Origin of the sequence: Actinomadura kijaniata (assembly GCF_014138665.1) — a bacterium.
Taxonomy (GTDB): Bacteria; Actinomycetota; Actinomycetes; order Streptosporangiales; family Streptosporangiaceae; genus Spirillospora; species Spirillospora kijaniata.
In genome coordinates, this window is the sequence record NZ_JACJIA010000004.1 from 285,016 (window position 1) to 396,075 (window position 111,060).

Below are 111,060 nucleotides of genomic sequence, written 5' to 3' on the forward strand. Positions count from 1 at the left end.
GACGCGGACGCCGCCCTGGTGGGACGCGCCGAGGCGGCGCTGCGCACCGGCGGCCCGGCCGGGCTCGGGCCGCTGCTGACCGAGGCCCACACGCCGGGCACGGCGCCGCTGGACGCGGCCCTGGACGCGGCCCGCGCGGCGGGCGCGCTCGGCGGCCGGGCGGTGGGGCGGTGCGTGGTGGCGCTGGTGCCGCTGGAGGCGGTGCCGCACGTCCGCACACGCGTGACGGCGGCCCTGGCGGGTCGGGCACGGCGCCCACCCCGCTTCCTGACCGCGACCCCGGCGGGCGTCTAGGGCGCTTCTGATGGATCATCCCGCAGGTCCCGCAGCAGTGTCGCGGATCGCCTCCAGCGGATCCGCTGTCACGCCGGTCACGGCAGTGCCGTCCGCCGGGACTTCTCAAGATCCATCAGAAACGCCCTGGGCCCGGTCCCGCCGCGACCCCGGCCGCGCGCGAGCTTGCGGGGCGGGTGGCCGGGGGCTGGTCGGGTGGGCGTCGTGGGCCGGGGTTTTCGGGGCGCCGTCTAGCCGAGCTTGCGGCGGGAGTGCGGGGCGGCGCGGACGTGCATCCGTTCGCCCTGGCGGCCGAACAGGCTCAGGATCTCCACCGGGCCGTCGCCCGTCGACCCGAACCAGTGCGGCAGCCGGGTGTCGAACTCCGCCGTCTCGCCCGGCTCCAGCACCAGGTCGTGGTCGCCCACGATCAGCCGGAGCCGCCCCGCCAGCACGTACAGCCACTCGTAGCCCTCGTGGGTGACCACCCGGGGCTCGTGGAGCGCCGCCGGGAAGAGCGTCTTCCACGCCTGGATGGAGCCGGGCTGCTGGGTGAGCGGGATGACGGTGGAGCCGTCCCCGCGGCGGCGGGGCCGCAGCCGGACGCGGGGGTCGCCGGTCTCGGGCGCGCCGACCAGCTCGTCCAGTGGGACCCGGTGGGCCCGGGCGATCGGGAGCAGCAGTTCCAGGCTGGGGCGGCGCTGGCCGCTCTCCAGCCGCGACAGCGTGCTCTTGGAGATGCCGGTGGCCTCGGCGAGCGCGGTGAGCGTCATGCCGCGCCGGGTGCGGATCCGCTTCAGGCGGGGGCCGACCTCGGTCAGGACCTCGTCGATCGCGGTGTCGTCGCTTTCCATGATCGTTATTTCACCGGGTCGTCCCGGAAACGGCAACAAACGTTGTCGGTTCCGGGACGGCGGCGGCATCGTGGCCGGCGGAGGTGATCGCTGATGGAGCAGGCGGCGTACGACGTGGTGATCGTTGGGGGCGGGGCGGCCGGGCTGAGCGCGGCGCTGGTGCTGGGCCGGGCCCGCCGCCGGGTGGCGGTGGTGGACTCCGGGGAGCCGCGCAACGCCCCCGCCGCGCACATGCAGGGGTTCCTGTCGCGGGACGGGATGTCCCCGGCGGCGCTGCTGGAGGTGGGCCGGGCCGAGGTCGCCGGGTACGGCGTCCACCTGGTCGAGGGACGGGTGGAGCAGGTGGAGCGGGACGGGAGCGGGTTCGCCGTCCGGCTGGTCGGCGGCCCGGCGCTGGAGGCCCGGCGCGTGCTGGTCGCCACCGGCCTGCGCGACGAGCTGCCCGACCTTCCCGGCCTGCGGGAACGCTGGGGCAAGGACCTGCTGCACTGCCCGTACTGCCACGGGCACGAGGTCGCCGACCGGCCGCTGGGCGTGCTGGGCACCGGGCCGGGGTCGGTGCACCACGCGCTGCTGCTGCGGCAGTGGAGCGACGACGTGGTGTTCTTCCCGCACACGCTGGAGGTGTCGGAGTCCGATCGCGCGCGCATCCTCGCGCGCGGCGTGCGGATCGTGGACGGCCCGGTCAAGCGGCTGGTGGTGGAGGACGACCGGCTGCGCGGCGTGGAGCTGGCCGACGGGCGGGTGGTGGAACGCGAGGCGGTGTTCGCGTTCCCCCGGATGGTGCCGCGCGACGGGATGCTGGAGGGTCTCGGCTGCGCCCGCAACGAGGACGGCTGGCCGGTCACCGACGCGACCGGGCGCACCAGCGTTCCGGGCCTGTGGGCGGTGGGCAACGCCGCCGACCCCCGCGCCCAGGTGATCACGGCGGCGGGCCAGGGCTCGGCCGCCGCCATCGCCCTCAACCACGACCTGCTGGAGGAGGAGGTGGAGCGGGCGGTCAGCGCCGTGGGGTGACCGGCCGGTCCGGTCGCGTGCCGCCGGGCTGGTCCTGGCCGCGCAGCGCGGTCTCGACCAGCTCGATGGCCTGCCGGAGGGCGACCAGCCGCGCGCCCTCCGTCCGGTAGGTCTCCAGCACCGCGTCGATCCCGTGCGGCGGCACGAGCCCGCCCAGCTCGACGCGGGCCGACCGGAAGCCCTCGCGGGCGGCGTCCACGGCGGCGTCCACGTGGTGCCCGGCCATCCGCGCGAGCGCGACCGGGTAGCGGCGCAGCACGCCGTACCGGCGGTACTCGGGCGGGACCAGCTCCAGCAGCCAGGCCAGCGCCGTCTCCTCGAAGCGCGCGCTGCCCGGCGGATGCACCTGCGCGGGCCAGCCGGGCGGGACGTAGCTGCTCACCGGACCTCCCGCGCACCTTCGCGGCGCCCCGGGGCGCCGCGCCGTTCGAGCGTGCTCACGCCTCCACGATAACTCGAAAATCGAACACGTGTTCGACCGGATCGGGCCGTCAGGAGGACTCGGCGGCGCCCGGGTCGCGGCGAATGCGGATCTTGCCGGAGGCCAGGTCGTCGCGGACCGCGCCCCGGTCCCCGGCCACCTCGTGGTCGTCGTGGCGCATGAGCCGCTGCCGCTCCTGCTCCTCCACCTTGACCTTCTTGGACCCCTCGAACGCCGACGCCAGATCCTCGAACATCCCGCCGCCGAACCCGGCGCCGGTCTCGCCGTCGCCGCGGATCGCCCCCATCAGGGACGACCGGCCGGTCCCCTCCTGGGGCCACTCCACGACGGCGTCCTTCTCGGCCCGCTCCTCCTTGGGGCGGACCGCGCTCTTGGTCTTCAGGCGCTTGCTGCGGCGAAACGGTGACTTCACGTGATCTCTTTCCAGGGAGCCCGGGACGGCGGCCCCGGAGGATGACGGTTCCCTTGCCCGTCCCACGGCGGGCTTAGGCACTTCTTACACGCTCATTCAACGCGGAGGGTACCCCCGTTGCTCCCGGCCCGAGGAAAGACCAGGTCAGGATCCCTCCGCCGGGGTCATACCCGCGTCCGGGCCGCGCCCCACCCCGCGTTCGGGCCCCTCGGCGGGGGCCCGCCCGTCCGGCAACTCGGCGGGAACGCTCCGGGGCGGTAGCCTGCGGGGCGTGCGTCTCTCCCAAGTCATCGCGGCCCTCGAAGAGCTCTACCCGTCCTCGTGGGCCGAGTCCTGGGACGCCGTCGGCCTGGTCTGCGGCGATCCCGACCAAGAGGTCCAGCGCGTGCTGTTCTCCGTGGACCCGGTCGCCGCCGTGATCGACGAGGCCCTGGAGTGGGGGGCCGACCTGCTGGTCACCCACCACCCGCTGCTGCTGCGCCCGGTCAACGGCGTGCCCGCCACCACCCCGAAGGGCCGCACGGTCCACCGGCTGATCCGGGGCGGGACCGCGCTCTACACCGCGCACACCAACGCCGACGTCGCCAGCCCCGGCGTCTCCGACGCGCTGGCCCGCGCCGTCGGGCTGACCGGCGCGCTGCGCCCGCTGTCGCCCTCGCCCGACGACCCCGGACGGGGCCTGGGCCGGGTCGGGACGCTGCCCGCGCCGCTCACGCTGCGGGAGTTCACCGCCAGGGCCGCCGCCGGGCTGCCCGCGACCGCCTGGGGCGTGCGGTCCGCCGGGGACCCCGACCGGACCGTGCGCGCCGTCGCGGTGTGCGGCGGGTCGGGCGACTCGCTGCTGGCGGCCGCCCGCGCGTCGGGAGCCGACGTCTACCTCACCGCCGACCTGCGGCACCACCCGGCCTCCGAGTTCCTGGAACAGGACGGACCGGCGCTGCTGGACGCCGCCCACTGGGCCACCGAGTGGCCCTGGCTGGCCGACGCCGAGCGCGCGCTGCGCGCCGCCGTCCCGGCCGACACGTTGCAGACCCGGGTGTCCACGCTCGTCACCGACGCGTGGCGCCTGCACCACGAAGGAGTGAAGTGAAAGCCGCACCCCAAGCCCAGCAGCGCCTGATCGACCTGCAGGAGCTCGACAGCTCGCTGGACCGGCTGGCGCACCGCCGCCGCACCCTGCCCGAACTGGCGGAGGTCGCCCGCCTGGAGGAGCGGCTCACCGAACTGCGCGACGCGATCGTGGCGGCCGAGACCGCCGTGGGCGACCTGGAGCGCGAGCAGAAGAAGGCCGAGCAGGACGTCGACCAGGTCCGCACCCGCGCCGAACGCGACCAGCGGCGCCTGGACTCGGGCATGGTCACCGCCGCCCGGGACCTGACCAACCTGCAGAGCGAGATCGCCTCGTTGCAGCGCCGCCAGTCCGACCTGGAGGAGGTCGTGCTGGAGATCATGGAACGCCGCGAGGAGGCCGACGCGCAGGTCGCCCGGCTGCGTTCCGAGCAGGCCACCGCCCAGCAGGAGCTGGAGGCGCTGGCCGCCCGGCGCGACACCGGGTTCCAGAAGATCGACGAGGAGGCCGGCACCACCTCGGCCGCCCGCACCGCCGTCGCCAAGGACGTCCCCGCGGACCTGCTGGCGCTGTACGAGAAGCTGCGCGGCCAGCACGGCGGCGTCGGCGCGGCCGTACTGCACCGGGGCTCCTGCCAGGGCTGCCGCCTGACGCTCAACACCGCCGACCTGAACCGCATCCGCGCCGCGGCCGACGACGAGGTCGTGCGCTGCGAGGAGTGCCGCCGCATCCTGGTCCGCACGGCGGAATCGGGCCTGTGACCCCGCACCTGGTCGTCGAGGCCGACGGCGGGTCGCGGGGCAACCCCGGGCCCGCCGGGTACGGCGCGCTGGTGCGCGACCCGGAGACCGGCGAGGCGCTGGCCGAGGTCGCCGAGGCGATCGGCCACGCCACCAACAACGTCGCCGAGTACCGGGGCCTGATCGCGGGGCTGCGCGCCGCGGCGGCGCTCGCCCCGGGCGCGCGGCTCACGGTGCGGATGGACTCCAAGCTCGTGGTCGAGCAGATGTCGGGCCGCTGGAAGATCAAGCACCCGGACATGGTGCCGCTGGCGGCGGCGGCCCGCGAGGCGGCCGCCGACTTCCCGGCGGTGACCTACGAGTGGATCCCGCGCGCCCGCAACGCCGACGCCGACCGCCTGGCCAACGAGGCGATGGACGCGGCGGCGCGGGGCGAGGAGTGGAGCCGTTCGGACACCGGGGTCCCGACGCGGGAGGTCCCGGCGGGCGACACCGCGGCGTGGTCGACGGCCACGACGGCGCCGCTGACGACGGTCCTGCTCCGGCACGGCGAGACGCCGCTGTCGGTCGAGAAACGCTTCGCGGGCGTGGGCGACCATCCGCTGACCGACAACGGCGTGGCGCAGGCCAGGGCCGCCGCGCTGGCGCTGAAGGACGCCGGCGTCGAGGTGATCGTCTCGTCCCCGCTGACCCGCTGCCGGGCCACGGCCGCCGAGGTCGCCGCGGTGACGGGCCTGGGCGTGGAGACCGACGAGGGCCTCCGCGAGACGGACTTCGGGGCGTGGGAGGGGCTGACGTTCGCCGAGGTCGGCGAGCGCTGGCCGGACGAGCTGAAGCGGTGGCTGGCGGACCCGAAGGTCGCGCCGCCCGGCGGGGAGAGCTTCACGACGGTGGCGCGCCGGGTGCGTTCGTCCCTGGACCGCCTCCGCGAGCGCCACGGCGGCCGCACCGTCCTGGTGGTCTCCCACGTGACCCCGATCAAGCTGCTGGTCCGGGAGGCCCTCGGCGCGCCGCTGGCGTCGCTGTACCGCATGCACCTGGACACCGCGGCGCTGTCGTCGATCGCCTGGTACGCCGACGGGCCGGCGTCGCTGCGCTCGTTCAACGACACCCACCACCTGGGCTGACCGGTACCGGCCGCCCCCGGCCCCTCCTCCTCGGATTACGGTGCGTGAAGAATCCGACACCGAGGAGGAGGGCCCGTGGAGACCACGACCTCGACGCCCACGCACTGGTACAACATCGTCCCCGACCTCCCCGCCCCGCCCCCGCCGCCCCTGCGTCCCGGCACCCGCGAGCCCGTGGGCCCCGACGACCTGGCCCCGCTCTTCCCCGCCGAGCTGATCGCCCAGGAGGTCAGCGCCGAGAGCTTCCTCCCGATCCCCGAGGAGGTCCGCGAGGTCTACCGCCTGTGGCGGCCCACGCCCCTGATCCGCGCCCGCCGCCTGGAGAGGGCGCTGGACACCCCGGCCCGGATCTACGTGAAGTACGAGGGCGTCTCCCCGGTCGGCTCGCACAAGCCGAACACGGCCGTCCCCCAGGCGTTCTACAACGCCCGCCAGGGGATCCGCCGCCTCACCACCGAGACCGGGGCGGGCCAGTGGGGGAGCGCCCTGGCCTTCGCCTGCTCCCAGTTCGGCCTGGACTGCGAGATCTGGATGGTCCGGGCGTCCTACGACCAGAAGCCGTACCGCCGCTCGATGATGGAGCTGTACGGTGCCCGGGTCCACGCGAGCCCGTCCCCGCGCACCACGTTCGGCGCGAAGGCCCTGGCCGAGACCCCCGGCTCCCCGGGCTCCCTGGGGATGGCGATCAGCGAGGCCGTGGAGGCGGCCGCCCCCGAGGACACGCACTACGCGCTCGGCAGCGTCCTGAACCACGTCCTCCTCCACCAGACGATCATCGGCGAGGAGGCCCTGGAACAGCTGACCGCGCTGGGCGAGACCCCCGACCTGGTCGTCGGCTGCACGGGCGGCGGCTCGAACTTCGCGGGGCTGACGTTCCCGTTCCTCCGCGAGAGGCTCCAGGACCGGATGCGCCCGCGCATCCTCGCCGTCGAGCCCGCGGCCTGCCCCTCCTTCACCCGGGGCCGCTACGCCTACGACTTCGGCGACACGGCGGGCCTCACCCCGCTCCTCAAGATGCACACGCTGGGCCACGACTTCGTCCCGGACCCGATCCACGCGGGCGGCCTGCGCTACCACGGGATGGCCCCGCTGCTCTCGCACCTGTACGAGCAGGGCCTCTTCCAGGCGATCGCCAAGCCCCAGCGCGAGTGCTTCGAGGCGGGCGTCCTGTTCGCCCGCACCGAGGGCATCGTCCCGGCCCCCGAACCGACCCACGCCCTGGCCGCCACCATCGAGGAGGCCCGCCGCGCCACCGAGCCCAAGGTCATCCTCACGGCCCTGTGCGGCCACGGCCACCTGGACATGGCGGCGTACGACCGTTACCTGTCGGGCGAGATGACGGACCACGCCCTCCCCGAGGACCGCCTGGCGGCGGCGCTCTCCCACCTCCCGTGACCCGATAGGCTTGGGACACGGCGGACGAGCCGGCCGGACGGCCGCGTCGGGGAGCGATCCCCGCCGAGGAAAGTCCGGGCTCCACAGGGCAGGGTGGTCGGCAACACCGACCCGGGGCGACCCGCGGGACAGTGCCACAGAGAACAGACCGCCACCTTCACCGGTGGTAAGGGTGAAACGGTGAGGTAAGAGCTCACCAGCGCCCACGGTGACGTGGGCGGCTCGGTAAACCCCACCCGGAGCAAGGTCAAGAAGGGAAGCGACGCTTCCCGCGCAGGCGCCTGAGGGCGGCCCGCCCGAGCCTGCGGGTAGACCGCTGGAGACCGACGGCAACGCCGGTCCGAGATGGATGGCCGTCACCTGCCGAGCGCAGGCACAGAACCCGGCTTACAGGCCGACTCGTCCGCCCCACACCCCGCTGACCAGCAGTGCGACCCCACCCAAGATCGCTCAGGGCACATTCAGGGCACATTGTTCCCAGATCCGAACGCCGCATCGAGCGCGTCCCGTGCCCGCCCGCTGGCTTCGGGCACCAGGTGCCCGTACAGGTCCACCGTGGTAGTGATCGACTTGTGGCCCAGCCAGCGGGACACCTCGGAGATGGGTACGCCGTTGGCCAGCGCGACGCTGGCGAAGGTGTGCCGCAGGTCGTGGAAGGTGGTGTCCGGTGGCAGGTCGACCGCGATGATCGCGGGTTTCCAGATCTTTTTGTTGAAGTAGTCGCGGCGCAGCAGGGTGCCGCGCGGGGTTCGGCACAGCACCGCGTCGGGGGCGAGTCGAAGCCGTTCGGTCTGCTCGTGGATGGCGTCCCGCACGAAGCCAGGCATGGGCACGTCCCGGATCGACGCCGGGGTTTTGGGCGTGGCGAGCACCGGCTTACGTTCCACGACGACCACCTGTTGATCCACGGTGATCATCTGGGCGTTCGAGTCGATTCGATCCAACGCCAGCCCGAACGCCTCCCCCTGCCGCAGTCCCGCGCCACCACCCAGCAGCGCCAACAGCCCGTACCGGTCGCACATGGCCTTGGCCAGCGCGAGGATCTGGGCCGGTTCCATCAGCCGCACCAGGGTGGGCATGATGTCGGGCAATCGAATATCAGCACATGGAGACTTGCGCAGATAGTCGTCGCGGACCGCGCCGCGCATGATGCTGGCGAAGATCCCGAAGATGGTGGCGATGGTGCGTGGGGCCAGGCCCTTGACCGCCTGGAGGTCGGTGACCCACTGCTGTACCAGGGTGTGGCGGATCGCGGCCAGGCCGAGTCCGCCGAAGACCGGGTAGATGTGGTTGCGCAGATGCTGTTCGTAGGTCTCGACGGTGCCCGGCTTGTGCATGCGCGACTTCATCCAGACCGGCGCGTAGTCCCGGAACGGGGTCCGGCCCAGACGCGGGTCGATCCACTCGCCGCGATCGGTGTCGGCCTTGCGCTGGGCGTCGAACGCCTCGGCGGAGGTCTCGGGATCGGTGCCCGCCTTCTTGGGGAAGTTGCGTTTTTGCTGCTGTCCGGTCCCGTCGCGCCAACGGACCTGCCAGCGGTCACCCTTGAGGTGGTCGGCGGTGGGGTACAGCTTGGTCTTGCCCCGACTGTGCTCGTGGCAGGGGCGATCACCTTTCTTGGGGTGGGACTTGTGCCAGCGGTCGTAGATGCTCATGCCGCCTTCTGCTGCTCCCGGAACCAGGCGAGCACGTCCTCAGGCAGGTAGCGCAGGTGGCGGCCGACACGGGCGGCCTTGGGGCCGGTCCCGAGATAGCGCCACTGGTACAGGGTGGCCTTGGGAACACGCAGGAAGCGCGCCACCTCGTCAGGGGTCCAGGTGCAGTCGGGGGTGAGGTCCATCCGGGTCTCCTTTCGATCAGGCGGCTTGCAAGTCGGACGGTGTGGCGGCTTGGTGAGCGAGATCTTCCAGACCGGCTTGGCGTCGTTGACGGGCCTGGTCGGCGGCGGTGTTGGCCAGCAGCGCATCACCGAGGGTGTGCCAGCCGGTTCCGGCGTAGGACAGACGGCCCAGAACGACCACGGCCATGTCGTCAAGGTCGCTTTGACGGCCAAGGCGGTCGGCGGCGTATTCGGGACCAGGCGTCTGGGCGCGGCGGTAGTGGACGCGTGCGGCGCGCAGAGCAGCGAAGGTCAGCGAGTAGCGCCGGGCCTTGGTCAGGAAGTGGCCGCCGAAGCCGAGCATGTGCGCCCAGCGCCGCAGGGACTCAAAAGCCGGGTGCGATCCCAGCCGCCAGGCGGCGGCGATCAACCGTTGCGCGTGAGTGCCGGTGGGGTCGGCATGGTGGGCGACGGTGGCGGCGGTGAGACGGCGGGACAGATGTCCGGTGACTTCGGTGCTCTTGGTGGCGTATTTGGCCAGGTAGGCGGCCACCATGACGTCACTGGCGGACGCGCCGCTCATCGTGATGGTACGCACATCCACCTGAGCGCCCCAGGCGATGCGCCACCCGGACGGCTGGGCCGGATGCGGAGCCGTGTGGAAGGCGGTGACGGCGGCGGCGTACTCGACCGCGTCGGCCAGATCGGTGACGGTCAGGCCCGGCGGGGGCGGCCGCAACGCCTCCGGGTCGGCCCGCAGATGACCGTCCAGACGCAGCAGCGCGTGAAAGTGGACCGCGCCGCGCGCTTGGAACTCGGCGACCTTGCCGTGAGCGACGCGGACCGGCGGCAGGCCGCGTTGCCGGGCGAGTTGGTTCAAGCGGCGTTCGATGGCTTGTTTGGTGCGTCGCCACAGCTCCCCGGCGTGGTTGTTCCACACCACGTGCGCGGCGTGGTCATAGCAGTCGGCGCACAACGGCTGTCCCAGCCGGGCGTCACCGCGTTCATGGCGGGCGAAGCAGACTACGGCGCGGCCATGCGGGCACACGGCCCTGTCGCGGCGGGCGTGGCAGGGGGCCGGGCGGCAGGCGCAGCGGCGACGGTCGGCGCAGGTGTGGCGGGGCACGTGCCGGGTGTGCACCAGGCCGAAGCCGGGTGCGGTGAAGGTAGCGAAGACCGCCGGATGACTGGTGACCGCCGCCGGGACACCCTTGCCGCCGACCAGCCCGGCACGGATCAGGTGGAAGGCATCACGGCGATAGGTCTGCGAACACGACGGACAAGCAGCAGCACGGCGGTTACCGCAGGCTTTGTAGATCACGCCGTCGGGCATGGCGGCGGTGGGGATGCCGCCGATGATCTCGCCGGTGCGGCGGTCCACGGTGACCACCTCGCCGATCAGACGGATCGGGCGCACGCATCCGGCGGCGGACCACACGTGATCGAGCCAGGCGTCATAGTCGCCCGCCCCGGCACGGGCCAGCGCGGTATCGGTGGCCAGCACCGGGCGGCGGGTGATCTTTGAGGGTGGGAGTCGGCGGGGTTCGGTGTTCGCCCCCACGTCCGACCACAGGGTGACTTGGCCGGGCGTGAGAGCCAGCGTCGAACCCGACGCGGGAAGGTGAGTCATGGGCGGCCTCCGTCGATGAGGCCACCAGGACGGTTCTGCGCTGCTTCAGCACAGGTCTTGTGGCAGGGACGTCCACGCTTGTCGCGCAGGAAGGCCGGTTTGCCGCAGCAGATGCACGGCAGGCGTCGGCCGCCGCCCCAGTGCTGGCGGTGATGCCAGTTCAGGACACTTGGAGCGGTCATGTCCCGTCACCGCCCCAGCGTTGTTGGGCGGCTTGGCGGGTGATGCCCAGCGGGCGGGCGATCTCGGCCCAGGAGTAGCCGTAGGCGCGCAGGCCCTTCACGGCGTGGGCGATGGCGGTGTGCAGGTTGGTGTCGAGCTGGACCAACAAGGCGAGACACTCGACGTCGCCGGAGGCGATGCGACGGCTGTAGGCGCGCAGGACGCGGCGAACGAACGCGGCGTACTCGTCGTTCTCGACCACGCGCCGGGGGCGATTGGGCGTCAAGCCGGTGTTGACGGTGTTCTTGCTCATGACCAGCCCCCGGAGGCTTCGGCGCAGTCGAGGCACTCGCCCAGCGAGCGGGGGATGTAGTAGCCCTTTTCGATGCCGCAGGTGGAGCAGGTGCGGCGGGCTTTCAGCGCCTTGGCGATGGCGGCGAGCTGGGCCGGGGTGGCGGTGCGCTTGGGCTTGGCTAGCGCCACCTGGTACAGGTAGGCCACGCGCTTGCCGCGCCGCCAAAGGATCTGGGCGGCGACCGGTTGGCCACCGGGGCGCAGGCCGTGCGCGCGGAGCTGACGGCGGGTCAGCAGCCCCTTGGGAGCCCAGCGGTAGGGGTAGGTCGGCAGGCCGTAGCGACTGCCGGTGGGGTCGTAGAACTCCAGGTAGGTGCCACGCGCGGCGTAGGCGTCCAGGGCCGGGACCCGTGGTCCGCTGGTGGAGACACAGGCGTAGTGGGTAGCGTGCATGACGTCCACGTCCTTCGGTTGGGGGATGTGGGTTGCAGGCACGGGGCCGGACTGTCTTGGCGGGCGGACCGGCCCTGTGCGCGTGCGAAAGACGGGATTTGACGCTTAAGCGTCAAAGCGGCTCACTTGGGTTCGAAATCTCCTCCGCAGGCACCGCAGGTGACCGGGGCCTGGTCCAGAGAGGAGGCGGCAATGCGGATGGTGCGTTCGCACGGGCAGATCGCGGCGATGAGGTTGCTGCTTTTACGGCTGGTCGCCGCGTTGGTGATCTCATCGCGTCGCCACAGCACCATGGCCTTCTCCAGGGCCTTCAACGGCCGGGCGTAGACGGTCGCGGTGGCGTCGGGCACGGTGGTGGTCGACCAGCCGAACTTGTCGGTCTTGGTGGTCTGGATGCCCATCTCGGTGCCCAGGTCGCGGAACCTGGTGTTGTGGTAGCGGCCTTGGCGGCTGGTGTCTTGGACGCCGCGCGCGGCGGCAAGGGCGTGGGTGGCCTCGTGCAACAACGTGCCGAGCACCTCACGAGGAGGACGGCGAAGTCCTTCACCGCTGATCATGATTTCGGTGCGGTCGGTGTCGTGGACACGCCAGCGGGCGGGGGCGTGGTGGCCCCAACGGGCGTGCTTGCCGTCGGTGCCCGAGGCCAGGATCAGTACCACTTCGGGGATCTCGGGGTGACGGTCGCGGATGGTGTGCCAGAGGTCTTCCAGGGCGCGAAGTACGGTGCTGGCCGCATCGGGCGGACGTCTGGCGGTCATCTCAGGACCTCGGCGGAGACGAGGCCATCAGGTCAAGGGCGTTGATCAGGTCGTCGGGGAGTCGGGCCGCGCGGTTGGCGAACAGGTCGGCGATCAGCTCGACGTCGCGAGCGGTGTACGCGCCGCGCACCCCGGAGATCGACATGCCGGTGGCGGTGGCCAGGTCGGCCAGCCGGTAGGGCCGGGGGCGGGTGAAGTGCCGGGCGTAGGCCAGCAGAGCGCGGATCTCGCGATCGGCTTGGGCACGACGACGAGCGGCGTCGCGGAGCCGGTCCAGGACCGGGTCGGCGTTGGTGGGTTCGGTCATGGAGTGTCCTTCCGTCCGGTCGGTGGGTCGGTGATCAGGACGATCGCGCCGCAGCGGGCGCAGTCGACGAAGTTGGGGTGCCGCTCGTCGAGCGGGTCGGTGTCGTTGGAGATCCAGATGCGCAGGCGGGTGTAGTCGCATTCGGGGCAGCGCAGGACGCTGGCGATCAGGTGGTCGGCCCAGCAGCCCAGGCAGTCGGGGCAGTAGACGGCCATGCCTTGGCGTTTGGTGACCAGCCAGGCGTCGGCGTTGGGGCCGAACATCAGGGCTTGGCGGTGGCAGCAGTCGCATTCCATGCGCCAGTGCGACCAGTCGGGTTTGCCGTGGTGGTAGCGCTTGAAGATGCTCATGGGGCCCACACCCCGCTGCAGGCGTCGCATTGCAGGGCCATGTCACTGGTGCGCTCATCGACGGTGACGCGCACCTCGGTGATGTCGGTGGACCCGCAGTACAGGCAGCGGGCGATGCGGTCGCCGATCAGCGTGCGGGCGGCGGCCACGCGGTCGGGGTGGCAGTGGTGTTCGCGCGCCCAGTCGGTGAGCTTGGTCCAGGCGTCCAGGGGCGCGGTCTCGGTCTCAAAGCACACCAGGCAGACGCCGGTGTAGCCGTTGACCTCGGGGTTGATGGTGGTGATCAGGAAGCGGCTCACATCGGGCATGGCGCGCTCCTTTCAGGCCGCGACGACGGTCGGGCCGGTGTGGGGGTGGGTGCGGTCGCCGGCGCGGGCCCAGGCGGCGAACTCGGCCAGGGTGGCGATGTCGGCGTCGGTGAGGTAGGCGACCTTGATCAGGCGGGGGACGCCGCCTTCGGCGATCAGGTAGCACACGCCCGGCAGGGTGGGGCGGATGGTGGTGGCGCAGAATCCGGCGTGCGACCAGCCGTCGCCCAGGATGATGTCGCTGGAGCCGGAGGAGGTGCAGCGGAAGGCGGCGCGGTAGCCGAACAGGTCCCGCAGGGACTTGGGGATGATGTCGATGCTGGGGCGTTGGGTGGCGGCGATCACCGGCATGGCGGCGGCGCGGCCCCGGGCGACCAGGTCGCGAAACAGCGTGATGAACTCGGTCTGCTGCTCGCGGGTGCCCAGCACGGTGGCGTACAGCGCGATCTCGTCGAAGATCGAGCAGATGGCCTTGACGCGGTCGGCGCGGGTGAACTTGCGGCGGCCGTGGGCCAGCAACCAGGCGTAGCGGTTGTTCATCACCGTTTGCAGACGGCGCAGGGTGACCAAGGCGTGGTCCATGTCCGCGCCGACGAACTCATCGGCGCTGTCCTCCCAGGGGCCCAGTTCGACGAGTTTGCCGTCGAACAGCACGGTGCGGGCGTCGGCGGCCAGGGAGGCGTGCGCGGCGGCCAGGTTGACCAGGCTGGACTTGCCCGCGTCCGGTTCGCCCGCGATCAGCAGGCGGCGGTAGGCCAGCGGGATGTAGACGGGGGTGCCGTACTCGTCGATCCCGGCGAAGGCCGGGTCGAACATCGACAGGTTGGGGCCGACCGGCACCGGGGCCGGTTGGGGCGTGGTCGGTAGGGCCATGGGGGATTCCTTCGTTGACGGGGTGTGCAGGACCCCGAGGGAAGGCGGAGTCCTGCACGACCGGTCGGGGGTCAGGGCATGACGGCGTCGTAGTAGCTGTCACGCGCGTCGTGGTCGGCTTGGGCGTCGGGATGGATGGCGAACGCCTCGTAGCTGGCCGGGCCGAAATGCTTGACCGCGCGGTAGTGGCCGGTGCGCTCACCGGTGGGCTCCACGCCCAGGGTGTGGGCGATGCGGTCGATGGCGGCGGCGTTGCCGTCGGCGGTGCCGGTGCGGGGGATGAAGTGCAGCCGGGCGCGGCTGAACTCGCCGACCGGGATGTCGGGGTGGGAGTCCAGGAAGTCGGCCAGCGCCCGCAGGGCGCTGATCATTCGGGTGCGGGTCTCGGAGGTGGCCTCTAGGTCGTACGCGTGGGGGGTGTCAAGCATGGGTTGACTCCGTTTCTCCTCGCGGGAGCGGGGTTAGATCCAGTCACTGACGTCGTCGCCGCCGCTGCTGGCGGCCGTCTGAGGGGCTTGGCCGCCTGCGTTGGCCTTGCCGGTCTTGGTCTTGGCCGAAGCGGTGCCGTTGGGCGTGGGGGCCACCTTCGGTGCGGCCTTGCCGGTTGCCGTGGTGTCGGGATTGGGGACGTCGGGCAGGTCCAACGCGGTGGGAGCCTGCCGAGGGGAAGCGTCCGTGCCGGGAGCGACGTCGGTAGGAGCAGCGCCGCCGGGTAGGGCGGCCAGTGGGGGTCGGACGGTGCCGGTCAGCACGGTGCGGCGTTTGATGTCGATACGCACCAGGGCGGCGTTGGAGTCCGAGGCCGCCTCGACGGTGACGGTGTCGGCCCAGCAGGCGACCGCGATGTGGTCGACGCGGGTTTGCAGGTCGTGCAGCGACAGGCCGGGGCGCAGCCAAGCCCAGACGCGTTCGCCGGTGGGGGTGGGCTTGGCCCACAGGATCAACGGCAGGGTGCCCGAGCGGTTGGTGATGATGAACTCGTGGAAGCACACCCGCAGCCGGTGCCGCACGATCAGGCACCAGGCGCATGCGATCAGGAAGCGGCGCGAGGCGGGAATGGCCGCCGGGACACCGACCAGCAGGGCCAGGGCAACCAGACGCACCAACAGGTTGGTGTGGCCGGTCAGCAGCGACCAGCCGAAGATACCGAGGAGGGTGAGGCAGATTTCCGGGGCCCACCACCACAGGACCCGCAGCACGGGCCAGCAGGTGATGACGGCGGCCACGATGACACCGACGATCCAGCCCAGCACGCCGCCGATCAGCAGGGCGGCCAGCGCGGGCACATACGAGGCGGCGATGGCGGCGGCCAACAGGCCCACCACCACGGCGGTGACGTAGAAGGCGACCCTGGCGGTGCGCGCGTGGGACCGGCTGACGCGGTCCTCGATGATGGTGACCGGGCCACCTCGGTGACCCAACCCTGACCGGTAGGCCGAGCGGCCGAACCGGCGAGCCGAACTAACCTTGGACATGTTCAGTCCTTCCAGGGGATGGATGGGGTGAACAGGCGGGGCCGGAGGAGTGCAGTCCTTACGGCCCCGCGCTGCGTTCAGCGGAGATCAGGCCACGGCGTGGGTGACGCCGGGCAGCTCGTTGGGTTCGAGCGCGAAGAAGACGGTGTTGAGTCGGGTTTCCGGCGGGAGGTTGTGCCGCGACCGCAGCAGGATCAGCAGGTTGCTGTAGGCGGTCTGTCGGGTTGCGCCGGGCGTGAGAGTGGTGGTGCCCTCGATGGTGATGTAGGACGTGCCCTCGGGAACGGGGAGCAGTACGGTGAGGATGAAGTGGAACCGCATGATGGCCTCCAGACAGTCGGGTGATCGCTTTCGGGGATCACCAAAGAGCCGCACACCGGGAAATGGCGTGGGCGGGAACAGGGAAAGAGCGAGGTTCCCTCGGACGAATGTCGACGAGGGGAAGCTGAGCGAGGGGTGACCGTGCGGCCCGACGGGCGGGCCACACGCGTGCGTCACGGGGAGCGCGGAACGCTGCTCCCACAGGAGATGGGAAAAGAGGTCGCCGTCCGGCGGAGTCTCACGCCGGACCAGACACCATCAGGCCGCGAGGGGCAGGGGAGTTCCGGTCACTTGGAGGTCGGGGCCGGAGCCGGGATCGTCTTGATCGCTGCCGCGCGGAACGCCACGCCGTTACGCCCGTTGGTCGCCCAGGGCAGGGCCTCCAGCTCGGACACGGAGACGAACGCACCAACCCTCACGTTGGGCCTCTCACCGGCCGTGGTGATGGTGATGACCTCGCCGCCGTCGTCGTCCTGGACGAACACCTGCGTCGACCACATCGGCCGACCGGTGTCCCGCTCGGTACGCTGCCGCCCGTTCTGGTCCTTCTTCTCGACCGGGTCCTTCGACACCTGGACCTGCTTCGTGCTGGTGTCCACGATGAGCCGCATCAGGCTCTCCTTTCGATCACCGGGCCGCACCGCCTCTCGGTGCGCCTCCCGTTGCGTGACACCAGGTTGGAACAGCGGTATCCATAATGGAGGGGGATACATTAGGAGAAGCGATCCTGTGGCGGGCTTAGGTGATCATTGCGATGGCTGATCAAGGACTCCCGTTCTGGGCGATCAGGTTGCGAGACGAGCGGACTAAGCGCCTGTGGAGCCAGAAGAAGATGGCTCGGAACCTCATCAATGCCGCTGACGCCAAGACCCGTGCCGGATTGCCGTCCATCGAGAGTGTGCAGCGCTACGTCCGTGGTTATGAAGCTGGCAACCATATGCCCGGAGATCTCTACGCAGAGTTGTACTGCCGTGCCTTTGGCCTCTCTCACGATGCTCTCTTCGGTGCTCCTGTTAGGGACCGAGAGACAGCCTCTCCTCGCGTCCCCACATTGAGCGATGCAACAGCACTCACATCATGGCTAGCCGCCAGCAACACAACTCAGGAGGCGATCGACCACCTAGCACTTACAGCAGCCCGCCTCGCTGAGAACCACACGCGCCTACCTGCCGCCCAAGTTCTCGGCGAAGTCGTCCAGATGCACGACCAGATCCAATCGCTATTGAGGTCCGGGAAGCAGCGGCTAGCCCAAACCCGAGAACTCTTCAAAATCGATTCAGAAATACTTGCGCACGCTGGCTTTCTGCTGGGCGACCTCAACCGAGACCAGACCGCTATGGTCTATGGACAAGCGGCGCTGACCTGTGCTCAAGAGGCAGAGTCCAACGAGGCCATAGCTTGGGCTGTCCAGTCGAAGACTGCGCGTTGGCAGGGGAACTATGAAGACTCGGCAACCTTTGCCCGCAAAGGCTTCGAAGTCAGCGCGCCAACGCCGCTACGCGCCATGCTTGCGAGCTATGAAGCCCGCGCCGCTGGTTTGATCGGAGACGCTCGCCGAGCGAGGGAAGCTCTCCGCAGGGCCGACACAGCGGCCGAGCACCTGGACTCCTCCGACCCAGGTACGTCAGTGTGGTCTTTTCCTCCGCCGCGTCAAGCTCTGCTGGCCCTCTCCGTCTCGACCCGTACGGGCGATCCCGATGCGGCTCTACGAGCAGTCGCCGTTGCCGACGCGGCTTGGACCAGTGGAACGCCCCGCACTCCGAGCACATGGGCACAAATCAGGGTTGGTTCAGGCATCGCCCACCTGATGAAGGGCGATCTAGACGCTGCCCTCACCGAGGTCTCACCCATGCTGGCCTTGGAACCAGAGTTCAGAGTCGCTACTGTCACCAGATACCTGGACGACTTCGCCAAACGCTTGAAGCAAAAGAAGTACTACAAGAGCCCAACAGTGGCCGCCATGCTCGAAAGCATCTACGATTTCAATCGCGGCGCACTGCTAGCAAAGGAAAAGGAAAAACTCGGTGAGTCAACTGCCTAATCGAATGGCAGATCGCTGGAAAGAGCGCTACAACCCCGGCCCTGATGAGGGCACCGTATACTGGCACGTTCTTTTTCAAAATCAGCCGCAGGTTGCAGAGCTGGCCAGGGTTGCGCATGAGAAACTTGCGCCCTTTCATGGACTGCATATGACGCCCGCGAAGTGGTTGCACATGACCACTTTCCGCGTCGGCTCAACCTACGAGATCACCTCTGAGAACATTGAGCAGCTAATAGACGAAGGTTCTCGCCGTCTAGCTGGGGTTTCGCCAGCGAAAGTAGTGATCGGCAAGGTTCTCTATCACCCCGAAGCGATAATGCTTCACGTTCAGCCAAAATCCGCACTGCTTCCCATCCACCTCGCGGTCAAGCAGGCAACACACAAGGTACTTCCATGGACGAACGAGCAGCAGGACAGCGTATGGACGCCTCACATCACGCTCTGCTACAGCGAAGCTGATCAGTTGGCTCAGCCGCTCATCAGCGCTTTGGGGAGGGAACTTCCTTCCCGAACCGTGACGATCACTTCCGTGGACCTCATCATCCAACGCGGAGCAGAAAGGCTCTGGGACTGGAGCTCAGTGGCATCGGTTCCTCTTGTCGGTAGCTCGGCGAGCTGACCCTACGGCCCCTGTGCAAACTTTCTGTACGTCTTCAAGGCGGCCCGCGAACCGGGCCGCCCACGCCGCCGACGCGGCGGCCCGCCTGCCGTCTCTGCTGGGCGACGACGACAGGCGGGCCAAGACCAGCCGGTCGACTGGCGTGTAACTGAATCGCGGGCCGCTTGATCGCAGAAAGCCTGCCCGGTGCCGCTGGCCGGTTCCCGCCTTGCGCGGGGACCCCGTGCGGAGCCTCGCGACGGGCCAGCGCGGGCAGGCAGGTGCCGCCCGTCAGCCGATCAGGCTACGAGGCTCCGCCCCCGTGCAAGTCCGGAACCGTCCAGCTAATCTATAGCTAACGTTCAATCGGCCTTCCTTTTTCATCGCGTTTGCGTGGTATTGCGTCCTGCTGCAAGCCAGCAATCCCAAAGAGTAGGAAGAAAGAGGCAGGAAGTAGAGAGATCCACCACCAGCCGCCACTATTAAAGGCGGTAAGAATCATGCCAGCAGATATCAGCAAGAAGATTGTCGCCAAAATAATTCCTACAGGTTCTCGTTTCAATTCCCCTTCTTCGGCTATTTGGCGCGCGATGGCCGCTTCTGCGCGCTCGAGCAGAGCCTTCTTTGCTTTGCTGTCGTCGGGCAATAGGGCGTATACCTCTAGCTCATCCTTGATGGTTTTCCAGGTGCCGCCATGGGTGCGTCGAACTTGCCAAATGACACCAATGAGTCCGACAATTGCGATGAATGCTCTTGATGCGATATCCCAGTTCATCTGCAAAGATTATCGCAGTCACCCCTTCAGCGCTCCGCTTTCGCTTTGTTAATGTACGAGCAAGATCGATGTCGCTGATCTTGTGTGGGCACATCCAGGGCACATGGCCTTGCGATCATGCGTGAAGCGGTGAGAACCGTCGAGGGCTTCCGGTGCAGGTAGAAGGCTTGAATCGAACGTCTGTGCTGGTCGTGTGGGACGGCTGAGAGGAACCCGGCTTACAGGCCGACTCGTCCGCCCCGCACCCCGCTGGCCATCGGTCGGTTCCCGCCTTTCGTGGGCGGCTCGCGATCACCCTTTTCAGGGGAGGAGTCGGAGGCGGATCTCCTGGAGGAGGTGTTGGCGTTGGAGTTCCTCCTGGGGGTCGCGGGGGTGGAAGCGGATGAGGCCCTCTTCGAGGACCTGCCAGAAGCCTCGGTTGGGGGTCAGGAGGCCCTGGTGGAGGAGGCGGCGTATCTCGGGGAGTTCCAGGCGTCCCACTTCGGCGGAGACCAGCTGGTCCGCCTCCCTGTCGGCCTGCTCCTGCCTGATCGCGATCAGGAATCCGGCGATCGCGGCGAGGCTGATCAACGCGAGGATGACGATCGTGTGGGGCGCCAGTCCGAGGTCCATGGCGTCGAGAATGCTCATTCCGGGTGAACGGCGCAAGCGCCCCCGGCCTCCGTGGGGACGGATCCGTGGTGCCGCTGACGGGAACCTCCGGCCCTCCCGGGTTCGTTACGCTTCGTAGCCGGGTAGGTGTGAGTTCGCACATAGTTCAGTGGCCGGTCATGACCGCGGCCCTGACCGGTGCCTATGCTCGATGCAAGATCAAGTGGGCTGGAGGGGGTGGGCGGTGGCGCGGCGCGGCCGGATGCGAGGCGTCGTGGCGCTGCTCGTCCTGGTGTTCGGGGCCTGCCTGGTGATGGTGCCGGGCGGGGCCGAGCGGGATCCCGCCGTCCTGGAGACGGTGCTCGCCTCCGACTCCGAACGCGTCCAGCCCCACGAGGACCGCGACCCTCACGAGGCGGTCGCCCGGTCCCACGTCCGGCCGCAGGCCGCCGCCTCCCCGTGCCTCCACGCGAGGACGGACGCCGACCCGCCGCGGCTCCGGTGCCCCGAGGAGCCCGAACGGCCTCCTGAACGCCGCGCGGCCCTCGCCTCGGGACAGGCGCCCGCGACGTCGCGGGCCTGATCCCCTCCCTCTGACGAGAACGTAGCTCCCACGCTCCATCGACGCGCGCTCGCGCACCTTGGAGGAATCCGTCATGCGTTCATTCATCGATCATGCCCGCACGTTCCGTGAGCGGGCGGAGTCGGAAGGTATCGAGCTGGGGCGGTTCGCCGCCGGGCAGGACCCGAGCGTCCTGTTCGTCACCTGCTCGGACTCGCGGGTCGTGCCCGCGCTGATCACCGGGGCCGGGCCGGGGGAGCTGTTCGAGCTCCGCACGGCCGGGGCCGTGGTGCCCCCGTACTCGGACCGGCCCGCCGGGGAGGCCGGGACCATCGAGTTCGCCGTGCGGGTGCTCGGCGTCCCCGACGTCGTCGTCTGCGGGCACTCGCGCTGCGCCGCGGTGGGGGCGCTGGTCAGCGGGGACGGGCTTCCCTCCGCGCCCGCGCTCCGGGCCTGGCTCGACCTCGCCGCCGAGGCGCCCGCCGGGGACGACCCGGACCTCGCCGGGCAGCGGCACGTCCTCGCCCAGCTGGAGCGGCTGCGGGGGTACCCCGCCGTCGCCGACCGTCTGGCCGCCGGCGACCTGCGGCTGCACGGATGGTTCTACGAGGTCGACACCGGTGTCGTGCGGGCCCACCGGCCCGGCGACGGAGTGTTCCCGCCCCTGTGACGCGCGTGAGAGAGGACATCATGAAACTGACCTGGCGGCGTGACCTCGCCGCTTCGCTGGTCGTCTTCCTGGTCGCCCTGCCCCTGTGCGTGGGCGTCGCGGTCGCGTCCGGTGTCCCCGCCGAGCTGGGGCTGATCACCGGGATCGTCGGCGGCATCGTCACGGGGCTGATGCCCGGCAGCTCGTTGCAGGTCAGCGGGCCCGCCGCCGGGCTGACCGTCCTGGTGTTCGAGGCCGTGCGCGCCTACGGGCTGCCCGCGCTCGGCGTGCTGGTGCTCGCCGCCGGGCTGCTCCAGGTGCTGCTCGGGCTGCTGCGCCTGGGACGGTGGTTCCGGGCGATCTCCATCGCCGTCGTCGAGGGCATGCTCGCGGGCATCGGACTGACCATCATCGCCGGGCAGCTGTACGCCATGGCCGACGTCGACGCGCCCGCCTCGGGGGTCGGCAAGCTGCTCGGGCTGCCCGGGATCGGCGGCGCCCTCGCGACGCCCGGGACGCTGGCCGGGATCGGGATCGGCGCGTTCACGATCGCCGTCCTGGTGCTGTGGCCCCGGCTGCCCGAACGCGTGCGGATCGTGCCGGGCGCGCTGGTCGCGGTGGCGCTGGCCGCCGCCGGCGTCGCGGCCTTCGGCCTGCCCGCCGAGACGCTGAGGGTGCAGGGGCTGCTGGAGGCGATCCAGCCGCCCGGCGCCGACCAGTTCGCCCGGCTCGCCGAGATCGGCATGATCGGGACCGTGGTCGCGTTCGCGCTGATCTCGTCGGCGGAGAGCCTGTTCAGCGCCGCCGCCGTGGACCGCATGCACGACGGCCCGCGCACCGACTACGACCGGGAGCTGGTCGCCCAGGGGACGGGCAACGCCGTCTGCGGCGCGCTGGGCGCGCTGCCGATGACCGCCGTCATCGTCCGCAGCTCCGCCAACGTCCAGGCCGGGGCGCGCACCAAGGCGTCCCGCGTGCTGCACGGGGTGTGGCTGCTGGTGTTCGCCGCGCTGGTGCCGACAACCCTGGAGTACATCCCCCTGGCCGCGCTCGCCGGGGTGCTGGTCCACGCCGGATGGAAGCTCATCCCGTGGCGGGGCCTGCGTCCGCTGTGGCGGGACCACCGGGGCGAGGCCGTCGTCCTGGTCACCACGGCGGTCGCCGTGGTGACCCTCAACCTGTTCGAGGGCGTGCTGCTGGGCCTGCTGCTGGCCATCGCCAAGACGGCCTGGGAGACCTCCCACATCCACCTCGACGTCCACGACGGCGGCGACGGGCCCATCCGGGTCGCCGTGAGCGGCCACGCCACCTTCCTCCGCCTGCCCAAGCTGCTGGACACCCTGGAGGCGCTCCCGCACGACCGGCCCATCGAACTGGACCTGTCCCGGCTGCGCCACCTGGACCACGCCTGCCGGACGGCGCTCGTCGGCTGGGTCGAACGCCACAACCAGTCCGACACCGCCGGGGTCACCGTGGACCGGGAACTGCAACCCGTCTGACCGGGGCGTGCGCGGGATCTCCCCGGGTTCGGGTCATACGACACAAATCGCGGTGAAAGTTGCACCTACCTTCGAGGTATCGGCCGGTTCGCTCGGTGGACCGGCGGTGCTGGGCGGGACGTCCGGGTGCGCGTCCCGCGGAGGAAGGAGCGCCGATGGCCGGACTGGTGTCGGTGATCGCGGTTGGAGTGCTGGCCCTGACCTTCGTCTCCCTGATCCTGCTGGTCGCCTTCGCCTCCGCCAGCCGGCACGACCGGCTGGGCGGGCAGGCGAACTCGGCCAACGAGCGGTGGGCCCGCCGGGTGAGCGGCGCCTACATCCGCGGTGACCACGAGGAGCTGGTCGGCCGCTGAACGACAGGCGCGGGGCGTCCCCTCGGGGGCGCCCCGCGTCCGTTGTCAGGTCAGCGCGCTCGCCTCGCCCGTGTCCCTGGAGGTCTCGTCCGCCACCGGTACGAAGATCTCCGTCGCCCGGTCCAGCACGTGCACCTTGGCCGTCTCCAGGTCCAGGTACAGGCCCACCAGCTCCACCTTCCCGGCCTCGACGCGCTCGCGCAGCCAGGGGTAGGTGAGCAGGTTGTCGAGCTGCTGCATCACGTTGATCTGGCAGAGCCGGGTGAGCGGCGACCGCTCGTCGGCCTCGGCGGAGATGAACCGGGCCAGGCTGTGGTTGCCGTGCTTGAGCCAGCGCGACAGCGCGGTCAGGTGCTCGACCTCGGTGCCGCCGGCCAGCAGCGCGGCCATCGCGCCGCAGTTGGAGTGGCCGCAGACGGTGATGGTGCGGATGCCCAGCACGTTGATCGCGTACTCGACGGTCGCGGCGACCGAGTCGTCGGGAACGCGCGAGCCGTGCCGGGGGACCATGTTGCCGACGTTGCGGTTGATGAACAGGTCACCGGGGCCGCTGGCGGTGATGATGTTGGGCACCACCCGCGAGTCCACGCAGGTGATGAACAGGTGTTCGGGTTTCTGCTCGAACGCCAGCTCCGCCATGATCGGCCGGACCAGGCGGGCGGTGCTGCCGTGGTACTCGCGCACCCCGGCCAGCAGCAGGGCGCTCGGCGACACCTCGGGTGTGTCGAGGACGGGTCCCTGGTCGGGCCGCTGCCGATTCGCCCACGGGGCCCACCAGGGGGCAGAAGTGGACGACTTTCGCTCTGGAGGCATTTCACCGGTCACAGCTCTTTCATACCAAGCCTCGTGAACCTCATCGATGTCGACCCTGCCCCCCTGGCGTTCGTGGGCCAGCCGCCACTGGTGGATGGCGTCGAACGCGGCGTGGTCCATGAAGTCCACATCCAGGTCCAGGTCGACGACCGTTCCGGCCGGGATCGCCTGGAGGGCCTTGGTCACCTTCGGCACGCCGAGGAACGTCAGCGTGCCCGCCACGACCACGTGCCAGTCGGCCAGGCCGGGCCGGTCCTGTGGGGTCGGGATCGCCTCCTCGATGTGCACCGACAGGCGGGTGAGCCGCCGCAGCGCCAGCACGGCCATCACGCCGATGCCCAGCAGCACGCCCTCGCCGAGCCCCAGCACCACCACGCCCAGCAGGGTCGCGAAGTAGGCGGGGGCCTCGCGGTGCGGTTGCAGGTCGCGGATCCGCGCGGTGTCGATCATCTTGACGCCCAGCGCGATCAGCAGCGCCGCCAGCGCCGCCAGCGGCACCTGCTCGATCACCGGGCCGCACATCAACGCCAGCACCAGCACCCACACACCGTGCATGATCGTTGACAGCCGGGTGCGGGCCCCGGCCTCCACGTTGGCGGTGCTGCGGACGATCACCCCGGCGACCGGCAGGCCGCCCAGCAGGCCCGACACCGCGTTGGCCGAGCCCTGCCCGAACAGATCGCGGTCCAGGTCGGCCTGCGGGACCCCGGTGGGCCGCCGCCGGTCGATCGCGACGCTGCACAGCAGCGACTCCACCGACGCGACCACGCCGATCGACACGACCGCGCCGACGATGGCCGGCAGCGGGCCGTCCGGGAGCGTCGGCGGGTGCCAGTCGCCGAGCAGCGTGTCGGGCAGGTCGACGCGTGGCGCGTTCCAGTCCAGCGCCCAGCAGGCGAGCGTCGCCAGCGCGATCGCCGGGAGCGGGCCGGGCAGCCAGCGGCCCAGCGCCGCCAGGGGACCGCCGCCCTCGTGCCTGGGCAGGCGCGACCACAGCAGCAGCACGCCGATCGTCAGGGCGCCCAGCAGCGCCGGATGGGACTGCGGGTGCATGAGCTGGTGGGGAAGGTCGCCGAGGTTCTTCAGGGCTGAATGCTCGGGGCTCCCGCCCAGCACGATGTGGACCTGGGCGAGCACCAGCACGACGCCGACCCCGGCGAGCATGCCGTGCACGACGGCGGGGGAGACCGCCAGCGCGGTACGGGCGACCCGGCACGCGCCGAGCGCGATCTGGAGCAGCCCACCGAGGAAGGTGATGGCGCAGGTCGCCCGCCAGCCGTAGGTCTGCACCATGTCGGCGACGATCACCGTGAGCCCGGCGGCGGGCCCGCTGACCTGGAGCGGCGAGCCGCCGACCAGCCCGGCGACGATGCCGCCGACGATGGCGGCGATGAGGCCCGCGGCGATGGGGGCGCCGGAGGCCACGGCGATGCCGAGCGACAACGGGATCGCGACGAGGAAGACCACGAACGAGGACAGGAGATCTCGTCGCAGCGTGGACACGTTGAGTGGCTTTACAGTCACCTCTCGTATATAAGCATCGTTTCCGTCCCTTCGCCGGGTGCGACACCAACGACAAGGGGCCGTCACATGTCGTGACGGCCCCTTGTCGGCGGGCGGTGACGGTCCGGCGGCGGTGGCTCAGCGCCGGTAGTCGCGGTGGTTCTCCCAATCGTCCGGCTGCTGACGCTGCTGGTCGTTGGGGGCGGGATAGGACGATCCGTAGGGGTTGGCCCCGGGATCACCCGTGTTCGACCCGGGCGTTCCCGGATAGCCCTGCGGTGACGGGTGGTAACCGGAACCTCCCCCGTACGCCTGGGTGGCGTTGGGGTCGCCGTAACCCCCCGTGGAGCCGGAGTCGTGTGGCGCGGCCAGCGGGTCGGAACCGCCGTTGTAGCTGCTTCCGCTGAAGTCGGTGTAGCGGCCCGGCTCGTTCCCGCCGGTCTGCTCGCCGCCGAACGACCCGTAGGAGTCGCGGCCCGAGGGGTTCAGCGGGTCGTCGTAGCGCGACGAGTCCCCGTAGGAGGAGTCGCCGTACGAGGACGACGGGGACGACGGGGGCGGGAAGCCGTCGCCGCCCTGCGTGCTCTGCCCGCCGGTCCCGGTGTCGAACCCGGAGAACCCGGGCGTCGCGGGCGGCGGGGTCGAGGGGCCGCCGCCGGAGGACCAGGAGGGGCCGGGGGTGCCGAACGACGGCGTGCCGCTGCCGAGCGGGTCGCCCAGCGGATCGCTGCTCAGCGAGTTGCCGAACGACGGCTTCGACCCGGGCGGCTCGGAGCCGCCCGCCGCGCGCTGCCGGTCGGTCTGGATGCGCTGCAGCAGCTCGTCCACCGTCGGGAGCTTGTGGTCGCTGCTGTCGGACGGCGACGACGCGGCCGGAGCCGGGGCGGGCGGGGCCGGGACGGGCGGCGGCGCCGACGGCGCGGGCTGGCCGCCGGTGGAGCCCCAGGACGGCTGCTCGTAGGACGGCTGCGCGGGCGGCGGCTCCTCGGAACGGCCCAGCGGCAGCCCCAGGGGGTCCGAGCCGCGCGGATCGAGCCCGCGGGGGTCGGTGCCGCGCGGGTCGGCCGGGGGCGGCTTCGGCAGGTCGAACGAGGGGTCCGGCTGCGCCGGCCGGGTCCCCAGCGGGTCCGCGCCGTACGAGGGCTGCTCATACGACGGCTGCTCGTACGAGGGCTGCTCATACGACGGCTGCTCATACGAGGGCTGCTCATACGAGGGCTGCTCGTAGGACGGCTGGTCGCCGTACGAGGGCTGGTCGTAGGAGGGCTGGTCGTACGACGGCTGGTCCCCGTAGGACGGCTGCGCGGGCGGCTCGTCGTAGGAGTGCTCGGGCCCGCCGAACGCCGGCTGGTCGCCCATCGTGATGTGCGGGATGCCGTCGTTGGCGGTGGCGCGCGGGTCGCCCCCCAGGGGCCCGGGCTCGTTGTAGGCGGGCTCGTTGTAGGACGGGTCGTTGTAGGACGGCTCGCCGTACGAGGGCTCGTTGAACGCGGCGGGCGCGAACGACCCGGGCGGTGACATCGGCTGCTGCGGGGCCTGGTGCTGCGGCTGCGGAGCCTGCTGTGGACCGGTCCCGCCGCGTCCGGCGGCCAGGCCGCCGACGGGCAGGTCCGAGTTCATCGACACCGGCTGGGTCAGGCCGGGCGGCTCGACGTGCGGGGGTGGCTCGGGACGCTCGTCGAGCGGGTCGCCGCCGCGCGGGTCCTCGCCCCGCTCCCCGGCGTTGCCGTGCTGCCAGGGGAACTTCGGCTTGTCGAACGTGATCGTCGCCCAGTAGTCGTCGTCCTCCATCTCGTCGCCCGCCTCGGCGGCGGGCGGCGGCGGGGACGGCTGCGGGGGCGGCGGCGCGGCGGGGGCCGGGCCCGGGCCCGGGGCCGGAGCGGCGAGCGGACCGCCGGCGACGCGGCGGTCGTAGGCCTGCTGATCCTCGCGACCGGGGCCGTAGGACTCGTCGTAGCCGCCGTAGTCCTCCTCGGCGCCCGGCTCCACCTGGGGTGGTGGTGGCGCGCCGCGGCGACCGCGCGGCGGCTGCTGCTGCTGCGGCTCGTCCATCCACTCGTCATCGTCGTCGCGCGCGGCCCGGCTGGCCCGCAGGCCCAGGACCACGAGGACGACCACCAGGGCCACGACCACAATGAGGCCGATGACCACGATGTAAGAAGTCATGCCACCACCCAATGCCTTGGTCCGGCGGGAGTCGCCAGCGCGGACCGCGGGCTCGTCCTGGTTGACGCTAGCGGCCGGTTCCCGGCGGACCTACAACGATTCTTGCCGACCGCTATGACCGTTGTCACACCCTTCGCGCACATTCACCCTCACCCGGTGCGTGTCGAACGGCCGATCCGGTCGGCCGGCACCTCTGATGTCAGCTCGTGCCCCGCAGGTGACCGCAGTCCCACGCGGGGTGCGCGCCGACTCCGTTCTCGGTGGCCCCGGTCGTGCGAGCCCACGGTCCCGGTCAACGCGCCTACCGTTCGCCGAAGTTCCCGGTGATCCGGCCCCGGCCCACCGTGTGCTTGGCGATGGCGCCGAGCGACTCCTGGAGCGTGGCGCCGCTCTTGAACGGCGCCGGGGAGTCGAGCGCGTAGACGGTGAACCGGTACCGGTGCCGCTCGCCCCTGGGCGGACACGGCGGCAGGTAGCTCACCTTCTTGCCGGTGTTGAGACCTTCGACCATCTTGTCCTGCCGCCCGCCCTCGACGAGCTCCGTCCGGTTGGCCTCGATCCCCGCGACCACCCAGTGCACGTGGGCGCCGTCGGAGGCGTCCAGATCGTCCACCACGATCGCGAACGACTTGGTGGTGTTGGCCGGGGCTCCCGACCAACGCAGCGGCGGGGTCTTGCCCTGTGCTCCGTTGCCAGAGTACGTCGTGCAGCCGAATCGCGTGGGCAAGTCGCCGCCATCGCGGAACGCGGGGCTGGTCACGGTGAACCACTCCGACAGCTCGGCGCTGCTGTTCTTCGGCTGGCCGATCAGCCCGCAGCCGCTCAGGACGCCGCCGAGCACCAGGGCGCCCACAGCGGCCGGGATCGGACGCCGGTCTCTGCTCATCATCGATACGCTCCCCGGCCGAGATCGTACGCCGCGCGCCACCCGATTCCCTCTCATCCGAGCGTGCGCGCACCCGCCGGCGGCGCCCCCTTCCTCAGTCCGCCCCAACGATAGGGGTTGGCGGGGACCAGAACGAGCCGAGCGCGGGTCCGGATCGGTACCGGATCGGGTCCGGTCCGTGTCCGGTCGGGATCGGGGCCGGGTCCGGCCGTCCGTTCCGCCGGGTTGATCGTCGGAAATGACGATGTGACGTTGGTCATGAGAAGTTTGTCCGTTGATGCCGGGTTTCGCGGGAAGGAGTGATGAAGTTCACGAGCTGGGAGCGGTCTAAATTTCCGGAATGGAAAGATCTTGCGTTCTTTCCCTGCGATAGGGGCGCAAGCGGTCCAGACCATCGGATAGTTTGTGAATACCTTCACAAGCCGACCGTGAACATTGGAGGCCGCAATGGCCAGGACCGCCGAGGACACCCCTGGCGCTCCCCACATCCTGATCGTGGGTGGCGGCTATGTGGGTATGTACACGGCTCTGCGCCTTCAGAAGAAGCTGAAGCGCGAGCTGCGCAAGGGCGAGGTCAAGGTGACCGTCGTCGACCCGAACGCGTACATGACCTACCAGCCGTTCCTCCCCGAGGTCGCCGCCGGGAACATCTCCCCGCGGCACGTCGTGGTGCCGCTGCGCCGGGTGCTCAGCAGGTGCACCGTGCGCAACGCCCGCGTCACCGAGATCAACCACGACGACGGATGGGCCATCCTCCAGCCGCTCGCCGGCCCTCCGGAGCGGGTCTCCTACGACTACCTCGTGATGGCCGCCGGCGCGGTGCCGCGGATCCTGCCGATCCCCGGCCTGGCCGAGGAGGGCTTCTCGCTCAAGAACGTCGGCGAGGCCATCCACCTGCGCAACCACGTGCTGGAGCAGCTGGAGATCGCCGAGTCGACCGACGACGCCGAGATCCGCCGCAAGGCGCTGACCTTCGTGTTCGTCGGCGGCGGCTTCGCGGGCGTCGAGGCGATCGCCGAGGTCGAGGACATGTCGCGGGACGCCACCCGGTACATGCGCAAGGTCACCCCGCAGGACCTGCGCTTCGTGCTGGTCGAGGCCGCCGACCGCATCCTGCCCGAGGTCGGCCCCGAGATGGGCAAGTGGACCGCCGAGCAGCTGCGCGGCCGCGGCATCGACGTGAAGATGAAGACGTTCCTGCAGTCGTGCGTGGACGGCAACATCGAGCTGTCGGACGGCAGCCGCTTCCCGGCCGGGACCCTGGTCTGGAACGCCGGCGTCAAGCCCGCCCCGGTCGTCAAGCACACCGACCTGCCGCTGGACGAGCGCGGCCGGATCAAGGGCACCGAGTTCCTGACCATCGAGGGCATGGTCCGCGCGTTCACCGCCGGTGACAACGCCGCGATCCCGGACCTCACCGAGGAGGGCGCGTTCTGCCCGCCGAACGCCCAGCACGCCGTCCGCCAGGCCAAGGTGCTGGCCGAGAACATCGTGCGGGCGCTGCGCGGCAAGGCCCTCAAGCCCTACGTCCACAACAACCTGGGCGCGGTGGCCGGACTCGGCCTCCACAAGGGTGTGGCCAACCCGCTGGGCCTCAAGCTCAAGGGCTGGCCGGCGTGGTTCTTCCACCGGACCTACCACGGCATGATGGTCCCGACCTTCAACCGTAAGGCCCGCGTCCTGGCCGACTGGACCCTGGCGCTGTTCTTCAAGCGCGAGACCGTCTCGCTGGCCACGGTCGAGGCCCCGCGCGCCGACTTCGAGCTGGCCGCGCTGGACGACGCCAAGCCCCGGCAGAAGACCGTCTCCTGACGGACCCCGCCTCCCGCGGGGCCGTCCCGCACGCCGCGCGCCCGCGCCCCCTCCGGGGCGCGGGCGCGCGGCGTTCCCGCGTCCGGGCGGATCCGCTCCCATAGGCGGGATTTCCGGGGATGGGGGAGAATCGGCGGGTGCGGATCGGGATCCTGGGGCCGGTGGAGGTGACCGTCTCCGGCCGCGCCGTCGAGGTCGGCGGGGCGCGGCTGCGGGCGTTGCTGACCCTGCTCGCCCTGGAGGGGGGCCGTCCCGTCCCGGCCGAACGGCTCATCGACGCGCTGTGGGAGGACGCCGTCCCGGCCGCCGCCCCGAACGCGTTGCAGTCGCTGGTGTCGCGGCTGCGCGCGGCGGTGGGACGCGAGCACGTGGAGTCGCGGCCCGGCGGCTACCGGCTGGCGGTCCCGTCCGGGGCCGTCGACGCCCACGACTTCGAGGACCGGCTGCGCGCGGCCCGCGCGCTGGCCGACCCGGCGGCGCGGGCGGAGGCGCTGCGGGCGGCGCTGGCGCTGTGGCGGGGACCGGCGCTGGCGGACGCGGCCGGGCTGGCGTTCGCCGAGGGGCCCGCCGCGCGGCTGGAGGGGCTGCGGCAGGCGGCGCTGGAGGAACGCGTCGACGCCGACCTGGAGCTGGGCCGTCACGCCGAGCTCATCCCGGAACTGGAGGCGCTGGCCGCCGCCGACCCGCTGCGGGAGCCGCTGCGCGGCCGGTTGATCCGCGCGCTGTACGCGGCGGGGCGGCAGGCCGACGCGCTGGCCGAGTACGCGGCGGTCAAGCGGGAGCTGGCCGACGCGCTGGGCGTCGACCCCTCGCCCGACCTGGAGGCGCTGCACCTGTCGGTGCTGCGGCAGGACCCGGCGCTGCGGGCGGCGCCTCCGCCGTCCCCGCGCGCCGGGGGGAACCTCCCGGCGCGGCTGACCAGCTTCGTCGGGCGGGAGGAGGACCTGACACGGGTCCGCAAGCTGCTCGCCGAGGAACGCCTGGTCACGCTGGTCGGGCCGGGCGGCGCGGGCAAGACGCGGCTGGCGTGGGAGGCGGGGGAGCGGGCGCGGGACGACGCCGCCGACGGGGTGTGGTTCGTCGGGCTCGCCCCGGTCGACGACCCGGCGGAGGTACCGGCGGCGGTGCTGGCGGCGATGCGGCCGCGGGAGGTCCCGCTGCTGTCGGCCGGGCACGGCGCGCTCGTGGCGGGCGAGGCCGCCGACCCGCTGGACCTGCTCGCCGGGGCGCTGGCGGACCGCGCGGTCCTGCTGATCCTGGACAACTGCGAGCACCTGCTGGACGCCGCCGCCCGGCTGGCCGACCGGCTGCTGGCCGACTGCCCGGACGCGCGGATCCTGGCGACCAGCCGCGAACCCCTCGGGATCACCGGGGAGACCCTGTGGCCCGTCGGCCCCCTGGCCCTGCCCCCGGCGGCGGCCGGGCCGCGGGAGGCGATGGCCTCGCCCGCCGTGCGGCTGCTGGCCGACCGCGCCGCGGCCGTCGCGCCGGGCTTCGCGGTCACCGACGCGAACGTCGGGCACGTCGTGTGCGTCTGCCGTTCCCTGGACGGCATGCCCCTGGCCATCGAGCTGGCCGCCGCGCGGCTGCGGTCCATGACGCCCGCGCAGGTCGCGGCGCGGCTGGACGACCGGTTCCGGCTGCTGCGCTCCGGCAGCCGCACCGCGCTGCCCCGCCACCAGACGCTGCGGGCCGTGGTGGAGTGGAGCTGGGACCTGCTGGCCGCGCCCGAACGCGCCCTGTGGCGACGGCTGGCGATCTTCCCCGGCGGCGCGACGCTGGAGGCCGCCGAGCGCGTCTGCGCGGGCGGCGACCTCGACCGGGACGAGGTCATGGACGTGCTGGCCGCGCTCGTCGACAAGTCCCTGGTCGTCCTCGCCGACGCCGACGCGCCGCACGGCCCGCGCTACCGGATGCTGGAGACGATCCGCGCCTACGGCCTGGAACGGCTCGCCGAGGCGGGGGAGGAGGAGCGGTTCCGGCTGGCGCACGCCGGGTACTTCGCCGCGCTGGCCGAGGAGGCCGAACCGCACCTGTACCGGCACGAGCAGCTCGACTGGCTGGCCCGGCTGGCGGGCGACCAGGACAACCTGCACGCCGCGCTGCGCTGGGCCACCGCGCGGCGCAACGCGCCGCTGGCCGTGCGGTTCTGCGCCGCGCTCGGCTGGTACTGGTTCCTGACCGGGCGGTTCCGGGAGAGCGGCGAGTCCGTCGAGGCGGCCCTGGCGCTGCCCGACCCGCCCGCCGACCACACCACCGCGCTGGCCCTGGCCATCGCCGCGATCACCGCGATGGACAACGAGCGGCGGGAACGGCAGGTCGCCGACTGGCTGGTGCGCGCCGACCGGATCTGCGCGGACCTGGGGGGCGTCCCGCCGCACCCGGTGCTGCGGTTGATGACCGCGACGCTCGGCATGTACCTGCGGGGCTGGGACGAGGAGTCGATGTCCCTGGCCGACCGGCTGATCACCGACCCCGACCCGTGGCTGAGCGGTCTGGGGCACTTCGTCCGCGGCCAGATGGACCACAACTTCGGCCGGACCGAGGGCCTGGAGCGGCGCTTCGCCGCCGCCCGCCACCGGTTCCGCGAGGCGGGGGACCGCTGGGGGCTGTCGTTCGCGCTCACCGCGCTGGCCGAGGAACGCGGCCGGCACGGCGACCACCACGCCGCGATCGCCCTGTACGAGGAGGCGCTGCGGCTCAACGACCTGCTCGGCGGCGGCGCGGTCGCCGTCCTCCAGAACTACATGAAGCTCGCCAACGAACTGGACCTGGTCGGCGAGCGCGACCGCGCGCTGCGGCTGCTGGAGACCGCGCTGCGCGACACCGAACGCGTGGGGAGCAGGGAGGGGACGGCCACGGTGCACTTCTCCCTCGGCCTGCTGGCGCTGCGTTCGGGGGACCTGGCCGAGGCCGGCGAGCGGCTGGCCCGCGCCGAGGGGCTCGTCTCCGCCGCACCGGGCCCGCCCCAGTTCCGCGCGATGGTCCGGCTGGAGCGGGGACGGCTCGCGCTGGCCGCGGGGGACGCCGGGACCGCCCGGTCCCGCCTGGCGGGGGCGCTGCGCGACGCGGTGCGCGCGCTGGACTACCCGATCGTCGCCGAGGCCCTGACCGGGCACGCCGCGCTCGCCCTGCACGAGGGCGACCCGGTCCGCGCCGCCGAGCTGCTCGGCAACGCCGACGGCCTGCGCGGCGGCCGCGACCTGTCCCAGCCGGAGTCGGCGAGGCTGGAGGAGCGGCTGCGCGCCACACTGTCCGAGGCTGGCTTCGCCGCCGCCCACGCGCGCGGTCACGGCCGTTCGTTCGACGAGACGGCGGCCCTGTTCGGCCTGGAACGCCCGGCGCCGCCCACCGCCCCGGTCTCCCGCGGCCGCGCGCCCGCCGACTAGGTGTTGTAACCCGCAGGGCTGTTGACGCGGGTGATGGGTGGTTGGCCGTCCAGGGGGCACCGGTCGGCGGCCGCCACCGTCGCCGTCATGCTCGGCTGGACCGTGCTGCCGGTTGGAGCCTGGCGCTCCGGCGTACTGGGCCCGGCGCGCCGCCCCGCGCCGGCGCTCATGACACTCGTGCCGCTCGCGTTCCGGGTGCTGGACGTGGCGGGGTCGCCGCCGCCCGCGTACGCGAACGGCCACAAGGACACCGTGGGCGTGCCGTCGAAGTCGACCGTCCGGCTGGCGGTCCAGTTCGGCCACCACACCGACCCGGCCTCCCCGTACATGTACCACTGCCACATCCCGCGGCACGAGGACTCGGGGATGATGGGCCCGTTCGTGATCGTCCGGCCCGGCACCGAGAACCAGGTGCCCCGCACCCTCCCCGGCGCGGGTCACGGCCGCTGACCGCCGGGGGAGGGCGCGCTACCTGCCGCGCAGGGAGGCCCGCACCCCGAACGTGACCGCGCCGACGACGAACAGCGCGCCCAGGAGCTGGAGGCCGGGCGCGTCGTCGGCCTCCCCGAACACGATGGCGGCGACGCCGAGCACGGTGGCGAGGACGGCGAGCAGCGGTTTCATGGGATTTCCTTCCAGGGGTCGGGCCCGCCGCCGCCAGGAGGCGTCGGCGGCCAGGCCGCGGGCCATCCGCGACAGGACGTTCCGGGCGATGCGCCGGTCGGCGGTCCCGTGGGCGCGTTCGTGCGCGATGTGGTCGTGGAGGTCGGCGTCGATCTCCTCGATCCGGCGCCGGGCGACCGCGGCGGGAAGGCCCCGCGTGTAGAACCGCACCCACCGGGACACCAGCCGGGCCGCGCGTTCCGGTGTCATGCGGGCCCCGGGGCGGTGCGCGGGGAACGCCGCACGGCCCCGCCCCCACCGGCGAGGGCCTGCTCGGCCGCATGGACGCCGCGTGCCGTGAGCTCGTACAGGCGCCGCCGAGGCCGCCCCTCGGCGGACGCCGCGTCCTCCCAGCGGGAGGCGAGCAGCCCGAAGTCCTCAAGGCGGCCGAGGGCCTTGTACAGCGTTCCGTGGGCGGTCAGGGACCGGGACGCGCTCTGCTCCCGCATGGCCTGGGCGAGACCGAACCCGTGGAAGGTGGCCTGCCCGGACCGCGCCATCGCCAGCGCCGCCCCGAGGATCTCGTTTTCGAGGGGCACCAGGGCCCCAGCTCTGCGCCGTGGCATGACGACAACAATAGGAAGATATCTTCCTATAGGCAAGGGCCCCCGGCCCGCCGCATCGGGAACGGCTGCCCGCCGCGTTCCCGCACCCCACCGACGCGACGCGCCGCCGCCCGGTGGTGTCAGGCGGCGGCGCTGTGGGGGGCTTGAGGTGGGTGGTGGGTCCGGCAGGTGGTCCTCTGGGGGGCGTTCTTCTCAGGCCCGGGAACGGAAGGCGCGCAGGGACAGGGGGGCGAAGATCGCGGTGATGACCGCGCCCCAGGCCAGGGCCCACAGGGCGTGGTTCAGGACCGGGCCGCCCACCAGCAGGCCCCGCATCGCCTCCACCAGGTGCGTCACCGGGCTGTTGTCCATCACCCACGCCAGCGGGCCGGGGATGCCCTCGGTGGAACGGATGAACGCCGTGCTCATGAAGCTCAGCGGGAAGATCGTCGTGAAGCCGAAGATCTGGACCTTCTCCGGCTCGCTGACCTTCATCGCGATGTAGACCGACGTCCACGAGAACATCACCGCGAACGCCAGCAGCAGCGCGAACGCCGTCAGCAGCGCCAGCACGTCCGTGCCCAGCCGGAAGCCGATGATGAACCCGACCGTCAGCAGGATCGCCATCGACCACGCCTGCTTGGTGGTGTCGGCGATGATCCGGCCCACCAGGGGCGCGGTGCGGGAGATCGGCAGGCTGCGGAACCGGTCGAACACGCCCTTGGTGATGTCGGTGTTGAGACCGAACCCGGTGGTCATCCCGGCGAACAGCGCGTTCTGCGCGATGATGCCGGGGATGACGATCGGCAGGTAGCGCTCGACGCTGCCCTCCATCGCCGGGCCGAACACGTAGGCGAACAGCAGCACGAACATGATGGGCTGGATGGACAGGTCCAGCAGCTCCATCGGGTTGTGCTTGATCTGGACGAGGTTGCGCCAGGCGAGCGTGGCGATGTTGCGCGCGGCGACGCCGGGCGAGACCCGTTTGGTGAGCGTCTGCGGCGCGAGCGCGGCGGTGGTCATGCCGACACTCCTTCCTTGGCGGGGGCCGGGGCGGGGGACTCGTCCTCGACGTCCTCGGTGTGGTGGCCGGTGAGGGCGAAGAAGACCTCGTCCAGGCTGGACTTGCGGAGGGACATCTCGCCGACGGTGACGCCCGCGTCGTCGAGGCGGCGCACGGCCGCGGGCATCAGCGCCGGGTCGGTGATCGGGACGCTGACCGTGCCCTCGCGGACCTCGGGCGCCGCCTCGGCCAGGTCGCCGACGATGCGCGCGACGGTGACGTTGTCGGCCTCGTGCAGCGGACGCACCTCCAGCACCTGGCCGCCGACCTGCGCCTTGAGGGCGTCGGGGGTGCCGTGCGCGATGACCTCGCCGCGGTCGATGACGACGATGTCGTCGGCGAGCTGGTCGGCCTCCTCCAGGTACTGCGTGGTCAGCAGCACCGTCACGCCGTCGGCGGTGAGGCCGCGCACGATGTCCCACAGGCCGTTGCGGCTGCGCGGGTCCAGGCCGGTGGTCGGCTCGTCCAGGAACAGGATCTGCGGGCGCCCGACCAGGCTGGCGGCCAGGTCGAGGCGGCGGCGCATGCCGCCGGAGTAGGTCTTGGCGGCGCGGTCGGCCGCCTCGGTGAGCTGGAAGCGCTCCAGCAGCTCGGCGGCGCGGGACCGCGAGTGGCGCCGCGACAGCCCGAGCAGCCGACCGATCATGATGAGGTTCTCGGTGCCGGTGAGCATCTCGTCCACGCCCGCGTACTGGCCGGTCAGCCCGATCAGCTGCCGCACCATGTGGGCCTGGGTGACCACGTCGTAGCCGCCGACCTCGGCGCGTCCCTCGGTCGGCTGGATCAACGTGGCCAGGATCCGGGTGGTGGTGGTCTTGCCCGCGCCGTTCGGCCCGAGCACGCCCAGCACCGTGCCGGGCTGGGCGGTGAGCGAGACCCCGGCGAGCGCCTGTGTCTCGCCGAAGCGCTTGACCAGGCCTTCGGCCTGGATCGCGTAACTCATGTGGTCTCCTTGGGAGGGTCCTGCCGGACATCGCACGACCTTGACGCGACGGCAGGTCAAGCACGGCTGGCCAACCTAGGCGCCGTCCGGCGGAATCGCATCCAGTTTTCTCGGGGGCGCTGGCAAGGTCCTGGCATCACGCTGACGTCTCGGTGTCACCATGGCACGGGGGTCCGACAAAACCGCGCCGAATCCGAATCGCGGAAGATCGCCTCGTCGCGGAACGGGCCGTGCACAGCCGGTTAGACTCTGATCGTGACGTCGGTGCGGCGGACGCGGGAGACCGGCGGCGGGCCGCCGCTCCCTTCCCGCCTGCGACCACCCGCGCACCGCGTCTCGCCACGCGCGGTCGCGCACTGGGCGATCGAGTACCTGCTGCTGTGGGGCCTGGCGTTCGGCCTGGCGTGGGGCGTGTCCGCCTGGCTCGGCGGGGCGGGCTGGGCGGGCCTGCCCGGCTGGCTCGACTCCCGGCTCGACTGGGTCCCGGTGCTGGTCGGCGTGGCGGGCGTGCTGATGACGCTGGTCGCGCCGGTGTGGCGGTACCGCGTGCACCGCTGGGAGGTCAGCTCCGACGTCGTCTACACCCGCACCGGCTGGTTCTCCCGCGAGTGGCTGCTGGTCCCGGTCAGCCGCATCCAGACCGTCGACAGCCGCCAGGGCCTGATCGAACGCGCCCTCGGCCTGGCCACCATCGAGGTCAACACCGCCTCGCACGCCGGGTCCTCGGAGGTCTCCGGGCTGCCGGTGGCCGTGGCGACCCGGCTGGCCGAGGACCTCGCGCGCCGCGCCCACGCCCTGCGCGACGACGCGACATGAGCGTGCCCGGATCGGTGGAACGGCCGGAAGCGGACACCCCGCCCGCCGTGACCGGAACCGGCCGGCGGGCGGGCCCGCAGCGCCTGCACCCGCTGACGTTCGTGGTCGGCGCGGTGCGGGAGCTGGCCGCGCTGCTGGCGGCGGGCGCGACCACCCTGCTGGTCGGCGGCGTGTCCACCGCGTTCTACTTCACCCTGATCGGCCTGGCGATCGGGCTGGTCTTCCACGTCGCCAAGTGGCGCATGTTCACCTACACCGTCCACGAGGACCGCATCGAGCTGCGCCGCGCGCTGATCGGCCGTTCGGTGAAGACGGTCCCGCGCGACCGCGTCCGGGGCGTGGACGTCAGCGCGACGCTCCCGCACCGGCTGCTGCGGCTGGCGATCGTGCGGATCGACGCGGGCTCCGACGGCGGCGAGGGCGAGCTCAACGCGGTGTCGCGGCAGGAGGCCGAACGGCTCCGCCGCCTGCTGCTGGCCCGCCCCGCCGCCCCGCGGCCGGCGCGGGCCGAGCCGGCCAGGGCCGACGCCCCGCGCCGCGTGCTGGCCCGGGTGCGGCCCGCCTGGTACCTGTACGCCCCGTTCAGCGGCGCCTACCTGCTCACCCCGTTCGCGCTGGCCGGCAGCCTGCTCGGCACCCTCTACAACCTCGGCGACGACCTCGGCCTCATCACCCGGGAGCGGGTGGCCGAACTCGGCCACGAGGTCGTCGGGCTGCCCACCGTCGTGGTGGTGGCGGTGGCGCTGGGGTTCCTGGCCGCCGTGCCGGTCATGTCGGTGATCGTGTTCGCGCTGTTCAACTGGGACTTCACGGTGGTGGCCCGGGACGGCTCGATCGTCGCCGAACGCGGCCTGGTCACCCGCCGCAGCGTCTCCCTGGAACGCCGCCGCATCCGGGGCGTGGAGCTGGCCGACAACCCCTTCGAGCGGATCGCCCGCGTCACCCGCCTCGGCGCGCTGATCACGGGGCTGGGCGACGCGGCGCACCGGGGGCGGCTGCTGCCCGCCGCGCCGCGCCGCCACGCCGCGGCCCTGGCCGCCCGGGTCCTCGGCCCGGTGCCCGCGCCGCTGGTCCCGCACCCGAGGGCGGCGCGGAGCCGCCGGGTCGTGCGGGCCGTCGCGCCGCCGCTGGCGTTCGCCGCGCTCGCGGCGGCGGCCGGTCAGCCGTGGGTCGCCTACGGGGGCCTGGCGCTGGCGGCCCTCGCCGTCCCGCTGGGGCTGGACCGGTACCGGCAGCTCGGGCACGCCACCGACGGCGTCCGGCTGTCGGTGCGGTCGGGGTCGCTGCGCCGCCGCCAGGTCGTCGTCGAGCACCGCGCGGTGATCGGCTGGCGGATGCGCCGCACCCTGTTCCAGCGGCGGCTGGGCCTGGCGACCCTCACCGTCGCGGTCGGTGCGGGCGAGGGCGGCTACGCGGCGGTCGACATGGCCGAGCGGGACGCGGTGGCGTTCGCCGCCGAGATCACTCCGGACTGGGTCGTGCCGTTCCTGGCGCCTCCCGAACCCTGAGCGTCCGCCGTTTCCCGGCGGCTCCGGGAAAGCGGCCGTCCGGGGGGCCACCGCTTGCCGCGCGGCGGGGGCGTCGGCGAGATCGCCTGCGATCAGCACGGGGCGACCGGTGGAGCGGCCCACCCCAACGCGCGGGAAGCCGTTCGCCCCGGCGAACGCCACGGCCCGCCGCCCGGTGGGCGGCGGGCCGTGGCGTCCGGCAGGACGGCCGGGATCAGTCCGGGCGGCGGGCGCCGAACATGATCTCGTCCCAGGACGGCACCGAGGCGCGCTTGCCCTTGCTCTTGCGGCGGCCCCGGGCGGGGCGCTGCGCGGCCGGGGCGGCGGCGTCGGCGGCGGCCGCCGCCGCGGGCTTGTCCACCCCCGCGGCCGGCATCGCCGGGCGTCCGGCGGGCTTCTTCTTGGCCGGGGGCCGGGCGGCCTCGCGGTGCGCGGGACGCGGCGGGGGAGCGGGCGTCGGCGCCTCCGCGGCGGGCCGCGCCTCCGGGGACGCGGGCCGCTCCTCGGGCGCGGGCTCCTCGGCGGTGGGCTCGGCGGCCGTCTCGGCGGTGGGCTCGGCGGTGGGCTCGGTGGTGGGCTCGGTGGCGGACTCGGCCTTCTCCTCCGGCGCGGCGGCCTCCGGGGCCTCCTCCGGCGCGGGCTCGGCGGCCTTCTCCTCCGGCGCGGCCTCCGCCTCGGACACGGCCTCCGCGCCCTCCTCGGCCGGGGCCCCCTCCTCGGCCTCGGCGGCCGGGGCCTCCTCCGGCTCCGTGACCTCGGCGGTCTCAGCGGGCTCGGCGGCCGTCTCGGCGGCGTTCCCGGTCGGTTCCGCGACGGCGGGGGCGGGCTCCTCGGCGGGCTCGGGCGCGGGCTCGGGTCGTTCGGCGGCCGCGGGCTCGGGAACGGGCTCAGGAGCGGGCTCGGGCTTGGGCTTGGGCACCGGGGCGGGGCGCGGGGCCTCGACGGCCTCAGCGGCCTCGGCGGCGGGCTCGGGACGCTCCTCCCGCTCCGGCTCGTACCCGCCGAAGCGCGGGGTGGCCATCGGCGGCTCGCCGGACAGGTCGCGGGCGGGGAACGGGCGCGGGTCCACCATCCGGCCCCGCTCCACGATGTACTCCCGCGAGTCGAAGTCGTGCACCGACGCCTCGCGCTGGACCTCCCGCTGGACCTCGCGCGGCTCGCCCGGGTGCTCGGCCTCGGCCGGGATGCCGCGCGCGGCCGCGGGCCGCTGCTCGGGACGCTGTTCCGGACGCTGCTCGGGCCGGTTGTCGGAGACGACCTTCATCGCCGGGCGGCGCGGCACGAGCGGCGTCACGGTGTCGGAGAGCGTGTCGTCCTCCCACTCGACGGCGGTCAGCCGCGCGGCGACCTCGTCCAGCGGCGACACCAGGCGGCGGCGCGGGTCGAAGACCCACTCGGCGGCGTGCGGGCGGCCGCCCTCGAAGAACGACAGCCGCACCCGCCAGGTCGAGTTCTCGCACTTCCACGAGTCCCACTCGACCTCCTCCAGGTCGATGCCGCCCCGGCCCAGGCGCTCCTCGACGGTCTCACCGAGCGGCGGTCCGGGGGTGGACTCGCCGGGCCGCCGGACGGCGACGCGCTGCGCCTGCTGGGCCATGTACTCGCGCTCCTGGAGAACCGGGCCCTCGAACCAGCGGACGCGCTCGACCGGGATGCCGGCGGACTCGGCGATCTCCTCCGCCGTCTCCCCGGACCGGATGCGGGCCTGGATCTCCTTGGGGCGCAAGGGACTCTCCACTTCGATCTCGAACTGGCCGAGGCGGGAGAAGTGCCCACGGACCGCTGCGCGCAGCCGGTCGTCTACGGGCAGGGTGAACCGGGTGCCTCGGCCCGCGGTGGCCAGGACGAGGTACGTACCGTCCTCACTGACCGCGACGAGGCGCAGCTCCTGCATGCGTGTCCTTCCTGCCCTGTCCTGACGGCACGGAGGTCACCGGGGCCGTCGGCCCGGTCGCGGGCCCGCCCGCGCCGTTCCGTCCGCCTCGGTGCCCACCGAGGGCGCATGCGTGCCCTTCCCCCGGGTTACCGAGTCTGTCTTTCGGACACACCTGCTGCCAGCACCGTACCCGGCATGTCCGAACATCGCCGCTCTCGAAGCCCTCTTCACGTGCTCGAAGAGGGTGCCCGACCAAGCTTGCCCGTGCCGCGGACCGCGTGGGGACGGTCTGGCCGACTCTTGTGGATCCTTTTCCACACTGTGCCTGACGGGACGGCACGGCTCCAGTGTTTTCGGGTTGTCATCGTCACGTTGGCGGGACGGAACAAGGCTCGTCGTCCCGTTAGTTCCGGTTGCGGGGGAAGTGACGGCCGATCGAACAGGGGGATCGCTTCATGCAGCGCAAGCTGCCCGAGTTGAGCACGACACAACTGATCGCCAGTGGAGCGGCCACGGCCGCGGCCGCCGTGGGGGCGTCCTATCTGGGGGTGTACGGGACGATCATCGGCGCGGCGTTCATGAGCGTCGTCTCGACGGCGGGCACGGCCGTCGCCAAGCACTATCTGGACCAGGGCAGGGAGCAGATCAGGGAGCGCGCGCACCTGGGCGAGGCCGCCGAGCGGGAGGAGGCGGCGCGGGCCGCGGGGGAGCGGGCGACCGACCCGGACCCGACGCGGACCCTGGTCTGGCCCGCGGACCTGGCCGGCGACCCGAACGCCACCCGCCTGGACCCGCCCGCCGGGGGCGATCCGAACGCCACCCGGCTGGACGGCGTCCCGCCCGAGACGGCCGTGGCGGGACAGGTGGCGTCCGGCGTCGCCGAGGGGGCGGTCCGCAGGGCGTCCTGGAGCGCGGCGGCCGGGGCCACCCTGGACTGGGCCAGGGAGCGCTGGAAGGTGCTGGTGCTGTCGTCGGCGGCGGTGTTCGCCCTGGTGATCGGCGGGATCACGGTCTACGAGTCGTTCACCGGCGCGCCGATCGGCAACGACAGGGACCAGGGCAACACGCTGTCCCACGTGTTCGGCGGCGGTTCCGGGGAGCGGCGGACGCCCGACCCGGTGCCGACCCACGAGCGGACCGGGCGGTCCGGGCAGCCGTCCACCGCGCCGACCGACGCCCCCACCACGCGTCCGGGCACCGGCGGGAACGACGGGACGCAGTCGCCGTCCACCGGGCGGCCGACGACCCGGCCCACCGAGCAGCCGACCGGGAGGCCGACCACCTCGCCGTCGCCGACCCCGTCCCCGAGCGGGTCGCAGGGCGGCCAGACCCCCGAGGGCGGCCAGGACGGCACCGACCGGGACCGGCCCGCGCGCGGCGACCGGCCCGCCGGTGACGGCGGCTGATCCGCGATCTCAGTCGCCGAACACCTGGCGGGTGTAGGGGTTGGCGAAGCGGCGCTCGGGGTCCAGCTCGTTGCGCAGCGCCTGGAACTCGCCGAACCTCGGGTACACCGTCTCCAGGTAGGAGGCGTCGCGGGTGTGCAGCTTGCCCCAGTGCGGGCGTCCGCCGAGGGCGGTCATCAGCTCCTCCACGCCCCCGAAGTAGTCCTCGTGGGCGTCGCGGTGGTAGACGTGCACCGCGATGAACGCCGTCCGCCGCCCGTGGGCCATCGACAGCCAGGCGTCCTCCTCGGGCAGCATCCGCACCTCGATCGGGAAGCTGATCCTCCAGTCGCGCCGCTCGAACAGGGCGCGCAGCTCCCGCAGCGCCGGCACCAGCTCCTCGCGCGCGATCGCGTACTCCTGCTCCTTGAACCGCACGGTGCGGGGGCTGGTGAAGACCTTGTAGGAGGTGTCGCTGAAGGTGCGCGCGCCCAGGGCCCTGGCGGAGACGCCGTTGACGAACGGCGTGACGCCCGGCGCGCGGTGGGTGATCCGGTTCAGGCCCTCGAACAGCGTGTTGGACAGGAACCGGTCGTCCAGCCACGCCTTGACGCCCGGCAGCGGCCTGGCCGGGCCCTGCGTGCGGTTGTTGCGCTTGGTCAGGCAGCCGTCGGTGTGCGGGAACCAGTAGAACTCGAAGTGCTCGTTGGCGTCGTCGAACTCGTCGACCCGGCCGAGCACCTCGCCCCACCGCATCGGCTGCTCCTGGGCGCGCAGCAGGAACGCCGGGACGGTCCGCCACGTGATCGCGGTGATGACGCCGAGCGCGCCGACGCCCGCCCGCGCCGCGTCGAACAGCTCGGGGTTCTCCTCCCGGGAGCAGGTGACGGTGCTCCCGTCGGCCAGCACCATCTCCAGGGCGTGGACCTGGGAGGCCAGGCCCGCGGCGTCGCGGCCGGTGCCGTGGGTGGCGGTCTGGAGCGCCCCGGCGACGGTCTGCTCCTGGATGTCGCCCATGTTGGCCAGCGCGAGGCCGTGCTCGTCGAGCAGCCGGTTGAGCGCGCGCAGCGTCAGCCCCGCCTCGACGGTCACCAGGCCGGTGGCGGTGTCCACGGACCGCACGGCGGCCATCCCGGTGGGCCGCAGCAGCACGCCCTCGGCGACGGCCGCGCCGGTGAACGAGTGGCCGGTCCCGGTCATCCGGACCGTGCGGCCGTCGGTGGCGGCCCGGCGCACCGCCTCGGCGACCTGTTCGGTGCTGCGGGGAGTCTCGACGCGCTGCGGCGTGACCTGCTGGTTTCCGGCCCAGTTCTGCCACTTCTCGGTGCTCACGGGGGACATGGGCCGACTCTACCGATCCGGCGATCGTGAGGAAAGTTCACATTTACTGCTGAGTCACTTTCGTGATGGACGGGCCGCTGCCGCGCACCCCCGCGACGCCCACCACGGCCGCCAGCACCGCCGCGCCCAGCGGCACCAGGAACGACGCCGACGAGCCGTAGGCGTCCACCAGCCGCCCCGACGCCGACGCGCCCGCCGCCACCCCGAGCCCCACCATCGTGGACACCAGCGCCAGGCCCTCGGTGAGCTGGTGCGGCGGGACGCGCTGCTCGATCAGCCCGTACCCGGGGATCACCGAGGGGGAGATCGCCAGGCCGGAGAAGAACACCACGATCATCATCGTCCACAGGTCCGTCACCAGCACCGGCGGGATCATCATCACCGCCAGCACCAGCAGCCCGGTCCTGAAGCGCCGGTCCAGGGGGCTGGCCCAGGCCCGCGCCCCGTACCAGAGCGCCGCCGCCGCGCTGCCCAGCGCGTAGCAGCCCAGCACCAGCCCGGCCATCGCCTTGTGGCCCTGCTCCTCGGCGAACGCGACCCCCGAGATGTCGATCGCGCCGAACACCACGCCCAGCATCAGGAACACCGGGACCAGCACCCGCACCGCCGGGTTGGCCAGCACGCCGCCGTGGTGGCCCTCCTGCCGGGGCCGGGGCGGCGGCTCGGTGCCGCGCTGCGCGGCCAGCGCCAGCGAGCCGGTCAGGGTCAGCGCCGACGCCACGGCCAGGCCCGCCGCCGGGTGCACGCCGGTGGACAGCGCCGTCACGATCATGGGACCGGCGACGAAGATGCTCTCGTCCACGACCGACTCGAACGAGAACGCCGTCTGGAGCCGCTCGGGCCGGTCCCGCAGCGCGTGCGACCAGCGCGCCCGCACCCACGCGCCCAGCGACACCTGCGTGGCCCCGGCCAGCGCGGCGAGCGGGAACAGCGTCCACACCGCCAGCCCGACCAGGTCCGAGGCGATCAGCAGGGCGAACGCCGCCGAGTTGACCAGCACCAGCGGCACCAGCACGCGCCGCTGCCCGTACCGGTCCGCCAGCCGCGCGCTCAGCGGCGCGCCGACCGCGTACGCGACCGACAGGGTCGCGGCGACCGCCCCGGCGATGCCGTACGATCCGGTCACCGCCGACACGAGCAGGACGATCCCGATGCCCGTCATGGACATCGACATGCGCCCGACGAACCCGGCCGCCACGAACGACCGGGCCCCGCGGACCGACAGCAGATCCCGGTACGGACTGGACACGTTCGGTTCCCCCCGACCCCGGGAGGCCACCGGCTCCCGGCCTACCATTCGACCTGTTGACGACAGAGCTTGATCACGTTACCTGGGTGAAACGGGTGCAAAGCGCAGATAACCCGCCCAAGACGACTCTCGTTGGGAATGGTTGTGGCCCCCTCCTCTCCACCGCGCGCGGCGGCCTCGGAACCGGCTCCGGCACCGGCTGAGGCCCCCTCCCTCCCGCCGGCCCGCGGCCGCGCCCTGCCGGTCCTCGCGGCCGCCATCGGCGCGCTGGCCGTCGCGACCCTGGGCGGGGGAGTGCACCAGGCCGTCACCCACCGGAGCGACCGCCCGGACGCGGCTGGCCGGTCCGGCCCGCCCACCGCCGGGCCCACCGGCCCGGTGACCGACGTCACCGCCGACGCGGGCGTCGCGCCGCTGCGCCGGGTCGTGCCGCCCGACGTGCTGGCGGTCTCCTCCGGCCGGTCCGTCACCGCGGCCCAGATCGCGCGGATCCGGAAGATCAAGAAGGTCCGGGACGTGATCGCGGTCGACGGCGGCGCGGTCCAGCTCCAGGGGCGCTCGATCAACACGTTCGCGGTGGACCCCTCGACGTTCCGGTCCTGGACCCCGCCCGGCACCGCCAAGCGCACCGAGCTGTGGACGGCGCTGGCCGGCGGGCGGTTCGTGGTGTCGGCCGACGCCGCCGAGCAGCTCCGGCTCGCCCGAGGGCAGCGGTATCCGGTCGTCGGGCGCACCATGCCGAACCTCACCATGGGCGGCTCCGGCGCGCTCGGCATCCCCGGCATCGACATGCTGGTCGGCCGGAGGGCGGGCCGGGACATCGGCCTGATCCCCCACGTGGCGGTGCTGGTCAACGCCCCCGGGACCGACCCGGTCAAGCTCGCCGCGGCCGTGCGCAAGGCCCTCGGCCAGACCGGCAACGTCGTCAACCTGCACGAGAACCGGTACCGCGCGCCGTCCGACGGCGGCCGCCCCGGCAGCTACCTGGACCTGTACAAGCAGGCCGCCACCACCTGCCCCGGCCTGTCCTGGACGGTGCTGGCCGCCATCGGCCAGGTCGAGAGCGACCACAACCGCAACCCCGGCCGCTCCAGCGCCGGGGCGCTCGGCCCCATGCAGTTCATGCCCGCCACCTGGAAGGCGTACGGCGTGGACGGCGACGGCGACGGCAGGGCCGACATCATGAACCCCTACGACGCCGTCCCCTCCGCCGCCAGGTACCTGTGCGCCAACGGGGCCGGCCGCGGCGGCCGGCAACTGTACCGGGCGGTCTGGCACTACAACCACGCCGACTGGTACGTGCAGAAGGTCCTGGCGCTGGCCCGGGCCTACGCCGCGCGGTACTCCTGACGTGCCCTTCCTCACAGCCGGGCGGCCCGGCGCGGGCAGCGCCGACCGCCTGGTTGGATGGAGGGCATGACGTCCTACGACGCGTTGCTCCTGGTGTCATTCGGGGGGCCCGAGGGACCCGAGGACGTGATCCCGTTCCTGGAGAACGTGACGCGCGGCCGCAACATCCCACGGGAACGCCTCGCCGCCGTCGGGGAGCACTACCACCTGTTCGACGGGGTCAGCCCCATCAACCAGCACTGCCGCGACCTGAAGGCGGCCATCGAGGCCGACCTCGCCGCGCACGGCGTCGACCTGCCGGTCTACTGGGGCAACCGCAACTGGGACCCCTACCTGGCCGACACCGTCCGCCGGATGAGGGACGACGGGGTGCGGCGCGCCGCCGCGTTCGTGACCTCCGCCTACAGCGGCTACTCGTGCTGCCGCCAGTACCTGGAGGACATCGACCGCGCCCGCGCCGAGGTCCCCGGCGCCCCCGGGATCGACAAGCTGCGGGTCTACTACAACCACCCCGGCTTCGTGGAGCCGTTCGTCGAGGCGGCCCGCGCCGCGCTGGCGGAGCTCCCCGCCGACCTGCGGGAGGGCGCGCACCTGGCGTTCAGCGCGCACAGCGTCCCGCTGGCCCAGCCGGGCCGGGAGCGCTACACCGCCGAGCTCGCCGACATCTCCCGCCTGGTCGCCGGACGCGCCGCGCCCGGCCACCCGTGGGAGCTGGTCTACCAGTCGCGCAGCGGCCCGCCCGCCCAGCCGTGGCTGGAGCCCGACATCGTCGACCACCTGGAGAAGCTGCACGCCGCGGGCGTCCGCGCGGTGGTGAACGTGCCGGTCGGCTTCGTGTCCGACCACATGGAGGTCAAGTACGACCTGGACGTGGAGGCCGCGAACCGGGCGGCCGAACTGGGCCTGGAGTTCCGCCGCGCCGCCACCCCCGGCACCCACCCGCGTTTCGTCGCGATGGTCCGGGAACTGCTGGTGGAGCGCGCCACGGACGCCGCCGACCGTCCCGCGCTCGGCGTCCTCGGCCCGCGCCCGGACGTCTGCCCGGCCGACTGCTGCATGAGGGGGATCACCGTATGAGCCTGGCCGAGGAGCTCCTCGAACTGGCCCTGGCCACCGCCCGGGAGACCGGCCGGATGCTGGTCGACAAGCGGCCCGCCACCGGGCCCGACGTGGTGCAGACCAAGTCCAGCCCCACCGACGTGGTCACCCAGATGGACCGCGCCGCCGAGGAGCTGGTCCTCCAGCGGATCGGCGCGGCGCGGCCCGGCGACGCCTTCCTCGGCGAGGAGGGCGGCACCCAGGACGGCGACGGCCCGGTCCGCTGGATCGTGGACCCGATCGACGGCACCGTGAACTACCTGTACGACCTGCCCGACTGGGCGGTCAGCATCGCCGCGCAGGTGGACGGCGTCACCGTCGCCGGGGTGGTCGACATGCCGCGGCGCGGCGAGACCTACACCGCCGTGCGCGGCGGCGGCGCGCTGCTGCACACCGCGTCCGGCACCCGCGAGCTGCGCGTCAACGCCGACGTCCCGCTGGAGCGCGCCCTGGTCGCCACCGGCTTCGGCTACGACGCCCGCCGCCGCGCCCACCAGGCCGAGGTGCTGACCGGGGTGCTGCCCAACGTCCGCGACATCCGCCGGGGCGGCTCCTGCTGCGCCGACCTGTGCGCGCTGGCCGCCGGACGCGTGGACGCCTACTACGAGCGCGGCGTGCAGGCGTGGGACGTCGCGGCGGGCGCGCTGATCGTCGAGGAGGCGGGCGGCCGGGTGGCGGGCCTGGACGGCGCCCCGGTGAGCCCGGACTTCGCCCTGGCGGCGGGGCCGGGGACGTTCGAGGCGCTGCACGACCTGCTGCTGCCCCTGGACCCGGCCCGCGACTGACCAGTACACGGGCCTGTGCACGGGCCCGTACACGAACCGAGGACCGGGCGGTGGCCCGGTCCTCGTCGTGTTCTACGCGGGGCGACGTGGAGTGGTAGCTCCGAAGGGTTCACCCTCAGTCGCAGCGGGGTGGTTCGACACCGACTTCCACACCGATGTCGTTGTTCGCTGCGATCCGGCGCAGTTCCTTGATCTCCTCCTGGCGGATGTCCGCCAGGTAGGTGTCGCCTTCTGCGTGGGCGGCACGGAGCGATGCGTAAGCGTCATCGAGCCGCTGTTGGATGGTGCGTGACAACTCGCCCAAGGGGCCTCCTCCCGGATCAGGCACCCCTTACCCAGCGCGCCGGGCGCGGTAAACCCGATCTTCCGAGAGTTTTCCGGGTGTTCCCGGCCTTCCCGCGGGAGGCATCCTGGTAGGGGGCTTACGGACGTCTTACGGCCGCCATGGCATACCTGGTCAGGGGACGATACGAGGGGATGGACGACAGGTGCGTGTTCTGGTCGTCGAGGACGAGCGGGTGATGGCCGACGCCATCGCCACGGGGCTGCGCCGCCAGGCGCTGGCGGTGGACGTGGCCTACGACGGCGCGGGCGCGCTGGAACGGACGGGGGTCAACGAGTACGACGTGATCGTGCTGGACCGGGACCTGCCCAGGGTGCACGGCGACGACGTGTGCAAGCAGCTCGTCGCCCAGCGGTACCCGGCGCGCATCCTGATGCTGACGGCCGCCGGGGAGCTGGACGACAAGGTCGAGGGGCTGTCCATCGGCGCCGACGACTACCTGCCCAAGCCGTTCGCGTTCGCCGAGCTGGTCGCGCGGGTGCGGGCGCTCGGCCGCCGCGCCGCCGCGCCGCTGCCGCCGGTGCTGGAGCGCAGCGGCGTCCGCCTGGACCCCGGCCGCCGCGAGGTGACCCGCGACGGCCGCCCGGTGGACCTGACCCGCAAGGAGTTCGCGGTGCTGGAGGTGCTGCTGAGCGCCGACGGCGCGGTGGTCAGCTCCGAGCAGCTTCTGGAGAAGGCGTGGGACGAGCACATCGACCCGTTCACCAACGTGGTGCGGGTCACGATGATGACGCTGCGCAAGAAGCTCGGCGACCCGCCGGTCATCGAGACCGTGCCGGGCGTGGGGTACCGGCTGTGAGCCCCCGGTCCACCTCCCAGCCCGAGGCCCGGCCCACCACGCCGGGCGCGCAGTTCGGCCAGCTCGGCGTGGCCATGAACACCGGTCCGCAGCCGATCCCCGCGCACCTGAACCCCGGCTCCAAGGGCCGTCCGGGGCCGCTGCTGGAGGACCTGAAGGCGCTGCCCAGCCGCGTCAGCGTCCGGCTGCGGCTCACCGTGCTGTACGGGCTGCTGTTCTTCATGGCCGGGGCGCTGCTGCTGTTCGTCACGTACCTGCTGGTCAACACGATCCTGGACGAGGTGTTCCCCAGCGGCTACATCATCATCCGCAAGCCCGACGGCGCGATCACCGACCCCGACCTGGTCAAGGACCTGGCGATGCGGCAGCTGGTCGGCCGGTCGCTGCTGGCGCTGGCCGGGGTCGGGATCATCGCGCTGGTGCTGGGCTACTTCGTCGCCGACCGGGCGCTCAGCCCGTTGCAGCGGATGACCGCGACCGCCCGGCGGCTGTCGGAGAGCAACCTGCACGAGCGGATCGCCCTGCAGGGCCCCGAGGACGAGCTGAAGGAGCTGGCCGACACCTTCGACGCGATGCTGGAGCGGCTGGGGCAGGCGTTCGACTCCCAGCGCCGCTTCGTCGGCAACGCCTCGCATGAGCTGCGCACCCCCCTGGCGATCAACCGGACGCTGCTGGAGGTCGCGCTCGGCGACCCCGACGTCTCCGACGACCTGCGGACCGTCGGCAAGACGCTGCTGGCCAACAACGCCCGCCACGAGCGCCTCATCGAGGGCCTGCTGCTGCTGGCCCGCAGCGAGCGCGAGCTGACCACCCGCACCCCGGTGGACGTCGCCGACGTCGCCACGACCGTGCTGGAGAACGTCCGCCGCCGCGAGGACGAGCTGCCCAACGAGGTCGCCGTCCACCGCGAGCTGACCCCCGGCACCACCTCGGGCGACCCGGTCCTGCTGGAGCACCTGGTCTCCAACCTCGTCGACAACGCGATCAAGCACAACGACGACGGCGGCGAGGTGTGGATCCGCACCGGCGTGCTGGACGGCGTCACCACCGTGCAGGTGGAGAACACCGGCCCGGTGGTGCCCGGCTACGAGGTGGAGCGGCTGTTCGAGCCGTTCCGCCGCCTCAACGCCGACCGCCTGGAGTCCGCCAAGGGCGCGGGCCTCGGCCTGTCGATCGTCCGGTCGGTGGTCCTGGCGCACCGCGGCACCGTCTACGCCGCTCCGCGCCCCGGCGGCGGCCTGATCGTCACCGTCCGCCTGCCGGTGGGCTGACGGGCCGGGCGCGCGGAACGCGGCATTGAGCCAAGATCAACCCCTTTGTTAGGTTTGTCGTCAACCTGACTCTCCCGCACCGGGAGGACAAAGGAGCTCCCCCATGAACGCAAGGCGACTGACGGCCGTCGCGCTCGGCGTCGCGCTCGGCGCCGTGCTCTCCGCCGCCCCGCTGACCGTGGCCGTCGCCCCCGCCAGCGCCGAGGCGGCCCGGACGTCGGCGGGGTGCCCGGGGCGCCAGACCTGGAGCGACGAGAACACCTTCGGGGTGATGTGCCCTACCCGGAGCATCGGCGCGGCCGCGTACTGCAGGAACAAGGTGCTCGTGTACGGCAGGAAGGCGCCCGCCAGCCGGTGGTCCTACGCCTACTGCGCCGCGCACGGCGGCCTGGCCCGCCCCGCGCTCTGACGCCCTACCTCCGGCCCGCGTCCGCCAGGGTCGGGTGGCCGTCGACGTCGGGGTTCAGCCCGGTGAAGCGGTCGGAGCGGAGCGCGACGCCGCCGCCGCTCACCACCGGGATGATCGCCATGTCGTCCAGCGCGACCTTCTCGGCCTCCTGGGTCAGCCTGGCGCGTTCGGCGGCGTCGGGCGTGCGCCGGATCCGGTCCAGCAGCCCGTCGAAGCGGCCGCTGCGCCAGCCGGAGTAGTTGTTCAGCGCGTTGCCGCCGGTCGCGATCTGGTCGCCGCCCAGCAGGGAGCCCAGCAGGGCGGAGCCGGCCGGGTAGTCGGGGCGCCAGGCGAAGATCATCAGCCCGGAGGCGTTCTTGGCGGTGACCTGGTCGCGCAGCTTGTCGTAGGCGAAATCCTTGATCGTCTTGAGTTCGACGCGCCAGCCCAGCACGCGTTCCAGTTGGGTCTCGACCTGCCCGGCCATCGGCAGTTGGGTGCCGGTGGTCATGGTGTGCAGGTGGACGACCGTGCCCTGGCCGAGTCCGGCCCGCGCGGCGAGCATCTTGGCCCGCTCCGGGTCGGGGGCGTCGCAGGAGGGGCAGGCGCCGGGCTGCCCGGAGCCGGCGACCGGCGGGGGCACCAGGCCGCGGGCGGGCCGTCCGGGGACCAGGGAGGCGAGGGTCGTGCGGTCCAGCGCGTAGGACACCGCCAGCCGCGCGTCCCTGGACTTCATCGGCCCGCGCGCGGTGAGCGGGACGAGCATCCGGGTGGTGGCGACCGGGTATTCGACCCGCCCGGCCATGCCGCCGGTGGTGCGCCCGGCCGCCGTGTCCGCCGGTGACGCCCAGTCGGTCTCGCCGGAACGGAAGGCCGCCGTCATCGCGTTGGAGTCGTCGGTCAGCCGGACGTTGACGCGGTCCAGCCGGGTCCTCCCGAACGCCCAGGAGTCGTTGCGGACCAGCTCGACGCTCCTGCCGGGCGTGTAGGAGGCGAGCCGGAACGGGCCGTTGCCGATCGGGCGCAGGTGGTGGGACTCGTTGTCGGGGGCTCCGGCGGCCCTGGGCGCGGGGAAGAAGAGCGGATCGGCCAGCCGCCAGGGGAACTCGCAGGACGGGCCGGTCAGCGCGACGTCGAGGGTCTGCCCGGAGGCGCGCACCCCCGGGAGCCGGTCGGTCTTCTTCGCCGACGCCTCGGTGTATCCCCTGATGTCCTCCATCAGGAAGGAGGCCATGCCGGACGGGTTGCGCGCGGCGCGGCCCCAGCCGCGGGCGAACGCCTCGGCGTCCACCGGCTCGCCGTTGGCGAACCGCGTGCCGTCCCGGATGGTGATCTTCCAGTTGGCGCAGGTGGCGTCGGGGGTGAGGGCGGTGGCCAGCCGGTTGCGCAGCGCGCCCTGGGGGGTCACCTCGACCAGCCCGGTGAAAAGCTGCTTGGCCAGCATGGTCCCGGTGCCGCCGGAGGCGTGCTCGGGTGCGAGGTACCCCTTGTCGTAGGGCGTGTTCGCCATCATGCTCAGCGTGCCGCCGGCCCGGTCGAAGGGCGGGGGCGGCTCCTTGCCGTCGCCGTTGAGGTTGGCCAGGGCGACGCCGGCCGCCAGGACCAGCGCGACGGCGGCGGCGCCGCCCGCGCCGACCAGGACCCCCACGCCCCTGCGGCGGGGCCCCCTGCCGCCGGGCACGGTCTGCTGCGCGTTCGGCGGGGGCGGGTACTGCGGCTGGGGGAACGCGGGCGGTGCGGGCGCCGTGGGGGGCGGGGGCGGCCATGCCTGCGGGGCCGTCGGGGGAGCGGCGAACGCGCCCGTCGCGGCGGCCCGCACGCCCCGGTCCAGCATCCCGTCCCTGTCCAGGGAGACCGCGGGCCGGGCCGGGGTCTGGGGCGAGGCCGGGGGCAGGCTGCCCGCCAGGCCCAGCAGCCGCAGCAGCACCTGCTGGGAGGCCGGGCGCCGCGCCGGGTCCTTGTCCAGGCACCCGGCCACCACCGACCGCAGCGGCTCGGGGAGCGCGCCCAGGTCCGGCGGCAGGTGCAGGATGCGGTGCATCACCGCCGGGATGCTGTCCTGCCCGAACGCCGGGCGTCCCGTCGCCGCCGTCACCATCGTGGTGCCCCAGGCGAACACGTCGGCGGCCGGGCCGACCCGCGCCCCGGTGATCTGCTCGGGCGCCATGTAGGCGGGGGTGCCGACGGCGGTGCTGGACAGCGTCCCGGTGGCGTCCAGCGCCCGCGCGATCCCGAAGTCGATCACGCGGGGGCCGTCGGCGGCCAGCAGCACGTTGCCGGGCTTGAGGTCGCGGTGCGCCACCCCGGCCTCGTGGATGGCGGTCAGCGCCGTCATCGTGCCGATCGCCAGCCGGTCCAGCTCCGCGCCCGACCGGGGCCCGTGCTCGGCCAGCACCCGCGCCAGCGGGGGCCCGTCGATGTACTCGCTGACGATGTAGGGCCGGTCCCCGTCGACGTCGGCGTCCAGGACCCGGGCGGTGCAGAACGGCGCGACCCGCCGCGTCACCGCCAGCTCGGCGGCGAACCGCTGCCGCGCCCTGGCGTCGCCGCTGAACCGCGCGTGCAGCAGCTTCACCGCGACCGGGTGCCCGGGCTCGTCCTCGGCGAGGTAGACCGCTCCCTGGCCGCCCTCGCCGAGCAGCCCGGTCAGCGTGTATCCGCCGATGCGTCGCGGGTCTCCGTCGCGCAGCGGGGCGACCTCGGGCATGGCCCTCCTGTGGGGGAACGCGGACGCCCGGCGGCCGGATCCGGCCGCCGGGCGGGTGGTGCGGTTACTTGGAGACCGAGCCGGAGGCGCTGCCGCCGCTGGTGCCGCGCCAGGTCCAGCTCATGTTCTTCGCGCCGAACTTGGTGAACGTCAGCGTGCCCGCCGCGCAGTGGTTCCCGGTGGTCAGCGGCGTCTCGCTGAACTCCGCGCGGGTGCTGCCGACGGCGGTGCTGCCCGACGTCAGCGTGGTCTTGGTGATGCAGGTCGGCGTGCCGTCGGTGTAGGTGTAGCGCGCGGTGCCGCCGGTGCTCAGCACCGCGAACTGCACGTTGAACGTCTTGCCCTCCTGCCGCCCGGTGCCGTTCCAGACGCCGATCATCCCGGTGTCGATGTCACCGCCGCCGTAGGTCCGCGACGGGGACGGCGAGTAGGTCGGCAGGGTGTAGGGGTCGGGGTCGTCGTCCTTGTTGGCGATCACGATCAGCGCGACCACCACGACCAGCGCGACCAGCGCGACCACGCCGCAGCCGATGGCGATCGCGGGTCCCGAGGAGGAGCGCCGCGGGGGCGGCCCGTAGGGCGGTCGCGGCCCCTGCGGCATCCCGCCCTGCATCGGCGGCATCTGCTGCGGAGGCGGAGGCTGCTGCATCCCCGCGTTCTGGTACATCGGCATCGGCGGCGGGGTGATGTGCTGCTGCGGGGGCGGCGGGGTCGCCCCGCCGTGCATCGGCATCGGCGGGGGAGTGATCGACTGCTGCGGGTGGGGCCGCTGCGGGGCCGGCGGCATCGGCAGCTGCGCCGCGATCCGGGTGCCCTGGTCCAGCAGGTCCTCCGCGTCGGCCTGCCGGGACGGGGCCGCGCCGACGGCCTCCAGCAGGTTGATCAGCAACTGCGCCGCCGGGGGGCGCAGGCCCGCGTCCTTGGACAGGCAGCGGCCGATCAGGTCGCGCACCGGGCCGGCCGGGATGCGCGACAGGTCCGGCTCGTCGTTGAGGATCTTGTTGATGATCACCGGGAGGGTGTCGGCCTCGAACGGCGACTGCCCGGTGGCGGCGAACACCATGGTCGCGCCCCAGGCGAAGATGTCCACCGCCGGGGTCAGCGGCGCGCCGGTGAGCTGCTCGGGCGCCAGGTAGCCGGGGGTGCCGACGACCATGCCGGTCGCGGTGACCGCGCTCTCCTGGGAGTTGACGGTGCGGGCGATGCCGAAGTCGACCACGCGGGGGCCGTCGGAGGCCAGCATGACGTTGTTCGGCTTGAAGTCGCGGTGGACGATCCCGGCCTCGTGGATGGCGGCCAGGGCGGTCGCGGTGCCGATCGCCAGCCGTTCCAGGCCGGCGGCGTCGAAGGGGCCGTTGTGCGCCACCACGTCGTGCAGCGACGGCCCGTCGATGAACTCGCTGATGACGTAGGGCTGGTCGCCGTGCACGTCGGCGTCCAGCACCTTGGCCGTGCAGAACGCCTCGACCTTCTGCGCCGCCGTCACCTCGCGGATGAAGCGGGCGCGGGCGGCGGGATCGGAGGCCATCTGGGCGTGCAGCAGCTTGACGGCGACGTGCTGTCCGCCCGGGGCCCGGCCGAGGAAGACCGCGCCCTGCCCGCCCGCGCCGAGTCGCCCGACGATCTCGTACTGTCCCAGTGCCCGGGGATCGCCTGGCTCCAGAGGAGCGGCATCCGGCATATGAGCCTCCAGTGACCCGCAGTGTGTTGTACCCGCGTGTTGATCGGGGCCCCTCGGCGGGTCGTTTCGCGTCTGTTTCCGGCGGAACCCCCGACTGGGGCCCGCCCCAACCTCAGGCGGGCACGATATCGCGTTAGTTCAGACGTTTCACCGAAGCGTCTGGTTCAGCCGGAAGAGCGATCGGTCCGGACGGGGCCGGTCCCGGCCGCCCTCCCGCGTCCGGACCGCCGCGCGGGGAGGCGGGAAAGCCCGTTGGCGCGCACAACGCCGCCGGTACCGATATGATCCCGCCGCCGTGGGAAGGACGGCGGGTGTCGTGGCACTGCTTCATACCGTGACAATCCGCCGGATATGTGACGTAAACCACATTTTGTGGGCCTGCAAGGGTGTGCGGTGTCACGCGTGGGGCCGGTCGCGCCTTGTGTGTCGCAGCTCACCGCCCGTGACAGAATTTCCCGCCCGGATCGGGCACAAGTTCGGCCCCCCGTGCGTTAGATCCGCGCGACGGGGCGCATAAAGCATCGAGGGGGATGGAGAAGAAGATGGCGACGGATTACGACAGCCCGCGGAAGACGGACGACGACCTGAGCGAGGACAGCCTCCAGGAGCTCCAGGCTCGCCGTGCCGACAAGGCCGCGAGCATCATCGACGAGGATCTGGACGCCGGCGAGGTCGCCGAGCTGCCGGGCGCCGACCTGTCGAACGAGGAGCTGACCTTCCGGGTCGTTCCGCGGCAGGCCGACGAGTTCACCTGCACCCGCTGCTTCCTGGTGCACCACCGCAGCCAGCTGGCCAGCGAGAAGAACGGCCAGCCGGTCTGCCGCGAGTGCGCCGCCTGACGGGGGGCCGCCGGTGACGGAAGGTCCCGAACACCAGCCCGACCACGCGCCGTCCGCGGAACCCGGCCGGGACGCGGCGCCCCACCGCGACGCGGCGCCCCACCAGGCGTCCGGCGGGGACGAGGTGCCCGACCGGGAGGACGCGGAGATCGGCGAGCTGATCGGACGGCTCGCCGCCGACGACTCCATGGACCGGGAGACCCGCGGCCGGCTGCTCGGCCGCCTGGCCCGGCTGCTGGGCGGCAGCGCCCGCCGGGCGGGCGCCACGGGAGTGGCGCGCGGCCGGTGGCTGGGCGACCTGCTCATCGCCGCCGCGCCGCACATCCCCGTCCGGGACGTGGAGACGCTGCGCGCCCACCATCACGGGCTGTCCGGCGAGGACCTCGCCGACAACCTGGTCCGGGTCGCCGTCAACGGGACCACCGCCGTCGGGGCGGCGGGCGGCGCGCTGGCGGCCGTCCAGTTCACCGCCCCGCCCCTGCTGCTGTCGGCGCCCGCCCAGCTCGCCGCCGAGACGCTGGTGATCGCCGCGATCGAGGTCAAGCTCATCGCGGAGCTCCACGAGGTGTACGGGGTGCGGGTGCACGGCTCCGGCGCGACGCGCGCCGCCGCGTTCCTGACCTCCTGGGCCAGGCAGCGCGGCATCAACCCGCTGGAGACCGGGACGTTCACCAACGCGCTGGGGTCGGCCGCCAAGGTGGCCCTGCGCAAGCGCCTGCTGCGCACGCTCGGGCGCAGCATGACGACCATGGGCCCGTTCCTGACGGGGGCGGCGGCCGGGGCGGCGCTCAACCGCACCGCCACCAAGAAGCTCGCCACCAGCGTCCGCGACGACCTCCGCAGGACCGCCGGGGCCCCCGCCCCGCTGCCGGGCGAACCCCCCGCGCTCGGCTCCCCCTGACACGCCTCCCACCGACACGTCCCATCGACACGTCCCATCGACACGGCCGCGCGGCCGCGCCGGGGCCTTCCGTCCCCCGGCGCGGCCGCGCGCCGTTCACCTCAGGCGAACTCCAGCTCGCCGCGCACCGAGTCGCGGCCGCACAGCCACATGCCGAGGGCCTCGCGCGTGCCGCGCACCTCCGGGCCGCGCCCGACCGGCCGGTGCCCGTCGGTGGGAACGAGCCGGTACCGCAGCACCCGCCGGTTCATCCACAGGCTGAGCTGGAGCCCCTCGCGGAAGATGGCGCCCGCCACGTCGTCGGGGACCTGCCGCGTCAGGCCGAGGCCGCGCACGATGTCCTGGTGGTGGACGCCGAGGTCGCCGAGCAGGACCCCGGCGCCGAACCGGCTGGTGGTGCTGGGGCGGTCGGCCCAGTGCCGCGCCCACTCCATGAGCCGCTCGCGGGACACCGCGCGCGCCCGGTCGGCCTGCGCCTGGTTGGCGTCGTTGACGCGGAGCCCGTGGGGCAGGTACGAGGACAGGAGGTAGTCCAGCCCGATCACATGGCCGAGCACATCGCGCGGCGCCCACTCGGCGCACAGCGTCGTCCCGGCGTCGAAGTCGTCGTCCGACAGGCCCTCAAGGGTCTCGACCAGGCGGTGGCGCTCGGCCCGCAACGCGTTCTCGTAGGGAAGCCTGAGCTTGTCGAGGGGGCGCATCGTGGTCGATCCCTTCGTGACGACTCCGGGAACGACCACGATACGCAGGGCCGGGCCGGGGGCTCACCGGACCCCCGGTCCCATGGGGTCGCCCCCGTCTACACCTCGGCCTTGAGGTGCGAGGGCAGCGTGCCGGTGCTCTTGGCCCACTGCCGGGCCGCCGCGCGGGTGGCCAGCAGCCGCGCGACCTCCATGCCGATGCCCATCACCACGATCCAGCCGATGGCCTCGCTCAGCGCGACCTCGGGGGATTCGGGGTTGGTCGGCGGCTCCTTGCCGGTGGTCTTCTTCCACGCCAGCGCGATCGCCTTCTTGGCGACGAACCCGCCGGCGAACGCGGAACCGCCGGCCAGCACCCGCCAGCCGATATCGCCCTTGTCCGCCATCACAGTCCTCCCGTCATGCCGTTGTCCCAGACGCTACCGGAACGTCGCGATCTCAAACGCGGACGGCGTCGGCCGCCGCGCGGGATATTCGGATGCGGCGTCACGCAGGCCCAATACCATTGGCCCATGACAGGACAGCCGCGTACACCGAACGTTCCCTCCAAGCCCTCGCTGGACGGCCTGGAGGAGAAGTGGGTACGCCGCTGGGACGCGGACGGGACCTACCGGTTCGACCGGGACCGGCCCCGCGACGAGGTCTTCTCCATCGACACCCCGCCCCCGACCGTCTCGGGGTCGCTGCACGTCGGGCATGTCTTCTCCTACACGCACACCGACACCGTCGCCCGCTACCAGCGGATGCGGGGGCGCGCCGTCTTCTACCCGATGGGCTGGGACGACAACGGCCTGCCCACCGAACGGCGCGTCCAGAACCACTTCGGCGTCCGCACCGACCCGGCGCTGCCGTACGACCCGTCGTTCGAGCCGCCGGACAAGCCCGACCCCAAACGCCAGATCCCGATCTCGCGGCGGAACTTCATCGAGCTGTGCGAGCGGCTCACCGCGATCGACGAGAAGGCGTTCGAGGAGATGTGGCGCAGGGTCGGCCTGTCGGTCGACTGGAGCCTGCTCTACACGACGATCGGGGACGAGTCGCGGGCGGCGTCGCAGCGGGCCTTCCTGCGCAACCTGGCGCGCGGCGAGGCGTACCTGGCCGAGGCCCCGACGCTGTGGGACGTCACGTTCCGGACCGCCGTCGCGCAGGCGGAGCTGGAGGACCGCGACCATCCGGGGGCGTTCCACCGGCTGCGGTTCCACGGGCCGCAGGGGCCGGTCCTCATCGACACCACGCGGCCGGAGCTGCTGCCCGCGTGCGTCGCGCTGGTCGCGCACCCCGACGACGAGCGGTACCGCCCGCTGTTCGGCACGACGGTCCGGACGCCGCTGTTCGGCGTCCAGGTCCCGGTCCTGGCGCACCGGCTGGCCGAGCCGGACAAGGGCTCGGGCATCGCGATGGTCTGCACGTTCGGCGACGTCAACGACGTCACCTGGTGGCGGGAGCTGGACCTGCCCACCCGCGCGGTCGTCGGCTGGGACGGCCGGCTGGCAGGGGAGCCCCCGCAGGGCGTCCCGGCGCACCCCTACGACGAGCTGGCCGGGAAGACCGTCTTCTCCGCCAAGGAGCGCGTCGTGGAGCTGCTGCGCGAGTCCGGCGACCTGGACGGAGAGCCCCGCGGGGTCACCCGGCCGGTGAAGTTCTACGAGAAGGGCTCCAAGCCCCTGGAGATCGTCACCACCCGGCAGTGGTACATCCGCAACGGCGGCCGCGACGCCGACCTGCGGGAGAAGCTGCTGGCGCGCGGCGACGAGCTGAGGTGGCACCCGGCGTACATGAAGGGCCGCTACGACAACTGGGTCGAGGGCCTGGCCGGGGACTGGCTGATCTCGCGGCAGCGGTTCTTCGGCGTCCCGATCCCGGTCTGGTACCCGCTGGACGGGAACGGCGAGCCCGACCACGACCGGCCGATCGTCCCGGACGAGTCGGCGCTGCCGGTCGACCCGTACACCGACGTCCCGCCCGGCTACACCGAGGAGCAGCGCGGCGAGCCGGACGGCTTCGTCGGCGACCCCGACATCATGGACACCTGGGCGACGTCGTCGCTGACCCCGCAGATCGCGGGCGGGTGGGAGCGCGACCCGGACCTGTTCGGCCGGGTGTTCCCGTTCGACCTGCGGCCCCAGGCGCACGACATCATCCGGACCTGGCTGTTCTCCACGGTCGTCCGCGCGCACCTGGAACACGGGTCGCCGCCGTGGAGCGACGTGGCGCTGTCGGGGTGGATCCTGGACCCCGACCGCAAGAAGATGTCCAAGTCCAAGGGCAACGTCGTCACGCCGATCTCGCTGCTGGAGGAGTACGGCTCCGACGCGGTCCGGTACTGGGCGGCCAACGGGCGGCCGGGCACCGACACCGCGTTCGACACCGGCCAGATCAAGGTCGGGCGCCGTCTCGCCATCAAGATCCTGAACGCGTCGAAGTTCGTCCTGGGCTTCGGCGAGGTGCGGCCGGACGACGAGATCCGGTGCCCGCTGGACCTGGCGATGCTGGCCGGGCTGCGCGGGGTCGTCGCCGAGGCCACCGGGGCGTTCGACGGCCATGACTACACGCGGGCGCTGGAGCGTACCGAGCGGTTCTTCTGGGAGTTCTGCGACGACTACCTGGAGCTGGTCAAGCAGCGCGCCTACGGGGAGGGCGCGGAGGCGGCCTCGGCGCGGGCGGCGCTGAACACGGCGCTGTCGGTGATGCTGCGGCTGTTCGCGCCGTTCCTGCCGTTCGTCACCGAGGAGGTCTGGTCGTGGTGGCGGGAGGGCTCGGTCCACCGGGCGTCCTGGCCCGCGGCCGGGGAGCTTCCGGACGGCGGCGACGCGACGCTGCTGGCGGTCGCGGCCGAGGCGCTGCGGCAGGTCCGCAAGGCCAAGTCCGACGCCCGGCTGTCGATGCGCGCCGAGGTCGCGGCGGCGACGGTCGCCGGGGTGCGGGCGGGCGAGCTGGCCGGCGTGGCGGGGGACCTGCGGGCCGCCGGGCGCATCGCGGACCTGGACCTGCGCGAGGGCGGAGGCGACCTGACCGTCGCGGTCGAGTTCGCCGAACAGCCGCCGGGCTGACGTTCGCGGGGCTGACGTTCGCGGGGAACGCCGGTCGCTCCCGGGCGGGGGCGGCCGGCGTCGCCGCGCGGCTTGACTTCCGTCCGGCGGCGTCGCCATATTGGACATCTAGTCCAATATGGCGAAGGGTCGTGCGATGGGTGAGATCGACGAGAGGCATCCCGTCATCGCCCCCCGGCGGGTGCGGTTCGACTGGGAGGGCACCCCGCTGCACTGGATCCCGGGCGAGCCGGTCGCCACGCACTTCATCAACGTGCTGCACCTGCTGCTGCCCGCCGGGGAGCGCTGGTTCGTCCACGTCTACAAGCAGACGCTCCCGCTGATCGAGGACGGGCGGCTACGCGCCGAGGTCAAGGGGTTCATGGGGCAGGAGGCCGTGCACGCCTACTCCCACCAGGGCGTTCTCGACCGGCACATGCTCGCCGGCGGGCTGGACCCGCGTCCGCTGACCGCCCGCATCGAGTGGCTGTTCCAGAACCTGCTGGGGGACCGGCCCCCGATCCCGCTGGTCACGCGGCGGCAGTGGTTGAGCTTCCGGGTCGGCGTGATCGCCGGGATCGAGCACTACACCGCCGTGCTCGGCCAGTGGATCCTGGACGCCCGCGAGCTGGACGCGGCGGGCGCGGACCCCACGATGATGGACCTGCTGCGCTGGCACGGGGCCGAGGAGGTCGAGCACCGGTCGGTCGCGTTCGACGTGTACCAGTACGTGTCGGGGGCGTACTGGAGGCGGTTCCTCACGTTCTTCGCCGGGGTGCTGGCCCTGCCGCTCACGGTCTACCTGGGCGCGGCCTACCTGTGCCACGCCGACCCGACGCTGAGGGGCGTCCGGCCGCGCGTGCGCGACTACCGGCGGGCGGTGCGGCGCGGGATCTTCCCGAGCAACCGCTTCATGATCGCGGCGGCGCGGGCCTACCTGCGGCGCGACTACCACCCCTCGGCGGAGTGCTCCACGCGGAAGGCCCTGGACTACCTGGTGACGTCACCGGCGGCGCTCGCGGCGGGCTACAGGGCGTCCTGAGCGGCGACGCGCTCGCGCAGCCACGCCGGGGCCCCGGCCGGGTCGCCGTACATCACCAGGTCCTCGCGGCACGCCTCCTCCGGCGGCGGGTCCTCCTCCCAGCCCTGGGAGGGCTCGCCGTAGAGGCCGAACCGCACGCCGTGGTCCGGCTGCATGTCGATCTGGAACGAGTACCAGCCCGCGTTGTCGCGCAGCATCTCCCGCCGCAGCTCCACCAGCGCCGCCACCGCCTCCTGCGGCGGCCCCGGGAACCGGGTGCCCAGCGACCACGAGTACGCCATGACGCTGGCCACGACCCGCGTGCCGATCCCGTTGCCGACGACCTGGACGTGCTGTACGTCGTCGGGCACGGACGCGATCAGCGCGCGCCGCACCCGTTCCATCAGCCGCGCCTCGGCGGTGGTGTAGGGGGCCGTGCCGGGTCCGGGCCGCCAGGCGATCTGCGACGTCGGGCCGGGCTCGGCGCGCCCGCCGGTCAGCCAGGCGGGGCGGGCCTGCTGGCCGGGGAAGCGCTCGGTCTCCCGGCGGAACTCCGCCGGGTCCGGGGCGTTCCGCCATCGCGGCGGATGGCTGCGGTCCACGGTCAGGATCGCGCCGCCGGGATGGGCGAGGCCGAGGCGGGCGACGTGCCAGGAGCCGTTCCCGGCGGCGCGCAGCCGGGCGAACAGCGCGGCGACCTCCGGCGGCGGGGTGAACGGGCCGGTCTGCTCGAAGATCGTGTGGACCCGGCCGTCGATCTCCTCGTGGTCGCCGACCGCGCGGTACTCCACGGCCGCCTCCCGCCAGTCCGGGGGCAGCGCCCACGCCAGGACGTCCGCGATCGCGTCGGTCGCGGCGAGCCGGTCCGGGGCGGGCGCGGCGGCGGGCGCGGCGGCGGGCGGCAGGCCGAGCCGGGCGCGCATCCAGCCGGGCACGTGCGCGTCGTCACGGGGGAACAGCTCCAGCTCGCGGGCCAGGTCCTCGGCGGACGGAGGCGTGCTCCACGACGGCTCGCGGTCGGGGGAGGGGTGGAACGCCGTCGCGCCCCGCGGCCCGTCGAAGATCAGCCGTGCCGTCAGCCAGGTGCCGCGGCCGGGCCGGTGCCACAGCCCGCGCAGCTCGGCCAGCGCCTCGTCGACCCTCTCGACCCGCCACGGGTGGGACCGGCCCGACCTGTCGGCCATGAGCAGCGTGAACGCGTTCCGCGACAGGTCCCCGACCCGCAGCGCGACGAGGCTGACCCGCCGCCACCCCTCCGGGGCCTGGGCGCGGATCTCCGCGGTGATCCGGTCGAGCAGCGCGTCGTGTCGGTCGGCGGGCACGTGGTCGGGAACGTCCGGCATGCCGGCGACCCTAGCGCGGGCCGGTGACGGCCCGGGGGCGACTTACGTTCCGGACGGCGGGGCACTAACGTAAGTGTTCACTGATCTCCGTCTCCCGCAGGAGCCGCTCCGTGACCTCCACCAGCCCCCCGGACATCGACGAGTACCGGCGGACGGCGCGCGCGTGGCTGGAGGCCCGCACCGCCGGGCTGCCGCCCGACCCGGGCCTGGACGACGCCCGCGCCTTCATGGCCGACCTGTACGACGCCGGGTACTCCGGCATCACCTGGCCCGTCGAGTACGGGGGACAGGGGCTGTCGGCGGCCGAGGAGCGCGCGTTCCAGCAGGCCGCGAGCGACTTCACGCTCCCGGTCGGCGTGTTCGGCATCGGCCTCGGGATGTGCGGGCCGACGCTGCTGTCGATCGGCACTGAGGAGCAGAAGCGGCGCCACCTCCCGCCGCTGCTGCGCGGCGAGGAGATCTGGTGCCAGATGTTCTCCGAGCCGGGCGCGGGCTCGGACGTGGCGTCGCTCCAGACCCGCGCGGTCCGCGACGGCGACCACTGGGTCGTCAACGGGCAGAAGGTGTGGACGTCGGTCGCCCGGCAGGCCGACCTCGGGCTGCTGATCGCCCGCACCGACCCGGACGTGCCCAAGCACCAGGGCATCACGATGTTCGTGATCGACATGCACGACCCGGGCGTGACGGTCCGGCCGCTGCGCGACATGACCGGCGAGTCCCACTTCAACGAGATCTTCTTCGACGACGTGCGGGTCCCCGCCGAGAACGTCGTCGGCGAGGCCAACGGCGGCTGGTCGGCGGCCGTGACGACCCTGCTGCACGAACGCGTGTCGATCGGCATGGGCGCGGCCCGCACCGAACGGCCCGCCTCGTTCGCCGCGCTGCGGCGGGCGGCGGGCGAGCGCGGCCTGCTGGCCGACCCCGCCGTCCGGGAGCGGCTGGTGGACCTCTACCTCCGGGAACGCGCGTTCGACCTGCTGAGCGCGAAGATGTCGCAGGAGGTCAAGGCCGGGATCCAGCCCGGCGCGCGCGGCTCGGTGGTGAAGCTGCTGCTGGCCGACCTCACCCTGGACAGCGCCGACGCCGCCAGCGAGATCCTCGGCCCCGACACCGTCGCCCACGACGACGAGGGGCGGATCGCGCGGGCGCTGGCGTGGGGCCCCGGCATGGCCCTCGGCGGCGGCACCAACGAGATCATGCGCAACATCATCGGCGACCGCGTCCTCGGCCTGCCCCGCGAGCCGCAGGTGGACCGCGCCGTTCCGTTCAAGGACCTGAAGGTCGGCACGCAGGCGAAGGAGGCGGACCGGTGAGGCTGATCCCGACCGAGGAGCAGAGGGACCTGGCCGCCGCGGTGCGCGCGTTCCTGGCCGACCACGCGCCGATGGCGGAGGTGCGGCGGGTCGCCGAGTCGGACGCCTCCTACGACGCGCGGCTGTGGGAGCGGCTGTCGGGCGAGCTGGGCCTGGCGGGGCTGATCGTCCCCGAGGAGTACGGCGGCTCCGGGGCGGGCCACGCCGACCTGGCCGCCGCGCTGGAGGAGCTGGGCGCGGCGCTCACCCCCTCGCCGCTGCTGGCGACGGTCCTGGCGACCGGTGCCCTGCTCGCCTCCGGCGACGGCGCGGCGGCCAGGGACCTGCTGCCCGGCATCGCCTCCGGCGCGACGGTGGCGACGTTCACGGTGCCCGTCCCCGGCGACCCGTGCGCCCGCCTGCGCGACGGGGCGCTGCACGGGACCGCGCCGCGCGTGCTGAACGGCGCCGACGCCGGCCTGGTCGTCGTGGCCGCGGCGACGGGGGAGGGGGACTCCCCGCTCGGCCTGTTCGCCGTCGAGGGGGACGCGGCCGGGCTGACCCGCACGCCCCTGAACGTCCTGGACCTGACCCGCCCCCAGGCGCGCCTCGACTTCGACGGCGTCCCGGCCCGGCGGATCGGTCCCGGGGACGCGGGGGAGGCCGTCGCCCGCGCGCTGGACCTGGCGGCGGTCGCGCTGGCCGCCGAGCAGCTCGGCGGGATGCGGCGCTGCCTGGACGCGATCGTGGAGTACGCGAAGCTGCGGGTGCAGTTCGGGCGGTACGTGGGGTCCTTCCAGGGCGTCAAGCACAGGCTGGCCGACATGCACTGCGTGCTGGAGCAGGCCGAGGCGGTCGCCCGGCACGCCGCCTGGGCCGCCGACGAGGCGCCCGGGGAGCTGCCGGTCGCCGCCGCGTTCGCCCAGTCCTACCTGGGCCGCGCCTACTTCCAGGTCGCCCGCGACCATCTGCTGCTGCACGGCGGCATCGGCTTCACCTGGGAGCACGACGCGCACCTGTACTACAAGCGCGCCAAGGGCGACGAACTCCTGCTGGGAGCGCCCCGCCACCACCGCGCCCGCCTGGCCGAACGCCTCGGCCTGCTGGTCTGAGCGGCCCCCGAGGGCCCCGGGCGGGGCGGACGGCGCGCACCCCGTCCGCCCCGCCCGGCTGCCGTCGCGCGGGCTCAGCGGGGGGTGTAGGGGTTCTGCTGGCCGTCGAGCGAGGCGTTCAGCCAGGCCGCGAACCCCTCCGGCGACATGCGGGCCAGGTCGGGGACGGCCTCGACGCGCTGGCGGCCGAGGGCGCGCCCGAACCCGACCAGGGCGTTGCCGAACGTCCTGCGCTCGGCGTCGTAGCGCGCCGCCGCCCTCTCCCAGGAGTCCTCCTCCCGGCACGCCCGCTCCAGCGCGAGCGCGTCCTGCATCGCCTTGACCGCCCCGCTGCCGGTGTGCGGCCGGGCCAGCGCCCCGGCGTCGCCCGCCAGCAGCACCCGCCCGTCCGCGTAGGCGGGCACGGTCTGGTCGTAGATCGGCTGGACGTGCAGCAGCGAACGCGGCGTCGCGCGCACCGCCTCGGCCCACACGGGCGGCAGCGCCTCGGCGGCGAGCCGCCGCACCTCCGCCACGAGCCCGTCGCCGAGCGAGCCGCGGGGCAGCGACATCGCGTGCTCGGCGGTCAGGCCGGGCGGCGGCGGGGCGTACAGGCCCCAGTTGAGGCGCTCGCCCGCGCCCGCCGGGCCCGGCATCCGGTAGAAGACCGCGTGCCCGCGCGGGAAGCCCACGGCGACGGCCCGGTCGCTGATCGGCCAGCGGGACGCGTCCTGGGGGAGGTCCCCGCGCCACAGCACGTACCCGGCGTAGGAGGGCTCGGCCGGCGATCCCAGCAGCGCGCGGACCAGGGAGCGGTAGCCGTCCGCGCCGACCACGGCGTCGAACCGTTCGACCGACCCGTCGTCCAGGGTGACCGCCGGGCCGTCGGGCGCGACCGCCGCCACCGCGCGCCCGGCCCGGTACGCCCCCTCGGGCACCCGGGCGCGCAGGGCGCGCCACAGGACGGCCCAGTTCGTGGCGAGCGCGGGGAAGGGCTGCTCCCCGACGCGCCGGCCGCCGTCGCCGTCCGGAGCCCGGACGAGCCAGTCGATCGCGGTGATGGGGATCGTCGGCAGGTCCGCGTCGAGGTATCCGGCGGCGACCAGGGCGTCCCGCACCGGGACGGGCATCGTGATCCCGGCGCCCCGGTCCAGGAGCTCGCCCCGGCTGCGTTCGAAGACGGTGGGTTCGCATCCGGCGTTCCGCAACGCGACGGCCACCGCGCATCCGGCGACGCTTCCGCCCACGACGGCCACACGCGTATCGGTCAGGGGCATGAAAGCCTCCAGGGTTCGGGCCGCCCGCCCCCACGCTAACCGGCGTGCCGTGGCAGGTCACTTATTGACAGTGACGCTAATAGCAGCGAACAATGTGGTTCGCTCTCTTACCACTCTTCTTCTGGAGCTCCCATGCGCCTGCGGACCACCGCCGCCGTCGGCATCACCGCTCTGCTCGCCACCCTCACCGCCGCCCCCGCCCCCGCCCACGCCCAGCCGCACGGCCCCATCCAACCGAGCGCCGCCGTCCCCGACGCCTTCTACACACCGCCCGCCGGGTACGAGGGCACCGCGCCCGGCACGGTCCTGCGCTCCCGCCGCGTGCAGACCGCCGCGCTCTCCCTGCTGCCCCAGCCGGTCGAGGCGTGGCAGCTGCTGTACCGCACGGCCGACCAGCACGGACGGCCGATGGCGACGGTGACGACCGTCCTGCGCCCGTCCGGCGGCGCGCCCAAGGGCCTGGTGTCCTACCAGATCGCCCAGGACTCGTCCGCGCCGCACTGCGCCCCCTCGCACGCCATCCGCCTGGGCAACCCGCTGGACGGCGTGACCGGCAACCTGGAGATCCTGCTCGCCGACTCCGTCGTCGCCAACGGCTTCGCCGTCTCGGTGCCCGACTACCAGGGCCCCGACAGCCAGTTCGGCGCGCCGAAGCAGCCCGGCTACGCGATCCTGGACGGCGTGCGCGCCGCCCAGCGCTTCGCCCCGCTGGACCTGCCCGGCAGCCGGACCCCGGTCGGGATCTGGGGCTACTCCGGCGGCTCCCTGGCCTCCGGCTGGGCCGCCGAGACGCAGCCCGGCTACGCGCCCGAACTGAACGTCCGGGGCGTCGCGGTCGGCGGCTTCGTGACCGACTTCGGCCAGGCCCTGCTGAAGATCAACGGCGGGTACGGCGGCGGGCTCATCGCCTCCGTGCTGCCGGGCGTGCTGCGCTCCAACCCCGACCTGGCGCGCATCGCCGACCGGTACCTCACCCCCGAGGGCAAGGCGCTGCTGGCCAGGAGCACCACCCGGTGCGTGGGGCCGAACGTGCTGCGGCACCTGTTCTTCGACGCCGACCGGTACCTGACGGTCCCGCTGCGGACGCTGCTGGACCGCCCCGAGGTGCGGGAGGCGCTGGAGCGGCACAACCTCGGGAGGACGGCCCCGACCGCGCCGATGTTCGTCTACCACGCCGTCCACGACGAGCTGATCCCGGTCGACGGGGCCGACCGCGCCGTCCGGGGCTACTGCGCGCGCGGCACGAAGATCACCTACACCCGCGAGCAGGTCAGCAGCCACGGCTCGCTGGCGGTGACCGGCGGCCCGGCGGTGCTGAGCTGGCTGACCCGGCGCCTCGACGGCACCCTGCCCGACCCCGCCGGGTGCTCCACCCGCACGATCCCCTCGACCCTGCTGACCCCCGAGGCGACCAGGGACGTCCCGCACTTCCTGGTCAGCGTCGTCCAGGGGATGCAGGGCCGGCGCGTCGTCACCGACCCCCCGGCGGACCGGTAGTTTCCCCGGCTCCCCGCCAGGGCACTGCTCGTAGCGCCGGGAAAACCGCGGGCACCGCCTTCGAACGCGGGGGAGATCTGTGCAGGACGTGTTGCGGCACTGGACGCCCGAGCTCGCCGAACGGCTCGGGGAGGTCTACCGGGACCTGCACCGGCACCCCGAGCTCTCCCTCCGCGAGCACCGCACCGCCGACCGGGTCGCCGCCGCGCTCGGACCGCTGGGCTGCGAGGTCGCCACCGGGATCGGCGGCACCGGGGTCGTCGCCGTGCTGCGCAACGGCGACGGCCCCGTGGTCATGCTCCGGGCCGACATGGACGCCCTCCCGGTCGCCGAGGAGACCGGGCTGCCGTACGCGAGCACCGCGCGGGGCGTGGACGAGTCCGGGGCCGAGGTGCCGGTCATGCACGCCTGCGGGCACGACATGCACGTCGCCTGCCTGCTCGGGGCGCTGGAGACGCTGGCGCGGGGCCGCGCGGCGTGGTCCGGCACGGTGCTCGCGGTGTTCCAGCCCGCCGAGGAGCTGGTGCGCGGCGCCCAGGACATGATCGACGACGGGCTGTTCGAGCGCTTCCCCCGGCCGGAGGTGGTGCTCGGGCAGCACGTCGCCCCGCTGCCCGCCGGAACGGTCGGGTACGGCGAGGGCCCCGTCATGGCCGCCGGCGACTCCGTCCAGGTGACGCTGTTCGGCCGCGGCGGCCACGGGGCACGGCCCGAGGACACCGTCGACCCCGTCGTGATGGCCGCCGCCGTGGTGATGCGGCTCCAGGGCATCGTCGCGCGCGAGGTGCCGCACCACGAGAAGGTCGTGCTCACCGTCGGGCGGCTGCACGCGGGGCACAAGGACAACGTCATCCCCGACACCGCCGAGCTGGGGATCGGCGTCCGCAGCTTCGACCCGGCGGTCCGGGACCGGGTCCGCGCCGCCGTGGAACGCGTCGTGCGCGCCGAGGCCGCCGCCAGCGGAGCCGACCGGGAGCCCGCGTTCGCCTGGAAGACCGGCGCCCCCGTGCTGGTCAGCGACCCGCGGGCCACCGCCGTGACGGCCGAGGCGTTCCGCGGGCGGTTCGGAGCCGACCGGGTGGTGCGGCTCCCGTCGCTCGCGGCCAGCGAGGACGTCGGCCGGTACGGCGAGGCGCTCGGGGTGCCGACGGTGTTCTGGTTCTGGGGCGGGGCCGGCCCGGGGGCGTTCGCCGAGGCGGCGGCCGAGGGGCGGCTGCCGCCGTTCAACCACTCGCCGCGCTTCGCGCCGGTCCTGGAGCCCACCCTCACCACGGGCGTGCAGGCCCTGACCGTCGCCGCCCTGACCTGGCTGGCCGCCCCCTGACCGGTGGTCAGTAGGTGAACGGCAGGTGCTTGATCCCGTTGATGAAGTTGGAGAACAGGTGGTCGGGGCGGCCCGCGGAGCGGATCTCCGGCAGGCGCGTGAACAGCTCGCGGAACATCACGGTGATCTCGCGGCGGGCCAGGTTCGCGCCGAGGCAGAAGTGGGGGCCGGGGCCGCCGAAGCCCACGTGCGGGTTGGGGGAGCGGGTGATGTCGAACGCGCCGGCGTTCGCGAAGACCTCCTCGTCGCGGTTGGCCGAGTTGTAGAACAGCAGGACCTTGTCGCCCTCGCGGTAGAGGTGGCCGTTCATCTCGTGGTCGCGGGTGAGGGTGCGGCGGAACTGGATGACCGGGGTCGCCATGCGGACGATCTCCTCGACCGCGCCGGGGATGTACCGGTCGAAGTCGCCGAGCAGCAGTTCGCGCTGGTCGGGGTGGTCGGTCAGCAGTTTCAGGCCGTGGGACATCGCGTTGCGCGTGGTCTCGTTGCCCGCCACCACCAGCAGGATGAAGAACGACCCGATCTCCTGGTCGGTCAGCGACTCCCCGTCGAGGTTGGCCGTGACCAGCGCCGAGACCAGGTCGTCGCCGGGTTCGCGGCGGCGCTTGCGGGCCAGCTTCATCGCCAGGTGGTTCAGCTCGTAGCCCGCCGTGAGGCCCCGGGTGAGGCCGTAGGCGACGCCGGTGCGGGTGACGCCGGTCTCGGCGAGGCGGAGGCCGCCGGTGTACTCGGGGTCGCCGAGGCCCAGGATGACGTTGGAGCGGTCGAACACCATCGGCCGGTCGCGGTCCGGGACGCCCGCCATGTCGCAGATCACCTGCAACGGCAGCCGCGCCGCGACCCGGGTGACGAAGTCGCCGGGCCCCTCGCGCAGCACGTCGTCCACGATGCGGGTCGCGGTCGCCTGGAGGTCGGTCTCCATCTTCGCCAGCATGCGCGGGGTGAACGCCCGCGACACCACGCGGCGGATCCGGGCGTGCCGCGGGTCGTCCATGTTGATCATCGAGCCGAAGTAGCGGGCCAGGTACGGCGGCAGGTCGGCGATGCTGTTGGAGCACGGCTCGCTGGAGAACACCTCGGGGGTGCGGCTGGCCTCCACCACGTCGGCGTGCCGTACCAGCGCCCAGTAGCCGGGCCCGCCGCCGAGGAACGGCAGCTTCAGCTCCGGGAAGAACGCCGGGCGCTCCCGGGCCCGCAGCGCCGCGAACGCCGCCTCGCGCTCGCGGCGCGGCCGGGACCAGAACGCGATGTCCGACAGGTTGACGTCGTGCCGTACCGCCGTGGTCACACCGCACCGCCCTTGGAGCCGAATCGGGTTCGGTTCCATCGAAGCCAGGCGGCGCGGCGGCGTCAAGGGATCGGGCGGGGGATCGGGCGGGGATCAGGCGGCGGGCGCGACGATCCGGCGGTGCAGCACGGCGCGCTCGACGGCCGTCCAAGCGGTGGACACCAGCAGGTACAGCCCGGCGGCCAGCGGGACGAACGCCGCCACCGCCACCGTCCCGAACGGCATCAGCCGCAGCACGCCCGCCATCGGCGCGTCCGCCGGGACCCGCCGCGACGTCACCCACGCCACGGCCAGCAGCAGCGCGAACAGCCCCAGGAACACCAGCGGCGCCGGGGACAGGATCCCGCCGCCGAGCACGCCGATCCAGTTCTGGCCGAGCGGCGCGGCCAGCAGCGTGTGGGCGAGCAGGAGGTTCTGGTGCCCGGCGACCGTCGCCGACAGGAACAGCCGGTACATGACCGTGAAGAACGGCAGCTGCGCCAGCGCGGGCAGGCACCCGGCCAGCGGCGTTCCCTCGGCGCGGTACAGCTCCAGGGTCTCGCGCCGGAGGAGCCGCGGGTCCTTGGCGTGCTTCCTCTGGAGTTCCCGCACCTTGGGCAGCAGCCGCCGCCGGGAGCGCTCGCCTCTTGCCTGCGCGACGGACAACGGGAGCAGCAGCAGCCGCACGCCCATGGTGAACAGGACGATCGCGGCGGCGGTCGCCAGGTCCCCGGCGACCGGGGACAGCGCGCCGGCCAGCCCGGCGACCAGGTCGTGGGCGGCGGACACGGGGGCATCCAGCAAGAACATCGAAAGCCTTCCGGAGAGGGAAAGGGGGATCAGCCGGCCTTCCGGCCGCCGCTCAGGCGGCCGCGATCCCCGCTCCGGGCGCTCTCGGCCGGGGCCGCCCCGCCGCGTCCGGGTCGCGCTGCGGCAGGAACGCCGTGCGCAGCGTGCGCTCCCGCAGCGTCGTCCGCAGCCGCGCCAGCGCCGAACGCGGCTCCCGCCGCAGGGCGGGCAACGTGGCGGCCAGCACCAGCAGCGCCGCGACACCGGCCGTGGCCAGCGCGGCCCACAGGCCCATCCCGCCGAGGTCGGCCGGGAACGCGCCCACGCCGGCCAGCCGCAGCACCGCGGCGATGATCAGCAGCATGGACGTCCCCTCCTCGCCCTACCCGACGCACGGCCGGTCCCCCGGGTTCCCGCCGGGCCTCAGAGCGTCAGCAGCAGGGCCAGGGCGGTCAGGGCGGTCAGCGCCGTCGCGTTCCTGATCCACGGCATGCGGGCGCCGATCGCGGCGTCCCGGTCCGGGTCGCGCGCCCAGAACGTCAGCGCCGAGCTGAGCGCCCGGCCCGCGCCGAACGCCGCGCCCACCGCCAGGCACGCCCCGAGCCCCTGGTGGCTCAGCAGCAGCCCCAGCGCCAGCACGTAGGGCGCGCTCGCCGACACGTACGTGCGCACCCCGGTGCCCATCTCGAACCCGAACTGCAGGGCCCCGCGCCGCAGCCGGAACCGGAGCACCTCCTGCGGGATCTGCCGCGCGTTCTGCGGCAGCGGCACCGTGACCCACCCCAGCTCGCGCGCCACCCCCACCGCCGCGACCAGCAGGATCGACACCGCGCGCGCGGTATCGGGGAGCGGCGCGGCCAGCCCGGACAGCACCCAGACCACCGCCCCGCTCAGCGCGCCCCCGAGCAGCAGCCCGAGGGTGAAGACGGCCAGGACCTCGCCCTGCCGTACGTTGGCCCGCCAACCTGGCGAGAACAGCACCGACTCGCTGTTACGCGTTCAAACGCTGCCCGACAGCGAGAACCCCGCCAGCGCGCCGACCGCCGCCCAGCACAGCACCGTCGCGTCCAGCGCCGCCGCCGCGACGGCCAGCAGCGCCAGCACCGGGACCGGCAGCAGCGGCCCGGTCAGGGCCCGGCGCAGCCCGCCGACGGGGACGATCTCTCGCACGGCGTCACTTCCTGCACGACGTCGCCTTACGGCAGATGGTCTTGTACCAGCTCCCGCGCGAGGACTTCTTCCACCCGTCGTGGCACCGCCACGTCACGCCCCGCGCGCAGGACCCGCAGCGGCGCGAGTACGCCCACAGCCAGCCGTCCCAGCCGCCGCCGTAGCACTGGTTGGGCCGCAGCTTGTACTTGCCGGGATGGGACTTGCCGGACTTGTGGTAGCCCTTGTACGTGCCGCTGGTCCGGCAGCAGTCGGAGCACACCACGCTGGGGCCGCAGCCGGGCGAGCAGTTGTGGTTGGCGGCGTAGGAGGGGCAGCGCGGGTAGATCTGGTAGCCGCCCGGGGCCCGGTACCCGGCGGCGAGGGCCTGCCGCGCGGGCGGGAAGACGCCGAGGGCGTTCAGCCCCACCGCCGCCCCGGCCGCCGCCAGCCCCGCCAGCACGCCCCGGCGGCCCACCCGGGCGCGCGCCGGGCGCCGCTCGCGGGGCGCGCGCCGCCGGACGCGTTCGGCGCCGTGCGGGCGCGGACCGTGCAGCGGGGGGACGTCCTCCAACTGGATCATCGGACCACCTCCGGTTCGGTGAACGTGCGCAGTGCCTCGGGGGAGCCGACCGGCTCGGCGCGGCGGACCCGCCCGGCCGCGTCCACCAGCACCGCGAACGGCGTGGCGGGCACCCGGTAGGACACGAACAGCCCGCCCTCCTCGTGCGTCAGCACCCTGGCCCCGGGCGCGAGGGCCGCGTCGGGCGCGGGACCGGCGAAGACCGCCCCGAACGGGCGGCCCAGCTCCTCGGCGGCCCGCAGCACCTCGTGGCAGACCCCGCACTCGACGTCCAGGAACAGCAGCAGCCCCGGCCCGACCCGGTCGAACGCGGGGGCGCGGGCGCCGGGCGGCGGCCCCAGCCGCGGCGCGCCGTCGCGTTCGCCGGGACCGGGCCGCGCCCCCTGCGAGAGAACCTGCACCTGCCGGACCAACCCGGCCACCACCAGCGACAGCAACACGATCGCCACCCACGACAGCACCAGCGCGCTGGTCTGGAAGCTCATCGGGCCACGCTCCTCTCCCCGTCGAACGGCACGGTCAACGCCTGCGGCAGCGCCCACAGCAGCGCGGCGAACGCCACCCCCGCCAGGACGGTCACCGCCCGCCCGGCCCCGGTCGTCCCCGCCGCCGGACCCCACAGGGCCCCGGCGGCGGCCAGCGCCGCCAGCGCGGCGGCGCGCCCGGCCACCCAGCCCGTCATCGGCGTCGAGGACCCGGCGCAGCCGCACGGCACCCGGCCCCGCGTCCGCGCCACCTGGGCGCCGTACAGGGCGTACCCGGCCAGCAGGACGGCGGCCAGGGCCAGCCCGGAACGCAGCAGCGCGGCGTTCCCCGTGACCAGCCCGGCCAGCGCGCCGCCGCCCGCGGCGGCCTCCGCCAGCACCGCCAGCGCGGCCACCGGCGCGATCAACGGCGCCGGGACGACCCGGTGCGTCAGCAGCGCCGCGGCCAGCGCCCCCGGCCGCGCCGCCTGCCCGGCCACCGCGACCAGCAGGGTCAGCGGCACCGCGACCGCCCCGACCCCCGCCAGCAGCCCCGTCACCGCACCGCCTCGATGGTCAGCTCGGCCAGGCGGGACGGGGCCTCGCGGAGGCGGTCCTCCTCCGGCAGCACCGTGACCAGCAGCGACCGCAGCGCCAGCAGGAAGTAGGGCCCCTGGCCCTCCACCGTGTCCCGGAACAGCTCGCCGCCCGCCACCGACGCGCCCCGCCACGGCGGGAGCACCCGTCTGGTCCGGGCGGTCAGCGCCCTGATCTCCAGCAGCCCCAGGCCGGGGACCTCCTTGACCAGCTCGGCCGGGTCGGGCGAGACGGCCCGGCCGTGCGGCGCGGCCACGATCCCGTCGTCGTGCTCGGTGACCCGCACCGTCTGGAACAGCGCCACCGCGTCGGCGGGCCGCCCGTGGTACAGGTGCGTGAACACCGCGTGCCGCCGCCCCTCCCAGACCGCCGCCAGCAGCGGCTCGCGCAGGCCGGTGTCGGGGTCGCGGGTGGCGGTCTCGCCGACCCGCAGCCGCCCGCCCTGCACCCGGAACTCCTGCGTGAACCGTTCCACGCCGATGTCCTCGGCCCAGGCGCGGGCGTCCTCCCGCGCGCCGCTGGAGATCTCGTGCAGCCGCGGCCCCACCGCGACCCGCGCCACCGACGTCCACGGCCGTCGAAGATCGTGGGTGCCGGTCAGCCGCACCCGGGTGCCGTCCAAGGAGCGATGTGTCACCTGTCGCCGCACTGCGCTGCCCTCCGAACGCGGCCGCCCGGGATGTGCACGGACGGGGCGGTTGGGATGAAGACGACGTTACGCTCCGTACGTGCCCCCTGGGGGAAACCTGCCGGAAGTGGTCACGGAAAGAGCCGGTAAAGTCAGGCCGTGAACCGCTCTGACCTCACCGTTCCCCCGCCCGGCACCCCCGTGCCGCGGCCCCACCCCGACGCCCCGGTCGGCGAGAGGCTCGGCCCGCACTACGCCAGGTGTTTCGGCTGCGGCCCCGACCACCCGACCGGGCTGCACCTGGAGGCGGTCAGCCACGACGGGCTGGGCGTGACGGCCGGGTTCACCGTCGGTGACGTCCATCAGGGCGCGCCGGGTCTGGCGCACGGCGGCGTTTTGGCCACGGCCATCGACGAGGCGCTCGGTATGGTCGTGTGGCTGCTCCGTAAGCCCTACGTCACCGGCCGCCTGGAGACCGACTACCTGCTGCCGGTGCCGGTGGGCACCACGCTGCACATCCGGACCCGCTGCACGGGCGTCGTGGGCCGCAAGGCCTACCTGGAGGCGGAGGCCCGGATGGACGCGCCCGACGGCCCGGTGGCCGTCCGTGGCGCGGCCCTGTTCATCGAGGTGCCCGTCTCGCACTTCACCGAGCACGGCGACGGAGTCGGCGGAATGAGCCCCGAGCGTGAGGTGAACCCGTGAGCAAGGTGGACGTGCTGATCAAACGGCTCGACGAGGGCCTGCCGGTCCCCTCCTACGCCCACCCCGGCGACGCCGGAGCCGATCTGCGCACCGCCGTGGACGTGGAACTGCCGCCCGGTGAACGCGCGGTGGTCCCCACCGGCGTGGCCATCGCGCTTCCCGACGGCTATGCCGCCTTCGTTCACCCCAGGTCCGGTTTGGGCGCTAAGTTGGGGGTGACCATTGTCAACGCACCCGGTACGGTCGATGCCGGCTATCGGGGTGAGATCAAGGTGACCCTGCTGAACACCGACCTCCGCGACACCGTCCGGCTCCGCCGCGGCGACCGCGTCGCGCAACTGGTCGTGCAGCGGGTGGAGCACGCGGTCTTCCACGAGGTCACCGAGCTTCCCGGATCGGCACGGGGTGCCGACGGGTTCGGCTCCACCGGCGGGTTCCGGGGTAACGAGCACAGTCGAGAAGGAGCGTGAGTCGTGGCTTTTGGACGTCGCCGGCAGGCCGAGGAGCCCGCTGAGGGACCCGTGTCGGCCGACGAGCAGGTGGAGACGGCCGTGGACGACGAGGCTCCGGCCGAGGCCGCCTCCGCGGACGGCCCCTGGGACTCCGAGGAGTCCTACCCCGAGATGCAGCGCCTGGACTTCGGCTCCATGCTGGTCCCGGTCGCGCCGGGCCTGGGCTTCCAGGTGAACTTCGAGGCCACCGAGGTCGACGAGGAGGGCAACCCGCTGGACGCCCGCCCCGTCGCGGTGCTGGTCCAGTACGGCGAGAGCGCCATGCAGCTCCAGGTGTTCGCCGCGCCCAAGCGCACCGGCATCTGGGAGGACGTGCGCGCCGAGACCGCCAAGGACATCACCGAGGAGGCCGGCGGCCAGACCCAGGAGGGCGAGGGCCCGTTCGGTCCCGAACTGCTGGCCATGGTGCCGGCCCCGCTGACCGAAGAGGTCCTGGCGGAGATGCCGGACGAGATCAGGGAGCAGATCCCGGCCGAGTTCGTCGAGCAGGGCTGGGCGCCGCAGATCATCCGCTTCCTCGGCGTGGACGGCCCGCGCTGGTTCCTGCAGGCCGTGGTGCAGGGCGCCGCGATCGAGGACGAGGAGCAGTGGCAGGTCCTGGAGGACGTGCTGCGCGGCACCGTGGTGGTCCGGGGCGACGCCCCGATGCCGCCGCGCGAGCTGCTGGAGCTGAAGATCCCGGCCGAGTTCTCCGAGGCGACCCCGGAGGACGAGGAGGAGAACGCCGAGACGTTCAACCCCTTCGAGCGCGGCCCGGAGATCACCGAGGTCCGCTGACCCGGGGGCTCGCGCGGGGCCCGGCACGGCGGGGTGTCCGCACCCGGCCGTGCCGGGGCCTCGCGCGCCTCTTGCGGGACGGCCCCCGCCGAGGGTCAATCGAGCCATGTCGAAACGAACCCGCAAGCGCCGTTCCCGCAAACGGAACAGGGCCAACAAGGGGCGGAGGCCCTGCGCGCGGCACTAGCGCGCGGTACTAGGTGGCGATGAGCTCGAACGGCATCGCGTACTCGACGCCCACCTCACGGCCGACCGGCGCGGCGAAGCCGGTCAGCATCGCCTCGGGGTCGAAGTCCTGCCCGAGGTTGTCGAAGTAGATCTTGTGGGCGCGCAGCGAGGCGATCCCGGCCTCCAGGTGCCCGGTGACGTCCACGTAGTGCGTGGGCTGCGGCGACCCGCCCATGAGGGCGAACCGCACGCCCTGCCACGGCTCCAGGCCGAGGTCGCGGAACACCCAGCGGTTGGCGGCGTCGCGGATCGCGTCGACCACGGCGAGGCCGAGCACGCGGTGGTCGGCCATGTTGAAGAACCCGCCGGGGAAGGTCTCGCGGAAGTTCACCGAGATCACCACCTCGGGCCGGTGCCGCCGGATGACCTCGGTCAGCCTGCGGCGCAGCGGCAGCCCGTACTCCAGCGTCCCGTCGGGCAGGTCGAGGAACTCCACGGTGTCGACGCCCACGCACCGGGCGGCCTCCACCTGCTCGGCGCTGCGGATCCGCGCCACCTCGGCGGGGTCCATCGAGTCGATCCCGGCCTCGCCGCGCGTGGCGAGGACCTCCGCGACCTCCTTGCCCTGCGCGGTCCACCGCGCGACGGCGGTGGACCCGCCGTACTCCAGATCGTCGGGGTGCGCCACGATCGCCAGCGCCCGCTGCCAGTCCTCCGGTACCGGTTCCATGTGACCATTCTGGCGGACGCCGATCACCCGGCCCGGCGCAGGGCGCGCGCGGGCGGGCGGGGCAGGGTCGTCTCCACCGCCGCGCACCGCCAGCGGCCGTTCCGGCGCTCCAGCCGCAGCGCGAGGGCCTGGACGCGGCCGTCCAGCGTCACCACGGCCCCCGCCTCCGCGACGTCGGGGACGGGCCGCTGCACCCAGGTCCGCAGCACGCGCGGCGGCGGCACCCGCGCCCCGGCCGCCGGGAGCCGGTGCGCGGCGACCTTCTCGCACATGCCCGGCATGGCCCACCAGGCGAGGTGCCGGGGCTCCCGGACGCCCGCGAGGACCTCGGTGAGGAGCCGCACCGCCGTCTCGACGACCCTCCGCAACTCCTCCGGCGAGGCCTCGGCCGCGCCACCGGCGGCCTGCCGCGACCCGCGCGCGGAGATCCGCACGACCGCCCGTTCGGAACCAGACATCCCGCCTCCCGCAGAAGCACCGACACTCCCTGACAGGAGCCGAGGGCGACCGCCCAGATACACCGGGTCCGCTCCCGGCCACCCGGGTAACACCGGCGACGCCGTGGCGATCACCTCGTCCAGGACGCCGCGGGAGCGGACCGGCCCGGTGATCAGCTTCGGTGCGGCGGTCGCGCTGACCTACGCCCAGGGGCCGGCTGGACGCGTGAGGTGGCCGAGCGCATCCGGGCCGGCGGCCGCTACGTCACCCGCACCGTCCTGGCCGTGGACGGCGGATGCACCACCTGACGGAGCGCCGTCCGGCCCGGGGCCCCGGGCGGATGAGTACCCGGGGGCTACCGGGGCGGCGGCGGTTTGGGACCAGGGGTCCTGGTGGGGGCCGCACGGGGTGGCCGAGGATGGGACGTTCCCGTTGGCGATCTTCAGCGGCGAGATCGCCCGGCCGTCGCCCGGCCGAACGGAACCACCGAGAAACCACCCATCGCCCTACAAGAGGACGACCACGAATGGCACCACACAGCAGGGGGATACGCGCGCTGGCGCTGACGGCGCTGGCCGGAGCCGGCCTCGTGTCGGCGGGGACCGCCGCCGAGGCGGGCACCGTCACGCGGACGGGCGGCGTGTCCGCGGAAGGCTACGCCTCGTGCCCGAAGAACCACTTCTGCACCTGGTCGAAGCCCAACTTCAAAGGCAAGCGGACCAAGGTCTACGTGACCCGGAGGGTCAACGGGTGCGACCCGGGCGGGGACGAGTTCCCGGCCATCGTCAAGAACGCCCGGTCGGTCCGGAACATGACCGGGTACTACCTGTGGGGCCACGACAAGTCCTGGCGCACGACCGTGAAGATCGCGCCGCGCCGGGGGAAGGGGAACAACACCAAGTACAAGAAGACCACCCGCTGGTGCCTCGGCTGACCGGCGCCCCCATCCGTTGATCGATGTGACCGGGGTCACGTTGATCAACGGGCGGACCTTCCCTACCTTGGGCGCATGGGTTCCCTGTGATTCGAACGAGGACGGGACGGCGTTGAGCATCGCTCCGCCGTCGCCAGGTCCTCTCACGCGCCCGTGAAGCACCCCTCTTCCCGACGTTCGTCGTGCGGTGCCCGCGTGCGCTGACGCCTCCCTTCCGGCTCGTTCGAATCACAGGAGGTGGTGCCCTCATGCGCACCGCTCAACTCGCACTGCACGACGTCACCAAGCGCTACGCCGACCGCGTCGTCCTCGACCGCGTCGCGCTCACCGTCCGGCCCGGGGAGAAGGTCGGGATCATCGGCGACAACGGGGTCGGCAAGTCCACCCTGCTCAGGCTGATGGCCGGGGCCGAACGGCCCGACAACGGCGAGGTCGTCACGGTCGCCCCGGGCGGGGTCGGGCACCTCGCGCAGGCGCTGGAGCTGCCCGGCGACGCCACCGTCCAGGACGCCGTCGACCTCGCGTTGAAGGACCTGCGCGAGACCGAGGCGCGGATGCGGGCCGTCGAGGCGGAGCTGACCGCGCACGCCTCGGAGGAGCTGCTGGAGGAGTACGGCCTTCTCGTCGAACGCTACGAGACGCGCGGCGGCTACGAGGCCGACGCCCGGGTGGAGGTCGCCCTGCACGGGCTCGGGCTGCCGGGCCTGGAGCGGGGACGTCGGCTCGCCACCCTGTCGGGCGGGGAGCGCTCACGCCTGGCGCTCGCGGCCGTCCTGGCGTCCCGGCCGGAGCTGCTGCTGCTGGACGAGCCCACCAACGACCTCGACGACCAGGCGGTGGAGTGGCTGGAGTCGCATCTGCGCGCCCACCGCGGAACGGTCGTCGCGGTCACCCACGACCGGGTGTTCCTGGAGCGCCTGACCAGCACCATCCTGGAGGTCGCGGAGCGGAACGTCGTCCGGTACGGGGACGGCTACGCCGGTTACCTGGCCGCCAGGGAGGCCGAGCGGCGCCGCCGCCTGCGCGAGTACGAGGAGTGGCGGCAGGAGATCGACCGCAACCGGCGGCTCGTCGCCGCCAACGCGACCCGCCTGGAGTCGATCCCGCGCAAGCTGCCGCTCGCGGTGTTCGCGGCCGGGCCGTTCCGGGCGCGCGGCCGCGGCCACGGCGCGATGAGCCGCATCCGCAACGCCAAGGGGAGGCTGGAGCACCTGACCGGGAACCCCGTCGCCCCGCCGCCCGAACCGCTCACGTTCAACGCGAGCATCACCACGGCGGGAACGGCGGAGGAGGAGATCGTCGCCGAGCTCGCGGACGTGCGCGTGGCGGACCGCCTCCACCTGGATGCGCTGCGCGTCCGCCGGGGCGAGCGGCTGCTGGTCACCGGCCCGAACGGGGCGGGCAAGACCACCCTGGTGAAGGTGCTGGCGGGCGAGCTGCGGCCGGACGCCGGAACGGTCCGCCGCCCCGCCCGCGTCGGCCACCTGCGCCAGGAGGAGATCCCGTGGCCGCCGGGGACGACCGTGCTGCGGGCGTTCGCGCACGGCCGTCCCGGCGACCCGGCCGACCACGCCGCGGCGCTGCTGTCGCTGGGCCTGTTCAGCCCCGACGACCTGGAGCGGCGCGTGGGCGACCTGTCCTACGGGCAGCGACGCCGCGTCGAGCTGGCGCGCCTGGTCACCGAACCGGTCGACCTGCTCCTGCTGGACGAGCCCACCAACCACCTGTCGCCCGCCCTGGTGGAGGAACTGGAGGAGGCGCTGACGGACTACGCCGGAGCGCTGGTGGTCGTCACCCACGACCGCCGCATCCGCGAACGCTTCACCGGCTCCCACCTGCTCCTGGACACCGGCCATGTCGCCGAGGCCGCGTGACCCGCGTCAGGAAGGCGTGAGAAGGGGCCGGGTCGGCGTCAACATCGCGTAGGGACGCCGGGCGGGACGCCGGTCCGTGCCTAGCGTGGGGTCCGTTCGGCAGGACACCACGAAAGGAACGTGCTGGTGGGCGCGGTTTTAATCGTTCCGGTGCGGGAGTGCCCGGGCGGGACCCTGAGCGTGCGGACCGGGCGGATCGACGCCTCGGGGGAGCGCGTCGGGATCGCCTTCAGCGACGAGGAACGGGCGCGCGCGGCGTTCGGGGCGGGGATCCGGTGCGTCCGGCTGTCCGAACCGGCGCTGCGCGCGCTGCTGCGGCCCGTGGGGGTCGCGCGGATACAGATCGATCCCGTACTGATGGCGGGCCGCGCGTTCGCGCTGGCGGGCTGAGGAGGAGCACGACGTGCTGATGACCGGAAGCGGAGTGTGGCCCGCCACGGCACGGGAGCGTCCCGACGGGGACGTGTCGGTCGGCGGAGTGCGGCTGACCGCGGTCGCCCAGCGGTTCGGGACGCCCGCCCACGTCCTCGACGAGGAGGACGTGCGGCGGCGGTGCCGGGCGTTCCGGCGGGCGTTCCCCGACGGGGAGGTGGCGTACGCGGGCAAGGCGTTCCTGTGCCGGGCCATGGCCCGGTGGATCGCCGAGGAGGGGCTGTCGCTGGACGTGTGCTCGGCCGGGGAGCTCGCCGTCGCGCGGGCCGCCCGGTTCCCGGGCGAACGGATGCTCATGCACGGCAACGCCAAGACGCCCGAGGACCTGAGGGCCGCGCTGGACCACGGCGTGGACCGGATCGTCGTGGACTCGTTCCACGAGATCGCCCGGCTCGCGGCGCTGGCGCCGGACACGGCGCGGCCCCGGCTGCTGGTGCGCGTCACCCCCGGCGTCGACGGGCGCACGCACGCGGCGGTGACCACCGGGACCGACGGGCAGAAGTTCGGCCTGTCGCTGGCGTCGGGCGCGGCGGCCGAGGCCGTGCGGCGGATCCTGGCCCAGCGGCGGCTGGACCTCGTCGGCCTGCACTGCCACCTCGGGTCGCAGATCACGGACGTGGACGCCTTCGAACGCGCCGCGCGCCGCATGGTCGCGTTCCTGGCGCGGATCCGCGACGAGCACGGCGTCGTGCCGCCCCGGTTGGACCTCGGCGGCGGCTTCGGCGTCGGCTACCGGGACGGGGAGCCCGGCCTCGATCCCGCGACGCTCGGCGACCGGCTGCGCGGCGCGGTCCGCGAGGCGTGCGCCGGGCACCGCCTTCCCGCGCCCCTGCTGACGGTCGAGCCGGGCCGGGCGATCGTCGCCCGTGCGGGGGTGACCGTCTACCGGGTGGTGAGCGTCAAGCACGCCCCGGACGGGCGGCTGCTGGTGGCCGTCGACGGCGGCATGAGCGACAACCCCCGCCCCGGCCTCTACGGCGCGCGGTACGAGGCGCGGCTCGTCGGGCGGCGCTGCCTCGGCGGGGACCGCGCCGCCGCCGTCGTCGGCCGCCACTGCGAGGCCGGGGACGTCCTGGTCGGGGACGCCCGGCTGCCCGCCGACGTCCGGCCCGGCGACCTGCTGGCCGTGCCCTGCACCGGGGCCTACCACCACTCGATGGCCTCCAACTACAACCTGGTGCCGCGCCCGCCGGTGCTGGCGGTCCGCGACGGCGGCGTCCGCCCGCTGGTCCGCCGCGAGACCTTCGACGACCTCCTCACCCGCGACGTGGGCTGACCCGCGTTCCCGGGACCGGGCCGCGGCCGGACCGTGCGAAGATCGTTTAGCGCTCCGACCGGCCGCAGGAGGGACCCATGACCGCGCTCGTCACCCCCGAGGACGCCGAACGCCTGCGCGCGCCCGCGGGGGAGTACCTCGTCCGGCTCTCGGGGGAGCACACCGGCGGGTCGCTCGCCGTCGTGGAGTACCGGTTCCCGCCGGGGGCGCTCGGCGCGGCCCCGCACATCCACCACGGGCACGAGGAGCACTTCCAGATCCTCGACGGCGAGGTCACCTTCGACCTGGGGGACGGGTCCGTCGCGGTCGGGGCGGGCGGGACCGTGTCCGTCCCGCGCGGCGTCGCCCACGGCTTCCGCAACGCCTCCGACGACTGGGCACGATGCCTGTTCATCCTCACCCCGGCCGGCTACGAGAACTACTTCCGCGACATCCACCGAGCCCTGGAGAAGGGCCGGCCCCTCACCCCCGACCACCTCAACGACCTGCGAGCCAGGTACGACACCGTCCCCGCGTAGGACCCCGCCGCGACGAAGGCGCCGATCGCACCGCGACCGGCGCCTTCTCCGTCCCGCCGTCAGGGCGGCGTTAAGCGGGGGCGCGGGGGCGTTAAGGGCGCGTTAGGGGTCGCGAAACCGCAGGAAACAGGCGTTTTACTCCGGTGTGGGTCCCGGGTCCGGGGCCGTATCCGATCCCCATAGGAACCGAACATGCATGACGTCGCCTTCGTGCTGCTGACCGTGGCGGTCTTCGCCCTGCTCGGCCTGCTGGTGAAGGGCGTGGAGAAGCTGTGACCGCCGAGAACCTGGTCGGGCTGGCGCTGGCCGCCGGACTGATCGTCTTTCTGGTCGCCGCCCTCGTGTTCCCGGAGCGCTTCTAGATGGGTACGACCGTCGCGGGGATGTGCTTCGTCGCGTCCCTCGTGCTCGCCCTCGCCGTGGTCTACCGGCCGCTGGGCGACCACATGCACCGCGTCTACGACGGACGGCGGCACTCGCGCGTCGAGCGGGTGCTCTACCGGCTCGTGGGCGTCAAGCCCGACGCCGAGCAGACCTGGGGCGTGTACGCCCGCAGCGTGCTGGCCTTCTCGGTGGTCGGCGTCCTGTTCCTGTACCTGCTGCAACGGGTCCAGGACAGGCTGCTGCTGTCGCTGGGCTTCAAGCCGGTCAAGCCCGACCAGGCGTGGAACACCGCCGTCAGCTTCGTCACCAACACCAACTGGCAGTCCTACTCCGGCGAGTCGACCATGGGCCATCTGGTGCAGATGGCCGGGCTCGCGGTGCAGAACTTCGTGTCCGCCGCCGTCGGCATGTGCGTCGCGATCGCGCTGGTGCGCGGCTTCGCCCGGAAGCGGACCGAGCACCTCGGCAACTTCTGGGTGGACCTGACGCGGGGCACGCTGCGGATCCTGCTGCCGATCGCGTTCGTCGGCGCGCTCGCGCTGGTCGCGGGCGGTGTGATCCAGAACTTCGGGGACGGGCACACCGCCACCACCCTCGCGGGCGTCGAGCAGAGGCTCACCGGCGGGCCGGTCGCCAGCCAGGAGGTCATCAAGGAGCTCGGCACCAACGGCGGCGGCTTCTACAACGCCAACTCCGCCCACCCGTACGAGAACGGCACCGCCTGGACCAACTGGCTGGAGATCTTCCTGATCCTGCTCATCCCGGTCGCGCTGTGCCGCACGTTCGGCCGGATGGTCGGGCAGGACCGCCAGGGTTACGCGATCGTCGCGGTGATGGGCACCATCGCCCTGACCAGCACCGCGCTGACCATGACGTTCCAGCTCATGCACCACGGGACCGTCCCCATGGCGGTCGGCGCGGCGACCGAGGGGGTGGAGAGCCGGTTCGGGGTGGCGAACTCCGCCACGTTCGCGGCGGCCACGACGCTGACCTCGACCGGCGCGGTGAACTCCTTCCACGACTCCTACACCGGCCTCGGCGGCATGATGACGATGGTCAACATGATGCTCGGCGAGGTCGCGCCGGGCGGCGTCGGCTCGGGCCTGTACGGCATGCTCGTGCTGGCCGTCATCACCGTGTTCGTCGCGGGCCTGATGGTGGGCCGCACCCCCGAGTACCTCGGCAAGAAGATCGGCAGCCGGGAGATCAAGTTCGCGGCCTGCTACTTCCTGGTGACCCCGATCCTGGTGCTGACCGGGACGGCGGCGGCCGTCGCCACCGAGAGCGGCCGGGCCGGGATGCTGAACTCCGGCGCGCACGGCTTCAGCGAGGTCCTGTACGCGTTCACCTCGGCGTCGAACAACAACGGCTCGGCGTTCGCGGGCCTGACGGCCAACACCGTCTGGTACGACACCGCGCTCGGGCTGTGCATGGCGTTCGGCCGCTTCCTGCCGATCGTCTTCGTGCTCGCGCTGGCCGGGTCGCTGGTCCGGCAGGGCCGCACGCCCGCCTCCGACGGGACGCTGCCCACCCACCGGCCGCAGTTCGTCGGCATGGTCACCGGCGTGACGGTCGTCCTGGTCGCGCTCACCTTCCTCCCCGCGCTCGCGCTCGGCCCGCTGGCTGAAGGACTCCACTGATGGCTGTACAGACGCTCACCCCCGCGCCGGAACGCAGGCCCCCGGCCCCCGGCGGCGACCGGAGGACCTCCGGCGGGCTGCTGGACCCCGGGCAGCTCGTCAGGTCGCTGCCGGACGCCGTCCGCAAGCTCGACCCGCGCATCCTGTGGCGCAACCCGGTCATGCTGATCGTCGAGATCGGCGCGCTCTGGACGACGGTCCTGGCGGTCCCGGACCCGTCGGTGTTCGCCTGGCTGATCGTCGGCTGGCTCTGGCTGACCGTCGTGTTCGCCAACCTCGCCGAGGCCGTCGCCGAGGGGCGCGGCAAGGCGCAGGCCGACTCGCTGCGCCGGGCCAGGACCGACGCCGTCGCGCGCCGCCTGCCCGGCTGGACGCCGGGCGCCACCGGCGTCCCCGAGGAACGCGTCGGCGCCCCCGAGCTGAGGCGGGGCGACCTCGTGGTCGTCGAGGCCGGGGAGATCGTCCCCGGCGACGGCGACGTGGTCGAGGGCATCGCCAGCGTGGACGAGTCGGCGATCACCGGCGAGTCCGCGCCGGTGATCCGCGAGTCCGGCGGCGACCGCAGCGCGGTGACCGGCGGCACGCGGGTGCTGTCGGACCGGATCGTCGTGCGGATCACCCAGCGGCCCGGCGAGAGCTTCATCGACCGGATGATCGCGTTGGTGGAGGGCTCGGCCCGGCAGAAGACCCCCAACGAGATCGCCCTCAACATCCTGCTGGCCGCCCTCACGATCATCTTCCTGCTGGCGGTGGCGACCCTCCAGCCGATGGCGATCCTCGCCAAGGGCGACAACCCCGGCGTCGCCGACACCCTCGCCCTGGACGCGGGCGGCGTCACCGGCGTGGTGCTGGTCTCGCTGCTGGTCTGCCTGATCCCCACCACGATCGGCGCGCTGCTCAGCGCGATCGGCATCGCGGGCATGGACCGCCTGGTCCAGCGCAACGTCCTGGCGGTGAGCGGCCGCGCCGTCGAGGCGGCGGGCGACGTCGACACCCTGCTGCTGGACAAGACCGGCACCATCACCCTCGGCAACCGCCAGGCGTCGGAGTTCCTCCCCGTCGACGGCGTGGACCAGGACGAGCTGGCGGGCGCGGCCCGGCTGTCCAGCCTCGCCGACGAGACCCCCGAGGGCCGCTCGATCGTGGTGTACGCCAAGCAGCGTTACGGCCTGCGGGAACGCGCCCCGGGCGAGCTGGAGCACGCCACCTGGGTGCCGTTCACGGCGCAGACCAGGATGAGCGGCGTCGACATCGACGACCGCAGGTTCCGCAAGGGCGCGGCGAGCGCCGTCGCCGACTGGGTCCGCGAGTCCGGCGGCACCGTCCCGGCCCGCCTCGGCGAGATCGTCGACGGCGTGTCGGCGTCCGGCGGCACGCCGCTGGTCGTCGGCGAGGCCGCCGGCGGCACCGCCCGCGTCCTCGGCGTCGTCCACCTCAAGGACGTCGTCAAGGCGGGCATGCGCGAGCGGTTCGACGAGATGCGCCGGATGGGCATCCGCACCGTCATGATCACCGGGGACAACCCGCTGACCGCCAAGGCCATCGCCGACGAGGCGGGCGTGGACGACTTCCTCGCCGAGGCCCGGCCGGAGGACAAGCTCGCCCTGATCCGCAGGGAGCAGGAGGGCGGCCGGCTGGTCGCGATGACCGGCGACGGCACCAACGACGCCCCCGCCCTGGCCCAGGCTGACGTCGGCGTGGCCATGAACACCGGCACCTCGGCCGCCAAGGAGGCCGGGAACATGGTGGACCTGGACTCCGACCCGACCAAGCTCATCGAGATCGTCGAGATCGGCAAGCAGTTGCTCATCACGCGCGGCGCGCTGACCACGTTCTCGATCGCCAACGACGTCGCCAAGTACTTCGCCATCATCCCGGCGCTGTTCGTGACGGTGTTCCCGGGCCTGGACGCCCTCAACGTCATGCGCCTGCACAGCCCGCAGTCGGCGATCCTGTCGGCGGTCGTGTTCAACGCGCTGGTCATCGTCGCGCTGATCCCGCTCGCCCTGCGCGGCGTGCGCTACCGCCCCAGCAGCGCCGCCAGGCTGCTCAGCCGCAACCTCTACGTCTACGGGCTGGGCGGGATCGTCGCCCCGTTCGCCGGCATCAAGCTCATCGACCTCATCATCCAGTTCCTCCCGGGAATGTGACATGCGCTTGCCCACCTGGATCCGGCAGCACCTCGCGGCGCTGCGCGCGCTGCTGGTCTTCACCGCGCTGCTCGGTCTCGCCTACCCCGTGGCCGTGTTCGCGGTCGCCCAGCTCCCCGGCCTGAAGGACAGGGCCGACGGTTCGCCCGTGCGGGCGGACGGCAGGCTGGTCGGCTCGTCGTCGATCGGCCAGTCCTTCACCGGCGGGGACGGGCGCCCGCTCCGGCGGTACTTCCAGAGCCGCCCGTCCAACGCGGGCGACGGCTACGACCCGACCTCCACCTCGGCCAGCAACCTCGGCCCCGAGGACGTCGTCGACAAGCTGCCCGACCCGGAACTGGTCGCGGGGGGCAAGGAGGACGGCAACGCCCGCCAGAGCCTGCTCACCCAGGTCTGCGCACGCAGCAGGGCCGTCGGCGAGCTGGAGGGCGTGGACGGCTCCCGGCCGTTCTGCACCCCCGGCGGCGTCGGCGCGGTGCTGGCGGTGTTCGGCCCGCGCGCCAAGGACGGCACCGTCCCGCATCCGACGCGCGTCGTCAGCCTGAACGAGCAGGACGGCGTCGTGAAGGTCCCCTTCGTCGCCGCCTACAGGGGCGTGAACGTGGAGTTGGCCCGGTACGGCGAGGACTACGCCAGGGGACTGGTCGTCCCGGTCCGGGGGAACGCCTCCGCCAGGCCCGCCGTCCCCGCCGACGCGGTCACCGCCAGCGGCAGCGGCCTGGACCCGCACATCTCCCCCGAGTACGCGCGGCTCCAGGCCAAGCGGGTCGCGCAGGCGCGCGGCGTCACCCCCGCGCAGGTCGAGGCCCTGGTGAAGCGGCACGAGACCGGCCGCGCCCTCGGCTTCATGGGCGAACCGGCCGTCAACGTCCTGCGGCTCAACCTGGCCCTGGACGCGAAGTACCCGGCCCGGGACTGACCCGGAGCCCGGCCACGGGAAGCAGAGCCGCGGGCGTCCCCGGGACGGCGGCTCGACCACATCCGAGGAGACCGATGACCCGCGTTCTGGTGGTCGACGACTCGCCGCAGATCCTCGCCACCCTCCGCCTGAACCTGCGCGCCCGCGACTACGAGGTGCGGGTCGCGCCCGACGGGGGCCGCGCCCTCGCCCACGCCGCCGACTGGCATCCCGACCTGGTGATCCTGGACCTGGGGCTGCCGGACCTGGACGGCGTGGACGTCATCCGCGGCCTGCGCGGCTGGACCAGGGTCCCGATCATCGTGCTGTCGGGCCGCACGGACGGCGGGGACAAGGTGGACGCCCTGGACGCCGGGGCCGACGACTACGTGACCAAGCCGTTCGGCGTGGAGGAGCTGCTCGCCCGCGTCCGCGCCGTCACCCGCCGCGCGCCGGTGGAGGGGGAGGAGCCGCCGACCGTCCGCGTCGGCTCCCACACCGTGGACCTGGTCGGCAAGACCGTCACCGGCGACGACGGCGGGCGCGTCCACCTCACCCCCACCGAGTGGGGGATCGTCGAACTGCTGGTGCGCAACCCCGGCCGGCTCATCGCGCAGCGCCGCCTGCTGGCGGAGGTGTGGGGCCCCTCCCATGTGAAGGAGACCCACTACCTGCGCGTCTACCTGGCCTCGCTGCGCCGCAAGCTGGAGGCCGACCCGTCCCGGCCCCGGCACCTGATCACCGAGCCGGGCATGGGGTACCGCTTCGAGCCCTGACCGGGCGGCGATGTCCGGCGCGCGGTGACGATCGGCCACACTGGGCGGATGGGGGAGACGCCGGAGGGGACGAAGCGGCCCGGGGGCCGGACGAAGGCCGTGGCCGCGGCGCTGGTCGCGGCGCTGGTGGTGGCGGTGATGCTGGCGGCGACGCTCACGCGCGGCGGGGACGCCGGACCGGCGGGCGAGACCGCCGGCGCCGGGGACGCCGAGGAGATCGAGGCCCCCTCGACCCCGGCCCCCACGGCCGGGGCGACCTGGGCCGGGCCGACGCCGCCGCCCGCCGACCGGGCGCTGTTCGCCGGACGCGACGACGCCCCCGTGACGCTGGTGGAGTTCGGCGACTTCCAGTGCCCCAAGTGCGGCACGTTCGCCCGCACGACCAAACCCGAGCTGATGCGCCGCTACGTGGACACCGGCGTGGTGCGGCTCGTCTGGCGGGACTACCCGACGTTCGGCGAGGAGTCGCGCAGGGCCGCGGTCGCCGCGCGGGCCGCCGCCCGGCAGGGCCGGTTCTGGCCGTTCCACGACGCGCTGTACGCGCGGCAGCCCAGGCGCATGAACAGCGGCGCGATCGACGACGGCATGCTGCGGGACGTCGCCCGCTCCGTCGGCCTGGACGTGGCGAGGTTCGACGCCGACCGGCGCGACCCGGCGGTGCGCGGGGCGGTGGACGCCGACCTCACGTTCGGGGCGAGGCTCGGGGTGCCGGGCACGCCCGCGTTCCTCGTCAACGGCACGCCGTTCTTCGGCGCGCAGCCGATCGAGGAGTTCGCGAAGGCGATCGAGCGGGCCCGCGCCGGGAAATAGGGGAGTTTCCTCCACCCGCGGGGGCGGTCTGCCCCCCTCGGTGCCCGGCCTCATGATCCCTAGCGTCGTTCCCAGCGAACGACGGAGGGAACGACGATGAACACCAGCATGGAAGAGGCGCTCCGCCTGGAGGCGGTGCGCAGGGTCTACGGAGGCGACGGCAACCGCGTCACGGCGCTGGACGGGGTGTCGCTGGCGCTCCCCGCCGGGTCGTTCACGGCGGTGATGGGGCCCTCGGGGTCCGGCAAGAGCACGCTGCTCCAGTGCGCGGCGGGGCTCGACCGGCCCACCGAGGGCCGGGTGTACGTGGACGGCGCGGAGCTGGCGGGCGGGGGCGAGGCGGCGCTGACGCGGTTCCGGCGCGAGCGGATCGGCTTCGTGTTCCAGCGGTTCAACCTGCTGCCGACGCTGACCGTCATGCAGAACGTGACGCTGCCGCTGAAGCTGGCGGGGCGGCGGGTCGACCGGCGCCGGGCCCGGTCCATCCTGGAGCGGGTCGGGCTCGGCGACCGCCTGCACCACCGGCCCGCCGAGCTGTCGGGCGGGCAGCAGCAGCGCGTGGCGATCGCGCGGGCGCTGGTCACCGAGCCGAAGGTCGTGTTCGCCGACGAGCCGACCGGCGCGCTCGACACCCGCAGCGCCCGCGAGGTGCTGGCGCTGCTCCAGGAGAGCGTGCGCGTGTACGGCCGCACCATCGTCATGGTCACCCACGACCCGGTCGCCGCCTCCCACGCCGACCAGGTGCTGTTCCTGGCCGACGGGCGGCTGGTCGGGCGGATGGCCGCGCCGACCGCCGAACGGGTCGCCGAGCACATGACGCGCCTCGGCGAGCTGGTGGGGGTGTGACGGTGTTCGGTCTGGCGGTTCGGACGCTGCGGCACCGCGCGGGCGGGTTCGCGGCGGTGTTCCTGGCGATGGTCCTGGGCGCGACGATCCTGATGGCGTTCGCGTCGATGCTCGACATCGCGACCGGCGACGTGCCGGGCGCGGCCCGCGAGACCCTGGTCATCATGGCCACGGTCGTCGGCGGGTGGGGGATGCTGCTGGTGGCGTTCGCGGTGGTGTCCACCCTCACCCTGGCGGTGCGGCAGCGCGCCGCCGAGATCGCGCTGCTGAAGTCGGTCGGCGCGACGCCCGCGCAGCTCACCCGCATGATCGTGGGGGAGGCGGTGGCGCTGGCGGTGGTCTCGGTGGCGCTGGCGGTCGCCCCGGCCGCGCTGGCGGGGCGGGGCCTGCTGGCGCTGCTGCACGACACCGGGCAGGTCCCCGCGGACGTGGGGTACGCGTTCGGGCCGATCGCGCTCGCCCAGGGATTCGGGATCACGCTCGTCGCGTCGGTCGTGGCGGCGTACATCACCGCGCGCCGCACCACCCGCGCGCGGGTCGCCGAGTCGCTGGTGTCGGCCGAGGTGGAGCGCCCCCGCATGAGCAAGAAGAGGATCGTCGCGGGCGGGCTGTTCCTGGCGCTGGGCCTGGACCTGGCCATCGTCACCGTGACCGCCATGCGGAACGCGGGCCAGGAGACGATGGCCACCGCCGGGCAGGCGGCGATCTTCGCCTCGTTCGGGCTGGCGGTGCTGGCCCCGGGGCTGGTGCGCGGCGCGGCCCGGCTGGCGGGCGGGGTGCTGGAACGGTGCGGCGCGGCGGGCGACCTGGCGCTGGCGAGCCTGCGCGGGCGCACCGGGCAGGCCGCGTCGGTCGTCACCCCGATCATCCTGTTCACCGGGATCGGCACCGGCACCCTCTACGTGCAGGCCACCGAGAACGCCGTGGTCGCCCGGTCGGGCCTGGCGCCCGAGGAGGGGGCCGAGACGATCGAGACCCTCAACCTCGTGGTCATCGGGATGATCGTGGCGTTCACCGCGCTGATGCTGGTCAACACGCTGCTGGCGGCGACCGCGCACCGCCGCCGCGAGTTCGGGCAGCTCCGCCTGGCCGGGGCCGCGCCCGGGCAGGTGCTCGGCGCGGTCGCCCTGGAGGGGGCCGTGCTGATGGTCACCGGGGTGCTGGCCGGGACGGTGGCGTCGGTGTTCACGATCCTGCCGTTCACCGCGGCGCGGGCGGACGCGCTGGTCCCCGACGGCGGGCCGGGCATCTACGCCGGGACCGTCGCGGTCGCGGCCGCGCTGACGCTGGTCACCGTGGTCGGCGCGACCCGCCGCGCGCTGCGCGTCCCGGCCGTCGAGGCCGTCGCCGTCTGACCGCCGGCCGGTGCGCCACCCGAACGTGCCGCCCCCTCGGGCCGTCTCACGGTGCGGCATAATGCGGCACTCGGCCCGAGGGGGGACGTGATGGCGGAACAGGAGCGTCCGGAACGCGGCCGGGTGGTGATGCCCGCCGTCTTCGAGGCCGCCGAGAAGGCCGAGCCGACCCGCAGACCCGAACGGGGCCTCACCCCCGTGGGCGAGCGGGTCGGCGCGCCCGGCACCGCCGACCGGCCCGGCTGGGACGACGACGAGATCGGCCCCGCCGCCCAGGCCGCCCCGCCCGGCGTCGCCCACTCCAGCGCCGTCATGGCGATCGGCACGGTGTTCTCCCGGCTGACCGGGTTCCTGCGCACCGTGGTGATCGCGGCGGCGCTCGGCGGCGGGGCCCTCGGCAACGCCTACCAGTCCGCCGACGTGATCCCGTTCACGATCTACGAGTTCCTGTTCGGCGGGCTGATGGCCAGCGTGTTCGTGCCGTTCCTGGTCAAGCGCCGCAGGCAGGACCGCGCGCTGGGCGAGGCCGCCGAGCAGCGGCTGCTGACCGCCGCGCTGCTGTTCCTGGTGGCCCTCACCACCGTCGCCGTCGTGCTCGCCGACGAGCTGGTCTCCCTGTACGCGGGCAACTACACCGGGCGGCAGCGCGAGGTCGCGGTGCTGGCGACCCGCTGGCTGCTGGTCCAGATCGTCTTCATCGGGATCAGCGGCGTGGCCAGCGCCATGCTCAACGCCCGCAACCGGTTCGGCGCGCCGATGTGGGCGCCGGTGGTCAACAACCTGATCACGATGGCGGCGGGCCTGTGGTTCATCCACCTCGCCGGGCCCGGCCGCGACCTGGGCACCGTCACCGACGGCCAGATCGGCGCCCTGGCGCTCGGGTCGTCGCTGGGCACGGCCGTGCAGGGACTGGTGCTGGTGTGGGCGCTGTGGTCGGCCGGGTTCCGCTGGCGGCCCCGGCTCGACCTGCGCGGCTCCGGGTTCGGGGAGGCCGCCCGCAGCGCCGGGTGGATGATGGTCTACATCGCCGTGTCGCAGGCCGCGCTGCTGGTCACCGTGAACGTCGCCAACCGGGCCGGGGACCGCGCCGCCGACCTCGGCCACTCCAACGCGGGCCTGGCGGTCTACAAGTTCGCGATGGTCGTCTTCCAGCTCCCCTACGCGATCATCGCGGTGTCGGTCATCACCGCGCTGCTGCCCCGGATGAGCGCGCACGTCGCCGACGGCCGCCGCGACCTGGTGCGCGCCGACTTCTCGCGCGGCCTGCGCCTGTCGTCGGTGCTGCTGGTCCCGGTCGGGATGGCGATGCTGGTGTTCGCGGTGCCGGGCAGCGTCGCGCTGTTCGGCTACGGCCGTCTCGGCGTGTCCGGGGCCGGGCGGGTCGGCACGATCCTGATGGTGTTCGCGCTGGTGCTGATCCCGTTCGTGGTGTTCCAGCTCCAGATGCGGGTGTTCTACGCGCTCGGCGACACCCGCACCCCCGGCCTGCTGGCGATCCCGGCGGGCCTCGTCCAGGCCGCCGTGTCGGTCGCGGCGCTGCGCCTGGCCCCGCCGGAGCGCGTCGTGCTGTGGCTGCCGCTCGCCTACGGCCTGTTCTACCTGGTCGGAACGGTCGGCGCGACGCTGGTGCTGCGGCGCCGCCTGGGGCGGCTGGACGGCCGCCGCATCGCCCGCACGCTGGCCCTGCTGCACCTGGCGGCGCTGCCGGGCGCGGCGTTCGCGGCCGGGGCGGTGTGGGCGTTCGGGCGGCTGCCGGGGGCGCTGCCGCCCGCCCTCGGCGCGATGGCCGTCGGGTCCCTCGGCGGCGGCCTGCTGTACCTGGCCGCCGCGCGCCTGCTGCGCATCCCCGAGAGCGGCTACTTCACGGACATGGCCCGAGCCCGCCTTCGCCGCTGAGGGCTGCGAGAATCCCCGCATGACCACCGAGATCCTGCGCTACACGGCCTTCAGCGACGACCCCGAGGGCGGCAACCCCGCCGGGGTCGTGCTCGACGCGTCCGGGCTGAGCGACGCCGACCGGCTGGAGATCGCCGCCGAGCTCGGCTACTCCGAGAGCGCGTTCCTCACCGCGCCGCCCGCGGGCCTGGGCGAGCCGGGCCGCGCCTACACGCTGCGGTTCTTCAGCCCGAAGGCGGAGGTGTCGTTCTGCGGGCACGCCACCGTCGCGACCGCCGTCGCCCTCGCCGAACGCCACGGCCCCGGCGCGTTCACCTTCGCGACCCCGGCGGGGACCGTGCCCGTCGAGGTCGCCGCCGCGGGCGACGGGACGCTGCGCGCCACGCTGACCAGCGTCGAACCGTACGTCGCGCGGGCAGAGGAACCGGACCGGGCGCTGGCCGCGCTGCACTGGAGCGCCGACCAGCTCGACCCGGCCCTGCCGCCCCGCTTCGCCTACGCGGGCGCCCGCCACCTGGTCCTGGCCGCCGCCACCCGGGAGCGCCTGGCCGACCTGGACTACGACTTCACCGCCCTGACCGAGTACATGACGGCCCACGACCTCACCACCGTGCAACTGGTGTGGCGCGAGTCCGACACCGTGTTCCACGTGCGCGACCCGTTTCCGGTGGGCGGCGTGGTCGAGGACCCCGCCACCGGCGCGGCGGCGGCCGCGTTCGGCGCCTACCTGCGCGACCTCGGCCTGGCGGGGCCGGGCACGCTCACCCTGCACCAGGGCGAGGACATGGGCCGCCCCGGCGTCCTGAGCGTGGAGCTGCGCGACGGCGACCCCCGCGTCCGCGTCTCCGGCACCGCCGTGCGCCTGTGAGGGTGATCCGCGCCACGCCGCCTTGCAAGTGAACACTTACTCGGGCACTGTGGGAGGCGCATCCCACCCATGCGTCACGGAGGTCCCGATGGCAGCTTCCGGAGCGGCCCGTCAGCTACCGGAGCCCACCGCGCCCGACGCCGTCGTCCCGGAACGTTCCGGGACGGCGGCCCGCCTGCCCGACATCGCCCGCGACACCCTGACGCCGTTCGCGCTCGCGGCGGCCGGGGCGAACGTCATCATGCAGCTGTCGCGGCTGCCGGTCGGGCACGGCGTCATCAAGAGCCCCGTGGAGAGCGGCCGGATCGACCGCCACCCGATCAAGCGGCTGCGCACCACCCTCAGCTACATCGTGGTGGCGATGCACGGCACGCCGGGCGAGCGCGACCACATGCGCGCGGAGGTGAACCGCTCGCACCGCGCCGTGCGCTCCGCGCCCGGCGACCCGGTGAAGTACAACGCCTTCGACCGCGAGCTCCAGCTGTGGGTGGCCGCCTGCCTGTACTGGGGCACCGAGGACCTCTACATCAGGCTCCACGGGGAGCCGACGCCCGAGCAGCGCGACGACTTCTACCGGTACGCCGCCCGCTTCGGCACGACCCTCCAGGTCACCGAGGACATGTGGCCCGCCGACCGGGAGGCGTTCGAGAAGTACTGGGCCGACGGCATCGAGAAGATCGTGGTGGACGACCTCACCCGCCGCTACCTGCGGGCGTTCGCCGGGCTGTCCTTCCTGCCCGGGCCCGTGCGGCGGGTGCTCGGCCCGACGAACCGGTTCCTGTGCGTGGGGTTCCTGCCCGAGCCGTTCCGGGAGGCGCTCGGCTTCCGGTGGAGCGCGGCCGACCAGCGCCGCTTCGACCGCTTCTGCCGGGCGGCCGCCGCCGTGAACCGCACCCTGCCGGGACCGGTGCGCGGCTTCCCCTGGAACCTCTACCTGTGGGACGTGCGCCGCCGCATCCGCGACGGCCGCCCCATCGTCTAGGGGGGCGGGCCTCCTCAGCCCCGGGAGCGTCCGGCCTCGTAGGCGGCGCGCGCCCGGGGCAGCAGCGCCCGCCAGACCGGCCGCCACATCCGGCCGGGCAGGAACCGGCTGCGCTCCTCCCGCGCGACCCGCCCGCGCGGATGCCCCCTCCAGCGGGCCGACCCGGCGTCGTAGTCCCGGCGGTACTCGATCAGGCAGACGTGCTTGACGTTCTTGTAGCCGTAGTGCGCCGGGGCGACCAGCCGCATCGGCGCGCCGGTGTCGCGGTCCAGCGGCGCCCCGGCCAGCCGGTCGGCCAGCAGCACGCCCGGCGCGAGCGCGTCCTCCAGCGCCAGCGTCGCGCGGTACCCGTCGAGCCCGCCGAACGTCACCCACCGCGCGCCGCGCACCCCGACGCGTTCGGCGAGGAAGGCGTGCGCCGCCGCGAACGGCACCCCCGACCAGTGCAGGTCCGGCGCGCTCCAGGTGGTGACGCAGTGCAGGCCGGCCCGGAGTTCCACCCGGCCCGCGAGCCCGGCCAGCTCGGCGGCCGCGAGCTGGGTGGGCCGCCGCACCAGGCCCGTGACGGTCACGGCGGGCCGGTCGGGCACCTCGGGCCGCACCGCGAACTCCGGATGCCCGAACGGAACGTGCTCGGCGACCCGCTGGCCGGGAGGCAGACCCATGGCGTCCCCTTTTTGGAGAGAAGTCTCTAATAAAGAGGAGCCTACCCTTGGCTGCCATGGGACGACCACCCCGCCATGACGAGGACGCCCTCCTCGACGCCGCCGTCGCGCTGGCCGCCGCGCACGGACCCGGCGGCGTCACCGTCGCCGCCGTGGCGCGCGCCGCCGGAGCGCCGAGCGGCTCGCTCTACCACCGCTTCCCCAGCGCGTCCGCGCTGCTGGCGGCGTTGTGGCTGCGGACTCTGGAGCGCTTCCAGGAGGGGTTCCTCGACGCCCTGCGCCGTTCCCCCGAGCACGCCGCCCGCCATGTCGTCGCCTGGAGCCGCGCCCACCCCGAGGAGGCCCTCGTCCTCCTCTACGGCAGCGCGGGCTTCGGCGAGCCCGGCTGGCCCGCCGAGGCCCGCGACCGCCTCCAGGCCGACAACGCCCGGATCGCCGACGTCCTCGGCGCCGACGAGCGCCTGATCCTGGCCGTGGTCGACGTCCCCTACGCGATCGTGCGCCGCCACCTGCACGCGACGGGCACGATCCCCGCCACGGCGGAGGACCTGGCGGCGGAGGCGGCCGCGGCGCTGCTGCCCGGCTGAGGCCCCGCCGCCTCTCCGGCGCGGACGCGATCGCCCCCGGACGCCGACCGGCGCCGAGCCGGCCTGCGGCGCGTCCGCGCGGGTCCGTGCGGTGATCGGCCGCACGGGTCGGCGGAGATGTCCACGCGTGGCGGGGGCGGCGCGTTCCCGACCGCCGCCGGTGCGTGCCGTCCGGCCGGTTCAGGTTCGGGGGCGTCCAGGGGCCGCGGGTTTCCGCAACGCGCTTCCCATGACCCAGCGCGTCCAGGGGATCTGCCAGTAGCCCCAGCCGTTGTTCCACTCCAGCGGCCGGTCGGTGCCGGTGATGAGGACCACGTCGCCGCGCAGCGTCTGGTCGTAGAACCACCGGGCGAACTCGGGGGAGGCGTTGACGCAGCCGTGGCTGACGTTGGCCCGCCCCTGCTGCGCCACCGACCAGGGCGCGGCGTGGACGTACTCGCCGCTGGCGGAGATCTGCACCGCGTGCCGGACCTCCTTGCGGTAGTAGCGCGGGTCCTTCCTGTCGGTGACGCCCATCCAGTCCGACGTCATGATCACCGGATCGCCCTTGGCCATCGTCAGGTGGACGCCGCTGGTGGTGGTGTAGGCGCGGGTCCCGCCCTTGCCCGCGCTGATCCCGGCCGAGCGCGCCGGGCGGCCGTTCACCCGGACCGTCATCCGGTGCCGCCGCACGTCCACCACGCTGATCCGGGACGGCCCCACCCGGAACCCGGCGACGTGGTCGGCGGCCCCGAACACCCCCGGCGCCGACCGCACCCCGGCGGTGTGCGCGAGCAGCGTCACGCGCTGCCCGGCGGGCCAGTACCGGCGCGGCCGGAACACCGCCTGGCGGGCGTCGGTCCAGCGCCACGCGCCGGCGACCCGGCGGCTCATCCGCACCTCCAGGGCGCGTTCCACGGCGGCCCGGTCGGCGATCGGCCGGTCGAACGTCACGATCAGCGGCATCCCGACCCCGACCGTCTCGCCGGGGAGGGGCGTCACGTCGGCGATCCGGAACGTCTGCGCGGGCCGCAGCGTGGTGAAGCGCGCGGTCGCGCTCCCGGCGGTGCCGGTCGCGGCCACGGCGTGGACGGCGCCGGGCCGCAGCGTCCACCTCGACCGCCAGACGCGGCGGTCGGCCGACAGCCTCCCGGGGACCGGCCGCCCGCCGGCCCTCGCCGCCACCCGCGTCAGCGTCCCCCGCAGCGCCGTCACCACGATCCCCCTGTCGGGCCGCGCGGCGGCCGTGCCGTCGGCCGGGATGACGGCGATCGCGGGCGGGGCGGACGGGGAGGCGGGCCCGGCGGCCCCGGCGGGCCGTTCCCGCACGGGGTCGTCGCCGCCGCACGCCGCCGACGCCAGGGCCGCCGAGACCAGGGCCGCCAGCGGGACGATCAGCCGCATCGCGCGCCCCGGCGGTCGTTCCGTGATTGAGTATTCACGCAGAGTGATGACACAGGGAAAAAGTAGACGTTGATCGCGTTGCGGGGCGGCGATCCGCCGCGGTCCGCCGGTCTCGATTGGGAAACGGGCGCGGCCCCCACCGGAGGGCGCGGATCTTGACGCGGTCTTGACGCCGCCACCGGCCGATCCGGCCGAAAGGGATGGTTGGGTGTATTTCGCCTGGTGTCGTGACACGAAAGGGGCCACCGTGGGGGTGCGCGGCACGTTGCGCGTCTATCTGGGCGCCGCGCCGGGGGTCGGCAAGACCTACGCGATGCTCGACGAGGGCAACCGCCGTCTCGGACGCGGCGCCGACGTGGTGATCGGCCTGGTCGAGACGCACGGCCGTCCCCGCACCGCCGAGCGGATCGGGAAGCTGGAGATCGTTCCGCGCCGGGGCACCGAGCACCGGGGCGCGACCCTCACCGAGCTGGACGTGGACGCCGTCATCGCGCGCCGCCCGGAGGTGGCGCTGGTGGACGAGCTGGCCCACACCAACGTCCCCGGCTTCCGCAACGCCAAGCGCTGGCAGGACGTCGCGGAGATCCTCGACGCGGGCATCGATGTGATCTCCACCCTGAACGTCCAGCACCTGGAGTCCCTCAACGACGTCGTCGAGCAGATCACCGGCGTGCCGCAGCGCGAGACCGTGCCCGACGCGGTGGTGCGCCGCGCCGACCAGATCGAGCTGATCGACATGACCCCGCAGGCGCTGCGCCGCCGGATGGCGCACGGCAACGTCTACGCCCCCGATCGGATCGACGCCGCGCTCGCCCACTACTTCCGCGAGGGGAACCTCGCCGCGCTGCGCGAGCTGGCGCTGCTGTGGCTGGCCGACCGGGTGGACGAGGGCCTGGCCCGCTACCGCGACCAGCACGGCATCACCCGCCGGTGGGAGGCCCGCGAACGCGTCGTCGTCGGCCTCACCGGCGGCCCCGAGGGGGAGACGCTGATCCGCCGGGCCGCCCGGATCGCCGCCCGCGCGCGGGGCGCGGACCTGCTGGCGGTGCACGTGGCGCGCAGCGACGGGCTGGCCGAGGGCGCCTCGCCGCGCGAGCTGGCCCGGCAGCGGCGCCTCACCGAGGACCTGGGCGGCACGTTCCACCAGGTGGTCGGCGACGACGTGGCGACCGCGCTGCTGGAGTTCGTGCGCGGCGTCAACGGCACCCAGCTCGTGCTGGGCTCCAGCCGCCGCCGGGGCTGGCAGTTCGCGCTGGGGCCGGGCGTCGGGGCGACGGTGGCGCGCGAGTCCGGCGACGTCGACGTCCACCTGGTCACCCACGAGCGCGTCGGCCGGGGGCGCGGCCTGGTCCACGTGGCGGGCAGCCCGCTGTCCCGCCGCCGCCGCGCCTGCGGCTGGGCGCTGGCGCTGCTGGGGCCGGTGCTGCTGACGCTCGGGCTGCACGCCGTCCCGCAGCCGGGCCTCGGCGCCGACGTGCCGCTGTTCCTCGGCCTGACGGTCGGGGTGGCGCTGGTGGGCGGGCTGTGGCCCGCCGTGGCGGCGGCGGTGGTGGGCTTCCTGCTGCTCAACTGGTTCTTCACCCCGCCGGTGCGCACCCTCACCATCGCCGAGCCGCGCAACGCGCTGGCCCTGGCGGTGTTCGTGGCGGTCGCGGTGGCGGTGTCGTCGGTGGTGGACCTGGCGGCCCGGCGGTCCCGGCAGGCCGCCCGCAGCGCCGCCGAGTCCGCCACCCTCGGCCTGCTCGCCACCAGCGTGCTGCGCGGCGAGCAGGCGCTGCCCGCGCTGCTGGAACGGGTCCGCGAGACGTTCGGGGTCCGCGCCGTGGCCCTGCTGGAACGCGCCGACGACGGCTGGCGCCCGGTCGGCTCCACCGGCGAGGACCCGCCGGCCACGCCCGGCGCCGCCGAGGTCACCGCCCGCGCGGGGGAGCGCTCGGTGCTGGCGCTGTGCGGGCGGGTGCTGCCCGCCGCCGACCGGCGCGTGCTGTCGGCGTTCGCCTCCCAGGCCGAGGCGGTGCTGGAGTGGCGGCGGCTGGCCGAGGAGGCCGCCGCGGCGCGCCGGCTGGCCGAGGGCGACACGATCCGCACCGCGCTGCTGGCGGCCGTCTCGCACGACCTGCGCACCCCGCTCGCCTCGATCAAGGCGGGGGTGAGCGGCCTGCGCGCCACCGACGTGAGCTGGGACCCCGAGGACGAGGCCGAGCTGCTGGCCTCGATCGAGGAGTCCGCCGACCGCCTGGACGGCCTGATCGGCAACCTGCTCGACATGACCCGCCTGCGGACCGGAGTGGTCACCCCGCTGGTCCGCGCGGTGGCGGTGGAGGAGGTGCTGCCGGTGGCGCTGGCGGGCGTTCCGGACGGCAGCGTGCGGATCGAGGTCCCCGAGGACCTGCCGCCGGTCCTCGCCGACCCCGGCCTGCTGGAGCGCGCCGTCGCCAACGTCGTCGAGAACGCCGTCCGGCACGCCCCCGGCACCCCCGTGCTGGTCACCGCCAGCGCCCTGCCCGGCGGCCCCGGATGCGGCGGGGGCCGCGTCGAGCTGCGGGTGGCCGACCGGGGCCCGGGGGTGCCCGATAACGTGAAGAACGTGATGTTCGCGCCGTTCCAGCGGCTCGGCGACGCGCCCCGGGGCACCGGGGTGGGGCTCGGGCTGGCCGTGGCGCGCGGCTTCACCGAGGCGATCGGCGGCGGCCTGCACCCCGAGGACACCCCCGGCGGGGGACTGACCATGGTCTTCACCCTGCGGCCCGCGACCGGCGACGGGAAGGAGAGCGCGTGACCCGCGTGCTGGTGGTGGAGGACGAGCCGCAGATCGTCCGCGCCCTGCGCATCAACCTCGGGGCGCGGGGCTACGAGGTGGACGCCGCCCCCGACGGCCGCGCCGCCCTGGACCTGGCGGCCCGCCGCCACCCCGACGTGATCCTGCTGGACCTGGGCCTGCCCGACATGGACGGCACCGAGGTGATCCGGGGGCTGCGGGGCTGGCTGACCGTCCCGATCATCGTGCTGTCGGCGCGGCACGCCTCCGCCGAGAAGGTGCGGGCCCTGGACGAGGGCGCCGACGACTACGTGACCAAGCCGTTCGGGATGGACGAGCTGCTGGCCCGGCTGCGCGCCGCCGTGCGCCGCGCCGCGCCCGCCGAGGAGGCGGCGGTGGTGAGCACCGAGGCGTTCACGGTGGACCTGGCCGCCAAGAAGGTCCGCCGGGACGGCGCGGACGTCCGCCTCACGCCGACCGAGTGGCACATCCTGGAGGTCCTGGTGCGCGAGGCGGGCCGCCTGGTCGGGCAGAAGCAACTGCTGCGCGAGGTGTGGGGTCCCGCCTACGAGAAGGAGACCAACTACCTGCGCGTCTACCTGGCCCAGCTGCGCCGCAAGCTGGAGCCGGACCCGGCCCGCCCGCGCCATCTGATCACCGAGCCGGGGATGGGCTACCGGTTCGAGGCCTAGTCCCGGGGAGGGCCCGCGACTCCGCCGTCCGGACGGTCCGTTTCGTCCGGTCATGCTTTAAAGTTCGAATCATGGACGAGGTACCGGCCGGACGGACGACGGCCACCGGACAGGAGCGCGGCGGGCTGCGGCGCTTCCTGCGGCGCATGACGTCGAGCAAGGCCGAGATGGAGGCCGAGGAGCTCCAGCAGTCCACCCGGGCCGAGGAGGCCACCCCCATCACCGCGTGCGCGGCGCGCAAAAGGCACTGCGTCGCGGGTACGCTACGGACCGTGACCCTGCGTCCCCGCGGCGGCGCCCCGGCGCTGGAGGCCGAGCTCTACGACGGCACCGACGTGATCAACCTGGTCTGGCTGGGCCGCCGCAAGATCGCCGGGATCGACCCGGGCCGCCGGCTGCGCGCCGAGGGCCTGGTGAGCCTGCAGGACGGGCGCAAGGTCATGTTCAATCCCCGGTACGAACTGCGCGGCGGCTCCTGACCGCCGGGCTCGACGACAGCGAGGACAACGGTCCGTGACCTCTGACACGACGCCCGCCGCCACCGGCGAGGACGCCGCGCCGAAGAACGCGCACGACACCGTCGAGGCGGCGGTGCGCGCGCAGCTCAGCAAGGCGCTGGGCGGGGTGCGCGGCATGGCCGAGGCGGCCGTCCCCACCATCGGGTTCACCGCCACCTTCGTGACCACCCACGAGGTGAAGCTCTCGGCGATCGTCGGCGTGGCCGTCGCGGCGGTGCTGGTGGTGGTGCGGCTGGTCCAGAAGAGCAGCGTGCAGTTCGTGCTGAACAGCCTGTTCGGCATCGCCATCGCGGCGTTCTTCGCGGTCCAGTCGGGCAAGGCCGAGAACGCGTTCCTGCCCGGCATCATCCTCAACGCCGCCTACGCCGCCGGGATGCTGCTGTCGATCGTGGTGCGCTGGCCCGTCGTCGGGTTCATCATCGGGTCGGTCACCGGCGACCCGACCGCCTGGCGCGCCGACCCCGGCATCGTGAAGCTGTGCTCGCGGCTGACCTGGCTGCTGCTGGCCCCCTGCCTGCTGCGGGTGGCGGTGCAGTACCCCATCTGGCTGGCCGACGGCGACCAGAGCGCGCTGCTGGGCACCGCCAAGATCATCATGGGCTGGCCGCTCCAGGTCGCGGCGCTGGCCGCGATGGTCGGGCTGCTGGCCCGGGGCCGCACCCCGCTCCGGCCGGGGAAGGCCGCGTAACGACCGGCCCCCTCGACGACCGGCGCGGCCGGGCCCCGGACGGGGGCCCGGCCGCGCCGCCTCCGTCAGCGGGCGCCCAGCAGCGCCGCCAGCTCGTCCTCCACGTCCTGGCTGGCCACGAACATCAGCTCGTCGCCCGGCTCCAGCGTGTCGTCCGGCTGCGGCACCAGCACCCGGCCCTCGCGCAGGATCGCCACCAGGGCCGTGTCGCGCGGCCAGCTCACCGACCCGACGCGCTCGCCGCCCAGCGGGGCGTCCTCGGGAAGCGTCAGCTCCACCAGGTTCGCCTCGCCCTGGCGGAACGTCATCAGCCGCACCAGGTCGCCGACGCTGACCGCCTCCTCGACCAGGGCCGACAGCAGGCGCGGGGTGGAGACGGCGACGTCCACGCCCCACGACTCGTTGAACAGCCACTCGTTCTTGGGGTGGTTGATGCGGGCCACCACGCGCGGTACCCCGTACTCGGTCTTGGCGAGCAGCGACACCACCAGGTTGGCCTTGTCGTCGCCGGTGGAGGCGACCACGACCTGGCAGCGCTCCAGCGCGGCGTCGTCCAGCGAGGCGATCTCGCAGGCGTCGGCCAGCAGCCACTCGGCGCGCGGCACCATCTCGACCTTGATGGCCTTGGGGCTCTTGTCGATGAGCAGGACCTCGTGGCCGTTCTCCAGCAGTTCCTGGGCGATGGAGCGGCCCACCGCCCCGGCCCCGGCGATCGCGACGCGCATCAGTGGTCCCCCTCCAGCCGCGCGGCGACGGCCGCGTTGATCCGGTCCAGGTCGTCGGCGCGGGCCATGATGTGCACGATGTCGCCGTCCTGCACGACGGTGTCGGCGTCGGGCACCAGCGCCTCGCCCATCCGTGTCAGGAACGCCACGCGCGTGCGGGCCGCCTCCTCCAGCGCGGTGACCTTCTCCCCGACCCAGCGCGCCCCGGTGTCCAGCTCGGCCAGCACGACCTGGCCGGTCGGGTCCCGCCACAGCGGCTCGGCGCCCTCGGGCAGCAGCCGCCGCAGGATCTGGTCGGCGGTCCACCGCACCGTCGCCACCGTCGGGATGCCCAGCCGCTGGTAGACCTCGGCGCGGCGGGGGTCGTAGATGCGGGCCACGACGTTGTCCACGCCGAACGTCTCGCGCGCCACCCGGGCCGAGATGATGTTGGAGTTGTCGCCGCTGGACACGGCCACGAACGCCGACGCCTGCTCGATCCCGGCCTCGGCGATCACGTCCCGGTCGAACCCGAACCCGGTGATGCGACGGCCCCGGAACCCGCTGCGCAGCCGCCGGAAGGCCTCGGGGCTCTGGTCGATGATGGCCACCGAGTGACCCTTGTCCTCCAGGATGTGGGCGAGGGTCGACCCGACCCGCCCGCACCCCATGATCACGATATGCACGGCCGTTCCTTCCCCGGTACCCGGCGATCAGTCGACGTCGAAAGATCCTCGCCGGGCTGCAAAACTACACACCCGCCCAGGTCGGTTACTACCCAAGCGCGGCCCCGGCCAGCCCGTCCGGGCACGGCGCGCCCGGACGGGGGGTGTAAATCAGGCGTCGGCGTCAGAGGCTAGAGTCTCGTTGCGTGTCGAAGGCCTCGGACCTCGCCAAGCGGCTGCTGCTCGGACGCGCGCTGCGCAGCGCCCAGCAGCACGAGCAACTGCTGCCCAAGCGCATCGCCCTCCCGGTGTTCGCCAGCGACGCGCTGTCGTCGGTGGCGTACGCCCCGCAGGAGATCCTGATCACCCTGGGCATCGCCGGTCTGGCGGCCTACACCTACACCCCGTGGGTCGCGGTGGCCGTGGTGGTGATCCTGCTGACGGTCGTGGCGTCCTACCGGCAGAACGTCCGGGCCTACACCAGCGGCGGCGGCGACTTCGAGGTCGCCACCGTCAACCTGGGGTCGAACTGGGGCGTGGTCGTCGCCAGCGCGCTGCTGGTGGACTACGTGCTGACGGTCGCGGTGTCGGTGTCGTCGGCGGTGGACAACCTGGGGGCGTTCGTCGGGTTCGTCGGGGAGCACAAGGTCGCCTCCGCGCTGATCCTGGTGACGATCCTGACGGTGCTGAACCTGCGTGGGCTGAAGGAGTCCGGGATCGCCTTCGCCATCCCCACCTACCTGTTCATGTTCGGCATCCTGTCGATGCTGCTGTGGGGGTTCACCCGGCTGGCGCTCGGCGCCGACCTCAAGGCCCCCACCGCCGGCCTGGAGGTGCACGGCGAGCAGGTCGGCGTCGGCGGGATCGCCCTGGCGTTCCTGCTGATGCGGGCGTTCGCCTCCGGCTGCGCGGCGCTCACCGGCGTCGAGGCGATCAGCAACGGCGTGCCCGCGTTCAGGAAGCCCAAGGGGCAGAACGCCGCCACCACCCTGCTGCTGCTGGGCGTGCTGGCGATGACGATGTTCTGCGGCGTCACCGCGCTGGCCTACCTCACCGACGCCAAGTTCGCCGACCCCACCCACGGCAGCCGCCTGGTCGACCCCGCGACCGGCCGGGACGTCTCCGAGCAGGACCCGGTGGTGGCGCAGGTCGCGCACACGGTGTTCAGCAACTTCACGCCGATGTTCGGGTTCGTGACGCTGATGACGGCGCTGATCCTGGTGCTGGCCGCCAACACCGCCTACAACGGCTTCCCCGTCCTCGGCTCGGTGCTGGCGCAGAACCGCTACCTGCCGCGCCAGCTGCACACCCGCGGCGACCGGCTGGCGTTCAGCAACGGCATCATCATCCTCGCCACCATGGCGGGCCTGCTGATCTACGCCTACGGGGCCGACGTCTCCAAGCTGATCCAGCTCTACATCGTGGGCGTGTTCGTGTCGTTCACCGTCAGCCAGACCGGCATGGTGCGGCACTGGAACCGGCGGCTGCGCACCGAGACCGACCCGGCCGCGCGCCGCGAGATGCACCGGGCCCGCGCGATCAACGCGTTCGGCCTGTTCATGACCGGGACGGTGCTGGTCATCGTCCTGATCACCAAGTTCACGCACGGCGCCTACATCGTGTGCATCGCCATGCCGGTCCTGTACGTGCTGATGAAGAGCATCCGGCGGCACTACGACCGGGTCGCCGCGGAGCTGGTGCCGACCGGCGAGGACGTGGCGCTGCCCGCCCGCAACCACGCGATCGTGCTGGTCTCCAAGATCCACAAGCCGACGCTGCGGGCGCTGGCCTACGCCCGCGCCACCCGCCCCTCCACCCTGGAGGCCGTGACGGTCGCGGTCGACGCCACGGAGGCCCGCCGTCTGCAGGACGAGTGGGACGTCCACGACCTGCCCGTCCCGCTGAAGATCCTCGACTCGCCGTACCGGGAGATCACCCGCCCGGTGCTGGACTACGTCAAGTCGGTGCGCCGCCGCAGCCCCCGCGACGTGGTCACCGTGTTCATCCCCGAGTACGTCGTCGGCCGCTGGTGGGAGCAGCTGCTGCACAACCAGAGCGCCCTGCGGCTGAAGGGCCGCCTGCTGTTCCAGCCGGGCGTCATGGTCACCAGCGTTCCCTGGCAGCTGCACTCCTCCGACCGGCTGAAGGGCCGCGTCGAGCCGCCCCGTCCGGGCGCCGTCCGCCGTCCGCCCCGCGTGACCGGCCCGGAGCAGGACACCGCGGTCGGTGGTGGCGGTATCGTTTCGGAACGTGACTGATCTCGGACCCGAACTGCTCGAACTCGAAGTCGGCAACGTCGCCAACGGCGGATTCTGCGTGGCCCGGCACGAGGGCCGGGTGATCTTCGTCCGGCACGCCCTGCCCGGCGAACGGGTCCGCGCCCGCATCACCGACCGCGCCCGCAACTTCCTGCGCGCCGACGCGGTGGAGGTCCTGGAGGCGTCCCCGGACCGGGTGGAGCCGCCGTGCCCGTTCGCGGGCCCCGGCCGCTGCGGCGGCTGCGACTGGCAGCACGCCTCCCTGCCCGCCCAGCGCCGGATGAAGGCCGCCGTGGTCGAGGAGCAGCTCCAGCGCGTGGGGGGCATCACCCGCACCGTCACCGTGGAGGAGGTGCCCTACCCGGTCGACGACGAGGTGGTGCCGCCGCCCGGCCTGGGCTGGCGCACCCGCGTGCAGTTCGCCGTGCAGGACGGCGTGGTGGGGCTGCGCAAGCACCGCTCCCACGACCTCGAACCGATCGACGAGTGCCTCATCGCCCACCCCGGCGTGGAGCTGATGGGCATCGAGCGCAAGCGCTGGCCCGGCGCGACCTCCGTGGAGGGCGTGGTCTCCGGCGCCACCGGCGACCGCCTGGTGGTGCTGCGCGGCGCCAGGAAGGCCCGCGTCCCCCGGCTGGACGTCCCGGTCCGCCTGGTGCGCGGCAAGCCCGAGCCCGGCCAGTCCCTGCCGTACGTGCGCGAGCAGGTCTCCGGCCGCCTCTACCAGGTGTCCGGCAGCGGCTTCTGGCAGGTCCACCCCGGCGCGGCCCAGCTGCTCGCCGACGCGGTGGTCGAGGCCCTGGAGCCCCGCCCCGGCGACATCGCCCTCGACCTGTACTGCGGCGTCGGCCTGTTCGCGGGCGTCCTCGGCGAGAAGGTCGGCCGCGACGGCCTGGTGGTCGGCGTCGAGTCCGACGCCCAGGCGGTCCGCGACGCCAAGTTCAACCTGCGCGACCTGCCCCAGGTCTCGGTCGAGCGCGGCTCCGTCGACGAGGTGATCAAGGACCTGGAGTTCGGCCGCGCCGACGAGCCCTCGGCCCGTTCCCAGAACAAGCGGGGCACCGGCCACCGCGGCGGCTCCCGCGTGCGCGGCGCCGACATCGTCGTCCTGGACCCGCCCCGCGCGGGCGCGGGCCGCGAGGTGGTCGGCCAGATCGCCCGCCTGGCCACCCGCAAGATCGCCTACGTCTCCTGCGACCCGGCCACCCTGGCCCGGGACCTGGGCTACTTCAGCGAGCGGGGCTGGACCCTGGAGAGCCTGCGGGCCTTCGACGCCTTCCCCATGACCCAGCACGTGGAGTGCCTGGCGACCCTGGTCAAGGGCTAGGACACGGCTCTGACCCGCTGTGATCTTTAAGGTTTTGTAGCAGGGTGGTGCAGGGTGTAGCCCTGTATTGCAAGATCATGACGCACGCTCGCCGCACGATCATGGTGGGGTGAGCGGCCGCTTCGGCCCTCACTCCACCGGGATCACGTACGCCAGCTCGTAGCGGTCGGTCGGAACCACGATGTCGGCGGTCTCCACCGGCCGGTTTCCGGAGTAGGTCCGCTGGATCACCATCACGATTGACCCGATCGGCTCATCCAGCAGCTCGGCCTCGGCCGCGTGGATCGACCGCGCCGTCACCACCTCGGTCGCCAGCTCGACCTCGCGGCCGATCGCCCGCATCCGCGCGACCACCCCGGCCCCGGCGTGCGGGCCCTGTTCGGGCAGCATCACCGGTGTGCCCCGGGTGATCTCCAGCGGCTCCCACGACGTGGACAGCATGACCGGCTGGTCGTCGGCGAGGAACGTGTACTTCGTCTGCATCACGGGGTCGCCCTCGGTGATGCCGAGCCGCTCGGCGACGGCCGGGGTGGCGGTGGTCGTCTCCGATGGCGAGCGCCAGGCACCGGCGCGGCCCTGTGCCTCCATGTCCGCGCGGAACGGTGAGGACGCCCGGCCGCGTGCCTCGCGGTACCAGGAGCGGGTGAGGCGGCGGACCTTCGGGTGCTCGCGCACGTAGGTGCCGGACCCCGAGCGGGCTTGGACGTAGCCCTCCGACACCAGAAGACGGACGGCCTGGATCGCGACGGCGTCCGAGACGCCGTAGGTCTCGCGTAGCTGAGGGCGCGAGGGGATCCGGTCGCCGGGAGCGAGGTGCCCGTCGATGATCTGTTTGCGCAGATCATCCGCTATGCGCTGGTAGGCGGGCTGTGTCACGGGGACTCCGAGTGGCCGGGTGCGGGCGATCGTCGGCACAAGCCTGACAAGCTGTGCGCACCGCATGCAAGCCGTGCGCACAGCTTACCCATCGTCAACATGTGATCGCGGAGAGTCGCATGCAGTGGACCATGACCTACCCGGGGCTGCCCTCCATGGTGCCAGCCATCCGGGCGTGGGTCCGGGCGATGCTTACCTGCTCCCCGCGCCGCGACGACGCCGAGCTGGTCATCGCCGAGTTGGTCGCGAACTCGCTGCGCCACACCCCCAGCGGCCAGCCGGGCGGCGAGGTCACCGTCACCGTCACCGTGCGGGACGGGTGGGCGCGGGTCACCGTCGCCGACTCCGGTCCCGGTGACTGGGAGCGCCCCGACCTCACCCCCGACGAGCTGGAGGTGTACGGGCGCGGCCTGCTGATCGTGGACGTGGTCGCCGACAAGGTCGGCCACGACGTCAGCCAGGACGGCCAGGTCATGTGGGCCGAGTTCGAGTGGCGGCCGACCGATGGGTGAGCGCCAGACGCGGGTGCGGCGGCTCGTCACGGGGCCCGCCGCACCCGCCCCTACGCCGCCCGGCCCGGCGAGCGGAGTCCCCGGGCCGGGCGGTACCCGGCGGGACGCGCGCCGTCCCGCTGGAGGTGGGGGAGGTCGCGCGACCGGGGCACCCCCGCTCCGGTCGCGCGGCACCCAAGGGGGAGCGGCGGCGCGGCCACATCCCCGGCCGCGCCGCCGCCTCAACCAGGAGGTGAGCCGTGACCGCCACGGAGAGCACGCCGGACCGCACCGACTACGCGACCGTCGACCAGGGCGACGGCGTCTACCTGATCACCGAGGCTGACCCGCGCGGGCGCGTCCGCGGCGTCTTCTTCCCCGAGGCCGAGGCCGAGGCCGAAGTCGCCGACGGCGGCAGCTGGCGGTGCGGCGTCGACGTCCGGCGGCGCCAGCGGCGCGTCTTCGTCGGATCGGACGTCGAGGACCCGGTGACGCACGTCGCTCAGCGACTGATCCGCGGATAGACGCCGCGGCCCCGGGATACAGCGCGGGCCCGGGGCCGCGGTCCACCCAGCAGGAGGGAGACCCCCATGGCTCGGCCCCCGCACACCGCCGCACTGATGGCCGTCTTGGTCGTCGCGCTCGGCGCCGCCGAGGAGTGCGGCAGCAGCGGAGGAGGTGGCGGCCCGCAGAACGCCTGCAGCGCGTGGATCCTGCAGGCGCCGCTCTCCGCGCAGCTGGAGGGCGGCGTCCTGGTGGAGGCCGTTGTCGCCGCCGAGTGCCGCGAGCGCCAGGTCCGCCACGCCGTCCACGTCGACCTGTATCTGCAGGACGAGCAGGGCCGGTGGATCCAGGTCCGGACGCTCGTCGAGACGGAGCCGCCCACGCCCGGCCGCCAGATGAAGATCCCGATCAGCGCGACCGACTGCGTCGACGGCCGGTGGCGTGTCCGCTTCTATGTGGTCGGGACGACGAAGGCCGGCGCGAAGTACCGTTACCCCAAGACGGGGATGGAATCCAAGGTCAAGCGGGTGAGGTGCGGATGAAGAGCTATGCGCCGTGGGCGGGGACGCGCCGGGCACAGGTGCTGGCGGCGGTCCGCCGCCCGTGGTGGGCGGTCCGGGCGGCCAGCCGCGCCCGCGCCATGTGGGCCCGCGCCC

General features: G+C 73.5%; 115 protein-coding genes and 1 other RNA gene (2 of these 116 cut by a window edge). 64 read left to right on the forward strand and 52 right to left on the reverse strand.

Translation table 11 applies throughout. From position 1 onward, the window contains the following. A protein-coding gene (locus HNR61_RS17330; RefSeq protein ID WP_182844187.1) for a hypothetical protein crosses the window boundary here: on the forward strand, positions 1-294 show its final stretch. It extends 663 nt beyond the left edge of the window; 294 of the gene's 957 nt are visible here — the last part of the coding sequence; its start codon lies off the left edge, out of view; its stop codon occupies positions 292-294. Between the two features lie 230 nt (positions 295-524). Here HNR61_RS17330 and HNR61_RS17335 read toward each other — a convergent pair whose 3' ends face one another. Beyond that, on the reverse strand, positions 525-1,127 hold the full coding sequence (locus HNR61_RS17335; RefSeq protein WP_067832200.1) for a helix-turn-helix domain-containing protein: 603 nt from the start codon (positions 1,125-1,127) through the stop codon (positions 525-527). A 93-nt stretch (positions 1,128-1,220) separates the two neighbouring features. Here HNR61_RS17335 and HNR61_RS17340 point away from each other — a divergent pair, with 93 nt between their 5' ends. Further along, a complete protein-coding gene (locus tag HNR61_RS17340; protein ID WP_182844188.1) occupies positions 1,221-2,144 on the forward strand; it encodes an NAD(P)/FAD-dependent oxidoreductase in 924 nt (307 codons plus the stop codon). On the opposite strand, the gene HNR61_RS17345 is transcribed toward HNR61_RS17340, so the two are convergent. Together HNR61_RS17345 and HNR61_RS17350 are read right to left on the reverse strand one after the other, a co-directional pair. Then, complete coding sequence (locus tag HNR61_RS17345) at positions 2,128-2,526, reverse strand: hypothetical protein (RefSeq protein WP_182844189.1); 399 nt, start codon at positions 2,524-2,526, stop codon at positions 2,128-2,130. The two genes, HNR61_RS17340 and HNR61_RS17345, sit on opposite strands and share 17 nt — an antisense overlap. A 109-nt stretch (positions 2,527-2,635) precedes the next feature. Continuing rightward, on the reverse strand, positions 2,636-2,998 hold the full coding sequence (locus HNR61_RS17350) for a DUF6191 domain-containing protein (protein WP_182844190.1): 363 nt from the start codon (positions 2,996-2,998) through the stop codon (positions 2,636-2,638). A 271-nt stretch (positions 2,999-3,269) separates the two neighbouring features. On the opposite strand from HNR61_RS17350, the gene HNR61_RS17355 reads away from it, so the two are divergent. The 5 genes from HNR61_RS17355 (at position 3,270) to rnpB (ending at position 7,735) form a co-directional block, all read left to right on the forward strand. Further along, positions 3,270-4,088, forward strand: coding sequence for a Nif3-like dinuclear metal center hexameric protein (locus HNR61_RS17355; protein WP_182844191.1), 819 nt, complete (start codon positions 3,270-3,272; stop codon positions 4,086-4,088). Beyond that, positions 4,085-4,828 carry a zinc ribbon domain-containing protein gene (locus tag HNR61_RS17360; RefSeq protein ID WP_182844192.1) on the forward strand — a complete coding sequence of 248 codons (744 nt, stop codon included), beginning with the start codon at positions 4,085-4,087 and terminating at the stop codon, positions 4,826-4,828. Before HNR61_RS17355 ends, HNR61_RS17360 begins: the two co-directional genes overlap by 4 nt. Beyond that, entirely contained in the window at positions 4,825-5,934 is a 1,110-nt protein-coding gene (locus HNR61_RS17365) for a bifunctional RNase H/acid phosphatase (protein WP_182844193.1), read from the forward strand. The genes HNR61_RS17360 and HNR61_RS17365 overlap by 4 nt, the downstream gene beginning before the upstream one ends. A 75-nt stretch (positions 5,935-6,009) precedes the next feature. Further along, complete coding sequence (locus HNR61_RS17370) at positions 6,010-7,329, forward strand: TrpB-like pyridoxal phosphate-dependent enzyme (RefSeq protein WP_182844194.1); 1,320 nt, start codon at positions 6,010-6,012, stop codon at positions 7,327-7,329. A 25-nt stretch (positions 7,330-7,354) separates the two neighbouring features. Then, positions 7,355-7,735: RNase P RNA component class A (rnpB, locus tag HNR61_RS17375), an RNA gene on the forward strand. A gap of 55 nt (positions 7,736-7,790) precedes the next feature. Here the strand turns inward: rnpB and HNR61_RS17380 are convergent. The 14 genes from HNR61_RS17380 to HNR61_RS17445 form a co-directional block, all read right to left on the reverse strand. Then, positions 7,791-8,984, reverse strand: a complete 1,194-nt coding sequence (locus HNR61_RS17380; RefSeq protein ID WP_182844195.1) for a tyrosine-type recombinase/integrase — start codon at positions 8,982-8,984, stop codon at positions 7,791-7,793. Further along, positions 8,981-9,169, reverse strand: coding sequence for a helix-turn-helix transcriptional regulator (locus tag HNR61_RS17385; protein WP_182844196.1), 189 nt, complete (start codon positions 9,167-9,169; stop codon positions 8,981-8,983). The genes HNR61_RS17380 and HNR61_RS17385 overlap by 4 nt, the downstream gene beginning before the upstream one ends. Before the next feature lie 16 nt (positions 9,170-9,185). Continuing rightward, positions 9,186-10,778, reverse strand: a complete 1,593-nt coding sequence (locus HNR61_RS17390; protein ID WP_220509456.1) for a replication initiator — start codon at positions 10,776-10,778, stop codon at positions 9,186-9,188. A gap of 178 nt (positions 10,779-10,956) precedes the next feature. Then, positions 10,957-11,253, reverse strand: a complete 297-nt coding sequence (locus tag HNR61_RS17395) for a hypothetical protein (protein ID WP_182844197.1) — start codon at positions 11,251-11,253, stop codon at positions 10,957-10,959. After that, the gene (locus tag HNR61_RS17400; RefSeq protein WP_246442973.1) at positions 11,250-11,687 is read right to left on the reverse strand and encodes an RRQRL motif-containing zinc-binding protein; all 438 of its coding nucleotides are present in this window, start codon (positions 11,685-11,687) and stop codon (positions 11,250-11,252) included. The genes HNR61_RS17395 and HNR61_RS17400 overlap by 4 nt, the downstream gene beginning before the upstream one ends. A 122-nt stretch (positions 11,688-11,809) precedes the next feature. Next, a complete protein-coding gene (locus HNR61_RS17405; RefSeq protein WP_182844198.1) occupies positions 11,810-12,445 on the reverse strand; it encodes a hypothetical protein in 636 nt (211 codons plus the stop codon). A gap of 1 nt (position 12,446) precedes the next feature. After that, positions 12,447-12,752, reverse strand: a complete 306-nt coding sequence (locus HNR61_RS17410) for a hypothetical protein (RefSeq protein WP_182844199.1) — start codon at positions 12,750-12,752, stop codon at positions 12,447-12,449. Next, positions 12,749-13,102 carry a hypothetical protein gene (locus HNR61_RS17415; protein WP_182844200.1) on the reverse strand — a complete coding sequence of 118 codons (354 nt, stop codon included), beginning with the start codon at positions 13,100-13,102 and terminating at the stop codon, positions 12,749-12,751. The genes HNR61_RS17410 and HNR61_RS17415 overlap by 4 nt, the downstream gene beginning before the upstream one ends. Next, positions 13,099-13,410 carry a hypothetical protein gene (locus tag HNR61_RS17420; protein WP_182844201.1) on the reverse strand — a complete coding sequence of 104 codons (312 nt, stop codon included), beginning with the start codon at positions 13,408-13,410 and terminating at the stop codon, positions 13,099-13,101. The genes HNR61_RS17415 and HNR61_RS17420 overlap by 4 nt, the downstream gene beginning before the upstream one ends. Positions 13,411-13,422: 12 nt before the next feature. Next, the gene (locus HNR61_RS17425; RefSeq protein WP_182844202.1) at positions 13,423-14,283 is read right to left on the reverse strand and encodes an FtsK/SpoIIIE domain-containing protein; all 861 of its coding nucleotides are present in this window, start codon (positions 14,281-14,283) and stop codon (positions 13,423-13,425) included. A 71-nt stretch (positions 14,284-14,354) separates the two neighbouring features. Further along, positions 14,355-14,711, reverse strand: coding sequence for a hypothetical protein (locus tag HNR61_RS17430; protein ID WP_182844203.1), 357 nt, complete (start codon positions 14,709-14,711; stop codon positions 14,355-14,357). A gap of 33 nt (positions 14,712-14,744) precedes the next feature. Then, on the reverse strand, positions 14,745-15,758 hold the full coding sequence (locus HNR61_RS17435) for a hypothetical protein (protein ID WP_182844204.1): 1,014 nt from the start codon (positions 15,756-15,758) through the stop codon (positions 14,745-14,747). An 87-nt stretch (positions 15,759-15,845) separates the two neighbouring features. After that, the gene (locus tag HNR61_RS17440) at positions 15,846-16,079 is read right to left on the reverse strand and encodes a hypothetical protein (RefSeq protein ID WP_182844205.1); all 234 of its coding nucleotides are present in this window, start codon (positions 16,077-16,079) and stop codon (positions 15,846-15,848) included. A gap of 287 nt (positions 16,080-16,366) precedes the next feature. Beyond that, on the reverse strand, positions 16,367-16,690 hold the full coding sequence (locus HNR61_RS17445) for a hypothetical protein (protein WP_182844206.1): 324 nt from the start codon (positions 16,688-16,690) through the stop codon (positions 16,367-16,369). Positions 16,691-16,821: 131 nt separating this feature from the next. On the opposite strand from HNR61_RS17445, the gene HNR61_RS17450 reads away from it, so the two are divergent. Continuing rightward, positions 16,822-18,120 carry a helix-turn-helix domain-containing protein gene (locus HNR61_RS17450; protein WP_182844207.1) on the forward strand — a complete coding sequence of 433 codons (1,299 nt, stop codon included), beginning with the start codon at positions 16,822-16,824 and terminating at the stop codon, positions 18,118-18,120. Continuing rightward, positions 18,104-18,739 carry a 2'-5' RNA ligase family protein gene (locus tag HNR61_RS17455; RefSeq protein ID WP_182844208.1) on the forward strand — a complete coding sequence of 212 codons (636 nt, stop codon included), beginning with the start codon at positions 18,104-18,106 and terminating at the stop codon, positions 18,737-18,739. Before HNR61_RS17450 ends, HNR61_RS17455 begins: the two co-directional genes overlap by 17 nt. A 334-nt stretch (positions 18,740-19,073) precedes the next feature. Here the strand turns inward: HNR61_RS17455 and HNR61_RS17460 are convergent, their stop codons facing one another. Together HNR61_RS17460 and HNR61_RS17465 are read right to left on the reverse strand one after the other, a co-directional pair. Further along, positions 19,074-19,493, reverse strand: a complete 420-nt coding sequence (locus HNR61_RS17460; protein ID WP_182844209.1) for a hypothetical protein — start codon at positions 19,491-19,493, stop codon at positions 19,074-19,076. A gap of 300 nt (positions 19,494-19,793) precedes the next feature. After that, on the reverse strand, positions 19,794-20,105 hold the full coding sequence (locus tag HNR61_RS17465; RefSeq protein WP_182844210.1) for a hypothetical protein: 312 nt from the start codon (positions 20,103-20,105) through the stop codon (positions 19,794-19,796). Between the two features lie 241 nt (positions 20,106-20,346). On the opposite strand from HNR61_RS17465, the gene HNR61_RS17470 reads away from it, so the two are divergent. The 4 genes from HNR61_RS17470 to HNR61_RS17485 all read left to right on the forward strand — a co-directional run bounded on the left by HNR61_RS17470 (position 20,347) and on the right by HNR61_RS17485 (position 23,147). After that, entirely contained in the window at positions 20,347-20,667 is a 321-nt protein-coding gene (locus HNR61_RS17470; protein ID WP_220509457.1) for a hypothetical protein, read from the forward strand. Between the two features lie 73 nt (positions 20,668-20,740). Continuing rightward, entirely contained in the window at positions 20,741-21,316 is a 576-nt protein-coding gene (locus tag HNR61_RS17475) for a carbonic anhydrase (RefSeq protein ID WP_182844212.1), read from the forward strand. 20 nt (positions 21,317-21,336) lie between these two features. Then, complete coding sequence (locus tag HNR61_RS17480; RefSeq protein WP_182844213.1) at positions 21,337-22,794, forward strand: SulP family inorganic anion transporter; 1,458 nt, start codon at positions 21,337-21,339, stop codon at positions 22,792-22,794. A 155-nt stretch (positions 22,795-22,949) separates the two neighbouring features. Further along, positions 22,950-23,147, forward strand: a complete 198-nt coding sequence (locus HNR61_RS17485) for a hypothetical protein (protein ID WP_067832181.1) — start codon at positions 22,950-22,952, stop codon at positions 23,145-23,147. A 45-nt stretch (positions 23,148-23,192) separates the two neighbouring features. On the opposite strand, the gene HNR61_RS17490 is transcribed toward HNR61_RS17485, so the two are convergent. From HNR61_RS17490 to HNR61_RS17500, 3 genes are all read right to left on the reverse strand, one after another. Next, entirely contained in the window at positions 23,193-25,484 is a 2,292-nt protein-coding gene (locus tag HNR61_RS17490) for a SulP family inorganic anion transporter (RefSeq protein ID WP_182844214.1), read from the reverse strand. A gap of 117 nt (positions 25,485-25,601) precedes the next feature. Next, positions 25,602-27,629 carry a hypothetical protein gene (locus tag HNR61_RS17495; RefSeq protein WP_182844215.1) on the reverse strand — a complete coding sequence of 676 codons (2,028 nt, stop codon included), beginning with the start codon at positions 27,627-27,629 and terminating at the stop codon, positions 25,602-25,604. A gap of 301 nt (positions 27,630-27,930) precedes the next feature. Further along, positions 27,931-28,515, reverse strand: a complete 585-nt coding sequence (locus HNR61_RS17500; RefSeq protein WP_067833271.1) for a YbhB/YbcL family Raf kinase inhibitor-like protein — start codon at positions 28,513-28,515, stop codon at positions 27,931-27,933. 447 nt (positions 28,516-28,962) lie between these two features. Between HNR61_RS17500 and HNR61_RS17505 the strand changes: the two genes are divergently transcribed. The 3 genes from HNR61_RS17505 to HNR61_RS17515 all read left to right on the forward strand — a co-directional run bounded on the left by HNR61_RS17505 (position 28,963) and on the right by HNR61_RS17515 (position 34,166). Beyond that, entirely contained in the window at positions 28,963-30,327 is a 1,365-nt protein-coding gene (locus HNR61_RS17505) for an NAD(P)/FAD-dependent oxidoreductase (protein ID WP_084000946.1), read from the forward strand. A gap of 137 nt (positions 30,328-30,464) precedes the next feature. After that, positions 30,465-33,716: an AfsR/SARP family transcriptional regulator gene (locus HNR61_RS17510; RefSeq protein ID WP_182844216.1), complete on the forward strand. Its 3,252-nt coding sequence runs from the start codon at positions 30,465-30,467 to the stop codon at positions 33,714-33,716. An 87-nt stretch (positions 33,717-33,803) separates the two neighbouring features. Continuing rightward, positions 33,804-34,166 carry a multicopper oxidase domain-containing protein gene (locus tag HNR61_RS17515; protein ID WP_246442975.1) on the forward strand — a complete coding sequence of 121 codons (363 nt, stop codon included), beginning with the start codon at positions 33,804-33,806 and terminating at the stop codon, positions 34,164-34,166. A gap of 18 nt (positions 34,167-34,184) precedes the next feature. Here the strand turns inward: HNR61_RS17515 and HNR61_RS17520 are convergent, their stop codons facing one another. The 4 genes from HNR61_RS17520 to HNR61_RS17535 all read right to left on the reverse strand — a co-directional run bounded on the left by HNR61_RS17520 (position 34,185) and on the right by HNR61_RS17535 (position 36,930). Continuing rightward, positions 34,185-34,589: a hypothetical protein gene (locus tag HNR61_RS17520; RefSeq protein ID WP_182844668.1), complete on the reverse strand. Its 405-nt coding sequence runs from the start codon at positions 34,587-34,589 to the stop codon at positions 34,185-34,187. Continuing rightward, positions 34,586-34,945 (reverse strand): PadR family transcriptional regulator, encoded by a 360-nt coding sequence (locus HNR61_RS17525; protein WP_182844218.1) that lies wholly within the window; start codon positions 34,943-34,945, stop codon positions 34,586-34,588. The genes HNR61_RS17520 and HNR61_RS17525 overlap by 4 nt, the downstream gene beginning before the upstream one ends. A gap of 192 nt (positions 34,946-35,137) precedes the next feature. Beyond that, positions 35,138-35,947, reverse strand: a complete 810-nt coding sequence (locus tag HNR61_RS17530) for an ABC transporter permease (protein WP_182844219.1) — start codon at positions 35,945-35,947, stop codon at positions 35,138-35,140. After that, on the reverse strand, positions 35,944-36,930 hold the full coding sequence (locus HNR61_RS17535; RefSeq protein ID WP_182844220.1) for an ATP-binding cassette domain-containing protein: 987 nt from the start codon (positions 36,928-36,930) through the stop codon (positions 35,944-35,946). Before HNR61_RS17535 ends, HNR61_RS17530 begins: the two co-directional genes overlap by 4 nt. Before the next feature lie 255 nt (positions 36,931-37,185). On the opposite strand from HNR61_RS17535, the gene HNR61_RS17540 reads away from it, so the two are divergent. Further along, positions 37,186-37,746: a PH domain-containing protein gene (locus HNR61_RS17540; protein WP_182844221.1), complete on the forward strand. Its 561-nt coding sequence runs from the start codon at positions 37,186-37,188 to the stop codon at positions 37,744-37,746. Next, on the forward strand, positions 37,743-39,254 hold the full coding sequence (locus HNR61_RS17545) for a PH domain-containing protein (RefSeq protein WP_182844222.1): 1,512 nt from the start codon (positions 37,743-37,745) through the stop codon (positions 39,252-39,254). The genes HNR61_RS17540 and HNR61_RS17545 overlap by 4 nt, the downstream gene beginning before the upstream one ends. 214 nt (positions 39,255-39,468) lie before the next feature. Here the strand turns inward: HNR61_RS17545 and sepH are convergent, their stop codons facing one another. Next, positions 39,469-41,148, reverse strand: a complete 1,680-nt coding sequence (sepH, locus tag HNR61_RS17550; RefSeq protein WP_182844223.1) for a septation protein SepH — start codon at positions 41,146-41,148, stop codon at positions 39,469-39,471. Positions 41,149-41,585: 437 nt separating this feature from the next. On the opposite strand from sepH, the gene HNR61_RS17555 reads away from it, so the two are divergent. Further along, positions 41,586-42,536 carry a hypothetical protein gene (locus HNR61_RS17555; protein WP_182844224.1) on the forward strand — a complete coding sequence of 317 codons (951 nt, stop codon included), beginning with the start codon at positions 41,586-41,588 and terminating at the stop codon, positions 42,534-42,536. Between the two features lie 9 nt (positions 42,537-42,545). Here the strand turns inward: HNR61_RS17555 and HNR61_RS17560 are convergent, their stop codons facing one another. Both HNR61_RS17560 and HNR61_RS17565 read right to left on the reverse strand, forming a co-directional pair. Further along, positions 42,546-43,856 (reverse strand): D-arabinono-1,4-lactone oxidase, encoded by a 1,311-nt coding sequence (locus tag HNR61_RS17560; RefSeq protein ID WP_182844225.1) that lies wholly within the window; start codon positions 43,854-43,856, stop codon positions 42,546-42,548. Between the two features lie 43 nt (positions 43,857-43,899). Next, the gene (locus HNR61_RS17565) at positions 43,900-45,105 is read right to left on the reverse strand and encodes an MFS transporter (protein WP_182844226.1); all 1,206 of its coding nucleotides are present in this window, start codon (positions 45,103-45,105) and stop codon (positions 43,900-43,902) included. A 138-nt stretch (positions 45,106-45,243) separates the two neighbouring features. Here HNR61_RS17565 and HNR61_RS17570 point away from each other — a divergent pair, with 138 nt between their 5' ends. From HNR61_RS17570 to HNR61_RS17580, 3 genes are all read left to right on the forward strand, one after another. Next, complete coding sequence (locus HNR61_RS17570) at positions 45,244-46,455, forward strand: lytic transglycosylase domain-containing protein (RefSeq protein ID WP_182844227.1); 1,212 nt, start codon at positions 45,244-45,246, stop codon at positions 46,453-46,455. Between the two features lie 66 nt (positions 46,456-46,521). After that, entirely contained in the window at positions 46,522-47,532 is a 1,011-nt protein-coding gene (locus HNR61_RS17575) for a ferrochelatase (protein WP_182844228.1), read from the forward strand. Beyond that, positions 47,529-48,338 (forward strand): inositol monophosphatase family protein, encoded by an 810-nt coding sequence (locus HNR61_RS17580; protein ID WP_182844229.1) that lies wholly within the window; start codon positions 47,529-47,531, stop codon positions 48,336-48,338. The genes HNR61_RS17575 and HNR61_RS17580 overlap by 4 nt, the downstream gene beginning before the upstream one ends. A 115-nt stretch (positions 48,339-48,453) precedes the next feature. On the opposite strand, the gene HNR61_RS17585 is transcribed toward HNR61_RS17580, so the two are convergent. After that, on the reverse strand, positions 48,454-48,642 hold the full coding sequence (locus HNR61_RS17585) for a hypothetical protein (RefSeq protein ID WP_067829455.1): 189 nt from the start codon (positions 48,640-48,642) through the stop codon (positions 48,454-48,456). Between the two features lie 184 nt (positions 48,643-48,826). Between HNR61_RS17585 and HNR61_RS17590 the strand changes: the two genes are divergently transcribed. The 3 genes from HNR61_RS17590 (at position 48,827) to HNR61_RS17600 (ending at position 51,160) form a co-directional block, all read left to right on the forward strand. Beyond that, positions 48,827-49,480 carry a response regulator transcription factor gene (locus HNR61_RS17590; RefSeq protein ID WP_067829452.1) on the forward strand — a complete coding sequence of 218 codons (654 nt, stop codon included), beginning with the start codon at positions 48,827-48,829 and terminating at the stop codon, positions 49,478-49,480. Further along, the gene (locus HNR61_RS17595; RefSeq protein WP_312897942.1) at positions 49,477-50,751 is read left to right on the forward strand and encodes a sensor histidine kinase; all 1,275 of its coding nucleotides are present in this window, start codon (positions 49,477-49,479) and stop codon (positions 50,749-50,751) included. The genes HNR61_RS17590 and HNR61_RS17595 overlap by 4 nt, the downstream gene beginning before the upstream one ends. Before the next feature lie 103 nt (positions 50,752-50,854). Further along, complete coding sequence (locus tag HNR61_RS17600; protein ID WP_182844230.1) at positions 50,855-51,160, forward strand: hypothetical protein; 306 nt, start codon at positions 50,855-50,857, stop codon at positions 51,158-51,160. Positions 51,161-51,164: 4 nt separating this feature from the next. On the opposite strand, the gene HNR61_RS17605 is transcribed toward HNR61_RS17600, so the two are convergent. Then, on the reverse strand, positions 51,165-53,846 hold the full coding sequence (locus HNR61_RS17605) for an ABC transporter substrate-binding protein (protein WP_182844231.1): 2,682 nt from the start codon (positions 53,844-53,846) through the stop codon (positions 51,165-51,167). 64 nt (positions 53,847-53,910) lie between these two features. Next, complete coding sequence (locus HNR61_RS17610) at positions 53,911-55,527, reverse strand: serine/threonine-protein kinase (RefSeq protein WP_182844232.1); 1,617 nt, start codon at positions 55,525-55,527, stop codon at positions 53,911-53,913. Between the two features lie 542 nt (positions 55,528-56,069). On the opposite strand from HNR61_RS17610, the gene HNR61_RS17615 reads away from it, so the two are divergent. Together HNR61_RS17615 and HNR61_RS17620 are read left to right on the forward strand one after the other, a co-directional pair. Continuing rightward, on the forward strand, positions 56,070-56,366 hold the full coding sequence (locus HNR61_RS17615; RefSeq protein ID WP_067829483.1) for a DUF4193 domain-containing protein: 297 nt from the start codon (positions 56,070-56,072) through the stop codon (positions 56,364-56,366). A 124-nt stretch (positions 56,367-56,490) separates the two neighbouring features. Continuing rightward, positions 56,491-57,267 (forward strand): hypothetical protein, encoded by a 777-nt coding sequence (locus HNR61_RS17620; RefSeq protein ID WP_312897985.1) that lies wholly within the window; start codon positions 56,491-56,493, stop codon positions 57,265-57,267. A gap of 101 nt (positions 57,268-57,368) precedes the next feature. On the opposite strand, the gene HNR61_RS17625 is transcribed toward HNR61_RS17620, so the two are convergent. After that, positions 57,369-57,968: a maleylpyruvate isomerase family mycothiol-dependent enzyme gene (locus HNR61_RS17625; RefSeq protein WP_182844233.1), complete on the reverse strand. Its 600-nt coding sequence runs from the start codon at positions 57,966-57,968 to the stop codon at positions 57,369-57,371. A 98-nt stretch (positions 57,969-58,066) separates the two neighbouring features. Beyond that, positions 58,067-58,354, reverse strand: a complete 288-nt coding sequence (locus HNR61_RS17630) for a DUF4235 domain-containing protein (protein ID WP_067829434.1) — start codon at positions 58,352-58,354, stop codon at positions 58,067-58,069. 126 nt (positions 58,355-58,480) lie between these two features. On the opposite strand from HNR61_RS17630, the gene valS reads away from it, so the two are divergent. Together valS and HNR61_RS17640 are read left to right on the forward strand one after the other, a co-directional pair. After that, positions 58,481-61,018: a valine--tRNA ligase gene (gene valS / locus HNR61_RS17635; RefSeq protein ID WP_182844234.1), complete on the forward strand. Its 2,538-nt coding sequence runs from the start codon at positions 58,481-58,483 to the stop codon at positions 61,016-61,018. A 136-nt stretch (positions 61,019-61,154) separates the two neighbouring features. Beyond that, positions 61,155-62,039 carry a metal-dependent hydrolase gene (locus tag HNR61_RS17640; RefSeq protein WP_182844235.1) on the forward strand — a complete coding sequence of 295 codons (885 nt, stop codon included), beginning with the start codon at positions 61,155-61,157 and terminating at the stop codon, positions 62,037-62,039. On the opposite strand, the gene HNR61_RS17645 is transcribed toward HNR61_RS17640, so the two are convergent. Beyond that, a complete protein-coding gene (locus tag HNR61_RS17645) occupies positions 62,024-63,361 on the reverse strand; it encodes a hypothetical protein (RefSeq protein ID WP_182844236.1) in 1,338 nt (445 codons plus the stop codon). The genes HNR61_RS17640 and HNR61_RS17645 overlap by 16 nt on opposite strands. Positions 63,362-63,471: 110 nt before the next feature. Here HNR61_RS17645 and HNR61_RS17650 point away from each other — a divergent pair, with 110 nt between their 5' ends. Then, entirely contained in the window at positions 63,472-64,674 is a 1,203-nt protein-coding gene (locus tag HNR61_RS17650) for an acyl-CoA dehydrogenase family protein (RefSeq protein WP_182844237.1), read from the forward strand. Further along, positions 64,671-65,765, forward strand: a complete 1,095-nt coding sequence (locus HNR61_RS17655; protein ID WP_182844238.1) for an acyl-CoA dehydrogenase family protein — start codon at positions 64,671-64,673, stop codon at positions 65,763-65,765. Before HNR61_RS17650 ends, HNR61_RS17655 begins: the two co-directional genes overlap by 4 nt. A 74-nt stretch (positions 65,766-65,839) precedes the next feature. Here the strand turns inward: HNR61_RS17655 and HNR61_RS17660 are convergent, their stop codons facing one another. Next, entirely contained in the window at positions 65,840-67,021 is a 1,182-nt protein-coding gene (locus tag HNR61_RS17660; RefSeq protein ID WP_182844239.1) for an FAD-dependent monooxygenase, read from the reverse strand. Between the two features lie 132 nt (positions 67,022-67,153). Between HNR61_RS17660 and HNR61_RS17665 the strand changes: the two genes are divergently transcribed. Both HNR61_RS17665 and HNR61_RS17670 read left to right on the forward strand, forming a co-directional pair. Then, positions 67,154-68,518 carry a lipase family protein gene (locus HNR61_RS17665; RefSeq protein ID WP_182844240.1) on the forward strand — a complete coding sequence of 455 codons (1,365 nt, stop codon included), beginning with the start codon at positions 67,154-67,156 and terminating at the stop codon, positions 68,516-68,518. Positions 68,519-68,597: 79 nt separating this feature from the next. Next, the gene (locus tag HNR61_RS17670; protein WP_182844241.1) at positions 68,598-69,842 is read left to right on the forward strand and encodes an amidohydrolase; all 1,245 of its coding nucleotides are present in this window, start codon (positions 68,598-68,600) and stop codon (positions 69,840-69,842) included. A 7-nt stretch (positions 69,843-69,849) separates the two neighbouring features. Here the strand turns inward: HNR61_RS17670 and HNR61_RS17675 are convergent, their stop codons facing one another. The 9 genes from HNR61_RS17675 to HNR61_RS17715 are packed head-to-tail and all read right to left on the reverse strand — an operon-like array spanning position 69,850 to position 75,313. Continuing rightward, positions 69,850-71,169 (reverse strand): cytochrome P450, encoded by a 1,320-nt coding sequence (locus HNR61_RS17675; protein ID WP_182844242.1) that lies wholly within the window; start codon positions 71,167-71,169, stop codon positions 69,850-69,852. Between the two features lie 54 nt (positions 71,170-71,223). Continuing rightward, complete coding sequence (locus HNR61_RS17680; protein WP_182844243.1) at positions 71,224-71,919, reverse strand: YidC/Oxa1 family membrane protein insertase; 696 nt, start codon at positions 71,917-71,919, stop codon at positions 71,224-71,226. Positions 71,920-71,971: 52 nt separating this feature from the next. After that, positions 71,972-72,262 (reverse strand): DUF6412 domain-containing protein, encoded by a 291-nt coding sequence (locus tag HNR61_RS47830; RefSeq protein ID WP_182844244.1) that lies wholly within the window; start codon positions 72,260-72,262, stop codon positions 71,972-71,974. A 59-nt stretch (positions 72,263-72,321) separates the two neighbouring features. Beyond that, a complete protein-coding gene (locus tag HNR61_RS17690; RefSeq protein ID WP_182844245.1) occupies positions 72,322-72,879 on the reverse strand; it encodes a hypothetical protein in 558 nt (185 codons plus the stop codon). 18 nt (positions 72,880-72,897) lie between these two features. After that, positions 72,898-73,068 (reverse strand): hypothetical protein, encoded by a 171-nt coding sequence (locus HNR61_RS17695; RefSeq protein WP_182844246.1) that lies wholly within the window; start codon positions 73,066-73,068, stop codon positions 72,898-72,900. 4 nt (positions 73,069-73,072) lie between these two features. Further along, complete coding sequence (locus tag HNR61_RS17700; protein ID WP_182844247.1) at positions 73,073-73,630, reverse strand: hypothetical protein; 558 nt, start codon at positions 73,628-73,630, stop codon at positions 73,073-73,075. Beyond that, positions 73,627-74,115, reverse strand: a complete 489-nt coding sequence (locus HNR61_RS17705) for a hypothetical protein (RefSeq protein ID WP_182844248.1) — start codon at positions 74,113-74,115, stop codon at positions 73,627-73,629. The genes HNR61_RS17700 and HNR61_RS17705 overlap by 4 nt, the downstream gene beginning before the upstream one ends. Then, entirely contained in the window at positions 74,112-74,654 is a 543-nt protein-coding gene (locus HNR61_RS17710; protein WP_182844249.1) for a MauE/DoxX family redox-associated membrane protein, read from the reverse strand. Before HNR61_RS17710 ends, HNR61_RS17705 begins: the two co-directional genes overlap by 4 nt. Continuing rightward, the gene (locus HNR61_RS17715; protein ID WP_182844250.1) at positions 74,651-75,313 is read right to left on the reverse strand and encodes a hypothetical protein; all 663 of its coding nucleotides are present in this window, start codon (positions 75,311-75,313) and stop codon (positions 74,651-74,653) included. The genes HNR61_RS17710 and HNR61_RS17715 overlap by 4 nt, the downstream gene beginning before the upstream one ends. Before the next feature lie 165 nt (positions 75,314-75,478). On the opposite strand from HNR61_RS17715, the gene HNR61_RS49945 reads away from it, so the two are divergent. From HNR61_RS49945 to HNR61_RS50760, 4 genes are all read left to right on the forward strand, one after another. After that, positions 75,479-76,024, forward strand: coding sequence for a PaaI family thioesterase (locus HNR61_RS49945; RefSeq protein ID WP_182844251.1), 546 nt, complete (start codon positions 75,479-75,481; stop codon positions 76,022-76,024). Beyond that, positions 76,021-76,494: a dUTP diphosphatase gene (gene dut, locus HNR61_RS17725; RefSeq protein ID WP_182844252.1), complete on the forward strand. Its 474-nt coding sequence runs from the start codon at positions 76,021-76,023 to the stop codon at positions 76,492-76,494. The genes HNR61_RS49945 and dut overlap by 4 nt, the downstream gene beginning before the upstream one ends. A 3-nt stretch (positions 76,495-76,497) precedes the next feature. Further along, positions 76,498-77,313 carry a DUF3710 domain-containing protein gene (locus HNR61_RS17730; protein WP_182844253.1) on the forward strand — a complete coding sequence of 272 codons (816 nt, stop codon included), beginning with the start codon at positions 76,498-76,500 and terminating at the stop codon, positions 77,311-77,313. A 106-nt stretch (positions 77,314-77,419) separates the two neighbouring features. Continuing rightward, positions 77,420-77,500, forward strand: coding sequence for a 50S ribosomal protein bL37 (locus HNR61_RS50760; RefSeq protein ID WP_501162095.1), 81 nt, complete (start codon positions 77,420-77,422; stop codon positions 77,498-77,500). 9 nt (positions 77,501-77,509) lie between these two features. Here HNR61_RS50760 and HNR61_RS17735 read toward each other — a convergent pair whose 3' ends face one another. Continuing rightward, complete coding sequence (locus HNR61_RS17735) at positions 77,510-78,211, reverse strand: PIG-L deacetylase family protein (RefSeq protein ID WP_182844254.1); 702 nt, start codon at positions 78,209-78,211, stop codon at positions 77,510-77,512. A 23-nt stretch (positions 78,212-78,234) separates the two neighbouring features. Continuing rightward, positions 78,235-78,669: an Rv3235 family protein gene (locus HNR61_RS17740; RefSeq protein WP_182844255.1), complete on the reverse strand. Its 435-nt coding sequence runs from the start codon at positions 78,667-78,669 to the stop codon at positions 78,235-78,237. Positions 78,670-79,175: 506 nt separating this feature from the next. On the opposite strand from HNR61_RS17740, the gene HNR61_RS17745 reads away from it, so the two are divergent. The 16 genes from HNR61_RS17745 (at position 79,176) to HNR61_RS17820 (ending at position 96,288) form a co-directional block, all read left to right on the forward strand. Next, the gene (locus HNR61_RS17745) at positions 79,176-79,583 is read left to right on the forward strand and encodes a peptidase inhibitor family I36 protein (protein WP_182844256.1); all 408 of its coding nucleotides are present in this window, start codon (positions 79,176-79,178) and stop codon (positions 79,581-79,583) included. A gap of 248 nt (positions 79,584-79,831) precedes the next feature. Then, positions 79,832-81,457 carry a TlrC/CarA/OleB/SrmB family ABC-F type ribosomal protection protein gene (locus tag HNR61_RS17750; protein WP_182844257.1) on the forward strand — a complete coding sequence of 542 codons (1,626 nt, stop codon included), beginning with the start codon at positions 79,832-79,834 and terminating at the stop codon, positions 81,455-81,457. Positions 81,458-81,583: 126 nt separating this feature from the next. After that, complete coding sequence (locus HNR61_RS17755; RefSeq protein ID WP_182844258.1) at positions 81,584-81,847, forward strand: SAV_915 family protein; 264 nt, start codon at positions 81,584-81,586, stop codon at positions 81,845-81,847. 19 nt (positions 81,848-81,866) lie between these two features. After that, complete coding sequence (gene lysA, locus HNR61_RS17760) at positions 81,867-83,165, forward strand: diaminopimelate decarboxylase (RefSeq protein WP_182844259.1); 1,299 nt, start codon at positions 81,867-81,869, stop codon at positions 83,163-83,165. A 77-nt stretch (positions 83,166-83,242) separates the two neighbouring features. Beyond that, a complete protein-coding gene (locus HNR61_RS17765; protein WP_182844260.1) occupies positions 83,243-83,683 on the forward strand; it encodes a cupin domain-containing protein in 441 nt (146 codons plus the stop codon). A 272-nt stretch (positions 83,684-83,955) separates the two neighbouring features. Further along, on the forward strand, positions 83,956-84,045 hold the full coding sequence (locus HNR61_RS47840) for a potassium-transporting ATPase subunit F (protein WP_182844261.1): 90 nt from the start codon (positions 83,956-83,958) through the stop codon (positions 84,043-84,045). Continuing rightward, on the forward strand, positions 84,046-85,707 hold the full coding sequence (gene kdpA / locus HNR61_RS17775) for a potassium-transporting ATPase subunit KdpA (RefSeq protein WP_182844262.1): 1,662 nt from the start codon (positions 84,046-84,048) through the stop codon (positions 85,705-85,707). It abuts the gene before it with no gap. Then, positions 85,704-87,857, forward strand: coding sequence for a potassium-transporting ATPase subunit KdpB (gene kdpB / locus HNR61_RS17780; RefSeq protein ID WP_425544503.1), 2,154 nt, complete (start codon positions 85,704-85,706; stop codon positions 87,855-87,857). Before kdpA ends, kdpB begins: the two co-directional genes overlap by 4 nt. A gap of 1 nt (position 87,858) precedes the next feature. Further along, positions 87,859-88,776 carry a potassium-transporting ATPase subunit C gene (locus HNR61_RS17785; RefSeq protein ID WP_182844264.1) on the forward strand — a complete coding sequence of 306 codons (918 nt, stop codon included), beginning with the start codon at positions 87,859-87,861 and terminating at the stop codon, positions 88,774-88,776. A gap of 74 nt (positions 88,777-88,850) precedes the next feature. Next, a complete protein-coding gene (locus HNR61_RS17790; protein WP_182844265.1) occupies positions 88,851-89,531 on the forward strand; it encodes a response regulator in 681 nt (226 codons plus the stop codon). A 48-nt stretch (positions 89,532-89,579) separates the two neighbouring features. Further along, positions 89,580-90,341, forward strand: a complete 762-nt coding sequence (locus HNR61_RS17795) for a DsbA family protein (protein WP_220509460.1) — start codon at positions 89,580-89,582, stop codon at positions 90,339-90,341. A gap of 96 nt (positions 90,342-90,437) precedes the next feature. Then, positions 90,438-91,187: an ABC transporter ATP-binding protein gene (locus HNR61_RS17800; RefSeq protein WP_182844266.1), complete on the forward strand. Its 750-nt coding sequence runs from the start codon at positions 90,438-90,440 to the stop codon at positions 91,185-91,187. Beyond that, entirely contained in the window at positions 91,184-92,542 is a 1,359-nt protein-coding gene (locus HNR61_RS17805; RefSeq protein WP_312897944.1) for an FtsX-like permease family protein, read from the forward strand. The genes HNR61_RS17800 and HNR61_RS17805 overlap by 4 nt, the downstream gene beginning before the upstream one ends. Positions 92,543-92,632: 90 nt before the next feature. Beyond that, positions 92,633-94,438 carry a murein biosynthesis integral membrane protein MurJ gene (gene murJ, locus HNR61_RS17810; RefSeq protein ID WP_220509461.1) on the forward strand — a complete coding sequence of 602 codons (1,806 nt, stop codon included), beginning with the start codon at positions 92,633-92,635 and terminating at the stop codon, positions 94,436-94,438. Positions 94,439-94,457: 19 nt separating this feature from the next. Beyond that, entirely contained in the window at positions 94,458-95,306 is an 849-nt protein-coding gene (locus HNR61_RS17815; protein WP_182844267.1) for a PhzF family protein, read from the forward strand. A gap of 88 nt (positions 95,307-95,394) precedes the next feature. Continuing rightward, positions 95,395-96,288 carry an oxygenase MpaB family protein gene (locus tag HNR61_RS17820; protein ID WP_182844268.1) on the forward strand — a complete coding sequence of 298 codons (894 nt, stop codon included), beginning with the start codon at positions 95,395-95,397 and terminating at the stop codon, positions 96,286-96,288. A 14-nt stretch (positions 96,289-96,302) separates the two neighbouring features. Here HNR61_RS17820 and HNR61_RS17825 read toward each other — a convergent pair whose 3' ends face one another. Next, positions 96,303-96,953 carry a molybdopterin-dependent oxidoreductase gene (locus HNR61_RS17825; protein WP_182844269.1) on the reverse strand — a complete coding sequence of 217 codons (651 nt, stop codon included), beginning with the start codon at positions 96,951-96,953 and terminating at the stop codon, positions 96,303-96,305. A 56-nt stretch (positions 96,954-97,009) separates the two neighbouring features. On the opposite strand from HNR61_RS17825, the gene HNR61_RS17830 reads away from it, so the two are divergent. Further along, on the forward strand, positions 97,010-97,540 hold the full coding sequence (locus tag HNR61_RS17830) for a TetR family transcriptional regulator (protein ID WP_182844270.1): 531 nt from the start codon (positions 97,010-97,012) through the stop codon (positions 97,538-97,540). 180 nt (positions 97,541-97,720) lie between these two features. Here the strand turns inward: HNR61_RS17830 and HNR61_RS17835 are convergent, their stop codons facing one another. Then, positions 97,721-98,923: a L,D-transpeptidase gene (locus HNR61_RS17835; RefSeq protein ID WP_182844271.1), complete on the reverse strand. Its 1,203-nt coding sequence runs from the start codon at positions 98,921-98,923 to the stop codon at positions 97,721-97,723. Between the two features lie 313 nt (positions 98,924-99,236). On the opposite strand from HNR61_RS17835, the gene HNR61_RS17840 reads away from it, so the two are divergent. The 4 genes from HNR61_RS17840 (at position 99,237) to HNR61_RS17855 (ending at position 103,579) form a co-directional block, all read left to right on the forward strand. Then, positions 99,237-101,702 carry a sensor histidine kinase gene (locus HNR61_RS17840; protein WP_182844621.1) on the forward strand — a complete coding sequence of 822 codons (2,466 nt, stop codon included), beginning with the start codon at positions 99,237-99,239 and terminating at the stop codon, positions 101,700-101,702. After that, complete coding sequence (locus tag HNR61_RS17845) at positions 101,699-102,373, forward strand: response regulator (protein ID WP_182844272.1); 675 nt, start codon at positions 101,699-101,701, stop codon at positions 102,371-102,373. The genes HNR61_RS17840 and HNR61_RS17845 overlap by 4 nt, the downstream gene beginning before the upstream one ends. A 71-nt stretch (positions 102,374-102,444) precedes the next feature. Then, positions 102,445-102,852, forward strand: a complete 408-nt coding sequence (locus tag HNR61_RS17850) for an OB-fold nucleic acid binding domain-containing protein (protein ID WP_067827039.1) — start codon at positions 102,445-102,447, stop codon at positions 102,850-102,852. Positions 102,853-102,886: 34 nt separating this feature from the next. Next, the gene (locus tag HNR61_RS17855) at positions 102,887-103,579 is read left to right on the forward strand and encodes a DUF3159 domain-containing protein (protein WP_312897945.1); all 693 of its coding nucleotides are present in this window, start codon (positions 102,887-102,889) and stop codon (positions 103,577-103,579) included. Positions 103,580-103,644: 65 nt separating this feature from the next. Here HNR61_RS17855 and HNR61_RS17860 read toward each other — a convergent pair whose 3' ends face one another. Both HNR61_RS17860 and HNR61_RS17865 read right to left on the reverse strand, forming a co-directional pair. Continuing rightward, complete coding sequence (locus tag HNR61_RS17860; protein WP_067827046.1) at positions 103,645-104,304, reverse strand: potassium channel family protein; 660 nt, start codon at positions 104,302-104,304, stop codon at positions 103,645-103,647. Continuing rightward, the gene (locus HNR61_RS17865) at positions 104,304-104,969 is read right to left on the reverse strand and encodes a potassium channel family protein (RefSeq protein WP_182844273.1); all 666 of its coding nucleotides are present in this window, start codon (positions 104,967-104,969) and stop codon (positions 104,304-104,306) included. The genes HNR61_RS17860 and HNR61_RS17865 overlap by 1 nt, the downstream gene beginning before the upstream one ends. Before the next feature lie 185 nt (positions 104,970-105,154). On the opposite strand from HNR61_RS17865, the gene HNR61_RS17870 reads away from it, so the two are divergent. Both HNR61_RS17870 and HNR61_RS17875 read left to right on the forward strand, forming a co-directional pair. Continuing rightward, positions 105,155-107,206, forward strand: a complete 2,052-nt coding sequence (locus HNR61_RS17870; protein WP_182844274.1) for an APC family permease — start codon at positions 105,155-105,157, stop codon at positions 107,204-107,206. Then, on the forward strand, positions 107,199-108,533 hold the full coding sequence (locus HNR61_RS17875; RefSeq protein ID WP_182844275.1) for a class I SAM-dependent RNA methyltransferase: 1,335 nt from the start codon (positions 107,199-107,201) through the stop codon (positions 108,531-108,533). Before HNR61_RS17870 ends, HNR61_RS17875 begins: the two co-directional genes overlap by 8 nt. A 129-nt stretch (positions 108,534-108,662) precedes the next feature. Here the strand turns inward: HNR61_RS17875 and HNR61_RS17880 are convergent, their stop codons facing one another. Further along, entirely contained in the window at positions 108,663-109,409 is a 747-nt protein-coding gene (locus tag HNR61_RS17880) for a GntR family transcriptional regulator (RefSeq protein ID WP_312897946.1), read from the reverse strand. Between the two features lie 119 nt (positions 109,410-109,528). On the opposite strand from HNR61_RS17880, the gene HNR61_RS17885 reads away from it, so the two are divergent. The 4 genes from HNR61_RS17885 to HNR61_RS17900 all read left to right on the forward strand — a co-directional run. Further along, positions 109,529-109,921, forward strand: coding sequence for an ATP-binding protein (locus HNR61_RS17885; RefSeq protein WP_182844277.1), 393 nt, complete (start codon positions 109,529-109,531; stop codon positions 109,919-109,921). A 239-nt stretch (positions 109,922-110,160) separates the two neighbouring features. Then, positions 110,161-110,424 carry a hypothetical protein gene (locus HNR61_RS17890; protein WP_182844278.1) on the forward strand — a complete coding sequence of 88 codons (264 nt, stop codon included), beginning with the start codon at positions 110,161-110,163 and terminating at the stop codon, positions 110,422-110,424. Positions 110,425-110,490: 66 nt separating this feature from the next. Further along, on the forward strand, positions 110,491-110,946 hold the full coding sequence (locus HNR61_RS17895) for a hypothetical protein (RefSeq protein WP_182844279.1): 456 nt from the start codon (positions 110,491-110,493) through the stop codon (positions 110,944-110,946). Next, a protein-coding gene (locus HNR61_RS17900) for a hypothetical protein (RefSeq protein ID WP_182844280.1) crosses the window boundary here: on the forward strand, positions 110,943-111,060 show its 5' portion. 38 nt of this gene lie beyond the right edge of the window; 118 of the gene's 156 nt are visible here — the first part of the coding sequence; it begins with the start codon at positions 110,943-110,945; its stop codon lies beyond the right edge, outside the window. Before HNR61_RS17895 ends, HNR61_RS17900 begins: the two co-directional genes overlap by 4 nt.

Bases quoted from the DNA above. Each gene is read 5' to 3' on its own strand.
- HNR61_RS17415 (WP_182844200.1), bottom strand. From the start codon at position 13,102: ATGAGCATCTTCAAGCGCTACCACCACGGCAAACCCGACTGGTCGCAC.
- HNR61_RS17555 (WP_182844224.1), top strand. From the start codon at position 41,586: ATGCAGCGCAAGCTGCCCGAGTTGAGCACGACACAACTGATCGCCAGT.
- HNR61_RS17680 (WP_182844243.1), bottom strand. From the start codon at position 71,919: ATGTTCTTGCTGGATGCCCCCGTGTCCGCCGCCCACGACCTGGTCGCC.
- HNR61_RS17660 (WP_182844239.1), bottom strand. From the start codon at position 67,021: ATGCCCCTGACCGATACGCGTGTGGCCGTCGTGGGCGGAAGCGTCGCC.
- HNR61_RS17495 (WP_182844215.1), bottom strand. From the start codon at position 27,629: ATGACTTCTTACATCGTGGTCATCGGCCTCATTGTGGTCGTGGCCCTG.
- HNR61_RS17795 (WP_220509460.1), top strand. From the start codon at position 89,580: ATGGGGGAGACGCCGGAGGGGACGAAGCGGCCCGGGGGCCGGACGAAG.
- HNR61_RS17850 (WP_067827039.1), top strand. From the start codon at position 102,445: ATGGACGAGGTACCGGCCGGACGGACGACGGCCACCGGACAGGAGCGC.
- HNR61_RS17570 (WP_182844227.1), top strand. From the start codon at position 45,244: ATGGTTGTGGCCCCCTCCTCTCCACCGCGCGCGGCGGCCTCGGAACCG.
- kdpA (WP_182844262.1), top strand. From the start codon at position 84,046: ATGGGTACGACCGTCGCGGGGATGTGCTTCGTCGCGTCCCTCGTGCTC.
- HNR61_RS17395 (WP_182844197.1), bottom strand. From the start codon at position 11,253: ATGAGCAAGAACACCGTCAACACCGGCTTGACGCCCAATCGCCCCCGG.
- HNR61_RS17445 (WP_182844206.1), bottom strand. From the start codon at position 16,690: ATGCGGCTCATCGTGGACACCAGCACGAAGCAGGTCCAGGTGTCGAAG.
- HNR61_RS17735 (WP_182844254.1), bottom strand. From the start codon at position 78,211: ATGGAACCGGTACCGGAGGACTGGCAGCGGGCGCTGGCGATCGTGGCG.
- HNR61_RS17530 (WP_182844219.1), bottom strand. From the start codon at position 35,947: ATGACCACCGCCGCGCTCGCGCCGCAGACGCTCACCAAACGGGTCTCG.
- murJ (WP_220509461.1), top strand. From the start codon at position 92,633: ATGGCGGAACAGGAGCGTCCGGAACGCGGCCGGGTGGTGATGCCCGCC.
- HNR61_RS17480 (WP_182844213.1), top strand. From the start codon at position 21,337: ATGAAACTGACCTGGCGGCGTGACCTCGCCGCTTCGCTGGTCGTCTTC.
- HNR61_RS17860 (WP_067827046.1), bottom strand. From the start codon at position 104,304: ATGCGCGTCGCGATCGCCGGGGCCGGGGCGGTGGGCCGCTCCATCGCC.
- HNR61_RS17640 (WP_182844235.1), top strand. From the start codon at position 61,155: ATGGGTGAGATCGACGAGAGGCATCCCGTCATCGCCCCCCGGCGGGTG.
- HNR61_RS17435 (WP_182844204.1), bottom strand. From the start codon at position 15,758: ATGTCCAAGGTTAGTTCGGCTCGCCGGTTCGGCCGCTCGGCCTACCGG.
- HNR61_RS17420 (WP_182844201.1), bottom strand. From the start codon at position 13,410: ATGCCCGATGTGAGCCGCTTCCTGATCACCACCATCAACCCCGAGGTC.
- HNR61_RS17425 (WP_182844202.1), bottom strand. From the start codon at position 14,283: ATGGCCCTACCGACCACGCCCCAACCGGCCCCGGTGCCGGTCGGCCCC.
- HNR61_RS17440 (WP_182844205.1), bottom strand. From the start codon at position 16,079: ATGCGGTTCCACTTCATCCTCACCGTACTGCTCCCCGTTCCCGAGGGC.
- HNR61_RS17785 (WP_182844264.1), top strand. From the start codon at position 87,859: ATGCGCTTGCCCACCTGGATCCGGCAGCACCTCGCGGCGCTGCGCGCG.
- HNR61_RS17475 (WP_182844212.1), top strand. From the start codon at position 20,741: ATGCGTTCATTCATCGATCATGCCCGCACGTTCCGTGAGCGGGCGGAG.
- valS (WP_182844234.1), top strand. From the start codon at position 58,481: ATGACAGGACAGCCGCGTACACCGAACGTTCCCTCCAAGCCCTCGCTG.
- HNR61_RS17665 (WP_182844240.1), top strand. From the start codon at position 67,154: ATGCGCCTGCGGACCACCGCCGCCGTCGGCATCACCGCTCTGCTCGCC.
- lysA (WP_182844259.1), top strand. From the start codon at position 81,867: ATGACCGGAAGCGGAGTGTGGCCCGCCACGGCACGGGAGCGTCCCGAC.
- HNR61_RS17470 (WP_220509457.1), top strand. From the start codon at position 20,347: ATGCGAGGCGTCGTGGCGCTGCTCGTCCTGGTGTTCGGGGCCTGCCTG.
- HNR61_RS17340 (WP_182844188.1), top strand. From the start codon at position 1,221: ATGGAGCAGGCGGCGTACGACGTGGTGATCGTTGGGGGCGGGGCGGCC.
- HNR61_RS17335 (WP_067832200.1), bottom strand. From the start codon at position 1,127: ATGGAAAGCGACGACACCGCGATCGACGAGGTCCTGACCGAGGTCGGC.
- HNR61_RS17625 (WP_182844233.1), bottom strand. From the start codon at position 57,968: ATGCGCCCCCTCGACAAGCTCAGGCTTCCCTACGAGAACGCGTTGCGG.
- HNR61_RS17535 (WP_182844220.1), bottom strand. From the start codon at position 36,930: ATGAGTTACGCGATCCAGGCCGAAGGCCTGGTCAAGCGCTTCGGCGAG.
- HNR61_RS17515 (WP_246442975.1), top strand. From the start codon at position 33,804: ATGCTCGGCTGGACCGTGCTGCCGGTTGGAGCCTGGCGCTCCGGCGTA.
- HNR61_RS17485 (WP_067832181.1), top strand. From the start codon at position 22,950: ATGGCCGGACTGGTGTCGGTGATCGCGGTTGGAGTGCTGGCCCTGACC.
- HNR61_RS17465 (WP_182844210.1), bottom strand. From the start codon at position 20,105: ATGGACCTCGGACTGGCGCCCCACACGATCGTCATCCTCGCGTTGATC.
- HNR61_RS17750 (WP_182844257.1), top strand. From the start codon at position 79,832: ATGCGCACCGCTCAACTCGCACTGCACGACGTCACCAAGCGCTACGCC.
- HNR61_RS17740 (WP_182844255.1), bottom strand. From the start codon at position 78,669: ATGTCTGGTTCCGAACGGGCGGTCGTGCGGATCTCCGCGCGCGGGTCG.
- HNR61_RS17600 (WP_182844230.1), top strand. From the start codon at position 50,855: ATGAACGCAAGGCGACTGACGGCCGTCGCGCTCGGCGTCGCGCTCGGC.
- HNR61_RS17560 (WP_182844225.1), bottom strand. From the start codon at position 43,856: ATGTCCCCCGTGAGCACCGAGAAGTGGCAGAACTGGGCCGGAAACCAG.
- HNR61_RS17460 (WP_182844209.1), bottom strand. From the start codon at position 19,493: ATGAACTGGGATATCGCATCAAGAGCATTCATCGCAATTGTCGGACTC.
- HNR61_RS17500 (WP_067833271.1), bottom strand. From the start codon at position 28,515: ATGAGCAGAGACCGGCGTCCGATCCCGGCCGCTGTGGGCGCCCTGGTG.
- HNR61_RS17895 (WP_182844279.1), top strand. From the start codon at position 110,491: ATGGCTCGGCCCCCGCACACCGCCGCACTGATGGCCGTCTTGGTCGTC.
- HNR61_RS50760 (WP_501162095.1), top strand. From the start codon at position 77,420: ATGTCGAAACGAACCCGCAAGCGCCGTTCCCGCAAACGGAACAGGGCC.
- HNR61_RS17790 (WP_182844265.1), top strand. From the start codon at position 88,851: ATGACCCGCGTTCTGGTGGTCGACGACTCGCCGCAGATCCTCGCCACC.
- HNR61_RS17800 (WP_182844266.1), top strand. From the start codon at position 90,438: ATGAACACCAGCATGGAAGAGGCGCTCCGCCTGGAGGCGGTGCGCAGG.
- HNR61_RS17830 (WP_182844270.1), top strand. From the start codon at position 97,010: ATGGGACGACCACCCCGCCATGACGAGGACGCCCTCCTCGACGCCGCC.
- HNR61_RS17705 (WP_182844248.1), bottom strand. From the start codon at position 74,115: ATGAGCTTCCAGACCAGCGCGCTGGTGCTGTCGTGGGTGGCGATCGTG.
- HNR61_RS17525 (WP_182844218.1), bottom strand. From the start codon at position 34,945: ATGCCACGGCGCAGAGCTGGGGCCCTGGTGCCCCTCGAAAACGAGATC.
- HNR61_RS17630 (WP_067829434.1), bottom strand. From the start codon at position 58,354: ATGGCGGACAAGGGCGATATCGGCTGGCGGGTGCTGGCCGGCGGTTCC.
- HNR61_RS17815 (WP_182844267.1), top strand. From the start codon at position 94,458: ATGACCACCGAGATCCTGCGCTACACGGCCTTCAGCGACGACCCCGAG.
- HNR61_RS17610 (WP_182844232.1), bottom strand. From the start codon at position 55,527: ATGCCGGATGCCGCTCCTCTGGAGCCAGGCGATCCCCGGGCACTGGGA.
- HNR61_RS17430 (WP_182844203.1), bottom strand. From the start codon at position 14,711: ATGCTTGACACCCCCCACGCGTACGACCTAGAGGCCACCTCCGAGACC.
- sepH (WP_182844223.1), bottom strand. From the start codon at position 41,148: ATGCAGGAGCTGCGCCTCGTCGCGGTCAGTGAGGACGGTACGTACCTC.
- HNR61_RS17505 (WP_084000946.1), top strand. From the start codon at position 28,963: ATGGCCAGGACCGCCGAGGACACCCCTGGCGCTCCCCACATCCTGATC.
- HNR61_RS17615 (WP_067829483.1), top strand. From the start codon at position 56,070: ATGGCGACGGATTACGACAGCCCGCGGAAGACGGACGACGACCTGAGC.
- HNR61_RS17545 (WP_182844222.1), top strand. From the start codon at position 37,743: ATGAGCGTGCCCGGATCGGTGGAACGGCCGGAAGCGGACACCCCGCCC.
- HNR61_RS17580 (WP_182844229.1), top strand. From the start codon at position 47,529: ATGAGCCTGGCCGAGGAGCTCCTCGAACTGGCCCTGGCCACCGCCCGG.
- HNR61_RS17700 (WP_182844247.1), bottom strand. From the start codon at position 73,630: ATGATCCAGTTGGAGGACGTCCCCCCGCTGCACGGTCCGCGCCCGCAC.
- HNR61_RS17835 (WP_182844271.1), bottom strand. From the start codon at position 98,923: ATGCGGCTGATCGTCCCGCTGGCGGCCCTGGTCTCGGCGGCCCTGGCG.
- HNR61_RS17765 (WP_182844260.1), top strand. From the start codon at position 83,243: ATGACCGCGCTCGTCACCCCCGAGGACGCCGAACGCCTGCGCGCGCCC.
- HNR61_RS17820 (WP_182844268.1), top strand. From the start codon at position 95,395: ATGGCAGCTTCCGGAGCGGCCCGTCAGCTACCGGAGCCCACCGCGCCC.
- HNR61_RS17575 (WP_182844228.1), top strand. From the start codon at position 46,522: ATGACGTCCTACGACGCGTTGCTCCTGGTGTCATTCGGGGGGCCCGAG.
- HNR61_RS47830 (WP_182844244.1), bottom strand. From the start codon at position 72,262: ATGCTGCTGATCATCGCCGCGGTGCTGCGGCTGGCCGGCGTGGGCGCG.
- HNR61_RS17645 (WP_182844236.1), bottom strand. From the start codon at position 63,361: ATGCCGGACGTTCCCGACCACGTGCCCGCCGACCGACACGACGCGCTG.
- HNR61_RS17410 (WP_182844199.1), bottom strand. From the start codon at position 12,752: ATGACCGAACCCACCAACGCCGACCCGGTCCTGGACCGGCTCCGCGAC.
- HNR61_RS17825 (WP_182844269.1), bottom strand. From the start codon at position 96,953: ATGGGTCTGCCTCCCGGCCAGCGGGTCGCCGAGCACGTTCCGTTCGGG.
- HNR61_RS17400 (WP_246442973.1), bottom strand. From the start codon at position 11,687: ATGCACGCTACCCACTACGCCTGTGTCTCCACCAGCGGACCACGGGTC.
- HNR61_RS17885 (WP_182844277.1), top strand. From the start codon at position 109,529: ATGCAGTGGACCATGACCTACCCGGGGCTGCCCTCCATGGTGCCAGCC.
- HNR61_RS17380 (WP_182844195.1), bottom strand. From the start codon at position 8,984: ATGAGCATCTACGACCGCTGGCACAAGTCCCACCCCAAGAAAGGTGAT.
- HNR61_RS17840 (WP_182844621.1), top strand. From the start codon at position 99,237: ATGCTCGACGAGGGCAACCGCCGTCTCGGACGCGGCGCCGACGTGGTG.
- HNR61_RS17520 (WP_182844668.1), bottom strand. From the start codon at position 34,589: ATGACACCGGAACGCGCGGCCCGGCTGGTGTCCCGGTGGGTGCGGTTC.
- HNR61_RS17390 (WP_220509456.1), bottom strand. From the start codon at position 10,778: ATGACTCACCTTCCCGCGTCGGGTTCGACGCTGGCTCTCACGCCCGGC.
- HNR61_RS17745 (WP_182844256.1), top strand. From the start codon at position 79,176: ATGGCACCACACAGCAGGGGGATACGCGCGCTGGCGCTGACGGCGCTG.
- HNR61_RS17605 (WP_182844231.1), bottom strand. From the start codon at position 53,846: ATGCCCGAGGTCGCCCCGCTGCGCGACGGAGACCCGCGACGCATCGGC.
- HNR61_RS17675 (WP_182844242.1), bottom strand. From the start codon at position 71,169: ATGGAACCGAACCCGATTCGGCTCCAAGGGCGGTGCGGTGTGACCACG.
- HNR61_RS17405 (WP_182844198.1), bottom strand. From the start codon at position 12,445: ATGACCGCCAGACGTCCGCCCGATGCGGCCAGCACCGTACTTCGCGCC.
- HNR61_RS17385 (WP_182844196.1), bottom strand. From the start codon at position 9,169: ATGGACCTCACCCCCGACTGCACCTGGACCCCTGACGAGGTGGCGCGC.